This is a genomic window from Microbacterium deminutum (assembly GCF_039530205.1).
Lineage (GTDB): Bacteria > Actinomycetota > Actinomycetes > Actinomycetales > Microbacteriaceae > Microbacterium > Microbacterium deminutum.
In genome coordinates this window covers 1-112,550 of sequence record NZ_BAAAOG010000007.1, presented here as the reverse complement: position 1 = coordinate 112,550, position 112,550 = coordinate 1, and the positions used below count along the sequence as shown (strand labels likewise).

Below are 112,550 nucleotides of genomic sequence, written 5' to 3'. Positions count from 1 at the left end.
GCCGCCTTCCCCCTCACCCTGGGCGGGATGCTCGGCGGCATCCTGCTCTCGCTCCTGGTCGCCGGAGCGGTGCGCCGGCTCGTGGCGCTGGCCGTCTTCGGTGTCGCTGCCGGTGCGCTGGCTGCACTCGTCCTGCAGACGTGGTTCGGGCTGCTGCAGGGAGACTGGCTGCTCAACGCCACGGCCCTCGGCCTCGGGATGACCGCGACCGCGGCGTTCATCATCGGCATGAACGCCCTGCTCGGCAGACCCGGACTCGGAATCGCCGCCGTCGTCACGGTGCTGTTCGCGAACCCGCTCAGCGCCGCCGCCGTGCCCGTGCAGTTCCTGCCCGAGCCGTGGGGGCAGATCGGCCAGTACTTCGTGCCCGGGGCGGCGTCGAACCTGCTGCGGTCGCTCAGCTACTTCCCCGACGCGCCGACGGCGATGCAGTGGATCATCCTGCTGTGCTGGACCGCCGGTGGGGTGGTGCTCACGCTGATCGGCCACCACCGCGAGCAGCCCGACCTGCACGTGCCCGAGGAGCAGCTCGAGCCCGAGCTGCAGGCCGCGTAGCCGGCCCCGCCGCGCCCGGCTACGGGCGCGGCGCGCCGGTCGAGCGCACGTCGGTCATGCCCATCTTCGCCGGGCCGCGGACGATGACGTGGCCGCGCGCGAGCGACACGCGCGTCCACGGTCCGCTGGTGAGCACGCGGGCGACCTCCTCGCCCACGATGAAGCCGAGGGCGAAGGCCGCGAAGGCCGTGCCGAGCGGGAGTCCGCCCAACGCCTCATCCGCGGCGCCCCAGATGCTCGCGCGCACGGCGCGCACGGCATCCTCTCCTGGATTCTGGGGCATCGACTGGGCGACCGCGGCGATCCCCCACTGCGCCCGCGCGGCGAGGATCGATGCCTCGAGGCCGGGCTGCGCACTCCAGCCCGAACGAGGCGGCGAGACACCGGCCCAGGACGGCGCCAGTCCGATGTCGGGCAGTTCGATGGATGCCGGATCATCCGCCGCCGCGACGAGTGTGGATGCCTCGACCACCACGTCGCAGACGAGTTCGGGATCCACCGGCAGCATCCGCATTCCCAGCACCGTAGGCGTGGAGTCCAGCAGGCCCCGCGGCGCGAGCGGTGCGGAGGTCATCGCGAGCGTCCCGCCCACGGCCTGCAGGCGGACGCCGCCGTCGCCGAGAGGGCCGGCGCGTCCGGCGAACGTGAGGGCGTCGCTCGCGGCCCGGGCATCGGAGAAGAGGAGTCGCTGGGGCATCCGCCCTAAACTACCAAGCGACGACGCCACCCCCCGGTGAGTGCGTCACCGCTCCCCCGCCGAGACGGAGAAACCGTGACCGACGCCCACCAGAATCCGCCTGACGACGTCGCCCCCGAGGTGGATCCCGTCGCCTCGATGCTCGCCGTGCTCGACCTGTCGGGGTCTGATGCGCGGACGACGGAGGACATCTTCACCGGCGTCTCGCAATCCATGCCCCTGGGACGCGTCTACGGCGGTCAGGTGCTGGCGCAGTCGATCGTGGCCGCCGAACGGACCCTGCTCGAAGAGCGCACGGTCCACTCGATGCACGGCTACTTCCTGCGTCCCGGCGACTCGACCAAGGGCATCACGTTCGCCGTCGACCGCATCCACGACGGGCGATCCTTCTCGACCCGGCGCACACAGGCGTTCCAGGATGGCGTGCCGATCTTCTCGATGATCGCGTCGTTCCAGGACGAGGATCCCGGGCTCGAGCACCAGGCGCCGATGCCGACGGGTCTCCCAGGGCCCGAGGAACTGCCGGACGTGGAGGACCACCTCAAGGGGCTGCATCCGGTGAGCAAGCGCCTGTTCACGGATCGCCCGGTCGATCTCCGGCACATCCCGTCGCCGATCTATCTGAGTGTCGACGGCGAGCACGCACCGCACCAGGCGGTGTGGGTGCGGACCCGCCGGGCGCTGCCGGATGACCCTGCGATCCATCGCGCCGCGCTCGCGTACCTGAGCGATCTGACGATCCAGGAGTCGATCCTGCGGGCGCACGGCGTCGCATGGGCCACGCCCGGGCTCAAGGTCGCGAGCCTCGACCACGCGATGTGGTGGCATCGCCCGGGCCGGGTCGACGAATGGATGCTTTACGTCCAGGAGTCCCCGAGCGCCCGGGGCGGGCGGGGCCTCGCGACGGGAAGGATCTACGCGTCCGATGGCGCGCTCGTGGCGAGCGTGGCCCAGGAGATCACGGTGAGGGTGCCGGGCGGTGCCCGGACGACCAACACGCCCGCGGGCGCGGACGCCGCGACGGCTGACGACGCGTGAGCGTTCAGCGTCGCTTGGCGTAGACGATCGGCGCGCCGACGAACGGCGCCCAGGTCTCGCGTTCCGCGGCAGCCCAGCGAGTCGGTCGTCCGCTCGCGCTGTCGACCAGGACCACCACGGCCGTCGCTCGTGCGTACAGCGTCTGCGGCTCTTCGCCCTGGGGGCTGAACACCTCGTAGCAGACCTCGACGCTGGAGCCGCCGATCCCCCCCACCCACAGCTGCACGTCGAGCGGTCGTTGACCGTACGGCACCGGACGAAGGTACTCGATCTCCTGGCGGGCGATGAGCGTGGCGCGTGCGCCGCCCCCCTCCAGCACCGACATGTCGAAGACGGCCGTGGGCGCGGCATCCGTCCCGTCCTCGGGTCGCCAGAACGCGCGCAGTCGCGCCTCTTCGAGCAGTTTGAGCATCGACGTGTTGTTGACGTGCCCGAGCGCATCGAGGTCACCCCACCGCAGATGGATGGGGACATGCAGGCGACGACCGGATGCCGCCGCCGCCGCGTTCTCGTCAGTCACGAGTGATCCTCACTTCGCTCGTCAACACGCTTCAATCGCCTCAGCAGCCGAGCAAGCTCGGCTGCCTTCAGCTCAATCGCGTGTGAGCTTGCGATACGTGGACCGGTGCGGCTTCGCCGCGTCGGCGCCGAGGCGGGCGATCTTGTTCTCTTCGTAGGCCTCGAAGTTGCCCTCGAACCAGTGCCACTGGTCGGGCTTGTCGTCGGTGCCCTCGTAGGCGAGGATGTGCGTCGCGATGCGGTCGAGGAACCACCGATCGTGCGTGATCACCACCGCGCATCCCGGAAACTCGAGAAGGGCGTTCTCGAGCGACTGCAGGGTCTCGACGTCCAGGTCGTTTGTGGGCTCGTCGAGGAGCAGCAGGTTGCCGCCCTCTTTCAGCGTCAGCGCCAGGTTGAGCCGGTTGCGTTCACCGCCCGAGAGGACCCCGGCCTTCTTCTGCTGGTCGGGTCCCTTGAATCCGAACTTGGACACGTACGCGCGCGACGGGATCTCGGTCTTGCCGACCGTGATGATGTCGAGCCCGTCCGAGACGACCTCCCAGAGGCTCTTGGTCGGGTCGATGTTCGATCGCGTCTGGTCGACGTAGCTGATCTTGACCGTCTCACCGATCTTGAGCTGACCGCCGTCCAACGGCTCGAGGCCCACGATGGTCTTGAACAGCGTCGTCTTGCCCACGCCGTTGGGGCCGATCACGCCGACGATGCCGTTCGGGGGCAGCGTGAAGCTCAGCCCGTCGATGAGCGACCGATCGTCGAAGCCCTTCTGCAGCTTCTTCGCCTCCAGGACGATGCTTCCGAGCCGCGGTCCTGGCGGGATCTGGATCTCATCGAAGTCGAGCTTGCGCGTGCGATCGGCCTCCGCGGCCATCTCCTCGTAGCGCGCCAGGCGGGCCTTGGACTTGGCCTGGCGGCCCTTCGCGTTCGAGCGCACCCAGTCGAGCTCGTCGGAGAGGCGCTTGGCGAGCTTGGCGTCCTTCTTGCCCTGGATGGCGAGCCGCTCGCCCTTCTTCTCGAGATACGTGGAGTAGTTGCCCTCGTAGCCGATGAGCCGGCCTCGATCGACCTCGGCGATCCACTCCGCGACGTTGTCGAGGAAGTACCGGTCGTGGGTGATCGCGATCACGGCGCCCGGATACTTCTGCAGGTGCTGCTCGAGCCACAGCACGCTCTCGGCGTCGAGGTGGTTCGTCGGCTCATCCAGAAGAAGCAGGTCGGGCTTCTGCAGCAGGAGCTTCGCCAGCGCGACGCGACGCTTCTCACCACCCGAGAGGTTCGCGACGGATGCCTCGCCCGGCGGCGTGCGGAGGGCATCCATGGCCTGATCCAGCTGGGAGTCGAGATCCCACGCGTCGGCGGCGTCGATGTCCTCCTGCAGCGTTCCCATCTCGGCCAGCAGCGCGTCGAAGTCCGCATCGGGATCGGACATCAGGCCGGAGATCTCGTTGAAGCGATCGACCTTCGCCTTGATCGCCACGCCCTCCTCGATGTTCTCGAGCACGGTCTTGGATTCGTCGAGCACGGGCTCCTGCATCAGGATGCCGACCGTGAAACCGGGGCTGAGCTTCGCCTCGCCGTTCGAGGGGTGGTCGAGGCCCGCCATGATCTTGAGGATCGTCGACTTGCCGGCGCCGTTGGGGCCGACCATGCCGATCTTCGCCCCCGGCAGGAACGCCATCGTGACGTCGTCGAGAATCAGCTTCTCGCCGACCGCCTTCCGGGCGCGGACCATCGAGTAGATGTATTCGGCCACTCCTGTTACCACCTTCAAGTAGGGGATCGGGGCCGCTTCAACCAGAGGATCTCCGCACCGTGGATGGGCGCGATCGATTGAGCGGAAGTCGAATCAAAGCCTACCAACCTGCCGCAGACCACCCGGCCGCGGGCGGTGCGGAGGGAGGACCCGACGGCGTGCGACGTCACCAGTCGATGGGGCGCGTCTGTCCGACGAGGCACTCCCCCTCGGCCAGGCCAGGCAGCACGACGGCGACCGGGTCGCCGGTCGCGGGGCCCACCTGCCCGACGAGGCACTGGTCGCCCCATCGCACCGAGAACTGGATGCTCTCGGCCGGGTTGCCGACCGTCGTCGTGTCGTTCGTGACCTGCATGGCGGCTTTGTCGAATCCCGCGGCGACGAGGGCGTCGACATATGCGCGCCCCGAGACGCGGTTCGGCGATGCCCACACCGCGGCGACGACCGACGCGAACAGCGGCAGGTTGTCCCGCGCACTCCCATCGGGGTGCAGTGTCGGAGCGGGGGTCGCCGTCGGCGTAGGGGTGCCGCTGGGACTGCCGGTCGCGGTCGCTATGGCCGTCGGCGATGAAGCGCTCGGAGTGGCCGACGGGCCGAAGCCGGAGCACCCCGTGAGCACCAGAGCCGCGCAGATCGCTGCGCCGGAAAGGACCCGGACAGGAGTGGATGCCGCCCTCCGAATCGCCACGGGACGCTCGGGATGGCGGGGCACGGAGAGAGTCTACGGCCCGCCACCCGGAGCCCTGCTGCGAGGTCAGAACGGCGCGTCCGCTGCGGCCAGTTCGAGCGGTCGGGCGTCGGAACCGGCCGCGCGCACCGTGGCCACAGGCCATTCCGTGGCGGGGTCCTCTGTGACCCCAGGCGCCGTCCACTCGTCGGCGGGGGACGCCGGCGGTGTCCACGCATCCCCCTGCCCGTGAGAGGCGATCGTCCCCGGCCTGTCCTTCTCGAACCGGGACGTCCCCCAGAGCAGATCGTGGCCGATCGCCTCGGCATCGATCTCGGCGGTGGTGCCCCGCTTGGCTCCGTTGTCCCAATCCCGCACGCGCAGGCGACCCGTCAGCAGCACTCGGTCGCCCTTGCGCAGCGAGTGGAACGCGTGATCGGCCAGGCTTCGGAACGTCGACACCGTGTACCAGTTGGTGGCGGCATCCACCCACGCGCCGGACTGCCTGTCGTATCGGCGCTGACCGCTCGCGACTCGGAAGGTCGTGATCGAGACGCCGCCGGCCGTGTGCTTGTGCTCGGGGTCGGTCGCGATGTTGCCCGTGATCGTGATGGTTTCGTTCATGTCGCATCCTCTCGTGACCGGAGACGGTCTCCGGTCGCGTCGGTGCCCGAGTGCCCGCCGGGCACCGACGCTTCGATCACGATGCCGTTACGGCGGCATGCCGCGGGGCTCATGTCGCGTGACTGGGGATGGCGGACGGCGAGGCGCCACCTGGGGAGGAACGTCATGCCGCGAACTGAACCAGGCGATGTCGGAGGTCGCACATATCTTCGAAGGACGGAAGGAGCGCACATGTACGCTGTGGCAGACGAACACCTCGAGACACCCACCGCGCCTCAGGGCTCGGCGGTGAGGATCACCGCGGCCGGACCGGCCCTGTGGCGGGTCGTCGACGCCAGCGGCCGCGTGATCGGACACCTGCAGGCGCTGGTCGAAGGCGGAACCGTGCGCTATCGAGCGCGACGATTCCACCCGGCGTCCCGTGCCTTCCGAGATCTCGGCGAGTTCTGGTCGACGGCCGATGCGATCGACTGTCTGCGATTCGCGCGATGAGGGATCACACGACGGCGTCGAGCTGTTCCATGAACGAGACGGGAGCGCCCGCCCTCACGTGCCGCCACGATTGCGCCAGCAGCTCCACCGCTCGCCCCAGCTCGTCGCTGGGAGCCGTGAACGGCATCCGAAGGTGTCGCTCGTGGCCGCCGTCGACCGAGAATCGCGGGCCGGCCGAGAGCAGCAGGCCTCTCGAGCGGACATCCATGACCAGCGCGGGGCTCAGCGCCGCGCCCAGCTCGATCCACAGTGAGACGCCGCCGTGCACGCGCGGCACGCCCCACTCCGGCAGGTGCTCGCCCAGCGCCGCGACGAGCGTGTCCCGCCCCTCGCGCAGCAGCGTCGATCGCTGGGCGACGACCGCTCCGAAGTCCCGCAGCAGCGCCGCCGCGACGGCCTGCTCGAATTCCGGCGTACCCAGGTCATGGGCCGGGCGTGCCGCGATGAGCCGGCGCACGAGATCGCTTTCGGCGCGGATCCACCCGACCCGCAGTCCGCCCCACACCGTCTTGCCGAGCGATCCGATCCGCACGACGCTCGCCGGGTCGCCTTCGGTGAAACCGGCGTCCAGCGGGCCGCGATCGATGTCGAGATCGGCAGTCGTTTCGTCGAGCACCAGCACGGATCCCGCCCGCTCCCCGGCACGCATGATCGCGTGGCGCTCCGTGGCTGTCATGGACCTCCCGGTCGGATTCTGGAAGTCGGGCATGAGATACGCCATGATCGGCAGGGTTCGGGCGAACGCCTGCTCGGCGCGGTCGAGATCCCAGCCATCGGACGTCAGAACGGGTACACCGACAAGGCGGGCGCCGGCACGCCTGAGCGCATCGGCCGCGTGGGGGTAGGTCGGCGTCTCGATCAGGACGCGGTCACCCCTCCCCAGCAGCACCGAAGACACCAGGTGGATCGCACTCTGGGCGCCCGTGGTGACCAGCACCTCGGCGGCCGAAGTCGGGATGCCGCGGTTCGAGTAGCGCTCCGCGATGACCTCGCGCAGCTCCGCTCGACCGAGCACGTCATAGCCGACCCTCGAGACGAGCGCGGCGGCCGAATCGGCGACTTCGGCCATCACCCCTGCCAGTCCCGGCCAGGCAGGGGGACTCGCCTGCTGGAGGTCGATCGCCCCATCCGAGTAGCCGTCGCGCCCGGGATCGCGTCGTCGCAGCGGCAGCGTGACGCTCCCCGAGCCCCGCGTGCTCGTGATGTGGTCGGTATCGCGAAGGCTGCGGTACGCGGCGGCGACCGTGCTCCGGCTGAGCCGCAACGCAGCCGCCAGTTCGCGCTCCGCGGGCAACGCCGTCCGCGGTGCGAGTCGATTGTCGAGACAGAGAAGGCGGATGCCGTCAGCGAGCGCCTCATATGCGGGCTCGCGCGCGCGCCACCCGCCTAAGGCGGAGGCCAGCGCTCGCGCCGAGATGCGTGAGTCCATGAGGCCAGAGTACAGTGATTGGACTGTCGCATGCAGTCCAATCATAGGATTGGATGGGTTCATGCCTCGTCGCGTCATCCAACTCCTGGTCGGCCTCTTCCTCTACGGTGCCGGCTGCGCCCTCACCATCGAGGCCGGACTCGGCGTCGACCCGTGGACGGTCTTCGCGCAGGGCCTCTCCCTGCACACCGGGATCGGGATCGGCTGGATCACGAACATCGTCGGCTTCCTCGTCCTGCTCCTGTGGATCCCACTCCGCCAGAAGCCCGGGGTCGGAACGATCGCCAACATCCTGCTCGTGGGCACCAGCATCCAGTTCGTGCTCTGGATCGTGCCGCCGTTGTCCGGTCTTCCCCTTCAGATCCTCGTGCTCCTGGGCGGAATCGTCCTTGTCGCCCTGGCATCGGGCCTGTACATCGGGGCGCGCTTCGGCCCAGGGCCGCGAGACGGCCTGATGACCGGCATGAACAGGCGTCTGGGCTGGCCGATCTGGCTCTGCCGCGCACTTGTCGAGGTCAGCGTCCTCATCGCGGGGTGGTTACTGGGCGGCACGGTCGGAATCGGCACCATTCTGTTCGCGGTCCTCATCGGGCCGTTGGTGCACATCGCGCTACCACTGCTCGACACGCGGACGTCGGACGTGCGGCGGCAGCCATCAGTCACCGGGGGCGTGGCCGCCCGGCGCTGAGCGACGGCGGGCGCGGCATCCCGGCCCGCCGTCGTCCGCTGATGTCGCAGTGGCGGATCGTCTCAGTGCTCGCGGAACTCGGGCCAGTCGCTTCCGGGCGTCATATGCGAGTGCAGCGCGCTCTTCGCGATCTCCATGGAGGGATAGGTGCCGGCCGCCGCGTCGGCGCCGGCCATCGTGACCGTGTATCCGTCGTCGTCCTTGCGAATGCTGCCGACGACCCCCGAGGGACCGTAGGCGACCCAGAGGGGGTGGTGCGTCTCCGTGGTGCTCATGTGAACTCCTTTCGATGCGTCCGCGATCGACGCTACGCCGTGGACACCTGATCCGCCAGACTGCCCCTCGACCCTGTGATCCACGTGTGTCGCCGGCGACCCGGTAGCCTGGTACTCCACCCTTTCCCTCCGTAGCTCAGGGGATAGAGCAAGCGGTTTCTACCCGCCAGGTCGGGGGTTCGAATCCTCCCGGAGGGGCTTTTCCGGTCCACGCATCGCGTCGACCCGGGCTGTCCGGAGCAGTCAATAGGATGGTGCGCATGGTGTCAGCCTCGGACAACGACCGTCTGGTCTGGATCGACTGCGAGATGACCGGACTCGATCTCGGTGTCGACGAGCTGGTCGAGATCGCCGTGGTCGTGACCGACTTCGAGCTGCGACCCGTGCACCCCGGCTTCCAGCTGGTCATCAAGCCCGATCCGTCGGCCTTGGCGAACATGAGCGAGTTCGTGACGAGGATGCACCGATCCTCGGGTCTGCTAGACGAGATTCCGGGCGGCGTGAGCCTCGCGGATGCCGAGTTCCAGGCCCTCGAGTACATCCAGCAGTTCGTGCCGCTGCAGGGCAAGGCTCCGCTCGCCGGCAATACGATCGGAACCGATCGAATGTTCCTCGCAAAGTACATGCCTCGGATCGATCGATGGCTGCACTACCGCAACGTCGATGTGTCGAGCATCAAGGAGCTCTCGCGCCGGTGGTATCCGCGCGCCTACATCCACGCGCCATCGAAAGACGGCGGTCACCGCGCGCTCGCCGACATCCTCGAGTCGATCCGCGAGCTCGCGTACTACCGACAGGCGGTGTTCGTCCCCGAACCGGGCCCGACGAGTGACGGCGCGCGGGCGGCCGCGGCATCCGTCGTGTCGTCGTTCGCGTCCGGGGTGTGAGAGAATCTTCTGGTTGCCCGAGCAGTCGGGCACATGGTGGGTATAGCTCAGTTGGTAGAGCACCTGGTTGTGGTCCAGGGGGTCGCGGGTTCAAGTCCCGTTACTCACCCCATGTGCCGAGCCGTGATCGTCGTCCCCTGATGAGCGATCATGGTTGAGATGGACGCCGCCGCCTTCGAGCAGCTCGTGATCGACGAGCTGGACCAACTCCCCGACGACATGGTGGAGGGGCTCGACAACGTCGTCTTCGTCGTCGAGGACCGTCCCGAAGACGGAAGTCTCGATCTGTTCGGCCTGTACGACGGCTGGGCTCTCACGGAGCGCGAACGGTATGGCTCGGGCGAGCTTCCCGATCGCATCATCGTCTACCGCGAGCCGCATCTCGCCGCGTGCGGGGACGAGGAAGAGCTCCGCGACGAGGTGCACACCACGCTCGTTCACGAGATCGCGCACTTCTATGGCATCGACGACGAACGGCTTCACGAGCTGGGGTGGGCATGACTGTGCTGCAGTCCACGCCTCGCGTCGACGAAGACGTCGACCTGCGAGAGCGGATCGATCCGGATCGACCGTGGCAGGCGGTCGTCTGGGACGACCCGGTGAACCTGATGAGCTACGTGACGCACGTGTTCCGCGAGTACTTCGGGCTGCCGCGGGCGGATGCCGAGCGGCTCATGCTCGCCGTCCACAACGAGGGCCGGGCCGTCGTCGCCGAAGGCGTCCGCGAGCAGATGGAGCTGCACGTTCAGGCGATGCACGACTACGGCCTCTGGGCGACCGTCCGGCGGGCGCCGCAATGAGCGCCGACCGCGTCGTGGCCCTCGATCTGACGCGCATCGAGGCGGCGCACCTCGCCGGACTCGTCACCCAGTTCGCCGAACTCATCGAAGAGTCCTCCGTCTCTGCCGGCGATCCCGCGATCGGCCGACTCGTGCCCGACGCCTACGCGGACGACCCCGACGCCGCCCGGGAGTTCCGTGATCTCACCGAAGAGGATCTCCTGGCCCGCCGTCGATCCGACGCCGGAGTCGTGCTTGCGACCCTGCAGGATGCGGCCGTGATCCCCGACGACCCGGATGACCCGCGTCTGGTCGAAGCGACCGAGATCCGTCTCGACGCCGCCGCGGTGCAGGCGTGGCTGCGCACCCTCGCCGCGATCCGGCTCGTCCTGGCCAGCCGACTGGGCATCGAGGGCCCTGACGATCACGACGAGGACGACCCGCGGTTCGGCATCTACGACTGGCTCGGCTACCGCCTCCACGGCCTTGTGACGGCCGTCGACGGCGACTGACCGACACCGTCGCTCACGCCGCGCCGCGGCTCACGGGATGGCGAAAACGTGAGTCGCGAGCCGCCGGGGCTCGTCGCCGGCGACGTGACGATCCTCCTGCGCCGCCCACTGGTCCCAATGGGGGCGGAACGCATCGCCGTCGCGCGACAGCGCGCGCTGCCTGCGCGACTCCGGCGGCGATTCGAGCCAGACGCGGACATCGCCGAGCCGAGCCGTCACGGCGGTGAGCAGACCCGAGCCCTCCACGATGAGAGGGAGCGAGGGATCCACGGCATGCGCCTCGGCCGGCTGCGCGGCATCCCAGTCCCACCTCTGCCAGACGCCGATCAGTCCACGCGCATGAGGGACCAGGATCTGCTCTCGTGCGAGATCCACGCCCGCGTCCAGCCCGTCCCAGCCCGGGTAGAGCGAGTCGAGCGCCACGAGCTGCACCCGGCCTCTGAGAGGCCATCGCGCGACGAGGGCCCTTGCCAGCGACGTCTTGCCCGCGCCGCTTCGACCGTCGATGAGGACGACGGGGTTGGATGCCGCGACGGCGCGGATCGCGACGGAGAGTGTTGCAGCCGCCTCGACGAGCGCCGAGGCGACCGGGTCGGTGCTACTTCTTGATGGCGCGGATGACACGACTGAGCGCTCGTCCTGCGAAGAAGACGAACGGGATGGCGACCGTGAGCAGTGACACGATGTTCGGCTCGAAGCGCAGGTCGTCGCCCTTCCGGACGTATGCCCCCAGGGGGATGGACCAGCCGCCACCGCCGCCGCCGCCATTGCCCGCCTCGTCCGAACCGCCGCCGAAGCCCGACCAGGTCAGGGCGACCGGGATCAGGCGGATGCCGTCGACGTCCTGCTGCTCGCCATAGGCGCTGTGGACGCCGAAGGACGCGGACTGCTGACCGAGTTCGAGTGCGATGTTGGGCATGTCACCACGCTACCCGGCCGGTCGCCGCCTGCCCAGTGGCTTGACTTCAATCGTCGCGGTCAGGACGCGGATTCGACGGCAGCGTGCCGCCGCCGCGGGCCTTTCCGATCAGGGTCGCCCTCGTGACGGCGCCGCGGCCGAACCGTGCGGCGGCACCGTCGAGCGCGGACTCGACTCGGCGCCAGTCCTCGTCGTCGTCCCACAGCGCGAGCTCGGCGTAGCGGCTCGGTCGGAGCTTCTCGGCGCGCACGCCGATGAGGCGCACCGGCAGGGCTCGATCCAGTGTCGCGAACAGTTCGTGCGCGGCATCCCCGATCCGCTTCCCGACAGCGGTGGGCTCGGTGAGCGTCTGCGAGCGCGATATCGTCGTCCAGTCGGCGTAGCGCACTTTGATCGAGATCGTCGAGGCCTCCCACCCGTGCGTCCGCAGTCGTGCGCCTACCTTGTCGGCGAGCCGGCGCAGTTCGGAGCGCAGCACGGCGTGGTCGGAGATGTCCTGATGGAACGTCTCCTCATGACCGACGCTCTTGTCGACGCGGTGGGTTTCGACACGACGGGAGTCCTCGCCCCGCGCGAGGTGCCAGATGCGCGAACCCATCGCCGCCCCGAGCGCCCGCTCGAGCACCGGCCGAGGCGTGTCGAGCACATCGGCGACGGTATGGATGCCGCGTCCTTCGAGGGACTCGGCGGCCTTGGGGCCGATCCCCCACAGCGCGCGGACCGGGAGCGGGCGCAGGAACGCGTTCGTGTCCGCTTCCGCGACGATAAGCACCCCATCGGGCTTGCTGATCGTCGAGGCGATCTTGGCGACGTGCTTCGTCGCGGCGACGCCGATGCTGCAGGTCAGGCCGGTCTCGTCGAGAACCCGGGCGCGCAGCGCTCGCGCGATCACGCCGGGGCTCCCCCACAGCCGTCGGGCGCCTCGCACATCCAGGAACGCCTCGTCGATCGAAAGCGGTTCGACGAGGGGCGTCACATCGCGGAAGAGCTTCATGACCTCGGCCGATTTCTCCAGATAGCGGTCGAAGTGCGGCAGCACCACGATCGCGGTCGGGCACAGGCGCAGCGCCTGCCCGACCGGCATCGCCGATCTCACACCGAAGCGCCGCGCCTCGTACGACGCGCTCGAGACGACCGAACGACTCTCCGGCGCGCCGATGATGATGGGCTTGCCCTTGAGCGTCGGATCGTCCAGCTGCTCCACCGACGCGTAGAACGCGTCCATGTCGACGTGCAGGATGCCGGCACCGGTGTCATCGGCACCCTCCGGTGAGACGATCCGGCCCGATCCGTCGCCACGCCCCATAGCCCTATTGTCCCGTGCCCGGGCGACACCTCGCACGTGCGAGAGTACGGGGCGGGTCGTCGCTCGTCGCTAGCCGGCGGCGCGCTCCAGAATCAGCTCGCGCACCCGCGCGGCATCCGCCTGGCCCTTCATCGCCTTCATGACCGCGCCGATCACGGCTCCGGCGGCTTGAACCTTGCCGTCGCGGATCTTCTCGAGCACGTCCGGCTGCGCGGCCAGCGCCTCGTCGATGGCGGCGATGAGCGCGCCGTCGTCCGAGACGACGGCCAGTCCCCGCGCGTCGACGACTTCCTGAGGAGTCCCCTCTCCCGCGATGACCCCTTCGAGCACCTGGCGCGCGAGCTTGTCGTTGAGGGCGCCGGAGTCGACCAGGGATTGGAGCGCGGCGACATCCGCCGGCGTGACCAGGTCCGTCGCCTCGCGGTCGGTCGCATTCGCGATGCGCGTGATCTCACCCGTCCACCACTTGCGAGCCGATGCGGGTGACGCGCCCGCCGCAACGGTGGCCTCGACATCTGCGAGCAGACCGCCGTTCACGACGTCCTGGAACTCGAGGTCGGTGAATCCCCAGTCGGCCTTCAACCGGCGCCGTCGAGCCGCGGGAGGCTCAGGCAGGGCTGCCCGCAGCTCGTCGATCAGGGCTGCGGACGGCGCGACCGGCAGCAGGTCGGGCTCGGGGAAGTAGCGGTAGTCGTCGGCATCCGACTTGGGGCGCCCGGGCGAGGTGGTGCCGGTGTCCTCGTGCCAGTGACGCGTCTCCTGGATGATCGAGCCGCCGGAGGCGAGGATCGCGGCCTGGCGCTGAATCTCGTAGCGGACGGCACGCTCCACCGATCGCATGGAGTTGACGTTCTTGGTCTCGGTGCGGGTGCCGAGCTTCGCCTGGCCGCGCGGCCGCAGTGAGACGTTCGCGTCGCAGCGCAGGTTGCCCCGCTCCATCCGGGCTTCTGAGATGCCCAGTGAGATCACGATGTCGCGGATCGTCTGGACATACGCCTTCGCGATCTCGGGCGCACGGTGCTCGGCGCCGAAGATCGGCTTCGTGACGATCTCGACGAGCGGGACACCGGCGCGGTTGTAATCGACGAGCGAGTACTCGGCACCCTGGATGCGACCGGTCGAGCCGCCGACGTGCGTGAGCTTGCCGGCATCCTCTTCCATGTGCGCCCGTTCGATCGGGACCGTCACGATCGTCCCGTCCGACAGCTCGACATCGACGGATCCCTCGAACGCGATCGGCTCGTCGTACTGCGAGATCTGGTAGTTCTTGCCGAGGTCGGGATAGAAGTAGTTCTTGCGCGCGAACCGGCTCGACGGGGCGATCGAGCACCCCAGGGCGAGGCCGAGGCTGATCGAGTAGCGCACCGCTTCGGCGTTCACGACCGGGAGCGATCCGGGAAGCCCCATGTCGACCGGCGCGACGTGCGAATTGACGCCGGCGGCGTGCCCGTCGGCGTGCGCGGGGTTCGCCGCGGCCGAGAACATCTTCGTCTTCGTGTTGAGCTCGACGTGCACCTCGAACCCGAGCACGGGTTCGTAGAGCTCCAGCGCCTTGTCGAACTCCATCAGCGCGCTCCCGGCCATCAGCGGGCACCTTCCTGCGTCGACGAGCTCAGCAGCCTCGGGGCGCGGTCCAGCAGCGGTCCGCCCCATGAGTCGACGAGCAGGGCTTCGAGCGCCGCGCCGACCCGGTAGAGTCGCGCGTCTTCACGGGCGGGTGCGAGGAACTGGATGCCGACGGGCAGGCCGTCCTCGTGCGCCAGGCCGGAGGGAATCGAGATGCCGGGGACGCCGGCCAGGTTCGCCGGGATCGTCGTGACGTCGTTCAGGTACATCTGCATCGGGTCGTCGATCTTCTCACCGAGGCGGAACGCCGTCGTGGGCGCCGAGGGCGTCGCGATCACATCGACGGCGGCGAATGCCTCGTCGAAGTCGCGCTGGATGAGCGTTCGGACCTTCTGCGCCGAGCCGTAATACGCGTCGTAATAGCCCGCCGACAGCGCATACGTGCCGAGGATGATCCGCCGCTTCACCTCGTCGCCGAAGCCCGCGTCGCGGGTCGCGGCCATGACGTCCTCCACCGTTCCGCCCGGGACGTCCACCCGCAGGCCGAAGCGCACCGAGTCGAACTTCGCGAGATTGCTGGATGCCTCCGCGGGAAGGATCAGGTAGTACGCGGCGACCCCGTACTCGAAATGCGGGGCGCTGATCTCGACGATCTCGGCGCCTTGCGCCTCCATGGCGCTCAGTGCCTCTCGGAAGGACTCCGAGACGCCGGCCTGGAAACCGGCATCCGGAAGCTCCTTGATCACGCCGACCTTGAGGCCCTTCAGCACGTCGCCGCGGGCACCCTCGCGAGCAGCGGCGGCGAAGGACGGCCACACGTCGAGGAGCGACGTCGAGTCGTGGGGATCGTGCCCGCCGATCACATCGTGCAGCAGACCCGCGTCGAGCACCGTGCGGGTCACCGGACCGACCTGGTCGAGACTCGAGGCCAGCGCGATGGCGCCGTAGCGGCTGACACCGCCGTAGGTCGGCTTGAGGCCGACGGTTCCGGTCACGTGCGCGGGCTGGCGGATCGAGCCGCCGGTGTCGGAGCCGAGTGCGAGCGGGGCCTCGAACGCTGCCACCGCCGCGGCCGATCCACCGCCGGAGCCGCCGGGGATCCGGTCGAGATCCCACGGGTTGTGCGTCGGGCCGTATGCAGAGTGCTCGGTGGAGGACCCCATGGCGAACTCGTCCATGTTCGTCTTGCCCAGCGGCACCAGGCCCGCGGCGCGAGCCCGCGCGACGACCGTCGCATCGAACGGCGACAGGTAGTTCTCGAGGATCCTGGAGCCGCTGGTCGAGGGCATGTCGGTCGTGACGAGTACGTCCTTGATCGCGAGCGGGACGCCCGCGATGGGCCCGAGCGGCTCGCCAGCGGCGCGGCGGCGGTCGATGTCGGCGGCGACGTCGAGGGCGTGGTCGCTGACATGCAGGAAGGCGTGGATGTCGGCATCGACCGCGGCGATCCGATCGAGGTGCGCCTGCGTCGCCTCGACGCTCGACACCTCGCCCGCGGTGAGCTTCTCGGCCAGATCCGCGGCGCTGAGTCGCGTGAGGTCGGTCATTGCTCTTCTCCGAGGATCGCGGTCACCCGGAATCGGCCGTCCGCGGCATCCGGAGCGTTCTGCAGCACCTGCTCCAGGGTGAGCATGTCGCCGACGGTGTCGGGGCGGAACACGTTCTCGAGGGGGATCGGGTGGCTTGTCGCGGGAACATCGGGGGTCGCGACCTGGGACACCTTCGCGATGTTGTCGACGATCACGTCGAGCTGGCCGGTCAGACGCTCGACCTCCTCGTCGCTCAGCTGGATCCGGGCGAGCACACCGAGATGGCGCACGAGATCAGGGGTGATTTCAGACACCGGTCAAGTCTAAGGGGGGCGCGGCTCGCCGCCCTGGTCCGCTCTCCTCGGCGAACAGCGTCCGGCGTAGGCTGAGCGCGTGACGACGTACGATCCTCCTCGCCCCTGGACTCGCAGCTACGCGGAGGGGGTGCCGGAGGATCTCGACCCCGTGTCGGGCTCGCTGATCGACATCGTCGAGGCCTCCGCGCGGGACTATCCCGATGCGGTGGCACTCGAGTTCTTCGGGCGCACGACGTCGTATCGAGAGCTCGAGCAGCAGATCCGAAGGGCTGCCACAGGGTTGCGCGACCTCGGGGTGCGTCCCGGGGATCCCGTCGCGATCGTGCTGCCCAACTGCCCGCAGCACATCGTCGCGTTCTACGCGATCCTGCGCCTGGGCGCGGTGGTGGTCGAGCACAATCCCCTCTACACGCCGCGTGAGCTGCGCAAGCAGTTCGAGGATCACGGCGCCAAGCACGCGATCGTGTGGACGAAGGTCGTGAAGTCGGTGCAGGACTTCCCTGCGGACCTCGCCGTGAGAAATCTCATCTCGGTCGATGTCATCACGGCGATGCCGCTGCTCACCCGGCTGATGCTCCGCCTGCCGATCGCGAAGGCCCGCGAATCCCGCGCTGCCCTCTACGAGCCGGTCACCGGCACGGTGTCGTGGCAGGATGTCGTCGGCGCGGTGCCCATCCCGTCATCCCACCCCAAGCCTGCGACCGACGATCTCGCGCTGATCCAGTACACGAGCGGAACCACCGGCACACCCAAGGGCGCCTCGCTCACGCACCGCAACCTGCTTTCGAACGCGGCGCAGGCCCGCGCCTGGGTCCCGTCGATCGTTCGCGGCGATGGATGCGTGGTCTACGCCGTGCTGCCGATGTTCCACGCGTACGGCCTGACGCTCTGCCTGACCTTCGCGATGTCGATGGGTGCGCGGCTCGTGCTCTTCCCGCGATTCGACCCCGACATGGTGCTGGACGTGACGAAGAAGCACCCAGCGACGTTCCTGCCGCTGGTCCCGCCGATCGCGGATCGGCTGCTGAAGGCCGCGAACGAGAAGGGCGTGTCGCTGCAGGGCACGAAAGTGGCGATCTCGGGTGCGATGGCACTCCCCCACGAGCTGGTCGTGCCCTTCGAAGCGGCATCCGGCGGCTATCTCGTCGAGGGCTATGGTCTGAGCGAGTGCTCGCCGGTCCTCATGGCCAATCCGGTCGCCGACAACCGCCTGGCGGGCACCATCGGCCTTCCGCTGCCGGGCACCGAATGCCGGGTGGTCGACCCCGACGATCCGACGCAGGATGTGCCGGAGGGCGAGCGCGGCGAACTAGTGGTGCGCGGCCCGCAGGTCTTCCAGGGGTACTACGGCAAGCCTGAGGAGACCGAGGCCGTAATGGTCGACGGCTGGTTCCGCACGGGCGACATCGTCACGATCGACGAGGCCGGGTTCGTCCGGATCGTCGACCGCATCAAGGAGCTCATCATCACGGGCGGCTTCAACGTCGCCCCGACCGAGGTGGAGAACGCGCTGCGCCAGCATCCGCAGGTCGAGGATGCCGCCGTGGTCGGTCTGCCCAGCGAGCACTCCGGCGAGGAGGTCGTGGCGGCGATCGTCGTGGCCGGCGACGAGCAGGTCGACGTCGATGCCATCCGCGAGTTCGCTCGCACCCTCCTCACCCCCTACAAGGTGCCCAGGCGCATCTTCGTCGTCGACGAACTGCCGAAGTCGATCATCGGCAAAGTGCTGCGCCGGCAGGTGCGCGAGCGCATCCTCACCCTGACGTCGGGAGCCTGACCTCGCTGGCAAGACGGGCGAGTTCGACGCGATTCGCGGCACCCGTCTTTCGAAGGATGTTGGAGATGTGCGAGCTCACGGTCTTCTCGCTGACGAACAATTCGTCAGCGATCTCGTGATAGGTGCGACCGGCGGCCACGAGCTCGACGATCTCCGACTCGCGGGGCGTCAGGCCCTCGATCGACGCCTCGTTCCCGGGAGACGTCGGCGCATCGTCTGGCAGCCCGACCGCTACGGGAATGCGGGCGTAGCGGGCAAGATCGCGCAGTACCCGCTCGATGGGCATCGCACCCAGGCCTACCGCGATCTCAAGCCCACGCCGCAGGACGGGGGCGGCCGCGCGACGGTCGGGTCTGCCGGCGAGGAGCAGGGCTTCTACGGCTCGCCGGCAAGCGTATGCCTCTTCCCACGGCCACGCGACAGCCCTGCAGGCGTCGGCGGCTTCGATCCACCGCTCCGCTGCATCGGAGTCGCTCGCTGCTCTTGCCCCCTCCGCTCGGTGAAGACGCGCGAGCGCGTCTTCACCGAGCGGACTGAGCCGCGGATACGCCCAGCGGGGTCCGCTCGGGGGAGCGGCGGCGAAGGCCAACGCTTCGACCAGGGTCTCGACCTCCTGAGCGGGTGATTCACAGCGCAGCGCTCGCGCATCTGCGAGAGTTCGCATCGCGGTGAACTGGAAGCGCACTCGGTCGAGATTCAGCGCCCGCTCGTTCACCGAGGCGAGCGTGCGGGCAGCTTCGAGGAGGGCGCCACGCTCGATCAGCAGCTCCGCAAGGCCGAGGTGGGCATCTGAGAGGATGTTCTTCGTCTCCGCGCGGAGCTCGGCGAGGCGTGCGAAATGTCCGTCAGCATCGCTGAATCGGCCCTGTCGTGTTGCCAGCCGTCCCGCGATGGCTCGGCCGGTCATGTCGATGATGGCCCCCGTGTGCTCGCCGATCGTGAAGCGGAGCGCTGCCGCACACTCCTTCCAGCGGCCGAGCTGAAACCAGCAGCGGGCTTCCTGTATCGCCAGCCAGGAGGTGTGCACATGCGGGAGGATGCCCACCGCGGACAGTCGACTTTGTTTGAGAGTCTCGGCAAAGCCCACCGTATCCTCACCGAACGCGGCGACGGCGGCCGCTAGCGCCGCGACGTTGTGCGCGAGTCCGTCCGGTGCGCGCAACGCTGCCGCGATTGCTCGCGGCGCGAGATGCAACGCCGTCTCGTCATCCTTCATGACCATCGCGAAATCGACTCCCGCCGCGAGCGACCAGGCGATTGCGAGATCGTTTCCGCTGCGCTCGGCGCATTCGCATGCTTCAGCGATGGCCGCCGCCGCGCGATCCGCCTCTGGCATCCACATCGACGCCAGCGCCAGCGCGTACGCGTGCTGCCAGCTGGTGCGGTGTCGAGCCGTGAGACCCAGCAGAGCGTCGATCTGCTGTGGTTCGGGCTCCCCGCGTTGGAGCGCCGCGATAAGAATCATGCGCCGCGCGGAGAGCTCCGCCCGTTCGAGCACATCGAGCTCATCAACAGTCGCGAGCAGTCGGTCGATGACATCCACCTCCCGCTGATGCGCGGCACATGCCCGCGCAGCGAGGCGCACGGCATGCAGGAGCACTTCTTCCGATTCGGAGACCACGGGCACGGCCGCGTGGAGGGACAGCGCACGTTCGACGAAGCGAAGCGACTGCGCGTCCGCGCCGGATTCCGTCGCCCGGCGAAAGGCGATGAGCGACCACCGGTATGCGTCGGAGGGGCTCCCCGACGCCGCCGCGTGGTCGGCGATCCGGCCGATGTCCTCGAACCCCTGCGCATCGGGGTCCGCATGCTCGCCGACGCGGACGAAGGCGGCGTGCCAGAACGCGCGCTCGCCGTCGCTCAGCTGAGAGTCGAGCACTTCTGCCGCGAGGGGATGCTGGAACCAGTAGGTTCGGCCATCCCTGGTCGTGATGGTCCCTGCCGTGGATGCTTCGGCGAGTCGCACATCCATAAGGCCCGAGTCGACGTCTTGCATCGCACCCCCGGCGAGAAGCAATTCCCGGAGTTGGTCGCCCGTCATCGGTCGTCCAGCCAACGCCATGACTCGCAGCATGGTGACGACGTCGGAGTCCAACCCCCGCGTCGACAATTCGACGGCATCGACAAGATCGGCGGGCATTGTGTCCGGCAGGCGGCGGACCTGCGGGTCGAGTCCGGCGACGACCAACGCGGTCAGGTAAGGGAAGCCGCGCGTGTGCGCGAACACATCCTCGACGAGGGACTGATGCGGCCGCGTCCCCAGCACCGCCGCGATCTGATCCTCGGTGCCCGCGCGGTCGAGCGGCCCCAGCGCGATGCTCGTGCACCGAGGCATGCGCCGGATGTTCGAGATCCACTGATCGACGGCACGACTCGAGCTGAAGAGCTCGTCGCGGACGGTGGCGATGATGCTCAGCGGACGGTCAGGAGAACCCGCCATCAGGTAGAGAACCACATCCAGCGTTGCGGGGTCGACCCACTGCAGGTCATCGAGCACGAGTACGACCCGGGACTCCGACGCGAGCTCGTCGATCCAGTGGTCGATCGCGACGAGCACACGGGATGCCGGCTCGTCGAAGTCGATCGACCCGTCAGCCCCGGTCGCGCGGAGCATGGAACGAAACAGCAGGAACGGCACCGAGACGGTGGAGAGGGGCAATCCGGCTCCGACGAACGCTCGTGCGTGAGGGTGAGCGCGGATCACATCTTGCGCCAGCACGGTCTTGCCGACCCCGGCCGGTCCGGTGATGACCACCGTGCCGGCACCCTCACCGTTTGGGCCGGTGAGCGCTGCTGCGATGCGCTCCCGAACCTCGTCGCGTCCGACGACAGCTGCCGGCCGCTCGGCCTGGCTGTTCATGGCATCAGTCTGACATCGCAGCCACACGCCTGCACTGGATCTGAGGGTTCCGCCGGCCGATCTGAGGGTTGTCCCACGATGTGCTCGATCCGCGTGGCGCGGACGCTGAAGACAGCCCGGACACGACGGGCGGACCTCACAGAAGGGCCAGACCATGGAGAAGACCTCACGCCCAAGCCGGCAGTTGGTGGCACTACTCGCTGCAGGAGCGGTCGCCGCTGCGTTCGGCGTGACCGCGACCATCGCCTTCGCCGACCCCGACTCCGCTGACACCCACGGCCATTGCACCAGCGTCGCCGTCACGGACGCGTCAGCGGTACCGTCCGAGTATGCCTGCGGCGGCGGCGGTGGCAGGCCCGCGGTCGTGCGATGAACCGCGCGGCGCAGTGAGTGCACGTTGGGCTGCTCTCATCCTGTGCAGCGGGCAGCTCAACGCGTCATCCAGTTCGTCCGGTCGCGGGCGGCCAGGGCCGCAGAGCTCACTCAGTCCGCGAGGCCGTCCCGCGCCACCGCCACGGCGTACGGGAACAGCGTCGCTTCGAACACGCCGCCCGCGACGGCCGGATCACGCTGCATCACCCCCCGCGCGGCCGCCTCGTCGGCAGCCTCGAAGATGGTGATGCCCCACGTGCCGACATCCTCCTGCGTGCGACCCGCCAGGATGAGGTCGCCGCGATCCCGGAGCGACACCAGATACGCGAAGTGGGCCTCGACGACGGCGGCCTCCTCGTCGGTCGGCGCGCCGACCATCTCGGGGCGGATCGGCACGATCCGGTAGAGCCACTGCGGACGCGGCGAATCCGTCATGCGATCACTCGGCGGCCGGGGTGACCGCATCGAGGGCCGCCGGCCCCTCCGTTACGAGGAGGTGGAACTGCGCGGCATCCAGGATCCGGATGCCGAGCTCCTCCGCCTTCGTGAGCTTCGAGCCGGCTCCGGGCCCGGCGGCTACGAAGTCGGTCTTCTTCGACACGCTCGACGCCGCCTTGCCGCCCGCCTTGATGATGGCCTCCTGCGCGCCCTCGCGGGAGTAGCCCTCGAGGGATCCGGTGGGCACGACCGTCAGTCCGTCGAGCACGCCGCCTTCCGTGACGGACGCCCCCGGCCCGGCGTGGCCGGGCGTGGCGAGCTGTGCACCGGCGGCCGTCCACCGGTCGACGATCTCGCGGTGCCAGTCCACGTCGAACCAGTCCACCAGTGCGTCGGCGATGATGCCCCCGACGCCCTCGACTGCCGCCAGCTCGTCGCGCGATGCCGCGCGGATCGCGTCGACCGAGCCGAACCACTCGGCCAGCGCACGAGCGGCCACCGGGCCGACGTGACGGATGTTCATGGCCACGAGGAACCGCCAGAGGTCCTTCGTCTTCGCGGCCTCGATGTTGGCGAGCAGTGCCGTCGCGGCGACGGACAGCATGTGCTGGGCATCGCCGTCGAACGGCGCGTCTGCGTCGAAGGCGGGGTCGCCCTTCTTGCGCTGCCGCCGGAACGGCGAGCGTGTGTCAGGGGTGCCGTCCTCGAGAAGGCGGGGCAGGCCGGTCTCGGCATCCCGCACCACCACGTCGATGGGGAAGAGATCCTCGGGACCCAGGTCGAACAGTCCGGCCTCGGATGCGAGCGGCGGCGCCTCGGGCCGGACCGGCTGCGTGAGTGCGGCCGCCGACACTTCGCCGAGCCCCTCGATGTCGAGGGCACCGCGCGATCCGACGTGCTCGACGCGGCCGCGCACCTGGGCGGGGCAGGAACGGGCATTCGGGCACCGCAGATCGATGTCGCCCTCTTTCGCGGGGGCGAGCGGCGATCCGCATTCGGGGCACTCGGTCGGCATGACGAAGGCGCGCTCGGATCCGTCGCGAAGCTCGACCACGGGACCCAGCACCTCGGGGATGACGTCCCCCGCCTTGCGCAGCACGACGGTGTCGCCGATCAGCACGCCCTTCGCCTTGACGACATCCTGATTGTGGAGCGTCGCCTGCCGTACGATGCTGCCGGCGACCCGCGCGGGCGCCATCACCGCGAACGGTGTAGCGCGGCCGGTGCGCCCCACCGAGACGACGATGTCGAGCAGCTTGGTGTTGACCTGCTCGGGCGGGTACTTGTACGCGATCGCCCAGCGCGGAGCCCTGCTCGTCGCGCCCAGCTCGTCGTGCAGCGCGAGCTCGTCGACCTTGACCACCACCCCGTCGATCTCGTGCTCGACATCGTGCCGGTGCTCACCGTAGCGGCGGATGAACTCGTCCGCGCCCTGCCCCGAATCGGCGACCCTGAAGTAGGCGCTCGTCGGGAGTCCCCACGACGAGAGCAGCGCGTAGACCTCGCTCTGCGTGGTCACGGGCGGATCCGGCCAGGCGCCGATGCCGTGCACCGTCATCCGCAGACGCGACAGCCGCTGGTGCACCGCGTCGAGCTGCCTGGCGTTCTTGCCCTCGGTCTTCTGGCGGAGCGACCCGCTCGCCGCGTTGCGCGGGTTGGCGAACAGGCGATCGCCCATGGACTCCTGGTACGCGTTGAGCGACTCGAAGTCGGCGACGTTGAAGAAGACCTCTCCCCTGACCTCGACGAGCGCGGGATGCCCCTCCCCGGCCAGCCGCTGCGGGATGCCGGCGATCTGCCGCACGTTCTCGGTGACGTCCTCGCCCACGCGCCCGTCGCCTCGAGTGGCCGCCGAAGTCAGCCGGCCGCGCTCATAGCGCAGCGACAGGGCGAGCCCGTCGATCTTAAGCTCGCAAAGGTAGTGGACCGGGCGCCCGGCATCCCGTTCGACCTTCGTCGTCCATGCGAGGAATTCCGCGTCGCTGAAGACGTTGTCGAGGCTCAGCATGCGCTCGGCGTGCTCGATGGGGGCGAACAGGGTGCCGGATGCCGCGCCCACCGTGAGCGTCGGCGAATCCTGGCTCTGCAGTTCGGGATGCAGCCGCTCGATCTCTTCGAGCCGGTGCATCCATTCGTCGTAAGTCGCGTCGTCGACCACGACCGTGTCGCGCCCGTAGTACGCCTCGCGAGCGTCGAGGATCTTGGCGGTCAGCGCCTGCGCATCGGCGCGGGCGTCTTCGAGCCTGAGGTCGGAGAAGTCGGAGAAGTCGGAACCGTCAGCCACTCCGCCAGTCTAGGGACGGGCTGCGACGCTCAGAACGGGCACCGCGGACACGGTTTCGGCGACCGTGAACTGTCCGATCACGCGGGTGCCGTCGTACAGGACTGCGGTCTGCCCTGGGGCGACTCCGTCGAACGGGATGTCCGGACGCACGCTCAGCACGCCGTCGTCCAGGCGCGCGGTGGCTGCCACCGGATCCGCGTGCGCGCGGATCTGCACGTCGCAGGGGAACTCGGATGCCGCGGGGGCGCGTCCCGTCCAGGTGAACCGGTCCCCCGAGATCTCAGCCGTCGCGAGAGCCTCCTTCGGTCCCACGACGACGGTGTTCGACACCGGTCGCACCTCGAGGACGAAGCGCGGCTTGCCGTCGGGAGCCGGTACGCCGAGCGACAGTCCGCGGCGCTGGCCGACTGTGAATGCGTGGGCGCCCTCGTGCGAGCCGACCACGGCGCCGGTGCGGTCGACGATGTCGCCTGTCGCCGTCCCGACCCGGTCGGCGAGCCAGCCTCGGGTGTCGCCGTCGGGGATGAAGCAGATGTCGTGGCTGTCGGGCTTGTGGGCGACGGTGAGCCCCCGTGCCTCCGCCTCGGCGCGCACCAGCGCTTTCGAGGGTGTGTCGCCGAGCGGGAACAGCGTGTGGGCGAGCTGATCCGCCGTCAGCACGCCCAGGACGTAGGACTGGTCCTTGGCGTTGTCGCTCGCGCGATGCAGCTCCAGGGCTCCGGATTCGTCGGTGCGGAGGATCGCGTAGTGCCCCGTGCACACGGCGTCGAAGCCGAGATCGAGAGCCTTCTCGAGCACGGCCGCGAACTTGATCCGCTCGTTGCATCGCATGCACGGGTTCGGCGTGCGTCCCGCGGAGTACTCGGCGACGAAGTCCTCGATGACATCGTCTCGGAAGCGCTCCGAGAAGTCCCAGACATAGAACGGGATGCCGAGTCTGTCCGCCGCGCGGCGCGCATCCATCGCGTCCTCGATCGTGCAGCATCCGCGCGACCCGGCGCGCAGGGTGCCACCGGCGCGGGAGAGCGCGAGGTGCACGCCGGTGACGTCGTGACCGGCGTCCACCGCGCGTGCGGCAGCCACCGCGGAGTCCACTCCGCCGCTCATGGCCGCCAGTACGCGCATCCACCGATTCTACGAGGGATGCCTCAATCCGGCCTGGGAGCCGCGGCGGCAGCGAACGGACCCGAGGCATCACCGCACGACGCGGGACGACATCCCGGCGCGGCGGGCCTGCTCGTACGCCTCGGGCAGCGCCGCGAGCACGGCATCCACGTCCTTCACCGTGGTGGTGCGACCGAGCGTGAAGCGCAGCGCGCTGCGCGCGGCCGCGTCGCCGAGCCCCATGGCGAGGACGACATGCGACGGCTCGGGCGTGCCCGCCTGGCATGCCGAGCCGGTCGACACCGCGATCCCCGCCATGTCCAGCAGCAGCAGCAGCGAGTCGCCCTGGGCACCGGGAAGCACGACGTGAACATGCCCCGGCAGGCGGTCGGCTGACGAAGCCGAGATCCTCGCCTGCGGGATCGCCGCCACGATCCCCGACTCGAGGTGGTCGCGCAGGGCCCTCAGGCGCACGGACTCCGTCTCGAGTTCGGAGATCGCGAGCTGCGCCGCCACCGCGAACGCCATCGCCCCGGCGGGATCCTGGGTGCCCGACCGCAGCCCGCGCTGCTGGCCCCCGCCGTGGACGAGCGGCTCGACCCTGGCTTCGCGGGCGACCACCAGGGCGCCCACGCCGGCGGGTCCGCCGAGCTTGTGCGACGCGACGCTGAGCGCCACGAGGCCACCGCCTCGCGAGCCGGAATCCGTTCGGAGGCGGCGGAACGACAAGGGAACATGCCCGAACGCGCCCACCGCGTCCAGATGCAGCGGCACCCGGGCATCGGCGCAGAAGGCGGATGCCGCGGCCACGGGCTGGAGGGTTCCGATCTCGTTGTTCGCCGCGAGGAGCGTGGCGACCGCGGCATCCCCGCTGTCCACGGCCATCACCCACGCATCGAGGTCGAGCCGCGCATCGCGGTCGACCGGGACCCATTCGACATCGGCCACCTCGTGCGCGTGCAGCCAGGCGACGGTGTCGATCGTCGCGTGGTGCTCGGCCGTCGACGCGACGATCGTCGAGCGTCCGGTGGTCTCGCGACGGCCACGGTAGAGACCGGCGATGCCGAGGTTCACCGACTCGGTGCCGCCGGATGTGAAGACGACTTCGATCGGATCGCAGTCGAGGACGGCGGCGAGGCGCTCCCGTGCGTCCTCGAGCACGCGCCGGGCGGCCTGGCCCGCGCCGTGGATGGATGACGCGTTCCCGACGATCGCTGTGGCCTCCAGCCACGCATCGCGGGCCTGCGGTCGCAGTGGTGTCGTCGCGGCGTGATCGAGATAGACCATCCACACCTCCGTCGGCCGTAACCTGCCTGACTCACGGCCTTACTACTGTAGAACCCATGATCAGCCCCCAGTCGCTCACGACGGCTGTCGCGCAACCGGGCCTGCTCAGCTCGGATCTCGACGATCTCGGCGTGACGTTCGGTCCGGATGGCACGACGCTGCGGGTCTGGTCGGCCGGCGCGAGCGCGGTCGAACTCGTGGTCTTCGATGACACCGACCTGGACTGGATCACCGACACTCTCCCCCTTGTTCCGGTCGCGGGCGGCGTCTGGTCGGTCACCACGCACTTGCTGCACCGGGGCGCGCGCTACGGCATCCGGGTGGACGGGCCGCTCGGGCAGGGAAGCACCTTCAACCGCGGGAGCCTGCTGATCGAGCCGTATTCGCGCGGGCTCATCACCGGCGGCTTCGCCGACCACCGCTCCGTCGTGATCGACGGGTCGTTCGACTGGGGCGGAGTGGGCAAGCCGAACGTCCCGATGGACCGCACGGTGATCTACGAGGGCCACCTGAAGGGGATGTCGAAGCGGCATCCGCAGGTGCCGCCCGCCCTGCACGGCACGTACGCCGGTCTCGCGCATCCTGCGATGCTCGACCACTTCCTCTCGGTCGGCGTCACCAGCATCGAGCTGCTTCCCGTTCACGCATTCGCGACCGAGCCGCGGCTCCTGCAGCACGGGCTCACCAACTACTGGGGGTACAACTCCCTCAACTTCTTCACGCCGCACGCCGCGTACGCCACGGCCGAGAGCCGGCGTCACGGGCCCGAGGCGATCCTGCGCGAATTCAAGGGGATGGTGAAGCTCCTCCACGATGCCGGCCTCGAAGTGATCCTGGACGTCGTCTACAACCACACCGCGGAAGAGGGACTCGGCGGCCCGCGCACGAGCCTGCGCGGCATCGACAACCGCAGCTACTACCGCCAGCACGAGGACGGCGCTTACATCGATGTCACGGGATGCGGCAATTCCGTGAACACCGCGACGGATGCCGCGGCCCGCATGGTGCTCGATTCGCTGCGGTACTGGGCGAACGACGTGCAGATCGACGGCTTCCGGTTCGACCTCGCCGCGACCCTCGGCCGTGACGCCTCGCATGAGTTCACGTCCGAGCATCCCCTTCTCCGTGCCATCATCGACGACCCGGCCCTCGCGGGGGTGAAGAAGATCTCGGAGCCGTGGGACGTCGGCATGGGCGGCTGGCAGACCGGCAACTTCGGCGACGGCTGGAGCGAGTGGAACGACCGCTATCGCGACCGCGTCCGGAACTTCTGGCTCAGCGACGTCGACTATGCCCGCAGGGCGTCGACGGCGCCGGTGGGCATCGGCGGACTCGCCACTCGGCTGGCGGGATCGTCCAACACCTTCAGCCTCGAACGCGGCCCGCTCGCGAGCGTCAATTTCATCACGGCCCACGACGGCTTCACGCTGCGCGATCTCGTCTCGTACGACGTCAAGCACAACCTAGGCAACGGCGAGCACAACCGCGACGGCGCCGACACGAATCGGTCGTTCAACCACGGTGCCGAAGGCCCCACCGACGACGCGGGAATCCTCGCCACCCGTCGCAAGGCGATGCGGAATCTCCTCGGCACACTGCTGCTCTCAGCGGGCATACCCATGCTGACCGCGGGCGATGAATTCGGCCGCTCGCAGCGCGGAAACAACAACGCGTACTGCCATGACTCCGCCCTCACGTGGCTGTCATGGGAGCGCGCGCCGTGGCAGCTCGACCTTCAGGCCCACGTGCGGCACCTGATCCGGCTGCGCCGCGAGAATCCGGCGCTGCGGCCGATCCGCTTCGCGCGGCTCGATGAGCGGACGCCTTCGGCGTCCGTCATGGAATGGTACGACGAGCATGGCGAGACGATGTCCATCGACCGGTGGACGAACCCGTCCCACCGGACGCTGCAGTACGTCGCGGCATCCACTCCCGAAGTCGAGGAGTTCAACCGGATCCTGCTGATGGTGCACGGCAACGAGCAGCCCATCGAGGTGACTCTGCCGACGATCGCGGGCGTGAAGCGATTCGTCTCGCTGTGGTCGAGCGCCGATGAGACGCCCGTCGACGACGGGCGCGAGCATCTGCCCGGCGACGCGGTGCCGCTCGCCGGCACCTCCATGCATCTCTTCCGGGTGGAGTGAGCCGGAGCAGTCGGGTCCTGCGCCTGTCGCCCCGCCGAGCCGCACGGTAGGTTCGAGACGTGGTCACCTCAAAGCGAGCTGCCGGATCCCGCCCCTGGCGGAGCGCCTCCTCCGTTCCGGTTCGCGATGCCGGCCCGTCGCAGTCGCGACGAGACACGGTTTCGGGACGCATCCCGCTCGCGCTGCCTTTCCCGTCCGTGCCCTGGGGAGACTACCGGCCGAAGGCGTTCGCGGGCGAGGCGATCCCCTTCCGCACGACGGCGTTTCGCGAGGGCCACGACCGCATCGGGGTGCATGTTCGTCTCACCTCGCCGTCCGGGGATGTCTCGCTGCATCGCCTGAGTTCGCTCGAGGACGGCTTCGACCGATGGGCGACGACCATCGCACTGCTGGAACAGGGCGTCTGGCGTTTCCGCTTCGAGGGATTCGCGGACGAATTCGCGACCTGGGAGCATGCCGCCGACGTGAAGATCGAGGCGGGCGTGGATACCGCGCTCATGCGCGAACTCGGCGCCGGCCTGTTCGACCGGGCGATCGCGGAGAAGTCACGGCCGATCGCCGAGCGGCGCGTGCTGCAGAACGCCGCAGTCGCCCTGCGCGACGGCGCCGTCGACGATGCTGCCGCACTCGAACTGATCCGCGACCCTTCGATCGCGGCCTACTTCGCCGCGCGGCCGCTGCAATCGCTGCTGACCGTGGGCGCCGACTTGGAGCTGCTCGTGGAGCGCGAGAGGGCCGGCGCCGGCGCCTGGTACGAGTTCTTCCCGCGATCCGAAGGCGCGCGCCGCCTCAAGGACGGCACGATCAAGAGCGGGACCTTCCGCACCGCCGTCAAGCGCCTCCCCGGCGTCGCGGCGATGGGGTTCGATGTCCTCTACCTCCCGCCCGTCCATCCGATCGGGCGGATCAACCGCAAGGGCCGCAACAACACGCTCGACCCGCGGCCCGGGGATCCCGGCTCGCCGTGGGCGATCGGCGCCGAGGAAGGCGGGCACGACGCCGTCCATCCCGATCTGGGCACGCTCGCCGACTTCCGCGCGTTCGTGCGGGCGGCGCGCGCCGAGGGGGTCGAGGTCGCGATCGACCTGGCACTCCAGGCCGCGCCCGACCACCCCTGGGTCGCCGCGCATCCGGAGTGGTTCACGACGCTGCCGGACGGCTCGATCGCGTACGCCGAGAACCCGCCGAAGAAGTACCAGGACATCTATCCGGTCAACTTCGACAACGACCCCGAGGGACTGCGCACCGAGGTGCTCCGCATCGTGCGGCACTGGATCGCCCAGGGCGTGAACATCTTCCGCGTCGACAACCCGCACACCAAGCCGCTGCAGTTCTGGGAGTGGCTGATCGCGACCGTCACCGCCGAGAGCCCCGACGTGGTGTTCCTCGCCGAGGCGTTCACGCGACCGGCTCCCATGCAGAGTCTGGCCTCGGCCGGGTTCCAGCAGAGCTACACCTACTTCACGTGGCGCAACACCAAGGTCGAGCTCGAGGGGTTCCTGTCGGGTCTCGCGCATGAGACGGCGGACTTCGTCCGGCCCAACCTGTTCGTCAACACCCCCGACATCCTCACCGAGTACCTCCAGTTCGGCGGGCGCCCGGCATACCGGATCCGCGCGGCGATCGCTGCGACGGCGGCACCCACGTACGGCGTGTACGCGGGCTACGAGCTCTACGAGAACGTCGCGCGCCCGGGTTCCGAAGAGAACATCGACAACGAGAAGTACGAGTACAAGCTCCGCGACTGGGCCGGCGCACAGGAGCGCGGGGAGTCGCTCGCACCATTCCTGGCGCGCCTCAACGAGATCCGCCGTGAGCACCCCGCGTTGCGGCAGCTGCGCAACATCAGCATCCACTGGAGCGACGACGACGCCATCCTGGTGTACGCCAAGCACCTGGACGGGGCCCTGTCGTCGTCGGGTCGCAGCGACACCGTGATCGTCGTCGTCAACACCGACCCCCACTCGGTGCGCCAGACGATGGTGCACCTCGACACGCGAGTGTGGGGCGTCCCGCCCGGCGAGCCGTTCGAGGTCGAGGATCTGCTGACCGGCGCACAATGGACCTGGTCCGACCACAACTTCGTCATGCTCGACGCGTTCGCCGAGCCCGTCCACATCCTGCACGTGAAGGTACCGCAATGACTCCCTCTGACCAGCTGTTCGACGCCGTCGCAACCGGGGCGCACCATGATCCGCACGCGGTGCTCGGCATCCATCCCGGCACCGACACCCAGGGCGGCACGGAGTGGATCGTCCGCACGCGACGGCCGCTGGCCGCGAGCGTCACCGCGGTGTTCACGGACGGGACCCGTGTTCCGCTCGAGCACGTGCGCTCCGGGATCTGGGAAGGCACCCGCTCGGGGAGCCCCGGCGCGTACGAGATACTGACGACGTACGCGGACGGTCCGGACTACATCTCCGACGACCCGTACCGCCACCTGCCGACAGTCGGCGAAGTCGACCTGCATCTCATCGCCGAAGGCCGGCACGAGCAGCTCTGGAACGTCCTGGGTTCGCATGTGCGCACGATCGACGGCTCGGCGGGCACGTCGTTCGCAGTGTGGGCGCCGAACGCGCGAGCGGTGCGCGTCGTAGGGGACTTCAACCGCTGGGACGGGCAGGGCCACTCGATGCGCTCCATGGGCGGCAGCGGCGTGTGGGAGCTGTTCATCCCCGGCATCGGGGCCGGGACCGCCTACAAGTTCGAGCTGCTCAGCCGGCACGGCGACTGGGTCCTCAAGGCCGATCCCATGGCCCGGTTCGCCGAGCTGCCTCCGGCCACGGCATCCGTCGTCGTGCAGTCCGCCTACTCCTGGGGGGATGACGAATGGATCACGCGCCGCGGGCGGTCCACACCGGTTTCGCAGCCGATGTCGGTGTATGAAGTGCATCTCGGTTCGTGGCGCCCCGGTCTGTCGTACCGCGCGGCCGCCGACCAGCTCGTGGACTACGTCACCGGGCTGGCATTCACCCATGTCGAGTTCATGCCCCTCGCGGAGCATCCGTTCGGCCCATCGTGGGGATACCAGGTCACGGGCTATTACGCGCCCACGAGCCGCTTCGGTCACCCCGACGACTTGCGCTACCTCATCGATCGACTGCACCGCGCGGGCGTCGGCGTGATCATGGACTGGGTCCCCGGGCATTTCCCCAAGGACGAGTTCGCGCTCGCGCGATTCGACGGCGAGGCGCTCTACGAGCATCCCGACCCGCAGCGCGGCGAGCACCGCGACTGGGGCACGTACATCTTCGACTATGGGCGCAACGAGGTGCGCAACTTCCTCGTGGCCAATGCGCTCTACTGGTTCGAGGAATTCCACGTGGACGGGCTGCGGGTGGATGCCGTCGCGTCCATGCTCTACCTCGACTACTCCCGCGAGGACGGCGAATGGTCGCCGAACGTCCACGGCGGCCGCGAAAACCTCGAGGCGATCCGCTTCCTGCAGGAAGTGAACGCCACGGCCTACAAGCGCTATCCGGGCATCGCGATGATGGCGGAGGAGTCGACGAGCTTCCCCGGCGTGACGGCCCCTACCAGCCGGGCGGGTCTCGGCTTCGGGTTCAAGTGGAACATGGGGTGGATGAACGACTCGCTGCAGTACGTCAAGCGCGACCCGATGTACCGCTCGCACCACGAGGGCGAGCTGTCGTTCTCATTCGTGTATGCGTTCAGCGAGAACTACGTCTTGCCCATCAGCCACGACGAGGTCGTGCACGGCAAGGGCAGCCTCTTCTCGCGCATGCCCGGCGACCACTGGCAGAAGCTCGCCAACATGCGCGCGTTCCTCGCCTACATGTGGGGCCATCCCGGCAAGCAGCTGCTGTTCATGGGCCAGGAGTTCGGGCAGATCTCGGAATGGTCCGAAGGTCGCTCGCTCGACTGGTGGCTGCTCGATCAGCCGTCGCACGTCCAGCTGCAGGACTTCGTCGCCTCGCTCAACCGCACCTACCTCGACCATTCCGCGCTCTGGGCGAGGGACAGCGACGGCGCGGCGTTCTCACGCCTCGGCGCACCGAACTGGAACCCCAACGTCGTCGCGTTCGCGCGTCGCGACTGGCACGGCAACACCGTCGTGGTCGTCTGCAACTTCTCGGGCGTCCCCCTCGAGAACTACGACATGCACCTGCCGGAGGTGGGGGCGTGGCACGAGATCCTCAATACGGATGCTGCGGCCTACGGCGGATCGGGAGTCGGCAACATGGGCGTCGTCCACGCGATGGACGGCGGCCATGCTCGGCTCGTGCTTCCGCCGCTCGGTGTGCTTTGGCTGCGGCACGAATCGGCGCCCGGCTCGCAGTCGAAGGGGTGACGGATGCTGGTCGGCGGCGCTCTGCGCCGTCGACGTCGCTCAGAACAGCAGTGAGGCCAGGCGGCCGCGCGCGCGGATGACCCGTGTGTCGGTGTCGCCGACGAGGGCGAAGAGCTCGAGCAGCCGCTCGCGCACCGGACCGCGCTCGTCTGCAGGCAGGGCCGCGAACAGCTCGAGGAGCCGGTCGAAAGCGTCGTCGACGTGGCCCCCGGCGAGGTCGAGGTCTGCCACGGTGAACTGGGCCTCGACGTCGGCGGGCGCGGCGGCAGCCGCGGCCCGCGCGGCCTGGAGGTCCGCTCCCTGGACGCGGTCGAGCAGCCGCACCTGTCCGAGCCCGGCGCGGGCGTCGGCATCCCGCGGATTCTCCGCCAGTGCCTTCTCGTATGCGGCGATCGCGCGCGGGTAGTCGCCGGCCTCGATCGCGTCGTACGCCTCGGCGTGCAGCGGCGGCAGCGGGGGCTCGACCGGCTCCGCGGCGTCATCGCCCGTCGCATCCCCCGCGACCTCGACGCTCCCGGTGACGCCGTTCTGCGCGGCCAGCTGAAGCAGCTGCGCGAACACCTCGCGCACCTGCTGCTCGGGGACCGCGCCTGTGAAGAGGGGGACGGGCTGGCCGCCGACCAGGGCGACGACCATGGGGATCGACTGGGCGCGGAACGCCTGCGAGAGCTGCGGGTTCGCGTCGACATCCACCTTCGCGAGCACGAGGCGTCCGGCCGCCTCGAGGACGAGCTTCTCGAGCACCGGCGTCAGCTGCTTGCACGGGCCGCACCACTCCGCCCATAGGTCGATGACGATCGGCACGGTGCGCGAGAGCTCGAGGATCTCGGGGAACGTCTCATCCGTGACATCGATGACGAGCGACGGGACGACGCCGCCCGGAGTGCTCTGCGTCTCGCCGACCGCGGGTGCCGCCGGACGATTCCGAAGTGCCGACAGGTCTACAGCACCGCGCAGCGCGGCGCCCGGGGCGGCATCGGTCACTTGATCACCTTCGCGTCGAGGATGTCGGAAGAGTATCCCAGCAGGCGGATCTTCTCGTTGGAACCCTGGCCGGGGACGTAGAAGAAGATCTGGTCGGTGAACGTGGTCGAGAAGCCCGTCGCGGACTGGTCCGCCCCCGCGAGGGTCTTCACGGTGGGGTTGTTCTCGAGCTTGATCACCGCGTCGGAATTGGTCGGCTTGACGGTGTCGGTCTCGTTGACGTTGACGGCGACGATCGCACCGCTTTCGAGAGTCGCCAGCGCGAACGGATCGTGAGCGCCCGGCCCTGACGTGAACGTCAGGCTGCCGGTGTTGGACGCCGTCTTGTTGAATTCGTCGAGGCGCTTCTTGCGGTCGCTCGCGATGCTGTCGCGCAGGTGATCGCCCTGGGCCTCGAACATGTCGAAGTACTTGCTCTTCTCGCCGTGGTTGATGATGTCGGAGTACGCGGCGGCGACCTTGTTGGGAGGCATCACCAGGAACGAGGAGTCCGGCGGCACCTGCGTCGCACCGATGTACGTCGGCGCGAGATCGGGCATGAGCGTCGAGGCTTCGAGGCTGGCCTCGTACGAGAGCTTGTAGGGCGACCACGCGTCCGCCTGGGTCAGCACCATGATGCTCGAGGTCTTCGTCTTCTGGTCGTCGACGACGGCCATCATCGACCGCGGCCACCCGTCGTACGCCTGCGGAAGGACGATCTCGAGCGGCTTGGTGAGGATGGGAGCCGGCGCTTTGTAGTCGGCGATCGAGCCGCGCAGCGCATAGTTCGTCGCTCGGGCCGCCAGCACGGTGCCGTCGAGGCGGGTAGCCGCCAGAGACTCGTCACGCGCATCGTCGGCCTTGGCCGCGGTGTGGGCGACGCGCGAGATGATGCGCTCAGCCTGCGCCTTGGTGACGGCCGGCGCCTGCTGCCCCTCGGGCACGATCACCGTGGCCGTCGGGGTGGGCGTCGCCGACTGACCCAGCTGCGGCCAGGAATCTGCCGAGCAGCCGCTGAACAGAAGCGCGGACACGGCGACCACCGGCAGCACGGCGAACGCCCGGCGCCCGCTCGAGACGGCGCGACGAGACGCAGGGCCGGCGCTGATCACGCCCTTGTCCGCGGCGACCACGGCGAGGTCGATGGGCTCGGTGACCGGAAGGGGCAGCCCCTTGCGGCGCGGCCCACGCGAGCGGCGGGCATGACGGATGGCGAGGATGTAGAGCAGCACGCCCACGGCCATGACGATGGCGCCGCCGACGATCAGGGGCCCCGCCCATGGCGTGGCGTTCGTGATGGGCCACGAGATGGCGACATCTGCGGGCGCGGGCTTCACGCCGTCCGTCGCCACGAGGACGCTCATCTCTTCGGGGAGCTGGAGAGGCGCGATCAGGATGTCGGTCTGCTGGAACTCGTCGAGCCAGAGGTCGGAGCCGATGGGGCTGTGTGCGGGCAGGGCGTCTGCGTTGGCATTGCCCGAACCGGCATCCCCGGGACCGGCGTCACCCGAACCGGCGGAGGCATCGGAGCCGGCGGTCGCGCCGCCGGCGGCGGCATCCGGAACGACATTCTTCGTCACGATCGCGCCCTTGCGATCGAGCGTGACGTCGTTGTACGACACGTCCGCGAGCCAGGCCTTCATGTCGGCCGTGCGGCCGTACGCGGCGAAGATGTCGCCGTGGCCCTGCGCACGCAGGGTCTGCGCTCCGGGGAGCTGATTGAGGACGGCGCCGTGGATGAGGAGGTACGGAGCGGGCGTCTCAGCGGAGATCGACGCGGTCTCGGTCTTGGGTCCCTGGAAGATCGTCCGCTGGGCGATGCCCGCCACGATCATCACGGCAGCGAGCACGAACGCAGCCACGGCCCACACGAAACGCACGAATCACACCTCTCCGGACCCGCGAGAAACCCTGCGGGTCGTCGACTTGACATTTCAGCCTAGCGAAAGTGACCTGAGAGCCGCCCGGGAGGGTCGATTCGGGGATCTGCGCGCCACCTGTGCGTATCCTGACGGAACACGGATCGGCCAGCGCGCCGAGAGAGGCGGCATCCTCCCATGAAGGTGCACAACCCCTTCCGCGTGGCGTTCGTCGCGACACTCGGGGTAGGACTCGGGCTTCTGCTCATCGGCAGCATCCAGACGCTCTCGACGATCCTCCTCTACGTGGGGACCGCGCTGTTCCTGTCGCTGGGCCTCGACCCGATCGTCGCGTTCCTGGAGCGGCGGGGCATGAAGCGCTGGCTCGCGGTGCTGATCACGATCCTCGGCGTGCTGGCGGTCTTCGCCGGGATCATCCTCATCGTCCTGCCGGTGATCATCGGGCAGATCAGCCAGCTCGTGACAGAGATCAGTCAGATCATCCGGCAAGGCAAATGGGACGACATCGTCCACGGCGTGCAGGCCTGGATCCAGCAGCGCTTCCCCGCCCTCAACATCGATCAGGCGTGGGGCTACGTGACGAACTGGTTCGGGTCGCTGGATGTCGGATCCATCGGCGGCGGGCTCATCGCAGCCGGAGCGACCGTCATCGCCGGATTCACGGGCGCCTTCATCGTCCTCATCCTGACGATCTACTTCACGGCGTCGACACCCAACCTGAAGCGTGCCGTCTACCAGCTCGTGCCGGCCTCCCGTCGGGAGCGCTTCATCGATCTGGGCGAGCAGATCACCGACTCCGTGGGCTACTACGTCATGGGCCAGGTGTCGCTGGGCGTCATCAACGGTGTGCTGAGCGCGATCTTCCTGTCGATCATCCAGGCGCCGTTCCCGGCGGTCCTCGCCGTCATCGCGTTCTTCTTCTCGCTGATCCCGCTCGTCGGAACGCTGACGGGCTCCACGATCATCGTGCTCATCTGCTTCATCCCGGGCCTCGGATCGACCACGACCGGCATCATCGCCGCGATCTACTACCTGGTCTACATGCAGGTCGAGGCGTACATCCTCTCGCCGCGCATCATGAATCGCGCGGTGTCGGTGCCCGGTGCGGTCGTGGTGATCGCCGCTCTCGCCGGCGGATCGCTGCTCGGTCTGCTCGGCGCCCTGATCGCGATCCCGGTGGCGGCCAGCATCCTGATCATCTACCGCCAGGTGGTGATCCCCCGCCAGAACGAGCGGTGACGAGCTCCCGGCGGCGATCACCCCTCGGGGTCGAGGGGGCCGTCCCACTCCGTCGGCAGTGGCAGCGCATCGGGGTTCACCGCGGCGACGATCTCGGTGAGGACGCGCCTGGTCTGCGCCTCTCCCACCCAGAGGTGCTTGCCGCCCTCCACGGGGATGAGCGTCGCGTCGGGCACGCTCGCGAAGCGCTCTGCTGCGGCATCCGGCCGAAGGTAGTCGTCGAACTCGGGAATGAGCGCGATCATCTTCCGATGGTTCCTCGCCCAGGCCGAGACATCGGCATCCGTCGCCCGATGCAGCGGAGGCGAAAGCAGGATGGCGCCTTCGACGTCGTGATCGCGACCGTATTTGAGTGCGATCTCGGTGCCGAACGACCAGCCGACGAGCCAGGGGCGGGGAAGATCCCGCTCGCGCACGAAGTCCATCGCGGCGGCGAGGTCGAACGCCTCGGCGCGCCCGCCGTCGAACTCACCGTCGCTCGTCCCCCGCGGAGACGTGGTTCCGCGGGTGTTGAAGCGCAGGACGGCGAGACCCGCCAACGCCGGGAGCCGCGCTGCGGCCTTGCGGAGGATGTGCGAGTCCATGAATCCGCCGGCGGTGGGAAGCGGATGCAGCGTCACCAGCGTCGCGACGGGCTCGCGGCCGAGCGGCACCGCCAATTCGCCGACGAGCGTCAGCCCGTCGAGGGTCTCGAGTTCGATGTCCTCTCGGCGTGCGGGAAGCAGCACCGGGCCACGGATCTCCATGTCAGCCGATCCTCCAGCAGTGAGTGTGCCAGTGCCGTCGGTCGGCGAGGTCGGCCTGGTCGCCCAGCACGCCGTCCGCCCGCCACACGACGACGTGGGCGATGCCCGGGTCGACGGTACGGCCGCAGCCCGGGCACAGATAGGTCTTGGTCGCCTGCTTCGCCGAGACGGGCTGCACCGTCCATTCGATGCCGCGCCGAGTCTGGGTGCGCTTCCAGCCGGTGAGCATCCGCGAGAACGAGTCGTCGTCCGCGGAATCAGGACGACGGCGGTTCGACCGCGGCATGGGTGTCAGTACCAGCCGGTGCTCTGCGAGTGGCTCCACGCGCCGCACGGCGTCCCGTACCGGCCGGTGACATACCCCAGCCCCCACGTGATCTGCGTCGCGGGGTTCGTCGCCCAGTCGGCTCCGGCGCTGCCCATCTTGCTGCCGGGCAGCGCCTGCGGGATGCCGTAGGCGCCGCTGCCGGCGTTGTACGCGTTGACCCGCCAGCCCGACTCCCGATTCCACAGCGACACGAGGCACGCGAACTCGTCATCTCCCCAGCCGCGCGCCTTGACCATGTCATATGCGATCGCCTGCGCCGTGCCGGGGTTGGGAGCCACGAAGGGCGGACTCCACCGCGGCGTCGACCTGGCTGGCGCCACCACAACGGGCGGTGGCTTCGGCTTCGGCTTCGGCTTCGGCTTCACGTACACCGAATAGCCGCCGCGACCGAGTTCGGCGGGCTCTGCGGATACGGCCGAGGCCTCGGTCGTGTGCGTCTGCACATCCCCGAGTGAACTCGCATACAGCGTCAGAGGAGGCGCGACCTCGGCCTTCGCCTGCGAGACGGCGAGACCCGTGGGCCCGACGTACGCGATGACGAAGCCGAGCGCAGCGAACGCCGCGAACACTCCTAGCACACCGCGCCGACGAGACCATCTCGGGGCGGTGACAGGCTTGCGTGGAGGCGTCGAAACCGGTGTCGCGCGACGGGTCGCGGCATCCCGGCGGCTTGATCGGCGCGTGGGAATCAGCTCGTTTCCGGAAGTCACAGTCCCCCGAGTCTAGCCAGAGGTTCCTGCGCACGCCATTCGAGGGGTCTCAGGCGGGCTACGAGACGGCGAGCATCACGTCCACGACCGCATCAAGAACGGCGTCCACCTGCACCTCGCGGTACCCGCCGCGCTGCATCCGGAAGGCGACGGATCGCACCTGCTCCACGGTGACCGACTCGCCGGTCTCGAGGTATCGGGCGATCTTGTCCGAGACGAGATCGACCTCGTCGATCCGGTATCCGTACCGCATCGCGCTGACTCGGTCGAACCGCTGTCGCTTCGGCCGCGCGAGGCGATCGAGCACGGTCTGGGCCGTCTCGCGGGTCATGCCGACCCACTCCCGCGCTCCGGCGGTGGTGAGCACCTCGGCGCGCTCGCGCGCCGCGAAGGCATCCTCGATGCGGCCGAGCGCGGCATCCACCGCCGCGATGTCGTAGCCGTGCCGCACCAGCGCGAACGATGCCTCACGCACCTCCGCCGCGGTGAGCGCATCCCCCGCATCTTCGAATGCTGCACGGGCGCGGGCGAGGAACGCGTCGACTGTGCGCTTCTCATATCCCTTGTCGCGGCCGCGGGCCTCGGGAAAGGCCGCGGATGCCGCGGTCTCGGTCGTCGTCATGATGCCACCAGCGGGGTGAAGAGGTAGTAGAGCGCCAGCGCGGCGGTCACCGAGAGAAGGATCGAGTCGAGGCGGTCCAGCACGCCGCCGTGGCCGGGCAGCCACGAGCTCATGTCCTTGATGCCGAGATCGCGCTTGATCATCGATTCTCCCAGATCGCCGATCGTCGCCGTGCCCAGGATGACGAGACCGAACACGATGCCCATCCACCAGGCCAGTCCCAGCATGAACAGCGCCAGCAGCACACCGGCCACGACCGCAGCGAGCACGGCTCCTGCGAAGCCCTCCCACGTCTTCTTGGGGCTGATGCGCGGGGCCATCGGGTGGCGTCCGAACGAAAGACCCGCCGCGTAGGCGCCCGTGTCGGAGGCGACCGCCACGATGATGAACGCCAGCACCCACCACTCGCCGCCTGGCTGGCGCAGCAGCACCACCACCATGCTGGCCATGAAGGCCACATAGAGCTGCAGAAGTCCCGCGGTCAGCACGTCTGCGAGAACGTCGCCGTACGTCCGGCCGTCTTTCGCGGCCATCTGCGCGACCAGCCGCCAGACGATGACGACCGCGACGACCACGAACACCGCCACCCATTGCAGCCAGAGCTCGACGAAGGTGGCGGTGAGGACGAGGACGGTTGCGACGACCAGCTGCGGAATCAGATCGACCTTGCGGCCGGCGGCCTTGAGCGCACGCGAGAACTCGAAGATCCCGAGGATCGCCGCCGCCAGGGCATAGAGGACGAAGAGCCACTTCACGAAGATGAGCGAGAGGACCAGCAGGATGCCGATCGCGAGGCCGATCGCAGTCGCGAGGATCAGATCCCGGCCGGTGCGCTCCTTGATGCGCTCGTTCGCCTCTTCGAACTCCGCACGTGCGTGAGCGACCTGGTTCTCGAGTTCGCTGCGGGCCGCACGCACATGCGACTGGAATGCCGGACCCGAGTCGGTCGAGGGCTCATCCGAGCGACGTGCCGCCTCGGCTGCTTCGCGCCGCGTCAAGGGGGCGACCGGTGGGACGTCGTCTTCGGGTCCCCGCGATGAATCAGCCACAGCTGAACCTCAGACCTCGAGCAGTTCGGCCTCTTTGCGCTTGAGCGCCTCGTCGATGGCGTCGACGTGTGCGCGCGTGAGCGCATCGAGCTCTTTCTCAGCGCGGGCCAGTTCGTCCTCGCCGATCTCGCTCTTGAGGTCGTCGAGGTCGTCCTTGGACTTGCGACGGATGCCGCGCACGTGCACCTTGGCATCCTCGCCCTTGCCGCGCACGAGCTTGACGTACTCGCGCCGGCGCTCCTCGGTGAGCTCCGGCAGCGAGATCCGGACGATGTTGCCGTCGTTCGTCGGATTGGCGCCGAGGTTGGGGGTGTCGCGGATCGCCTGCTCGATCGCCTTGAGCGCCGACTTGTCGTACGGCGTCACGATGACGGTGCGCGCCTCGGGGTTGTTGACGGAAGCGAGCTGGGCGAGGGGCGTCGGGCTGCCGTAGTAGTCGACGAGGATCTTCTGGAAGAGCTGCGGGTTCGCCCGTCCGGTGCGCACGGTGGCGAAATCCTCCTTCGCAGCCTCGACGGCGCGGTCCATGCGCGCTCCGGCATCGGCCAGGACATCCGCGATCACTATGTCTCCTCGTGTGAATGGGCGTGGCAAGTCTAGTGGGGGCGACCTGCTCAGGTCGTGACGAGCGTGCCGATCGAGTCGCCCAGCAGGGCCCGCGTCACGTTTCCGGCGGGCTCCATGCCGAACACGCGCATGTCCATCCGGTTGTCCATGCACAGGCTGAACGCCGTGGAGTCGACCACCTTCAGCCCCCGGTGGAGTGCGTCGAGATAGGTGATCCGGTCGATGCGGGTGGCTGACGCATCCTTCTTCGGATCGGCCGTATAGACGCCGTCGACCCCGTTCTTGGCCACGAGCACCTCCTGTGCGCCGATCTCGAGGGCGCGCTGCGCCGCGACCGTGTCCGTCGAGAAGTACGGCAGACCGGCGCCGGCGCCGAAGATGACGACGCGGCCCTTCTCCATGTGGCGCTCGGCACGGCGCGGGATGTACGGCTCGGCGACCTGAGTCATCGAGATCGCCGACTGCACGCGCGTGGCCGCTCCGGCCTGCTCGAGGAAGTCCTGCAGAGCGAGGGCGTTCATCACCGTGCCGAGCATGCCCATGTAGTCGGCCCGGCCGCGATCCATCCCGCGCTGACTCAGCTCCGCGCCGCGGAAGAAGTTGCCCCCGCCGACGACGACCGCGATCTCGACACTGCCGACGGCGGCGGCGATCTCGCGGGCCATCTGGCTCACGACGTCGGGATTGACGCCCAGCTGGCCTCCACCGAACGCCTCGCCCGACAGCTTCAGGAGGACGCGGCGGCGCCCGGTGGTCTCAGTGATCACGTCGATCCTCTCGTTGACGACAAACTACCGAAGGGCATGGGAAAAGGCCCGCACCGGATTCCGATGCGGGCCTTTTCGACGTACTACGCGCCGACCTTGAAGCGGGCGAAGCCCGTGAGCGTCAGGCCGGCGTCCTTCGCGACCTGCGCAACGGACAGCTTGTTGTCCTTCGCGTAGTCCTGGTCGAGCAGTGCGACCTGCTTGAAGAACGCGTTCACGCGGCCCTCGACGATCTTCGGCAGGGCGGCCTCGGGCTTGCCCTCGTTGCGCGAGATCTCGGTGACGATGTCGCGCTCCTTCTCGACCTCGGCCTCGGGGACCTCGTCACGGCTGAGGTAGGTCGGGTTGGCGAACGAGATGTGCTGCGCGAGGCTGCGCGCGGTCTCCGCGTCGTCGCCCGTGTAGGCGAGGACCACGCCGACCTGCGGCGGGAGGTCCTTGCTGGTCTTGTGCAGGTACACCTCGAACTTGTCGCCCGAGAGCGTGCGCACGCGGCGCAGTTCGACCTTCTCGCCGATGATGGCGGCCTCGTCGGCGATGAGCTGCTCGACGGTCTGGCCGTCCGCATCGGCCGCGACGGCGGCCTCGACGGAGTCGGCTGCGACGGCGGCTGCGGCATCCGCGACCTTGTCGGCCAGCGCGATGAAGCGGTCGTTCTTCGCGACGAAGTCGGTCTCGCAGGCGAGCTCGATGAGCGTGACCTTGCCGTTCTGCTGGCGGGCCGTGACGAGTCCCTCGCTGGTCGAGCGGTCGGCGCGCTTGGCGTTGCCCTTCGCGCCCTTCAGACGCAGGATCTCGACGGCCTTCTCGACGTCGCCGTCGGCCTCTTCGAGAGCCTTCTTCGTGTCGACCATGCCCGTGCCGAGCTGGTCGCGCAGCGCCTTGATGTCGGCGATCGTGAAGTTTGCCATGGGTGGCGGCTCCTTGATTGTGGTGAGTCCAGGTGCCCGGCGCGCACGCGAGTGCGCCGCGCCGGGCGGAAGGGTTGTGTCGGTGTCTACTCCGCCGAGTCGGCGGCGGCTGCCTCGACGACGTCGACCTCGACGACCTCGACCTCGATGCCGTCGGCGGTCTCGGTCACGGTCTCGACGACGTCGACCTCGACGACCTCGATGCCTTCGGCGGCCTCGGCCTCGACGACGGCCTCGGCGACCGTCTCGGCGACCTCGTCAGCCGCGGACTGCTCGAGGAGCTCGCGCTCCCAGTCGGCGAGGGGCTCGGCGTCGGCCGACTCGTCGGTCGGCTGGTGACGCTGGATGAGGCCTTCGGCGGCGGCGTCGGCGATGATGCGGGTGAGCAGGCCCACCGAGCGGATCGCGTCGTCGTTGCCGGGGATCGGGAACTGGAACTCGTCCGGGTCGGCATTGGTGTCGAGAATGCCGATCACCGGGATGCCGAGCTTCGACGCCTCGTTGACCGCGAGGTGCTCGCGCTTGGCGTCGACGACCCAGATCGCCGAGGGGGTCTTCGACATGTTGCGGATGCCGCCGAGCGACTTGTGCAGCTTGTCGAGCTCGCGCTTCTTGAGCAGCAGCTCCTTCTTGGTGAAGCCGCTCGCGGCCGGGTCCTCGTAGTCGAGCTCCTCGAGCTCCTTCATGCGCGCGAGGCGCTTGGAGACCGTCTGGAAGTTGGTGAGGAGGCCACCGAGCCAGCGCTGGTTCACATAGGGCTGGCCGACGCGGGTCGCCTGCTCGGCGATGACTTCCTGGGCCTGCTTCTTCGTGCCGACGAAGAGGACCGTTCCGCCGTGGGCGACGGTCTCCTTGACGAACTCGTACGCCTTGTCGATGTACGTCAGTGACTGCTGCAGGTCGATGATGTGGATGCCGCTGCGCTCGGTGAGGATGAAGCGCTTGACTTTCGGGTTCCACCGGCGGGTCTGGTGCCCGAAGTGGACGCCGCTGTCGAGCAGCTGGCGAATGGTGACGACGGCCATGGCCGTTCTCCTGTTCTGGCGCGGGATCGCGCCTCTTGCGGTTGTGTTCGCGCCTGACCGTTCGGCCGGCGAGCCTGGTGCCCGGCACACGCCCGCCCACAGTTTCTGTGGGACCGTTGGGGGTGGATGCCGCGCGACTCCCTTCGACAAGCTCGGGGATGCGTCGCGCTCTGGGCACGCGGAGTCACCCCGACGTGCGGGGTGCCGTACCAGTGTATCAGCAGGCGTCTCCTCCCCAGCGCCCCGCCTGCCGTAAGTGCTCCACCGATCGCGCGTGGCCGGACCGCGCCGCGGAAGGCGCGGCGAGGATGGCGGGATGCCGCATCTCAGAGCGCCCACATGGGGCACCGTGGTGCGATCCGGCGCGGCGTTCGCCGTGGTGCTCGCCCTGGTCGGAGTCATCGCTCCGGCCGCCGATGCCGCTGACCGTCGCCCGGTAAGCGACGCGGGTCGAGCGGCCGAGCCCCTCTCGGATCGAGGGTGGAGCTGGCCGGTGCCCGGGTTCCGGCTCGAGCGGGGCTACCAGGCGCCGCCGCACCGGTATGGCGCGGGCCATCGAGGAATCGACCTGCGTCCACCGTCGAACCTGGAGGTGCGCGCACCCGCGGCGGGGGTGGTCGCGTTCTCGGGCGCCGTGGCCGATCGGGGCATCCTCACCATCGATCATGGCAGCGGACTGGTCTCGACCCTCGAGCCGATCGAGTCTTCGCTCGAAGCGGGCGCTGTCGTGCGCCGCGGCGAGGTCGTCGGCGAGATCGCCGTCGGCGGGCACACCGCGCCGGGAGCGCTCCACTTCGGGGTGCGGCTGCACGGCGAGTACATCAACCCGATGCTGCTGCTCGGCGGCATCCCTCGAGCGGTGCTCCTCCCCTGCTGCTGATGTGTCCGCCGACCAGCGCGTTCAGGCTCGCGGGTGCGCCAGACGGTACGTCGCCGTGAGTCGCTCGGTCGAGACGTGGGTGTAGATCTGCGTCGTGCCGAGACTCGCATGGCCGAGGATCTCCTGGACAGTGCGCAGATCGGCCCCGCCGTCGAGCAGGTGGGTCGCCGCGGAATGGCGCAGGGAGTGCGGGCCGGCGGCGCCGCCGATCGCGGGGCCGAGCGTGCGCGTCACGACGTCGTACGCGGCCCGTGCTCCCAATCTGCCGCCTCGCGCCCCAAGGAAGAGAGCCCGTCCTGCCGGACTCGACGACGTGCGCCGTGCGGCGAGCGCCGGGCGGGCCCGGACGATGTACGCGTCCACAGCGCGGCCGGCGGGCGCACCGAACGGCACGACGCGTTCCTTGGATCCCTTGCCCATGACCCGCGCCGTGCGCCGATCGCGGTCGAGGTCGTCGACGTCGAGACCGCACAGCTCCGAAACCCGCAGCGCCGCCCCGTACAGCAGCTCCATGATCGCGTGGTCCCGCAGGGCGACAGGATCCCCGGACTTCGCGGCTGCCTCGAGCTCGACGAAAAGTCCTGCCAGCACGTCCGCGGTCGCGACCTTGGGCAGGGTGCGACCGCGTTTGGGTGCCACGAGGCGAAGGGCCGGGTCGACGGAGATGAGGCAGTGCTCGGTCGCCCACGAGAAGAACCCGCGCGCAGCGGCCGTGCGGCGCGCAATCGTGGCGCGCGCATCGCCGCGCTGCGTGGCCCGCCACAGCCACTCGCGGAGATGCTCGAGATCGACCTCGCCGAGTGCGACATCGCCCGTCGCAGCGGTGAAGTCGGCGAGATCGGCGCGGTAGGCGCGCACGGTCGCGGGCGAGAGCCGGCGCACGTCGGCGAGGTGGAGCGCCCACGCGCGCGCGGCCTCGTCGATCGTCATGAATCCAGCATGCCCGCCTCCCGCGACGTCACGGCCCCGGCGCTCCGCGGCGGCGTCTGATGAACGCCCGCAACACCTATCGCGTCAGCGCGCCGCGGCAGCGCGCGCCACCCTGCCGGGCTGCGGATCACCTCGCTCTGGAGCAGCAGCAGCCCGAGGATGCCCTCGACGTCGTCGGTCGCCATCCCGGTGCGTCGCGCGAGATCATGCACCTCACGCCACACCCGGGTGCTCAGCGCATCGCGAACGCGCATTGCGTCATCGGTCGGGGGTCGTCCATCGGCGCGTCGCCCGTTCGAAGTCGGCCCATTCGCGGCCGGCCCGGCCGCGCGCTGCCCTTCCGCACCCTGTCCGCCCGCGGGGCGATCAGCGGCACCGGCCACGCCGAGCAGCTCGCGGACGTCCGCCGCGCTGGTGATGCACGTGGCGCCGAACTCGCGCATCAGGCGATGCGTGCCCGCGGAGGCGGAACTCGTGATCGGACCGGGTACGGCGCCGAGCCCACGCGACATCGACACCGCGTGAGCCGCCGTGTTGAGCGCTCCACTGCGCCAGCCGGCCTCTACCACTACGCTTGCCGCACTGAGCGCCGCGATCAGCCGATTCCGTTGGAGGAACCGCCACTTCGTGGGTGCCGACCCGCAGGGCACCTCGCTAGCGACCACGCCGGCCTCCGCGATGTGGCCGATCAACTGGGCGTGCCCGGCCGGGTAGGCGCGGTCGGCGCCCCCTGCGAGCATCGCGACGGTGAGTCCGCCGACGGCCATCGCGGCGCGGTGCGCGGCACCGTCGATCCCGTACGCGCCGCCGGAGACCACGGGGATGCCGCCCCCCGCGAGGTCCGCCGCCAGCTCGAGGGCCACGTGATCGCCGTACGATGTCGCCGCTCTGGCACCGACGAGCGCCACGGCGGGGTTGAGGAGCCGCAGCCTCGCGGGATCGCCGCGCACCCAGAGGCACAGCGGCGCGTGGTCTCCGAGGTCATGGAGCTGAACGGGCCACTCCGGATCGGCGCGGGTCAGGATCGTCATGCCCGAGACCGCCGCGATCCGCAGCGAGAACGAGACCGCGTCGGCGCCGAGTCGCGGGATCCACCTCTTACGGCCCGCTGCGAGCTCATCGGGTGTCACCGAATTCGAGCGCTCCGGCGCGTCGCCCATCACGAGCCGCAGCGCCTGTGCCGCGCCTAGCTGCGCGACGAGCCTGCCGGCCACGCCGTCACCGGGCTCGGTGAGGTGGCTCCACACGACGACGGCGTAGCGCTCGAGCACGGCATCGTCCTCGAGCGCGGTCGACGGGATGGTGCCGCCGAGCGCCCGTCGCGCGACGCCGGGCGTGAGATCGAACGCGGTCATATCGCGATTCCCTTCTTGAGGTACAGGGCGCGTCCGATGTGGTCGATGCCGAGCTGGGAGCTGCCGTCCAGGTCCGCCAACGTCCACGCCACTCTCATCACCCGATCGAATCCACGCAAGGTCAGAGCGCCACGATGAAGTGCGGCGTCCAGCGGGCGCCTCACGACCGCCGGGGGCGCTCCGGGGCCGTCACGCAGCCACGGGCCGGGGAGGTGTGCGTTGAGCCGCCACGGCGTGCCGGCGAGTCGCCGGGCCATGCGGGCCCGCGCCTCGGCGACCCGTGAACGCGCGACCGCGGTCGTCGTGCCGTCTCGCCGGGCTCCGGCCTGAGCCACCGAAACCCGTGCGAGCGTGAGCTCGATGTCCATCCGATCCAGCAGCGGGCCGGACAGCCGGCCGAGATACCGGCGGATGGCGGCCGGCGGGCACGTGCAGGTGCCCCCGCGGATGCCGAAGTCGCCGCACGGACACGGGTTCGTCGCAAGGACCAGCTGGAAACGAGCCGGGAACTGCGCGGTCGCATTGGCGCGGTGGATGGTGATCGTGCCCGACTCGAGCGGCTGGCGCAGTGCGTCTAGCGCGCTGCCCTGAAACTCGCCCGCCTCGTCGAGGAACAGGATGCCCTCGGTCGCGCGGGCGATCGCGCCGGGGCGCACGATCCTCGAGCCTCCGCCGACGAGCGCGGCGACGCTCGTGGTGTGATGCGGCGCCTCGAACGGAGGGATGCGCGAAAGCGTCGTCACCGGCACACCCGAGAGACTGCGGATCGACGCCGCCGTCAGCGCGGCCCGATCGTCGAGCAGGGGAAGGATGCCGGGCAGCCGTCGTGCGAGCATCGTCTTGCCGGCGCCCGGGGGCCCGCACATCAGGAGGTTGTGCCCGCCCGCCGCCGCGGTCACCAGTGCTTCGACGGCTTCCCGCTGGCCGATGACGTCGGCCAGGTCGAGGTCTTCCTCGGGCGCCGGCTCATCGCCCGCGACTCCGACCGGCTGCTGGTCGGGCACCTCGATCTCGGCACCGTGCCACGCAGCCACCTGCGCGAGATTCACGGCGCCGAGGACCTCGACACCGTCGATGAGCTCTGCCTCGGCGAGGTTGGCGTGCGGCACGACCACGCGACGGTGGCCCGCTCGCGCGGCGGCCAAGACTGCGGGCAGGACGCCCGGGACCGGCCTCAGCCGCCCATCCAGGCCCAGTTCGCCGAGATGGACCGTCGACGCCACGGAGTCGGCATCCATCGCGACTTCGGTCGCGAGCGAGGCGATCGCGATCGCGACGTCGAAACCCGAGCCGTGCTTGGGCAGGCTCGCCGGCGACAGGTTCACCGTGAGCCGACGGCGCGGCAGCGGCAGCCCGCTGTTGGCGCACGCGTTGTGCACGCGCTGGACCGCTTCTGCCAGCGCCTTGTCGGGCAGTCCGATGATCTTGAACTCGGGCGTCTGGTTCGACAGATCCGCCTCGACCTCGACCCTCTCGCCGTCGACGCCGACGAGCGCCACCGCCCAGGTGCGCGCGACCGTCACGGCACCTCCAGGTCGACGAGGTGCTCCAGCGCTGCCGTCGCAGGATCAGGACCTGTCAAGCCGATCGCGTCGATGCGCAGCCGGCGGCCCTGCAGGTCGCCGGGGTGTGCCGCCATCCACGCCGCCGTGAGGCGCCAGAGGCGCGAGCGCTTTCGTGCGTCGATCGCCTCGAAAGGATGCCCGAAAGCATCGCCGCGCCGGGTCTTGACCTCGACGACGACAACGTGGCTGCGGTCTGCGACCACGAGATCCAACTCGCCCGCGCGGCATCGCCAGTTGCGGGAGAGGATGCGATAGCCGCGCTCTTCGAAGTAGCGTGCGGCACGATCCTCGCCCGCGCGCCCGAGTTCATCCTTGGCTGCCATGAGGCGATCGTGACGGCTCGACGACGCGGGGGCGGTCGGGCCTCCGGCATCCGGGGAGGGGGCGGCGGATGCCCCGGCTGGGGAGGAGTCGCGCGCTGACCCCTCGCCCCCGGCGGACCTAGACTGGACGCACCATGGATGACGAAGTCTTCGAGGACTACGACCGCGAACTCGAGCTCGCGCTCTATCGCGAGTATCGGGACGTCGTCTCGCAGTTCCAGTATGTGATCGAGACCGAGCGACGGTTCTACCTCGCCAACGAGGTGAACGTCGTCCGCCGCGACACCGAGCACGACTTCTACTTCGAGATCTCGATGACCGACGTGTGGGTCTGGGACATCTATCGCGCGGATCGCTTCGTCAAGTCGGTGCGCGTCCTTACGTTCAAGGACGTCAACGTCGAAGAGCTCTCACGGCGGGACTTCCACCTGCCGGAAGAGCTCTCGCTCGACAGCTGAGCACCCGTCTACGCGCCGCTGCACGGGCGCGATGATCGGCCCGTGTCAGAACAGGGTCGGCCATTCGGCGATCGCCCATGATGCGCGATGGTGCCGGCTCAGACCGTGCTCCTGGATCGCCTCGCGGTGATCCGGACTCGCGTAGCCCTTGTTGCGGGCCCAGTGGTATTGGGGCACCTCGTCGTGGAGGTCGGTCATCAGCGCGTCGCGCGCGACCTTCGCGATGACGGATGCCGCGGCGGCGCTCGCGCAGTCGCGATCGGCCTTGATCACCGGCCGCACCAGCAGCCCGGCCGCGCCCGCCGGGGTGATGTAGTCGTAGTTGCCGTCGAGCAGCACGATCGCCTCTTCGGGTACGACCCCGTGGGTGCGCAGATCGGCGAGCGCCCGGATGGTGGCGAGTCCCAGGGCGCGGATGATGCCGACGTCGTCGATCTCGACCGAGCTCGCCCAGCCCACCGCGCTCGCCGACACCCACGACGCCGCACGGGCGGCGACCTCGGCGCGCTTGGGCTCGGGAACGAGCTTCGAGTCCCTCAGGCCGAGGGGGATCCGCTTGCGCGACCGGGGCGCGTCGATGACGACCGCGCCGACGGCGACCGGACCGGCCAGAGCCCCGCGTCCCACCTCGTCGCACGCGATGACGAGCGGATGCTCCCGGAGCAGGCGTCGCTCGAGCGTGAGGCGAGGCTCCACGACGGTCACGGCGCGGCGCCGGCCGATACCGGATCGGGGACTCCCGCGAACACGTCGTGGTGGAAGTCCAGGGTGCCCAGCCGATCGAGGGGCCAGGTGATCACGAAGGCGCGACCGACGACGTTGTCGATGGGGACGAACCCCTTGCCGGGCTGGTCGGTGTTGTAGCGCGAATCCTTCGATCGATAGCGGTTGTCGCCGAGCACCCACAGGCTGTCGGCGGGCACCGTCACATCGAATGGATCGCCGGATGCCGCAGCCTCGGCCGTCGGCAGCTTGAGGTAGCCGGTCTCGTCGATCGGCACGCCGTTGATCGTGATCTGACCGAGGGCGTTGCAGCACACCACGTGGTCTCCCGGGAGGCCGATGATGCGCTTGACGAGATGGTCGTCGCTGTCGGGAGCCGAAAGGCCGACGATCGAGAGCAGCCAGTCGACGCCCTCGATGATCGGGGGCCGCGCGGGCTGGGTGGTCGGCGGAAGCCATCCGCCCGGGTCCTGGAAGACGACGATGTCGCCGCGCGCATAGCCGCCGAAGTGGGGGGTGACCTCATCGACGAGGATGCGGTCGTTGATGAGGAGGGTGTCCTCCATCGACCCGGACGGGATGTAGAACGAGCGGACCACGAAGGTCTTGACGAGGAACGACACCAGCACCGCGACGAGCACGATGAGCAGAACGTCTCGCACGAACGTCATGGTGCTGCGCCGGTGACGCTGCGCCCCGGCGTCCTGAGTTCGCCGTTCGGACGGGACCTGTCCTGCGGGGGCCGTCTTCTCGGACGTCATTCGGGATCCTTCATGAGGCGCGCCGCGGATCGGTGGGCCCTCCCCCAAGGTTCCCACACTCCGACCGCGGGATCTGCCTCGGACGGGCGATTCGCGGTGGCTTCTCGGCTGTACTGCCCGGGAACGATGAAGCCCCGGACCGATGGTCCGGGGCTTCATGAGAGTGCGCGTCAGTTGTCGCGCTTCTCCTTGATCTTGGCCTTCTTGCCACGGAGGTTGCGCAGGTAGTAGAGCTTCGCACGGCGGACGTCACCGCGGGTGACGACCTCGATGTGGTCGATCACCGGGCTGTGAACCGGGAATGTGCGCTCGACGCCGACCTGGAAGCTGATCTTGCGGACCGTGAAGGTCTCGCGCACGCCGTCGCCGGAGCGGCCGATGACGACTCCCTGGAAGACCTGGATGCGCGAGCGGTTGCCCTCGGTGATGTTGACGTGCACCTTGACGGTGTCGCCGGGGGCGAAAGCGGGGATGTCCGAGCGGAGCGAAGCCGCATCGACGGCGTCGAGGATCTGCATGATCGTTACTCTCTGCGGCCGCCACAGGTCGACCGCGGGATTGGAAGGGAAGGATGTCGCGTGCCCCAGGCCATCGGCGAACCGGACGGCGGGCTCCCCTGAGGCAGAGCCTGGTCAGGGCACAAACAACCATTCTGCCATGGATGCCGCACCCGGCCAAAACGGCTCAGGATGCCGAGGGGCGCTGCTTCTCGGCGATGACGATGACCTCTTGCGGCTCGGCGGACGCGTGGGGGGACATCGGCGGCATGTAAGCCAGGCCCTCAGCAGTGCGCAGCACGAGCTGTGACGGCTTGGCCTCGCTCCACAGCTGCCACAGTTCGAGCCAGAACAGACCCACGCCCGCCAGGACCGTGACGACCATCACCGGCGCCCACCATGCCGGGTTGAAGAACCCGAGCGAGATCACCAGGAGATGCCAGGCGCCGAAGCCCAGCACGTCCCACCACGACACCGCGCGGTGGGCGCGCACGGTGCCTCGCGCGCGAACGAGCAGAGTCAGCAGGAGCTGCCAGAGGAAGACCCCCGGAATAGCCAGGAACAGCACCCAGAGAAACGCCCAGCCCCCCGCGTTGTACACGCCCCAGCCGATGAGAAGCCACAGTGGCAGGAGGAACGCGGCAGGGATGAGCCACCCGTAGAACGCGCGACGCAGCCACATGGTCCGATGCTACGCCGGTCGCGGCATCCATTGGCCGTTCTCGTGCGCGTCGCGGAGCAACCTCACAGCCGCGGGAAGCAGTGTCCGACAGAATGGGGAGGTCGAGAGGAACAGGCATGATCGAACTGCGCACGCCCGCCGAGATCGAGGCGATGAAGCCCGCGGGGCGATTCGTCGCAGAGACCCTCGCGACGCTGCGCGCCGAGACGAAGGTCGGCACGAACCTCCTCGCGATCGATCGCCGCGCGCACGACCTGATCCGCCGTGCCGGTGCCGAATCCTGCTACATCGACTACCACCCCTCGTTCGGCGCGAGCCCGTTCGGCAAGGTCATCTGCACGTCCGTCAACGATGCCGTGCTGCACGGGCTGCCGCGCGACTACGCGCTCCGCGACGGCGACCTCGTCTCACTCGACTTCGCCGTCTCCATCGACGGGTGGGTCGCCGACTCCGCGGTGTCCTTCGTCGTGGGAACCCCCCGGGACGAGGACCTGGCGCTGATCGACACCACCGAGAGGGCGCTGGATGCCGCGATCGCGGCCGCCGTCGTCGGCAACCGCATCGGCGACATCTCGCACGCGATCTCGCACATCGCCCACGCCGACGGCTATTCGATCAACACCGACTTCGGCGGACACGGTGTCGGCCGGGTCATGCACGGCGACCCGCACGTCCCGAACGACGGCAAGGCAGGCCGCGGCTACCCGCTGCGCGCCGGGCTCGTCGTCGCCCTGGAGCCGTGGTTCCTGGGCACGACCGACGAGCTCGTCACGGATCCCGACGGATGGACGCTGCGGAGCGTCGACGGGTCGCGCGGCGCCCACTCCGAGCACACGATCGCCATCACCGCGGACGGGCCGGTCGTGCTGACCGACCGGTCGTGGCTCGGCGTGGCCTGAGGCGGCCGGCGCTCGAGCCCGCCTGCGGCGCGCTCGACCTCAGAGGGTCTCGCGCGCGCCGGTCCCGACGATGTGGACGCGCACGTTGTTCGTCGAGCCCGCGATGCCCGGCGGCGCGCCGGCGGTGACGACGACGCGATCACCCACCTCCGCCAGCCCGCTCTCGAGGAGCGTGTCGTCGATGATCCCCATGAGTTCGTCGGTGGTGCCCCCGCGCTGCACCAGGAACGTGTGCACGCCCCAGATCATGGCATTCCGATTCCGCGTCCCTCGCAGGTCGGTGAACGAGACGATGGGGATCGGATGCCGCAGGCGCGACATCCGGCGGGCGGAGTCGCCGGACTGGCTGAAGACGCACAGGTACTTCGCCTGGACGAACTCCGCGACCTCGACGGCCGCGAGCGTGATGGCGCCGGCCTGGGTGCGCGGCTTCGTGCCGAGCGGCGGGATGCGGTCGAGGCCGTGCTCCTCGGTCGAACTCACGATCCGCGCCATGGTCTCGACCACCGTCACCGCGTGCGCGCCGACGCTCGTCTCCCCCGAGAGCATGACGGCATCCGCCCCGTCCACCACGGCGTTGGCGACGTCGCTCGTCTCGGCGCGGGTGGGCACCGGGTTGACGATCATCGACTCGAGCATCTGCGTCGCGACGATGACGGGCTTCGCCCAGCGCCTCGCGAGCTCGATCGCCCGCTTCTGGACGATCGGCACCGCTTCGAGGGCCAGTTCGACCCCGAGATCCCCCCGCGTCACCATGACGCCGTCGAACATGTCGATGATCTCCTGCAGGCAGTCGACCGCTTCGGGCCGCTGGATCTTCGCGACGAGGGGCACGTCGCGGCCCTCCTGGGCCATGATGACGCGGGCGCGATGAGCGTCCTTCGGGGTGCGCACGAACGAGAGGGCGACCAGGTCCGCCCCGAGTCGCAGGGCCCACCGCAGGTCGGCTTCGTCCTTCTCGGTGAGTGCCGGCATCGTCACCGCGACTCCGGGGAGGTTGATCCCCTTGTTGTTCGAGACCTCGCCGCCCACCTCCACCTCGGTGCGGACGTCGACGCCGTCGGTGTCGAGCACCCGCAGTCGGACTCTGCCGTCGTTGACGAGGATGGTGTCGCCGGGTCCGACGTCCGTCGCGAGGTTCCGATAGGTGGTGCTCGCGACATCCCTCGTGCCCGCGACGTCGCGCGTCGTGATCGTGAAGACGTCGCCGGCGGCGAGCACGTGCGGGCCGTCCGAGAATCGGCCCAGGCGGATCTTCGGACCCTGCAGGTCCACGAGCACGCCCACCGCGCGACCGGTCTCCTCACTCGCCCTGCGCACGTTCTCATACGCCCGCTCGTGCTCGGCATGGTCGCCGTGGCTCATGTTCAGGCGAGCGACATCCACTCCTGCGCGCACCAGCTGCACTACCGACTCGTACGACTCGGTGGACGGCCCGAGCGTGGCGATGATCTTGGCACGGCGCATGGCTGACCCTTCGTCTGGAGCGTTTCGCCCATGCTCTCGCGTCGTCGGCGCTTCCGCATGAACCACCGGTAACGATTGTGTCATCGGGGCTCAGCCTGGACAGTCACCTGACCGGCACGGATACTGCCTGCCCGACGGCTTCCACGGCTCGATCGACGTCTTCCGCAGTGTTGTAGAACGAGAAGCTGATGCGGCAGCTGGCGGGCGGATCGAGCCCAAGGTCGTGGTGCGCCAGCGTCGCACAGTGGCATCCCGCGCGCGACTCCACGCCCCGATCGTTGAGCGCCCGCGCGATCTCGAACGGATCGTGACCGTCGACGGTGAACGCCACCAGCGGGGCTCGCGCCACACCGGCGGGCACGCCGTGGATCCGCAGCCCCGGCACCCGCGTCAGCGATGACACGGCACGGCGGGTGAGGCTCGCCGTATAGTCGCCGATCCGCGACATCGTCGACCCCACGATCCGCCGTGGGATGGGGTCAGCGGAGCGGAACCAGGTCTTCGACGGGTCGGCGCCGACGAGGTCGATCGCGAGGCGCATCGCCTGGGCCGACACGATCACGCCGAGGATGTTCGGCGTGCCGGCCGAGTACTTCCACGGAAGCACGTTGTACCCGACGTGGTCGGGCGTGACCATGCCCTCTGCGATCATGTCTCCGCCGTAGAGGAACGGAAGGGAGTCCTCGCGCAGGTGCTCCTTCGCGTAGAGGACACCGACCCCGAGCGGGGCGATGAACTTGTGGAACGAGAACGCGAGGTAGTCGACATCCATCGCCCGCACGTCGATGAGCGCACTCGGCATGAGCTGCGCGGCGTCGACCAGCAGCCGCGAACAGATCTCGCCGTTCGGCTGGCGATAGCCGCTGCCGTCGGCGATCCGCCGGATGTCGGCGAGCGGCGGCTTCGTGCCCAGGAAGTTGGAGGCGCCGGTGCAGCAGACGAGCTTGGTGCGATCGTCCACGAGCGAGGCGAGATGGCCGAGGTCGAGTTCGCCGGACTCATGGTCGAAGCGCGCGATCCGGCACTCGACGGTCCGGCCGAACCGCGGCAGGATCTCGCGACACAGGGCGTACCACGGGACGTAGTCCGAGTTGTGCTCCATCATCGTGGTGACCACGTTGTCGCCGTCGCGGAACTCGGTGAGCAGTGTGTACATCACGAGGTTGATCGCCTCGGTCGTCTTGCGGTGGATCGAGATTGTGCGCCGGTTCGGCGCGCAGATCCACTGCGCGATCGTGTCGTAGGACGCCTCGAATCTCGCGGTCGTCAGCGCCGAGGCGTCCGACTGCCCGCGATGCACATTCTCGTACTGCGGAACGAGCTCGGCGTAGAGCTGCAGCAGCTCGCGCGGAAGCTGTGTGCTCGCAGCGTTGTTGGTCGCGATCCGCCCTCGACCGACGAAGTCGAAGGACGCGCGCACCCGCTCCACATCCAGTGTCGGAGTCTCGTCCATGAGGTCTCCTGCGGCATGGCTCACCATGCCTGCACATCCAGTGTGCGCCCGCACGCCGCACGGCTCAATATCCTTCTTGCCGATCCTCGATCAGGTCAGCAGGTCGGGCCGGTTCTGCCGCGTGCGCTCGAGACTCTGCTCTCTGCGCCATGCCGCGATCGCGCCGTGGTTGCCGCTCAACAGGACCGGCGGAACCTCGCGGTCGCGCCAGACGGGCGGCTTCGTGTAGCTCGGATACTCCAGCAGTCCATCCTCGTGCGACTCCTCGACGAGGCTCTCGGGGTTGCCGACGACCCCGGGCACGAGCCGCGACACGGCTTCGACCACGGCCGTCGCGGCCACTTCGCCGCCGTTGAGGACGTAGTCTCCGAGGCTCACCAGACGGACGCGCCCGCGGGCGGAGTAGTGGTCGACGACGCGCTGGTCGATTCCTTCGTAGCGCCCGCAGGCGAACACCAGGTGGCTCTCATCGGCGAGGGCGCGAGCCATCCGCTGCGAGAACAGCTCGCCCGCCGGCGATGGGACCACCAGCACGGAATCCTCGGCGAGCAGCTCGTCGAGCGCCTCACCCCACGGTTCGGGCTTCATGACCATTCCGGCGCCGCCGCCGTAGGGCGTGTCGTCGACCGTGCGGTGGCGGTCGTGGGTCCAATCGCGCAGGTCGTGGACATGCATGTCCAGGATGCCGCGATCCCGCGCCTTGCCGATCAGCGAGACATCGAGCACATCGAAGAACGCCGGGAAGATGGTGACGATGTCGATGCGCATGACGTCACTCGTCGTCGGGCTCGGCGTCGTCCGCTGTCGCGGGCTCGGATTCGTCGTCGCCCGGCAGCTCTTCGAAGAGCCCGGCGGGCGGGGTCACCACGACCCGGCCGGCCCCGATGTCGACCTCGGGCACGATCGCACTGACGAACGGGACGAGGATCTCGTGCTCCGTCGCCGAGCCGGCGACCGGCCGCACGATCAACAGGTCCTGCGCCGGGAAGTGGTCGACGCGGATGACGCGTCCCACCACGTCGCCGTCGCGGACCACGTCGAGCCCCACCAGCTGGTGGTCGTACCACGCGTTCTCTTCCGCAGGTGCGGACTCGCCATCCTGATCGATCCACAGGATCGCGCGGACGAGCTCTTCGGCCGCAGTCCGGTCGTCGACCCCCTCGAAGAAGGCGACGGGATGGCTGTTCATCCAGCGGAACTCGCGGACGGTCAGCGGCTTGCCGTGCCATGGCGAGGATGCCGGCACCTGCAGCGTGAACGTCGCGCCGGGCACGAATCGCCCGTCGGGATCGTCGGTGTACAGCTCGATCTTCAGCGCGCCCTTGAGGCCGTGAGCCTTGACGAGACGGCCGACGCGCAGCTGCGTCTTGGCGGTAGGGCGAGCACTCGCGGCGGCGTCCGCCGGTTCTTGGGCGGGCACCTCAGTCGTCCGCGACGTCGACGCGGACGCGCCGCCCGTCGGCGAGCGCGCTGATGAGGGTGCGCAGCGCCTTGGCCGTGCGGCCGCCGCGCCCGATCACGCGACCCCGGTCATCGGGGTGGACGTGGACCTCGAGGACGTCACCGCGAGGCGAGGTGGTCGAGTCGATGCGCACGTCGTCGGGGTGATCGACGATCCCCTTGACGACGTGCTCGAGCGCGGCGGCGAGCAACGGGCTACGCTTCGGTGGACTCGGCGGCGTCGTCGGCCGCGTCGGTCACGTCAGCGGCGGTCTCGGCCGGAGCCTCGACCTTCTTCTCGACCTTGGGCTTGACGACCGACTTCTTCGCCGAGTCGATCTCGAACTCGGGCTTGGCCGAGGCCGTGCGAACGGTCGAGACGGCGTTCTTGTCGCCCTTGAACTTGCCCCAGTCACCGGTGAGCTTCAGCAGCGCGGCGACCTGCTCGGTCGGCTGCGCGCCGACGCTCAGCCAGTACTGCGCACGCTCGGAGTCGACCTCGATGAACGAGGGCTCCTCGGTGGGGTGGTACTTGCCGATCTCCTCGATGACACGACCATCCCGCTTGGTGCGCGAGTCGGCGACGACGATGCGGTAGTACGGCGCACGGATCTTGCCCAGGCGCTTGAGACGGATCTTGACAGCCACGATTCTCCTGAATGTGTGGAAGTGGACGAACTGGTCGCCTGGAGCGTGGGGTGCACACCCGGCGGAAGCTCAAAGGGAGGACCACGACGCTGGATAGAGGGTCGAGCGTCCGGTCCGACCCGTAATTCTCTCATATCGCAGGGCGCCCCGCGAACACCCCGGCCCTCCATACCGCGGGGGATCCCGCGAACCGGCCGATGCGCCGCCGAGTGATCGCGCCTGCGTGCGAGACTGTGCGAATGACGGAGCCCTTCGCGACATCCGCCCGCTCCACCGTGGGCCTGGAGTGGGAGCTGATGCTCGCAGACGGCGAGACGGGCGACCTCGTGCCGCGCGCGCCCGAGATCATCGAGGCGCTGGAAGAACGCACCTCGTTCGAGCGCCACACCGTCACGGGCGAACTGCTCACCAACACGATCGAGGTCACGAGCGGCATCGGAGACACCGTGGCCGCCGCGGTCGACGACATCGCCGACGCGATCGCCATGGTGCGGACCGTGACGAATCCGATGCAGGTCGAGCTCCTCTGCGCCGGGAGCCACCCGTTCGCGCAGTGGTACAACCAGGGCATCACCGACAAGACGCGCTACCACAAGCTCATCGAGCGCACCCAGTGGTGGGGGCGCAACATGATGATCTGGGGCATCCACGTCCACGTCGGCGTGGAGGACGTCAACAAGGTCTTCCCGATCATCAACGCGCTCGCCGCGTATCTGCCTCATCTGCAGGCGCTGTCGGCATCCAGCCCGTTCTGGGCCGGTGAGCGCACCGGATACGCGTCGAACCGGGCGCTCGTCTTCCAGCAGCTGCCGACGGCGGGCCTTCCCTGGCCTCTGCAGGACTGGGCCGAGTTCGAGACCTACCTCGACGACATGATCGGCACGGGCGTCATGGAGGACGCCACCGAGGTGCGGTGGGACATCCGCCCCGCGCCCCGCTGGGGCACTGTCGAGGTGCGCGCCTGCGACGGGATGTCGACGCTCCCCGAGCTCGCCGCGGTCGCCGCGCTCGTTCAGGCGCTGGTCGAGTCGTTCTCGCGCGATCTCGACGAGGGGCGCGAGCTCATGATCCTGCCGCCCTGGTTCGTGCGCGAGAACAAGTGGCGCGCGGCCCGATACGGACTGGATGCCCGGATCATCGTCGACCGCGAAGGCACCCAGGCGCCGGTTCGCGATCACCTCCGCGAGACCCTCGAGCGCGTCGCCGACATCGCCATCGAACTCAAGTGCGCCCGCGAGCTCCGCGCGATCGAGACCACGCTGACGGAGGGTGCGAGCTACGAGAGGCAGCTGATGGTGGCGGATGCCGCGAACGGCGACCTGCGCGAGGTCGTGCGGCACCTCATCCGCGAGTTCCGGGCGGGGCCGACGTTGCGCGACCACCTGGCGGCGCTCGGCCACTGAGCCGGTGCGGTTCCGCAGCTCAGCCCTTGCCGAGCAGCTTCTGCAGCTCGGCGAGGTCCGCCTCGGACGGCGCGCCCTTCGCGCCACCGCCCAGGCCGAAGCCCGACCCGGTCGGCGCGGTGGGAGCCGCAGCCGCGATGCCGGCGTTCTCGGCCGCGCGCTTGGCGGGGTTGCCCGACCGCGAGCCCTTGACCTGGGGCTGCCTGCCGCGCTTCGCCGACGCCCCCGGGCGCCCTGCGCCGGGCACCGGGCCCATCCCGGGGATGTTGGGCACGCCGCCGCGGGCGACGGTCTTCATCATCTTCGCCGCCTGCTCGAACCGGTTGACCAGCGCGTTGACGTCGGTGACCGTCATCCCCGAGCCGCGCGCGATGCGGAGGCGCCGCGATCCGTTCAGCACCTTCGGGTTGCGGCGCTCCCCCGGCGTCATCGAGCGGATGATGGCCTCGGTGCGGTCGATCTCGCGCTCGTCGAAGTCGTCCAGCTGCTGCTTCATCTGGCCCATGCCCGGCAGCATCCCGAGCATCTTCTTCATCGAGCCCATCTTCTTGAGCTGCTGCATCTGGTCGAGGAAGTCTTCGAGCGTGAAGGTCTCGGTCGCGAGCTTCTCGGCCATCTTCATGGCCTCTTCCTCATCGAAGGCCTGCTGGGCCTGTTCGATGAGGGTCAGGATGTCGCCGAGGTCGAGGATTCGCGACGCCATGCGGTCGGGGTAGAAGGGCTCGAGGTCGTCGAGACCCTCACCCGTGGACGCGAAGATGATCGGGCGTCCGGTCACGGATGCCACCGACAGGGCCGCACCACCGCGCGCGTCGCCGTCGAGCTTCGACAGGACGACGCCGGTGAAGTCGACGCCCTCCTGGAAGGCCTTGGCGGTGTTCACGGCATCCTGACCGATCATCGCGTCGATGACGAACAGGACCTCATCGGGATCCGTCGCCTTGCGGATGTCGGAGGCCTGCTTCATCATCTCGGCATCGACGCCGAGGCGACCCGCAGTGTCGATGATGACGACGTCGTGCTGCTGGCGGCGCGCGACCTCGACGCCGTCGCGCGCGACCTGGACCGGATCGCCCACGCCGTTGCCGGGCTGCGGCGCGTAGATCGCGGCGCCGGCCTGACGTGCCACGACCTGGAGCTGGTTCACGGCATTGGGCCGCTGCAGGTCGGCCGCCACCACGAGCGGCGTGTGTCCGTCCTTCTCGAGCATCTTCGCGAGCTTGCCCGCGAACGTCGTCTTGCCCGAGCCCTGCAGGCCCGCGAGCATGATCACGGTCGGCGGGTTCTTCGCGAACTGCAGCCGGCGCTGGTCGCCGCCGAGGATCGCGATGAGCTCCTCGTTCACGATCTGCACGACCTGCTGCGCCGGGTTGAGGGCCTTGTTGACCTCATCGCCGAGCGCGCGCTCGCGCACCTTGGCGGTGAACTCCTTGACGACGGGCAGCGCCACGTCGGCGTCGAGCAGTGCACGCCGGATCTCGCGGACCGTCCCGTCGACGTCCGCGGGCGTGAGCTGCCCCTTCTTGCGGAGGTTGCGGAAGGTCTCGGTGAGCCGGTCGGAGAGGGTGCCGAAAGTCGCCATGATCCCCCGATTCTACGCGAGCGGATGCCGCGACCCCGCCCGCGAGCCGGTCATCCGGCAACCGCGGAATCGTCTGCCTGCTGCGGCCCGAGTTCCTGGAAGACCGTGAGCTGCACCCCGGCCGGACCGCGCAGGCGCGCATTGAGAGACCGCCAGGGCGTGACGCGAGCGGATGCCTCCACCTCAGCGCCCCCGCCCGCAAGCCGCTGGACGACCCCTGCGGTGTCGTCCACCTCGAGTCCGATCCGAATCGGGTCGCTCGCCCCTCCGTCGGTCTCGACCCGATCGATGAACGCGACCTGAGCGGCATTCGCGAGTTCGAGCGTCGCCCGCCCTGCCTCGAGGATCACCACGCGCGCGCCGCCGTCGGCCTCGTAGGCCTCGGCCTGCGGCATCCCCAGGACGTCTCGATAGAAGGTCAGCGCCTCGTCGAACTCTGCCGCCTGCACGACCACGCGCAGCTGCCGCACGATCCCGCGCGCCGCAGACGTCGCCTCGTCCGCCGCGGCCGAAGCGCGGGCGAAGAAGCGGTCCAGCGACGTGCGCCCCGCGCCGTCGTGCGCCCAGGCGTCGAGGGCGGCGAGAACGGCGCCTCCCCACGCCGCACCCGCGACCTCGGCGTCGATCCGCTCCGCCCCGCCGCGGCGGAGACGATCGCCGACGACGCGTGCGACCCGCGAACGACGGACGGATGCCTCGCGCTCCAGCTCATCGTCGAGCCGCATGGCGGTCGAGTTGACCAGTGCGAGGGCGAGGCTGTCTGGCGCGAACCCGTCCGCGATGGACGCGATCGCGGCTCGGACGTCGGCTGCGGCATCCGGACCCTCACGGTCTGCGAGCCGCGCCTCGAGCGCGGCGATCCGCTCGTCCAGGGCGGCCCAGAGGATGTCGGACTTCGCCGCGAAGTAGTTGAAGAAGCTCGATCGGCTCACGCCCGCCCGCGTGGTGATGTCGGCGATCGACGTCGCCTCGAAGCCTTTTTCGAGGAAGAGCTCGCACGCGGCCTCGGCGAGGATCTCGCGCGAGGATGCCTTGGGTCTCCCGGATCGCGACTCTGACGACATGGCTCCCAGCGTACGATCCGGGTCCGCGGAAGCGTAATGTTGGACGCGATCCATAAACGCGCCGTCATGCCGCCATGAGCGAAGGAGCGAACGTGCTCGAGATCCAGACCGTCGGCCTCTCCCCCGACTACGTCCCCTACCTCGACGGATGGGCCCTGCAGCGCCGCATCCACGCCGAGGTCGTCGAGGGTTCGCGGCCCGACACGCTCCTGCTGCTCGAACACGAGCCGGTGTACACCGCAGGGGCCCGCACCGCCCGACACGAACGGCCGACCGACGGCACGCCCGTCGTCGATGTCGACCGGGGCGGCAAGATCACGTGGCACGGTCCCGGCCAGCTCGTCGGCTACCCCATCGTCAGGCTCCCCGAGCCGATGGATGTCGTCGCACACGTGCGCCGGCTCGAAGGGCTCCTCATCGACGTGCTGCGCGAGCACGAGGTCGAGGGCTATCGGGTCGAGGGCCGGAGCGGAGTGTGGGTGCGGCGTCCGCTGGGCGAGGACAAGATCGCCGCGATCGGCGTCCGGGTGCAGCGCGGGGTGACCATGCACGGCTTCGCGTTGAACTGCGACAACTCCCTCGCGGCCTTCCGAGGGATCATCCCGTGCGGGATCACGGATGCGGGTGTCACGACGATAAGCGAAGTGGCAGGGACGGATGTCGGGCCCGCCGACGTGGTCGACTCGGTTGCGGCAGCCTTCGCCGCGGAGTACGCCGGGGTCGCCGCGTGACCGCGACCGCGCCGGGCGAGCGCAAGCTGCTGCGGCTCGAGATCCGAAACGCCCAGACGCCGATCGAGCGCAAGCCCGAGTGGATCAAGACCCGGGCGAAGATGGGTCCGGAGTACACCGCATTGCACTCCCTCGTGAAGGATGAAGGGCTGCACACCGTCTGCCAGGAGGCCGGATGTCCCAACATCTACGAGTGCTGGGAGGACCGTGAGGCGACGTTCCTCATCGGCGGCTCGCAGTGCACACGTCGCTGCGACTTCTGTCAGATCGACACCGGCAAGCCCGCCGAGTACGACACCGACGAGCCGCGCCGGGTCGCCGAGAGCGTCGTCCGCATGCGGCTGCGCTATGCGACGGTGACCGGCGTGGCGCGAGACGACCTGCCCGACGGCGGGGCGTGGCTGCACGCCGAGACCGTGCGCCGCATCCATGCCGAGAACCCGAACACAGGGGTCGAGATCCTCGCCACCGACTTCAACGGCGAGCCCGCACTCCTCGGCGAGGTGTTCGACTCGCGCCCCGAGGTCTTCGCGCACAACGTCGAGACCGTGCCGCGCATCTTCAAGCGGATCCGGCCCGCGTTCCGCTACGACCGCTCGCTCGGAGTGCTGACGATGGCACGTGAGGCAGGACTCATCACGAAGTCGAACCTGATCCTCGGGATGGGCGAGGAGCCGGAAGAGGTCGTGCAGGCACTGCAGGATCTGCACGACGCGGGCACCGACATCATCACCATCACGCAATACCTTCGTCCGTCGCCGCGTCACCTCCCGGTGGACCGGTGGGTCAAGCCCGCCGAGTTCGTCGAGTTCAAGGAAGCGGCGGAGCGCATCGGATTCCTCGGCGTACTCGCGGGACCGCTTGTGCGCTCGTCCTACCGCGCCGGGCGGCTGTGGGCCAAGTCGATGCTGTCGAAGGGGCTCGACATCCCGCCGCACCTCGCGCATCTCGCGCAGGACATCGCGCTCGAAGGTCAGGGGTTCGCCCAGGCGGTGTGAACGCGCGTGTTGGGCGCGTTTCGTCTCGCTTCGCTCGCTCAACGGCCGGCGGCTCCGGGTCGTTGAGCGAGGAGCGGAGCGACGAGACGCGCGGAGCCGGCGGGTCAGTCCGCGCTCGTCACCGAGAGCACGTCGCCGTCGGAGTCGAGGTTCACCAGCAGCACGTCGTCGGTCGCATCGGGGTCGAGGGCGTACTCGAGCACCGCGAAGGGGTCGGCACCGCCGTGCTCGTCGGCGAGGATCGTCATGCTCATGAGCTGGAGCGATCGGATGATGTCGATGTGCACATCCCCCGACACGTCGACGAGCAGATCGTCCAGCTGCTCTCCGAGAGTCGCCTGCTGCTGCAGGATGTACTCGATCACTTCGCTGGTGCGGTCGTCGAGCTCGGCGACCATGGCGTTCCGAGCGCTCCGGTCGATCGTCTCGAGGGCCGAGATGAGCCCGGCGGCGACGTCGAGCGCCGCTTCCGACACGTCGTCCTGGTCGGGTGCGGTGAGGTCGACCGTCACGGTCTGATCCCCCAGCTCGACATTCTCGGACCAGAAGATCGAACCGTCCGGCCCGGACTCGAGGAGTCCGAAGAAGTCGTGCTCGATCGCCATGTCCCCATGAAACCAGCCTCTGCCCCAGCGCGGTAGCCCTGGACGCGCGTATCTCGGATTCAGTCGACGAGGGATGCCGCGAACACGTGCGGCGTGAAGCCCGTCAGGTCGCCGATCCCCTCGCCCTGCCCGAGCAGTTTCACGGGAATCCCGGTGCGCTCCTGCACCGCCAGGACGAATCCGCCCTTCGCGGAACCGTCCAGTTTCGTCAGCACGAGCCCCGTGACGCCCGCATGCTCGAGGAAGGCCTGCGCCTGCATCACACCGTTCTGGCCGGTGGTCGCGTCCAGGACCAGAAGCACCTCGCTGATCGGCGCCTGCTTCTCGATGACGCGGCGGATCTTGCCGAGCTCATCCATCAGTCCGCCCTTGGTGTGCAGGCGCCCCGCCGTATCGACCAGTACGATCTCGGTGCCGGTGCGCTTGGCGTAGTCGATGGTCTGGAAGGCGACGGATGCCGGATCCTGGCCCTCCTGCTGCGGTCGCACGATCGCGGCTCCGCCCCGCTCGGCCCACGTCGCGAGCTGGTCCACCGCCGCGGCACGGAAGGTGTCGGCGGCGCCGACGACGACCGAGCGCCCGTAGCGCTGCAGGAACTTCGCGAACTTGCCGATGGTCGTGGTCTTGCCGACGCCGTTGACGCCGACGACCAGCACCACTGCCGGACGCTCGGTGAGCCGCAGCGTCGTGTCGAACTTGGCGAAGTGCTCCTCGAGGGTCTCCTTCAGCATCCGCTGCAGGTCTTTGGGGTCCGTCGTGCGATACCGGTCGACCTTCTCGTGCAGCTCGTCGACGATGCGCTCGGTGACGTCGGGGCCGAAGTCGGCCGTGAGCAGGGCGGTCTCGAGGTCTTCCCACGTCGACTCGTCGATCGTGGGCTTGACGAACACGCCGCGCAGCGCGCGGCCGAGCGACCAGGAACTCTCAGCCATGCGACCAGCCTAGGCGCGCGACGACGGAAGCAATCGCGGCATGATGAGGGGCATGACCCAGGAGACCCTCGCCGGCTCGCCCATTCGGACGCCCGACCAGCGCCTGCGAGTCTTCGTGAGCTCCACCCTCGCCGAGCTCGCCGAGGAGCGCGCCGCCGTTGCCCGGGCGATCGTGTCGATGGGCCTGTCGCCCGTCATGTTCGAGCTCGGCGCCCGGCCGCATCCGCCGCAGGAGCTCTACCGGGCGTATCTCGCCCAGTCGGACATCTTCGTCGGCCTGTATTGGCAGAGCTATGGCTGGGTGGGGCCCGGCATGGACATCTCGGGGCTGGAGGACGAGTTCAGGCTGTCTGGCACGCGCCCGCGCCTGCTGTATCTGAAGTCGCCGGCGCCCGATCGTGAGCCTCGGCTGAGCGCCATGATCGACGAGCTGCGCTCGGAAGGACAGGATGCGTACCGCTCCTTCCGCTCGACCCGCGAACTCGGGCGGCTGGTCCGCGACGATCTCGCCGTGCTGCTGAGCGAACGATTCGCGAGTTCCGTTCAGCCGGTCGTGTCACCCGCCGCCCCGGCCGCCCTCCCGCAGGAGCGCCGGTCGCTCCCGGCGACGTCGACTTCGCTGATCGGCCGCGATGACGACATCCGATCGGTCGTCGGGATGCTGGCAGACCCCGGCATCCGGCTCGTGACGTTGACGGGTCCTGGCGGGATCGGAAAGACGCGCCTCGCCATCGCCGTCGGTGAGGCGGTCGACCGACGACCCGGATCGCGGGTCCATTTCGTCCCCCTTGCGAACGTCTATGAGGTCGCGGACGTCATGCCCCGGATCGCCGGCGCGGTCGGAGCGAACATCGAAGGACGCGGCTCAGCCCTCGAGGCGGTGGTGGAGCGACTGGCCGACGCCGACACGATGCTCATCCTCGACAATCTCGAGCAGGTGATCGGGGCGGCGCCCGAGATCGACGAACTGCTCACGCAGTGCCTCGGCGTGAAGATCCTTGCGACCAGTCGCACGGTGCTTCGACTGCGCGCCGAGCAGGAGTACGCCGTTCCTGCTCTCACGATCCCTCTCGCACGCGACGCCGTCGGCGACGCGACCGTCGAGCAGATCTCCGCTCTTCCGGCGGTCCGGCTCTTCCTCGACCGTGCAAGCGCCGTCCGCCGCGACCTCGTCCTCACGCCCGACAGCGCCGCCGCGATCGCCGAGATCTGCCGCCGGCTCGATGGGGTGCCTCTGGCGATCGAACTCGCAGCCGCCCGCACTCGACTGCTCGAGCCGAGAGCCCTGCTCGACCGGCTCGGAACGGTGCTCGACGCGCTCGGCACCGGTGCAGTCGACCTGCCGGAGCGGCAGCGCACTCTGCGCGCGACGGTCCAATGGAGCGTCGGACTGCTCGAGGACACCGAGGCGCGCCTGCTCGCGACGCTTTCGATCTTCGCCGACGGCTGGACGATCGCAGCTGCGGCGGTCGTCGCCGGGGAATCCGAATTCGGCACGCTCGATCTGCTCGACTCGCTCGCGGGCCACAGCCTCGTGAGCGTGGACGCTTCAGCCGCCGAGCCGCGGTTCCGGATGCTGACCACGGTGCGCGAGCTCGCCGCCGAAACCTTGCGCGCCCGCACCGACGCCGATGAGATCGAGCGACGACACGCCGAGTACTTCGCCTCGATCATCGACACGGACACGGTTCCCGTCGACCTGCGGACGCCGTGGGCTGATCAGCTTCGCGTCGAAGAGGAGAACGTCCGCGCCGCCATCAGATGGTTCTTCGCGCACGACATCGGCCGACTGCCTCACCTGCTGCGATCGTTGTGGCTCTACTGGCAGACGAACGATGGACTGGTCGAGGGTCGCGAGTGGGTGAACGAGCTGCACGCAGGTCTCGACGTCGAGTCGCTGGATGCCCGCGCCCAGGCGGAGGTCCGCTTCACCCAGGTGGTCACCGCCACGGCCGTGGGAGACGACGACGGCGCCGTGTCGGCAGCCGAGGAGATCCCGCCGCTCATCGGGCGAATAGCCGAACCGGCCCTCAAGAACGCGCTGCACCTCGCCGTGTCGTGGAGCCGTCCGATCGTGGGCGACTTCGAGGGCTCCCTGGCAGCCGCCACTCGCGCTTACGAGGGCTTCGCCGAGCACGACGATGCTTTCATCGCGTTCGCCGCCCTCACGGTCGGCATGCTGCAGGCCGCTCTCGAACAGGACGACGAGGGTCGGCGATTCCTCGTGGAGGCCGCAGACCTGGGCAGCAGATTCGGCAACCGGTGGCTGACGTCTGGGGCTCGGACCCAGCTCGTGATCCTCGATGTCCGGTCGGGATCGTATTCGGCGGCACGCCACCGGCTAGCGGAGGTGCTCGAAGAGCTCGACGGACCTCATCTCGGAACGGTGAACGTGTGCTTCGCGCTCGTCGCCTACGCCGAGCTCGCCGTGGCCGAGTCAAGACCCCTCGACGCCGCAACAGCGCTCGGTGCGGTGGCGGGGCTGCGCGACCGCGCGGGGCTGCTCGCCTGGCCGATCGCACGTCCTGGCGAGGCCGTCCTGAACGACAAACTCGCGGCCCTGATCGACCCTGCGGACCTGGCTGCGGCGCACGCCCACGGAACCGGCCTCCGCCCCCACGAAGCGCTGGTGCTGATCCGTCGCGCCGTCGCTTGAAGCGGTATCACGACGCGACGCGCTCCCCCACGCGCTGGCCGACGACGGCGGAGACACCGTCCTGGCGCATCGACACCCCATACAGCGCGTCGGCGATCTCCATCGTGCGCTTCTGGTGGGTGATGACGATGAGCTGGCTGCTCTCGCGCAGCTGTTCGAACACCCCGAGCAGCCTGCCGAGGTTCGCGTCGTCGAGTGCGGCCTCGACCTCGTCGAGGATGTAGAACGGGCTCGGCCGCGCCTTGAAGATCGCGACCAGCAGGGCGACCGCCGCCAGCGATCGCTCACCGCCCGACAGCAGCGACAGCCGCTCGATCTTCTTCCCGACCGGTCGCACCGCCACTTCGATGCCGGTCGTCAGCGGGGAGTCGGGATCTGTGAGCGAGATGCTTCCCGTGCCCCCGGGGAACAGCACCGGGAACACTTCCGAGAACGCGGTCCTGGTGTCCTCGAAGGCGGCCAGGAAGATCACCTGCATCCGCTCGTCGAGCTCCTCGATGATCGTGATGAGGTCCTTGCGCGTCTGAGTGAGATCGGCGAGCTGATCGGTCAGGAACTTGTGGCGCTGCTCGAGTGCCGAGAACTCCTCGAGCGCGAGCGGGTTGACCCGCCCGAGCTGGGTCAGCTTGCGCTCGGCATCCTGCAGCCGCCGCTGCTGTCGCGTCCGATCGAATGGGACGGATGCCGTGGCCGCATCCTCCGCAGCGTCAGGGGCGCTGTCCGCAGGAACCGGCTGATCCGGGCCATATTCCATAATGAGAATGTCCTCGTCCAGACCGAGTTCGGAACCCGCACGCTCGAGCAGCCCCGACACGTGCAACCGCTTCTCATGGATCTGCAGCTCGAGACCGTGCACGCTCTCGGTCAGTCCCGACAGGCGTTCGCGCGTCGACGCCTCCTGACGCCTCAACTCGACGAGCTCAGCCGTCACGGCGCTGCGGGCGGACTCGGCGGTGGCCAGCTCGACCCGCGCCTGCGACACTGACCTGTCGACCGAGTCCAGCACCGCCGGCAGCTGCGCCGTCACGCCGGCCGCGATCTCGCGCTGGGCCCTGCGGATCACGGTGCGCCGGGCGGCCTCCGCGGCCGCGTCGCGCTCGCGCTCGCGCTGCCGCTCGAGCTGGACCACGCGCGCCTCGCCCGCCCGGATCCGCTCTCGGAGCGTCTCGACATCCAACCGTGCCCGCATCTCGCCGTCGCGGGCCGCCTCGAGCGCGGCGAGCATGCCGTCGCGGGCCGACGCGTCGAGGATGGGACGGGGCGCCTCGAGTGCGTTCTGAAGCTGACGGTCGGCGGAGCGTTCCGCCGCCTCGGCATCCTCGACCGCCCCAGCCGCCTGTGCGACACCGGCGGCGAGCCGCTCGCATTCGGCGACGGCGGCCTCGTACCGCACCGTCGCGCGATTCACCTGCTCAGCGTGGGCAGCCAGGGCCGCGTCATGCTCCCGCAGGTGGGCCAGCGCCCCCTTCGTGCGGTGTCGCGCCTGCTCCAGGCCGTGGACGGCGCTCGAGAGCGCCTCACGCAGCGAGTCCGCGACGACGCCGATCTCGGCGTTGCGCTCGGCCGCGGCATCCCGTTCCGCCGCCAGCTCGAGACGCGATCTGCCCTGCCCCGACCCCGCCCGAACGGTGTGATCCGTGACCACCTCTCCGGACCGGGTCACGATCGTGACGGGCGCGCCGACCGCCGCGCGCGAGATCACCGGACCTGCGGCCAGCGCCGCGTCGAGGTCGTCCGCGACGACCACATGCGACAGGATGCCGAGCACCCCTTGCGGCGCCGACACCACCTCGCTCGCAGGAATGACGCCGGCAGCGGCCGGAAAAGCCGGTCGCTCGAAGGGCGCCTCGGCGATCGCGATGTCGACGGTTCCGTGGTCCCCGTCGCGGGCGGTGCGCGCCGTCGCGAAGGCATGTTCGCGGCTCTCGACGAGCAGCCCCTCTACGAGCGGACCCAGCGCCGCGGCGATCGCCGTCTCGTATCCGGCCGTGATCCTGACCGAGTCCCCCAGCAGACCCCGGATTCCGGCACCACCCCGGGCGACGAGCTCCGCCGCCGCGTTCTTCACCTCGAGCGCACGCCCGAGCGCGGTGGTCTGCGCCGTCAGAGCCTCGGCCTCGCGCTCGGCGGCGTGCAGCTTCTCGCGGAGCGCGCCCACCCGGGCCTCGGCCTCGGTCCCGTCGCGCTGCGCCCGCTCGTACGCGGACGCGTATTCGGCGGCCGACCCTTCCGGCACGAGGTCGGGATCGACGCCGGCGAGGGTCTCCTCCGCCTCGGCGCGGCGGGCGAGGGCGCCGTCGAGCGCGCGCTGCTGGCGCTCGACGGCCGCCCGCACGGCGCCGAGGGCGGATGCCGCGGCCTCGGCCGAGCCCCGAAGGGCGGTGATCCGCATGTCGTGCTCCGAGACGAGCGCGCTCTGCGCGGCGATGTCGGCGTCGAGTGCGTCGAGTTCGGCGCGGGCTCGGATCACGTCGCGGGATGCCTCGCCCGCGGCATCCTGTGCGCTTCCGAGTCCCGCCGCGATCTCATCGATGTCGGCCCGCGCCTCGTCGATCGCCGCCTGCGACACGGTGGCGCCCTGGATGAGGTCGTCCTCCTGCGCCTCTCCGAGCAGCGCCAGTCGCTGACCCGCGAGCGCGTAGAGCCCGCGCAGGCGGTCCTGCACGCGCTCGAGGCCGAATGCGACCCGACGTGCCTCGTCGACGGCCTCGGAGCGCTGCTGCGACTCGAGCTGCTCGACCCGCACCCGCGTGTTGTCGAGCTGGTCCTGCAGCACGAGCCGCTCGGTGTGGCGCTCCTGCTCGCTGCGGGCGTGGGCGGCGAGCTCGCCGCGGAGTGCCACCACCTCGTCGGCGAGAAGACGGGCCCTGGCGTCGCGGACGACCGCCGCGATCGTGGCCGCCTCCCGCGCGATCTCGGCCTGACGGCCGAGCGGCTTCAGCTGGCGGCGGAGCTCGCCCGCCAGGTCGCTGAGGCGGGTGAGATTCGCCTCCATCGCTTCGAGCTTGCGCAGGGTCTTCTCCTTGCGGCGACGGTGCTTCAGGATGCCCGCGGCCTCTTCGATGAACCCTCGACGGTCTTCCGGCGATGCCTGCAGAACGCTGTCCAGCCGGCCCTGCCCGACGATCACGTGCATCTCGCGTCCGAGCCCCGAGTCGCTGAGCAGCTCCTGCACATCGAGGAGGCGGCACACGCCGCCGTTGATCGCGTACTCGCTCGCACCGTTGCGGAACAGGGTCCTGCTGATGCTGACCTCGGCGTACTCGATCGGCAGCGCACCGTCGCTGTTGTCGATCGTGAGCTGGACCTCCGCACGGCCGAGGGGCCCGCGGGTGGCCGTGCCGGCGAAGATGACGTCCTCCATCTTGCCGCCGCGGAGCGTCTTGGCGCCCTGCTCGCCCATGACCCACGCCAGCGCGTCGACGACATTCGACTTGCCGGATCCGTTGGGGCCGACGATGCAGGTGACGCCCGTCTCGAACGCGAACGTGGTGGGCTGGGCGAACGACTTGAACCCTTTGAGCGTGACGCTCTTCAAGTGCATGCGCGCGCCTCCGAGGTGGATGTCCCGTCCACCGTAGCGGACGGGGCATCCACCCCCGGCACGGCGAGCCGGGCGAGGCTCAGACGATCGCGCGGGCGTCGTCCCAGGTGCGGGTGCGAACGCGACACGCCCGGGATGCTTGACGCGCACCGCTTGATCGCGCTAATGTCACTCCTCGCGTCCCGAAGTTGAGAAAGGAGGTCCCCCGATGATGCACATGACCGCGACTGGAATCACCACCCCAGACGGCGGCTTCGCGCGTGCGTTCGCTGTGGGGACCGGCTCCTTCGGCGCCTTCCAGAACGGCCGCGCTCACACCGCCATCTGACCTCCGCAGGGGAGGACTCTGCCCGTCTCAGGGCTGACTCTCCGCGGCGCCGCCCGAACATCGGGCACCCCGCCCATCCCTGCGAACCGTCCCCCGTCGTGCTGCGGCATGACACTCCCCTGCCGGCATCCATTCGGATCCGGCGCCCGACTCGACCGGGTTCGGGCACCACCCTCCGTTCGAAAGAGAATCATCGTGAACAATCTCCTTGCGCCGCAGCGCCTCTCGGGTCTCCCCGATACGCAGCGGCTGACGAGCCGCCCTCCGCACACCTCGCTCATCGATCGCGTCGCGCTCCACATCGGACTGCGTCTGCTCATCTGGAGCACCAGGAGCCCCCGGCTCACGCTCGACCGCGAAGCCCATTCGCGGTCCTACCGTGCACACGCGGCCCGCGCCGCACGCGAGCACGGCTACACCCGCGAGGTCCTCCTCGCACCCCGGCCGTGATGGCCACCCGGGGTCCGTCGACCGCCATCCGGTCGACGGACCCCCACCCTGAAAACGAAGGACGCATCATGAGCGACACGCTCACTCGGATCGAATTCCGCCCCCTCGTCATCCCGGAGTCCGTCGAGGCCGACGACGCCGCGGACTTCCGCGAGATGGTGCGGGTTCGCAACGTCGTCTACCGGGAGATCTCCGGGCATGACGACGGCTCGGTGCCCGCGGATGAACTGCTGCCCAACCTCAAGCCCGACGAGTACCGGGTGCTGCTCGCATGGATCGTCGTCGACGACGGCCGTGTCGTCGGCCGCGCGATGGTGGAACTGCCTTCCGAGACCGACTCGAAGCTCGCGTTCTGGCGCGTGGAGCTGCTTCGCGAGGTGTGGGGCCGAGGCATCGGTTCGGCCGCGTACGCCCTCATCGAGAAGACCGCGCGCGAGCACGGCCGGACGATCCTCCAGGCGTGGGCGGAGCATCCCGCCGGTCCCGGACCGCGCATCGTGTCGCCGACCGGCTTCGGCGACATCCCCGAGGACCACGCCGCACGGTTCTTCGAGCACCGCGGATTCTCTCTCGAGCAGGTGGAGCGCAACAGCGTCTTCGACCTCGCGGGGACGTTCGAGACCGTCGAGCGGCTCCATGCGGAGGCGGTGGCCGCGGCCGAGGGCTTCCGAGTCGTGCAGTGGTTCGCTCCGACGCCGCCGGAGTTCGTCGAGGGATACGCCTGGATGAAGTCCCGCATGATCACCGATGCCCCCGCGGCGAACCTCGAGTTCGACGAGGAGGTCTGGGATGCCGCGCGCCTGGCCCAGCACGACGCGAAGTACACCGATGTCGGGCGCCTCATGCAGGTGACGGCCGCACAGCACGTCGAAACCGGTGAGCTCGTGGCATTCAACGAGCTCGTGATCGGCAAGGACCGCACCGAGGCCACGTATCAGGAGGACACGCTCGTGCTCAAAGAACACCGTGGGCACAAGCTCGGAACCCTCGTGAAATGCGCGGGCCTGCTCTCGTGGCGCGCGATCGCGCCGCTATCCCCCCGTGTGATCACCTACAACGCAGAGGAGAATCGCCCCATGCTCGACATCAACGAGGCGATCGGCTTCGTGCCGATCGCGTACGAGGGCGCATGGAAGAAGGTGCTCGATGACTGAGATGACTGAGGTGACGGATGCCACGACACTCACCATCGAGAGGATGCCCGTGCCGGCGGCGGTGGACGCCCCTGACGCCGGGCCGTTCCTCGCCATGGTCGAGATCGGCAACGCGCTGTGTCGCCACGACGCGGGTCACGACTACTTCTACCAGACGGCTGAAGAACAGCTGCCCTCCTGGCACGATCAGACGGACCGGCTGCAGATCGGGTTCACCGCTGCGCGCGATGGCCAGATCGTCGGCGCCGCCATCATGACGATTCCGCTCGAAGAGGCCGCGACATCGGTCGAGTACGATCTGATGTCCGACCCCGAACTATGGGGGCAGGGCATCGAGGAGGCGCTGCTCGTGGCGGTCGAGGCCGAAGCGCGTCGCCACGGCCGATCGGTCGTCCAGACCTGGACGCTGCACCGGCCCGACGCGCCGGGTGAACGGCTCGCGTCGCCCACCGGCTACGGGTCGATCCCGGCCGAAGACCGCCAGACGCAGTTCATGCTGCGCAACGGCTATTCGTTCGAGCAGGCCGAGCGCAACAGCGTGTTCGACCTGACCGGATCCTTCGACCTCGTCGAGCGGATGCTCGCAGACGCTCTCGAGGCGGCCGGGTCGGACTATCGGGTGGTGCAGTGGCAGTCGCCGACGCCCGACCGGTACAAGGACGGCTTCGCGTACGTGATCTCGCGGATGTCGACCGACGTGCCCACGGGCGACATGGTGTGGGCGGAGGAGATCTGGGACGCCGCACGCGTCGAGCGCCGCGACAGGCGACTTCTCGAAGGCGGCCACACGATCTCGGTGGCGTGCGTCGAGCATGTCCCGACCGGGACGCTGGTCGCCTACAACGAGCTCGTGATCGCCGCCGACCACACCGCGGCGACCCAGCAGTACGGCACGCTGGTGCTCAAGGAGCACCGTGGACACCGCCTGGGCGCGATCGTGAAATGCGCCAACCTGCTGCGCTGGCGCGAGCTCGTGCCGGAGTCGCCGCGCGTGTCGACGTTCAATGCCGAGGAGAACCGCCACATGCTCGACATCAACGAGGCGATCGGCTTCGTGCCGGCGTCCTATGCCGGCGCATGGAAGAAGACGCTGGATGCCTGATCTGACGCTGTCGCCCGTCGCCGTGCCTTCGCGGGCCGACGACGGCGACGGCGCCGACTTCCGTGAGCTGATCGCGCTGCGAAACGCCCACTATCGGAGGGTCCGCGGCAACGACGAGTACACGATGACGCCCGAACAGGCGCTTCCGCATTGGCAGGACCGATCGGATCGGCTGATGGAAGGCCTGCTCGCTCGCGTGGACGGCGAGGTCGTCGCGTCGGGGACGGTCACGTTCCCTCAGGAGGACGGTGCCGTCACGGGCGAGATGAACATCCGGGTCACTCCCGACCGGTGGGGCGAGGGCATCGGCTCCCAGCTGGTCACCGTCCTCGAGCGACTGGTCGCGGAGCGCGGACGGACGAGCGCGCAGGGCTGGAGCGAACACCCGGAGTCGGATGGCGATCGCCTCGCTGCCGCGACCGGGTACGGCAGCCTTCCGCGCGACCACGTCACACGTTTCCTGGTGCGGCACGGATTCGTGCTCGAGCAGGTGTACCGGAACAGCCGGCTGCTGATCGGCGGGGACCTTTGCGACATCCGGGACCTGACAGCGGATGCGAGGAGCGCGGCCGGGGCATACCGCACGATCTCGTGGGAGGCGCCTACGCCGGAGGAGCATCTCGACGGTTTCGCATGGATGAAATCGCGCATGTCGACGGATGCGCCGGCCGGCGGCGTGGACGTGCCGGAGCAGGCCTGGGATGCCGAGAGGGTGCGGCGGCTCGACGCCAAGCGCGTCGAGGGCGGCTACCGAGTGTTCGTGACGGCGGCGCAGCATCGGGCATCGGGGCAGCTGGCAGCCTTCACCGAGCTGGTCGTGGACGCCGACAGACCCCTGAGCGCCAACCAGGACGACACACTTGTCCTGAAGGCACACCGCGGCCATCGACTGGGAATGCTGCTCAAGGGCGAGAACCTGCTCCGCATGCGGGAGGCGATCCCCGAGGTCGCCGCCATCGACACGTACAACGCCGAGGAGAATCGGCCGATGCTGTCGATCAACGAAGCCATGGGCTTCGTGCCGGTGATGTACGCCGGCGAATGGCAGAAGCGCCTCTCGTGAGCATCAGCCCCGATGCCGCGGCACCCGCTGGCAGTGCGGGCAGAAATGGCTCGACCGGTTCGTGAACGAGGTGCGCACGATGGGGCGGCCACATCGCGGGCACGGCTGCCCGGTGCGACCGTAGGCGTTGAGCGAGTGGGCGAAGTAGCCCGCCTGCCCGTTGACGTTGACGTACTGCGCGTCGAAGCTCGTGCCGCCTTCGGCGAGAGCCTTCTCGAGCACGCGACGCACCTCCGCGAGCAGCCGGTTCACGGCGCGGGTCGGCAGCAGGCGCGCCGTCGTCTCGGGATGGATGCGGGCCGCCCAGAGCGCCTCGTCGGCATAGATGTTGCCGACGCCGCTCACGACCGTCTGGTCGAGCAGCACGCGTTTGATCGCGGAGTCCTTCCGCGCGAGCGCCGCCCGGAAGCCGGCATCCGAGAACGCGGGATCGAGCGGATCGCGTGCGATGTGCGAGACCTGCGCGGGCACCGCGGCGTCCGTCGTGCCGATGCCGCCGGGCTCGGCATCCGGAGTCGGAACGAGCGGGTCGAGGGCCAGCGAGCCGAACGTCCGCTGATCGGCGAACACGACGCTCAGCTCGCCGTGATCGGGATGCTGGATGTCGAGCCGCACCCGTTCGTGGCGCTCCGGCGCCGCGCCGGGAGCGCGAAGCAGGATCTGGCCGCTCATGCCGAGGTGCGCGACGATCGCCTCCGTCGGCGCATCCTCGGCGGGATCTTCGAGCGGGAACCACAGGAACTTGCCCCGTCGTGCCGCTCCGGTGATGCGGCGGCCGGTCAGAGCCGCCTCGAAGTGCGCGCCGTCGCCTGTGTGCCGCGTCAGCGCCCGCTCATCGAGGACGCTCACGCCCAGGACGGTCGCTCCGGCGAGGGCGGGCGCGAGGCCGGCCCGGACCACCTCGACTTCGGGCAGCTCAGGCACGCGCGCTGAGCTCGTGCCAGGCGCGCAGGGCCGCGGCCATCTCGGCGTGCTTCTTGCTCGAGCCGGTTCCTTCGGCGACGACCGCGCCGACGCTCACGGTCGCGACGAAGGTGCGGTCGTGGTCGGGTCCCGTCGCCGTCACGTGGTACACGGGTGGAGGCGTGCCGATGCGCGCCGCGAGCTCCTGCAGGCTGGTCTTCGGATCGATGGCCGCGCCGTACCGGTCCGGATCGTCCAGCAGCGGCTCGACGAGCCGCAGCACCAGCGCGGTCGCCGCCTCGGGGCCGACGGCAAGGTACGTGGCGCCGATGACGGCTTCCATGGTGTCCGCGAGAATCGAATCCTTGTCGCGACCACCCGTGAGGTCTTCGCCGCGCCCGAGCATGACGTGGCTGCCGAGGTCGATGCCGCGCGCGATCTCGGCGAGCGCGACGGTCGACACGACGCCCGCGCGCCGCTTCGCGAGAGCACCCTCGTCGAGATCGGGATGCCGGGTGAACAGCCTCACCGTGACGGCCTGCCCGAGCACGGAGTCGCCGAGGAACTCCAGGCGCTCGTTGTGGGGACCCTGCCCGTGCTCGTACGCCCAGGAACGGTGGGTGAGCGCCAGCGACAGAAGCTCGGGGTCGATGTCGACTCCGAGCTTCTGGGAAAGATCGGCGAGCGCGGGGCGCTCGGCCGTGACGTCGGTCACGTCTCGCCGGGAAGGGCGATCAGACGTCGGCGACCTTGCGGCCCTTGTACTCGAGGAACAGCTCGGTGCCCTGCGAGTCGGTGACGACCTTCGCCTGGTGAGGGCGGCTGTAGACGACCTTGCCGTTCTCGACGGTCTTGACGAGCGTGGGGGCCTCCGCCTTCCACTGCGCGCGACGCGAGCGGGTGTTCGAACGGGAGACCTTCCGCTTCGGGGGGTTACCTGCCATGGCTTGCTCTCTTCTGTGTTCTCGACGGCTCTGCGGCGCTAGGCGCGCGGGGCTTCGTCGTCGTGGTCTGGGGTGTATTCCTGGAGCGCGGCCCAGCGTGAATCCGGGGGCATGCTCTGCTCTGTTCCGGTGAACACGGCGCGCCGCTCGCCCGTGGCCGGATCGAGGCCGGGGCAATCCGGCTCGCACACCGGCTGAAACGGAAGCGCCAGGACGGTCGCATCCCTGACGAGAGTTTCAAGATCCACGTGGTCGTCTTGAACCTCGAAGTCAGTTGCTTCCTCTCCAGGATACGCGAAAAGCTCCTGAAACTCGACTTGGAGGCGTTCGGCGATGTCGTCGAGGCAGCGCCCGCAGATGCCGGTGTATTCCGTGTCGACGGTTCCGGACGCGAGGATGCCCTCGTGCACCGACTCGAGGCGGACGTCGACGAGGACGGGCTCGCCCGCCGCGATGGACACCAGTCCCTCGCCCCACTGCTCGGCAGCGGGAACCTCGAGGGATGCTTCCCGCATCTCGCCCGGGTGGTGCACGATGTCGCGCACGTTGATGCTGAAGGGGCCTGGCCTGCGGTTTCTCACGAGGATCCATGCTACCTGCGCCATCCGGTGGCGCAGGCGGGATCAGGAGGAGCCGGTGTCGAGGAACCGCGCCACGGCGGGCGGCACGAACGGCGACACGTCACCGCCCAGCGCTGCGACCTGGCGGACGAGTGAGCTGGACACGAGTGCGTGGGCCGGGTCCGGCAGCAGGAACACCGTCTCGACGTGGGCGAGGTGGCGGTTGACGATCGCCATGGGGGTCTCGTACGCGACGTCGACCTGCGAGCGGATGCCCTTCACGAGCACGCCTGCTCCGACATCGGTCGCGTAGTCGACCAGGAGTCCCATGCTCCACGAAGCGATGATGACGTCGCCTTCGACGTCGCTCTCGGCGATGGACTGCTCCAGGAGCGCGAGGCGCTGCGCGATCGGCAGCATCGCCTCCTTGCCGGGGTTGTGGACCACGAGGACGTGCAGCTGGTCGTACAGCGCGGCAGCGCGGCGGATCACGTCGAGATGTCCGAGAGTCGGCGGATCGAAGGATCCGGGGACGACGGCGATCCGGCTGTTCATGCGGCCAGCCTATCGGCGGGGCGCGGGCGGTCGTGTCAGCTCTTCGCGAGCGCCGCCCGCTCCTCCATGCCCACGCGCCGCTCGAGAGCCTCGGCGAGTCCGGGATGCCGGATCAGCGCCGGGTCGTCGGCGAGCAGCTCCTCGGCCGCAACGCGCGCTTCGGCGATCAGGTCCGCGTCTTTCACCACCCGCAGCAGCCGCAGCGAGGACCGCGCGCCGGACTGCGCGTCGCCGAGGACGTCGCCTTCGCCCCGCAGACCCAGGTCGACCTCGGCGAGCTCGAATCCGTCGAGGGTCGCCGCGACGGCGTCGACACGCTGACGCGCGGGTGTGCCGGGTGACGCCTCGGTCACCAGCAGGCAGAGTCCGGGGACTCCGCCACGGCCGACACGCCCCCGCAGCTGATGGAGCTGCGAGACGCCGAACCGATCCGCCTCGAGGATCGCCATTGTCGAGGCGTTCGGCACGTCGACGCCCACCTCGACGACCGTCGTCGCGACCAGCACGTCGACATCTCCTCGCGCGAACGCCTGCATGACGGCATCCTTCTCGTCCGAGGGCATCCTGCCGTGCAGGATCTCGACACGGATGTCGGCGTAGGCGGGCAGGCGCGACAGCAGGTCGGCGACCTGGACGACGCCCCAACGCGAGCGCGGCGCCTCGCCCTCGACCTGGGACACCGGCTCGTCGGCGGTGTCGTCCTTCGTAGCGGCATCGGCGTCGATGGCCGCGCAGACCACGAACGCCTGCCGGCCCTGTGCGACCTCTTCGGCGATGCGCTCCCACACGCGACCGAACCATGCCGGGCGCTCGGTGAGCGGTGCGACGAACGTCTGGATGCCGGCGCGTCCCTCCGGCATCGTGCGGATCGTCGACACGTCGAGGTCTCCGAACACGGTCATCGCCACGGTGCGAGGGATCGGAGTGGCGGTGAGGACCAGTGCATGCGGCGACGACCCCTTGGCCCGGAGCGATTCGCGCTGCTCGACGCCGAATCGATGCTGCTCATCGACGACGACGAGGCCGAGATCGGCGAACGTCGTGGTGTCGCTCAGCAGCGCATGAGTCCCGATCACGATGAGCGCCTGACCGGACGCGGTGCGGAGCGCGGCCTTGCGACGCTCAGCTGCAGAGAGCTGTCCGGTGAGCAGCGTCGGCATGAGCTCGGGTGCGAGGCGGGGTCCGAGCATCCGCGCGATGGATCGGATGTGCTGTCCGGCGAGCACCTCGGTCGGCGCGATGAGCGCGGACTGCCCGCCGCTCTCGGCCACCTGGAGCATCGCGCGCAGGGCGACGAGCGTCTTGCCCGAACCGACCTCACCCTGGACGAGCCGGTTCATCGGCCAGTCGCCCTCGAGGTCGTGCGCGATCTGGTCGCCGACCGCGATCTGGTCGGGAGTCCGAGCGAACGGCAGCACGGCGTCGAAGCGCTCGAGCAGACCGCCCGGTGTCCGGCTCGTGGCGGCGAGCGCCCGGACGAAAGCACGCTGCTGCAGCAGCGCGACCTGCAGCACGAAGGCCTCGTGCATGCGCAGAGTCGCTCGCGCCTGCTCGATCTGATCCTCGAAGTCGGGTCGGTGGATGCGCTCGATCGCTGTGCGCGCGTCCAGCAGGCCGTGGCGCTCGCGCAGCGGGTCGGGAAGCGGGTCGGGAACCGGTCCGAGCCCGTCGAGGATCATCTCGACGAACTTCGTGAACTGCCAGCTGGCGACGGTGCTCGTCGCCGGATAGATGGCGATGGGCAGGTTGGCGTTCGCCTCTGCGGTCAGACGCGCCGTCGCCTCGTCGTCGAAGAGCTCGTAGTCGGGATGAGCGAGCTGCTTCGCTCCGCGATACTCCCCCACCTTGCCCGCGAAGATCCCTCGCCGGCCGGGCCGAAGGTCCTTCACCCGCCACGCCTGGTTGAAGAACGTCAGCGAGAGGTCCCCCTGTCCGTCGCTGATCACGACCTCGAGGAGGGAGCCCTTGCGGTTCTGCATCCGGCGCTCGTTCACGCGCTTGACCTCTGCGACGATCGTGACGGGCTCACCGACCGGCAGCGACGAGATGGGCGTGAGCTCACCGCGACGGGCATATCGCCGCGGGTAATGGGCGAGCAGATCGCCCACCGTGCGCATCCCGAAGGCCCGTTCCAGCGCCGACGCCGTCTTGCCACCCAGCGCGCCGTCGAGGCGCGACTCGAGGCGGTACGACGGCATGTCCCGAGTCTATTCAGCGTCTCGGACGCGGGCCCCGGCCTGGCGTCCGAAGCGGCACCGCTTCGAGCTGCCCCGCTATCGTGAACGTGTGACACGGATCATCGCGGGCCGGGCCGGATCGATCACGCTCGAGGTGCCTGACGCGGGCACACGCCCGACCAGCGATCGTGTGCGCGAGTCCCTCTTCGGAGCTCTCGAATCGGCCGACGCCCTCCGTGGCGCTGCCGTGCTCGATCTGTTCGCCGGATCGGGCGCGCTCGGGCTCGAAGCAGTGAGCCGCGGCGCCGCGAGCGCGGATCTCGTCGAGAAGGCGCCGCGCGCGGCATCCGTCGTCCAGCGCAACGCGAGCCGCGTGGCGAAGTCCCTGGGGCGGGATGCCGCGATCCTCGTGCACCGGACGACCGTGGCCGCGTTCCTGAGCGCTCCCCGCGGGCCGTTCGACGTGGTGTTCCTCGACCCGCCCTACGACCTGGCCGACGACGACCTGTCGCACGCGCTCGAGCTTCTCGTGCCGGCCCTGTCGGCGGACGCCCTCGTGATCGTCGAACGGGCCGGACGCTCACCGGAGCCGGTGTGGCCGGACGGTCTCGTCGCCGGCAGGTCGAAGCGCTATGGCGACACAGCGCTGTGGTGGGCCTCGCCCGCGACCGCCGAGATGGCTCAGCCGCCCCGGGAATCCCAGTCGCGGTAGGGATCCCAGCCGCCCTGACCCGTGTGAGGGCGCCCGTCGACGAGCACCGCCGCCTCCCCCCGATCCACGACGCTCCCGATGGCGCGGAACCCCTCGGGCAGCCGCACGCCGGGCCGAAAAGTCGCGAGCAGCGTGTGGTCCTCGCCGCCGGTCAGCGCGGATGCGGGATCCTCGCCCAGCGAGGCGGTCTCGAGAGCGATGGAGACACCGGATGCCGCGGCCAGCCGGGACGCGTCCAGCACGAGTCCGTCCGATACATCCATCAGCGCCGTGGCGCCCGCTGCCGCGGCGATCGGGCCGAGGCGGAGCGGCGGCGAAGGACGAAGCTGGACGAAGAGGTCCGCGCGTTCGCCGGGCGTGAGCGAGCGCTCATCGACGGCGATCGGACTGCCCTCGGCATCGCGGAACCGCGTGAAGAGCAGGTGGAGCCCGCGCGCCGCGCGGCCGGGGTCGCCCGCGAGGGCGACCACGTCGCCCACCCGCGCCCCGCTGCGGAGCACCGGAGAGCCGCCCTCGAGCGACCCGAGCGCCGTCACCGCGATCGTGAGCGTATCGGAGACCGTGAGGTCGCCGCCCTCGACGGCGCAGCCGGGAGCGAGGGCTGCGCAGGCGGCGCGCAGGCCTTCCGCGATGCCCTCGACGAACGAGAGCCGCGTCGCGTCGGGCATCGCGAGTGCGACCAGCAGCGCCGTCGGACGAGCACCCATCGCGGCGATGTCGGCGAGGTTCACCGCCGCGGCCTTCCAGCCGAGGTCGAAAGCGCTCGACCACGCGAGCCGGAAGTCCGGTCCGTGCACGAGGGTGTCCATCGACGCCACTATCCGGCCATCCGGCGCCGCGATCACGGCGGCGTCATCGCCCGGCCCGACGAGGGCCGACGAGTCCCCGAGACGGTCGAGGATCCGCCGCAGGATGGCGCCCTCGCTCAGTTCGCCCACCGTTGGGTCGGCCGCAGTCATCCTCCCAGGCTAGCCTGGACGGGTGCCCCGCCCCCGCCTCGCCGTACTCGTCGTCGCAGGGGTGATCAGCGCTCTCGCGGCCACGCTGACGGGCTGCTCGTCGACGGTGTCACTCGAGACCGCCCCGCATGCCGACGACCCGGCGTGCGCCGAGGTGACGGTCCGTCTTCCCGGGCAGCTGGCCGGTCAGTCGCGCCGGTGGACGGACGCCCAGGCCACCGGGGCGTGGGGTGACCCGGCGTCGGTGCTGCTGACCTGCGGTGTCGAGCCGCCGGGACCGACGACGATGCCGTGTCAGAGCGTCAACGGCGTGGATTGGATCATCGACGACACGGATGCGCCGCGGTACCGAGTGACCACGTTCGGGCGCACACCTGCCGTCGAGGTCTACCTCGACAACAAGGTCGTCTCGAGCGCCGATGTGCTCGACGCGCTGTCGACGATCGTCAGTCTGCTGCCTGCGGACGGCTCGAAGTGCACCAGTCCTTCGGGGTGAGCGAACACCGGTCAGCCCGTGACCTCACCTGCACCGGGCGGGACTGCTCTGCGTGACCTCGGGGTCGTCGATCAAGGGCGTGTGGAGGATCCGCGGGGTCACGTCGCCCGCGTGAGCCGCGACGAAGTGGAACTCGACCGTCGCGGACTGGCCGGGCGCCAGCTCCACCCGCGTCTGAGTGAGAGGGTAGTCGTCGACATCGGTGCTGATGGAGCGCACGTGTTCGCCGGCCCGGGTGACACCGCCGATGAAGGTCCCGGGCGGGGCTGACACTCCGACGAGCGTGCCGATATTGCCGGGCGCAACGCCCCAGAGCCCGCCGCCGGTCACCGACACCGGATAGATCGACCCCGCATCCCCGGGGGCCGTGTTCGTCAGCGTCACCCCGATGGTGATGTCCCGCAGGCCGTCGGCTCGGCACTCGGCGACGCCGCTCGCGATGTTCACATCGAGGTAGGTGTCCATCTTCGCGCCGGTGACGTCGTTGAGATACACGGCGAAAGCATCATCCCCGACCTGCTTCTGTCGTGCCAGCGTGCCCGCGAACGCCCCGTCGGCGACGACGGACTCCACCTCGGGATCGGCGCTCCAGATCGAGACGCGCCCTTCGCTGATCGGCCCGGACAGCCGTGCGACCAATGCGGAAGGGTCGAACGTCGTCTGCAGCGCCCGGGCGAAGACGGCATCCACCGCGCGGCGGAACACCACGTCCTGCGACCAGGAGTCGAGTGAACGGTACGGATCGACCAGGATCCGCTGGACGAGGTTGTCCGTCGTGAGCTCTCCCCAGTCCTTGACGTCCACCGGTCCGATCACCGCGAGCACCGCGCCCAGCACCCGGATGTCCACCGAGACGATCGTGTCGGGCGTGTGGCCGGTTCGCATGGACCACCACGCCGAAGCGAGCTGGGCCGACTCCGTGAAATCGCTCGGCGACGAGATGTTCATCACGTACCGGCCGACAGCGTCGTTGAGCATCGAGGAGACGGATGCCGGGAGCGCGATGATCGGCTTCTCCAGCCACGGGAAGTCCGAGGAGGAAGCCTGGTCGACGATCTGCAGCCTGCCGTGATCGGCACGGATCTCGGCGAACGTTCCGGTCAGTCCGCCGGCGGTGCGGAGCTCCGCCCCGTTCTGCACCATGACCAGGATCGAGCGAGGGCCGTCGCTGCCGAGGACGGTCGGGAGGGTGCCGGCCGCGAGTGCGGCATCCCGGATCAGGGGCTCGACTCGCGTGAGCGATTCCTCGAGGCGGTCCACGCCGTCCCGCAGCGGACCGACCAGCGCCCCGGCGTCGAGTGAGCCGACGGCTCGATGCGCATCCGCAACGACCGCGAGGGACCGGTGCAGTCGGGTCGCCGCGCGCGTGAGCGCGTCGAGATCGAGGCCGCCCTTGAATCGCAGTGACGCGAGGTCGGTCGCCATGGCGAGTGTCGGCGTGATGGCGGCACGGCTCAGGTGATCCAGCTCCGAGGAGACGACTCGAGCTGCCGTCAGGTTGGGGCCGACGGCCGGGATAACCTCGGCAATGTGCCAGATCGGGTCGCCGGTCAGCTCCGCCGCGACCCGAGCGTGCTCAGCGAGCCCCCCCGCGCTTCGCTGGGCTCCCCCGAGATCCGACGCTTCGAGCTGTCCGCGCAGTTCGGTGGCATTCCTGACGGCGGCATCGAGCTCCGTCCGCAGCATGAGCGCGCGGATGCCGATCCACGCCACCGCGCAGACGACCAGCAGACCGAGCACTCCCAGTGACAGCCACAGCACCCTGTGGCGGCGACGAGGTCGGCTCGGGAGGGCCGACGCCATCGCTCAGCGCCGCTTGGCTGCTCTGCGACGAACGACGAGCACCGTCAGTCCGCCGAGCACGATCAGGCCACCGCCCACGTACAGTGCGGGGATCGGGTTGAACGTCGACCCCGTGCTCGCCAGCGCTGCCGGCTTTCCGGGATCCTTCGGCGGGGCGGGAGGCGATGCGCAGACGGCGGTTGCCGGCGGATACGAGAGCGGCACCGTCAGCTCGGGATTGACCCGGATGACTGCGGTGATCGGGCCGCGAGTCCAGGCGAAGTTGCCGTCGGTTTCGACCCACCGACCATTGTCGAACTTCCAGCCCGGCCAGCCGGTGGCCTTGCCGGCGGAGTCGACCGAGGCGCCGGGCCACAGCACTTTGCCGTGGGACTGGTTGCTGCTGTCGAGCGTCAGCAGCGGAATCTCGGTGGTGTTCCCCCCGCCGCTGATGACGAGCACGGGGTCGTGACCGGTGGCGACGTTGTCGGGATCGGTCATCACGACCGAGTACGAGATCCAAGGCACATCGCCGATGCACTGGCTGGCGACGACTGAGCCGTCCAGCGATGGCTCAGAGTGAAGGGACGGCGCATACGACTCGTCGTCACCGTAGGCGGCCGCCGGAACGACGGCGATGAACGCAGCGACAACCATCGCCGCGAGTGACTTCCCCAGCACGACACTCTCCAATTTCGGGCATTGAACAGCTCCCCAGCTGCTGGGTCTCACACTATCGCAATCGGGTGGTGTCCCGATCACGATCCAGTCACCGCGAGGCCGATTCCTGCGTGCGTTCGAGCGCTGTGTCGATCAGCTCGGAGATGAGCTCGCCGTAGGTCATCCCCGACGCGATCCAGCACTTCGGGAACATCGAGATCGGCGTGAACCCGGGCATCGTGTTGAGCTCGTTGACGTACAGCTCGTCTGCAGCCAGGAAGAAGTCCACCCGCGCGAGACCACGCCCGTCGACCGCCTCGAACGCGCGGACACCCAGGGCGCGGACAGCCGCGATCTCCTGGTCGGACAGGTCGGCGGGGCAGACGACATCCGCGCCCTCTCCGCCGAGGTACTTGCCCTCGAAGTCGTAGAACTCTCGCGTCGTGAGCACGATCTCGCCGGGGAGGGATGCCCGCGGCCCGGCGTCCCCGCGTCCCTCGAGGATCGCGACCTCGATCTCGCGGCCGGAGATCGCCTGCTCGATGAGCACCTTGTCGTCCTCGGCGAAGGCCAGCTCGAGCGCGTCCGCCAACTCCGACGCGTCGTGCACCTTCGACACGCCGACGCTCGACCCGGCGCGAGCGGGCTTGACGAAGACGGGCTCGCCGAGCGCGGCGGCATCCGCCCGCACACCGCCGGGATCGCGTTCCCAGCGACGGCGGGTCACGGTGACCCACGGGGACACCGGCACACCGGCGTCCTGCAAGACGATCTTCATGAAGTGCTTGTCCATGCACAGCGCGGAGTCGAGCACGCCGCCGCCGGCGTACGGGATCCCGAGCGTGTCGAAGAATCCCTGGACGGTGCCGTCCTCGCCGTGGATGCCGTGCAGGATCGGCAGCACGACGTCGATGTCGCCGAGCTCGTCGACCGTGCCGTCCGCCCGCCGGACGCGCAGCATCCGATCGCCACCGCCTTCGGGCCACAGAACCCGTGTGCCGTTGTCGACGACCTCGGGAAGCCGTTCGGCGTCGAGCGCGAACTTGTCGGGGTCGTCGTCCTCGAGGACGAACACGCCCTCTCGCGTGATGCCGATCGGCGTCACACGGTAGCGGTCGCGATCAATCGCCCGCAGCACCCCGCCCGCCGTGGCGGAACTGATCGAGTGCTCGCTGGATCGACCGCCAAAGAGCACCGCCACCGCCGGCCTGTCCATTCTGCGTCCTCTCGCCCTGGGGGGTGTCGTCGTCTGTCGTCAGGTGTGGCGCGATGTCGCGCGGGTTCATCGTTCCGTCGAGGACCATCTTGACCTGCTCGACGATGGGCATCTCGACGCCGATCTCACGAGCGAGCTGCAGGATCGGCGCCACCGAGGCGAGTCCCTCCGCGGTCTGGTTCATCTGCTTGACGACGTCCTGGAAGCTGTAGCCCTGGCCGAGGAGGCGCCCGGCGGTGTTGTTGCGGCTGAGCGGCGACTGGCAGGTCGCGATGAGGTCGCCGAGGCCGGCGAGACCCTGCAGCGTCTCGGGATGCGCGCCGAACGCGACCGCGAAGTCCGTCATCTCGACGAGACCGCGCGTGATGATCGACGCCTTCGTGTTCTCGCCGTATCCGACGCCGTCGACGATGCCGATGGCGACGGCGATGAGGTTCTTGAGCACACCGCCGAACTCGGTGCCGATGACGTCGGTGTTCACGAACGTGCGGAAGTAGCGGTTGCGGGCCCGGCGGGCCACGGCATCCGCGGTCTCCTGACTCGTCGACGAGATGACGGCGGCGGTCGGCTGCTCGCGCGCTATCTCGAGGGCGAGGTTCGGGCCCGAGGCCACGGCGATGCGGGCCGGGTCGCAGTGCAGCTCCTGCTCGATGACCTGGCTCATGCGCAGACCCGTTCGCCGCTCGACTCCCTTCATGAGCGACACGATCGGGGCATCCGTGTTCGCGACGAGCGGCCGCACCGCCTTGAGGTTCTGGCGGACCGCCTGGCTCGGGATCGACAGGTACACCTGCTCAGCGCCCTCGAGCGCCTCGGACAGATGGTGCGTCGCCGACATGTCGCGCGGGAGGTTGATGCCCGGCAGGTATCCGCTGTTGCGCTTGGCCTCGTGGATCTCGTTCGCGAGCTCGGGCCGCCGTGCCCACATCGTGACGTGGGCGCCGCCGTCGGCGAGGACCTTGCCGAACGTGGTGCCCCAGCTTCCGGCACCGATGACGGCGACACGTGGGCGCGCGGCATCCGTTCTACGGCTCAAGGCGACCCGTCTCCCTCTGCCCGTGATCGGCGGGGTTCCAGCGCTCGGCGGGTGCCGGTTCGCCGCGCAGGTGCGACAGCAGTTCCGCGACCTCCGCCATGAGCATGTCCGTCGCGTTCACGAGCGACGCGGGCTGTCCTTCGTCCGCTCCGGACCGACCGATGTCGACGGGGTCGCCGAAGACGACTTTCACCGGGCGTCGCAGCGGCCACAGCTTGAGCTTGCCGTACCGGGGAAGGACCACCTGACAGCCCCACTGCGCCATCGGGATGAGAGGGATGTCGCCGGCCAGCGCAAGCCTGACCGCACCCGTCTTGCCGCGCATCGGCCACATGCCCGGGTCGCGGGTGAGGCTGCCTTCGGGGTAGACGATCACGCCGCGGCCGAGCTTCACCAGCGTCTCGGACGTCTCGAGCGTCAATCGAGCGGATGCGGCCGACGACGATCGCGCCACGGGAACCATGCCGGTGATCCGCAGGATCCATCCGAGCACCGGCACGTGGAACAGGCTCTCCTTCGCCATGAATCGCGGCGCCCTGCCGGCCTTCCACACCGCCAGCGCCACTGCCAGCGGATCCGCCTCGGAGTAGTGGTTCGGCGCGAGCACGTAGGCGCCTTCGCGCGGGAGCTTCTCGGCACCTTCGATCTCGAGCTTGAACAGCAGCGCGATGAGCGGCGCGATGACGGTGGCGAGCGGCCAGAAGACGCTCGGACGGCTCTTCTCCTTCGAGGCGCGGAGGCGCCCGGATGACGCGGCCACCGCGCTATCCGATGACATCGAAGTCGGCGCCCAGGGTGTCGAGCTTCGTGAAGAGCTTTTCGTAGCCGCGGCGGATGATCCCGACGTTGCGGACGATCGACTGGCCCTCGGCCGCGAGCGCTGCGATGACGTAGCTGTACCCACCGCGGAGGTCGGGCACTTCGACGTCCGCTCCGTGCAGCGGCGTCGGTCCGGTGATCACGGCGGCCTGCTCGAGCGCGCGACGGGGGACGCGCCGGTTCGGACTGTCGATGCCCTCCGGGTGCACGACGATGTCCGCACCCATCTGGACGAGCGCCTCGGTGAATCCGAGCCGGTTCTCGTAGACCGTCTCGTGCACGACCGACTGGCCCACGGCCTGCGTCAGGGCGACGATGAGCGGCTGCTGCCAGTCCGTCATGAACCCGGGGTGGACGTCGGTCTCGACCACCACGGGCTTGAGGACGCCGCCGCGACGGAAGCGGATGCCGTCCTCGTGGACGTCGAACGAGCCGCCGACCTTGCGGAAGACATTGAGGAACGTCAGCATCTCCTGCTGCTTCGCCCCGCCGACGAAGATGTCGCCGTCGGTGGCGAGCGCCGCGCACGCCCAGGACGCCGCCTCGTTGCGATCGAAGATGCAGCGGTGGTCGTAGCCCTGCAGCGTGTCGACGCCCTCGATGAGGATGACGCGATTGGGCTCGTACGAGATGATCGCGCCCATCTTCTGCAGCACCGCGATGAGATCCATGATCTCGGGCTCGATCGCCGCGCCGCGCAGCTCGGTGACGCCCTTCGCCTTGACGGCGGTGAGCAGCACCTGCTCGGTCGCGCCGACGCTCGGATACGGCAGCTCGATGTTCGCACCGTGCAGTCCGTTCGGCGCGGTGATGCGGATGCCCTCGTACGTCTTGTCGACGATGGCCCCGAACGCCCGGAGCGCGTCCATGTGGAAGTTGATCGGGCGGTCCCCGATGCGGCATCCGCCGAGGTCGGGGATGAGCGCCTCTCCGAGGATGTGCAGCAGCGGTCCGCAGAACAGGATCGGGATGCGGGATGCCCCGGCGTGCGCATCGATCTCTTCGAAGTGCGCCGACACCGCGCCGGACGGATCGAAGATCAGCGTTCCCGGCTCGTCGCCCTCGGCGACATCCACGCCGTGCACCTCGAGGAGCGAGCGCACCACCTGCACGTCGCTGATGTCGGGGACATCCCGGAGGATGCTGGTCGTCTCGCCCAGCAGCGCCGCCACCATCGCCTTCGTGGCCAGGTTCTTCGCGCCCTTGACCTCGACGCGACCGGTCAGCGGCCTGCCGCCACGGATCGCGAGGGTCTCACCGGACATTTCCTTCTCTCCTGCCTTGGTGTCGGCCGTAACGCTGAGAAGCGACTTCATCCGGTGGACCTCACTTGTGTCATCGAGGGTGGCTGGCAGACCGCGCGCCCTGGTTGGAGCGCGGGTCCTGGCTTACGGAACAGGGAGCGTCCGCGGCCGCCATGCCTCGCGGCGAGCCTCGAACTGCGCGATCTTATCCGCATTGCGCAGCGTGAGCCCGATGTCGTCGAGCCCCTCGAGAAGCCGCCACCTAGTGTAATCGTCGATGTCGAAAGGCACCGTAATGCCCGTCGCCGCGCCCGCCGAGGGGTGTACGGAGGCGGTCCGGTGCTCGAGATCGACGGTCATCCGGATGCCGGGATCGCCCTCGATCGCCGCCCACAGGCGCGTGATGTCGTCTTCCGAGACGACACCGGTGAGCAGACCCTGCTTACCCGCGTTTCCGCGGAAGATGTCGGCGAAACGAGGACTGAGGACGACGGAGAAGCCGAAGTCGCGCAGCGCCCACACGGCATGCTCGCGGCTGGAGCCGGTGCCGAAGTCCGGGCCCGCCACGAGGATCGACGCGCCCGCGTACGCGGGCTGGTTGAGCACGAAGTCCGGGTCCTGACGCCAGCTCGCGAAGAGGGCGTCCTCGAAGCCGGTCTTGGTGACCCGCTTGAGGTAGACCGCCGGGATGATCTGGTCGGTGTCGACGGCCGAGCGCTTCAGCGGCGCGGCGATGCCGGTGTGCGTGGTGAACTTCTCCATGTCAGGCCTCCACCTCGACCAGCGCCGGAAGATCGCTCGGACTCGACAGCGTGCCGCGCACCGCCGTCGCGGCGGCGACGAGCGGCGACACGAGATGCGTGCGCCCGCCCTTGCCCTGGCGGCCTTCGAAGTTGCGGTTGGATGTCGACGCGCACCGCTCGCCGGGTGCCAGCTGGTCGGGGTTCATCCCCAGGCACATGGAGCAGCCGGCGAACCGCCATTCGGCGCCGAAGTCCTCGAAGACCTTGTCGAGGCCCTCCGCCTCCGCCTCGAGGCGCACCCGTGCCGAGCCCGGCACGACCATGACGCGGACGCCTTCGGCCTTCGTGCGTCCCCTCACGATCGAGGCGAACGCGCGCAGGTCCTCGATGCGGCTGTTCGTGCACGAACCCATGAAGACGGCGTCGACCGCGACATCCCGCAGCGGCGTGCCGGCGCGCAGGTCCATGTACTCGAGCGCCCGTTCGGCCGCGGCGCGCTCGTTCGGGTCTGCGAAGTCCTGGGGCGCCGGCACCACGTCCGAGAGCGACACGCCCTGCCCCGGATTGGTCCCCCATGTGACGAACGGCTCGAGGGCGCCGGCATCCAGGAAGACCTCGGCGTCGTAGACCGCTCCCTCGTCGGTGGGAAGTGTCCGCCAATAGGCGACGGCGTCGTCCCAGTCCTGGCCCTTGGGAGCATGGGGACGGCCTTCGAGGTACGCGAATGTCGTCTCGTCGGGTGCGACCATGCCGGCACGGGCGCCCGCTTCGATCGACATGTTGCAGACCGTCATCCGGCCCTCCATCGAGAGCGCGCGGATCGCGGATCCGCGGAACTCGAGCACATAGCCCTGCCCGCCGTTGGTGCCGATCTTCGCGATCACGGCGAGGATGATGTCCTTCGCGGTGACGCCGGGGTTCAGCTCGCCCTCGACGGTGATCGCCATGGTCTTGAACGGCTTGAGCGGCAGCGTCTGGGTCGCGAGCACATGCTCGACCTCGCTCGTGCCGATGCCGAACGCCATGGCGCCGAACGCGCCATGGGTGCTGGTGTGGCTGTCGCCGCAGACGACCGTGATACCGGGCATCGTGAGGCCGAGCTGCGGCCCGACCACGTGGACGATGCCCTGCTCCTTGTCGCCCAGCGAGTGGAGGCGGACGCCGAATTCGGCGGCGTTGCGCCGCAGCGTCTCGATCTGCGTGCGGCTGGTGAGATCCGCGATGGGCTTGTCGATGTTCAGCGTCGGGGTGTTGTGATCCTCGGTCGCAATGGTCAGGTCCAGCCGCCGGACCGGACGGCGTTCGGCTCGAAGACCGTCGAACGCCTGTGGGCTGGTCACCTCATGGACCAGGTGCAGATCGATGTAGATCAGGTCGGGTTCGCCGTTCTCACCCTTGACGACGAGATGGTCGTCCCAGACCTTCTCGGCGAGGGTGCGAGGGTGCTCGGGAATGGCGGATGCCTCGGGAATGCTCATGTGTGTTCGTTCTCCTCGGAAGGGGGAATCAAGCCCGCAACGAAACCCGCGACGAGGGAGGCCTGGAACTAGGACCCGTCGCGGCCGCTAAGGAGGAGGCGAGCGATCCGCACGCTGTCAGGCTACCATCCCGCGCGATCGGGGCCGCTGTCAGGGCTCGTCGACCGCCGCCGCCTCGCGTTTCTCGCGCGCCGAGGCCAGGAGACTCGCGACGGTCGCCACCACCATCGAGATGACGATCACGCCGAGCGACATCCAGGTCGAGATCTCGGGCGCCCACTCGATCGGCTCGCCGCCGTTGATGAACGGCAACTCGTTGACGTGCATCGCGTGGAACACGAGCTTGAGCCCGATGAAGGCGAGGATGAACGCGATGCCGTAGTGCAGATAGCGCAGCCGATCCAACAGGTCGCCGAGCAGGAAGTACAGCTGGCGAAGGCCCATGAGGGCGAAGATGTTCGCCGTGAAGACGATGAACGGACTCGTCGTGATGCCGAAGATCGCCGGGATGGAGTCGATTGCGAACAGCAGATCGGTGACTCCGATCGCGAAGAAGACGATGATCATCGGCGTCCAGATCTTCTTGCCGTCGACGACGGTGCGCAGCTTCGCGCCGTCGTAGTGGTCGCTGATGTCGATCATGCGCCGAAGCGTCCGCACGATGAAGTTCTCGCGCTGCACCTCCTCATCATGGTCGCCGCCCGGGAACGCCTGGCGGTAGGCCGTCCAGACCAGGAACGCGCCGAAGATGTAGAACACCCAGCTGAACTGCTCGATCACGGCGGCGCCGAGCAGGATGAACGCACCTCGCAGGATGAGCGCGATGATGATGCCCACCATCAGCACTTCCTGCTGATACCGCCGCGGCACCGCGAACTGGCCCATGATGAGGACGAACACGAAGAGGTTGTCGATCGACAGGCTGTACTCGGTGAGCCAGCCGGCGACGAACTGGCCGGCGTACTCCGGTCCCGCGATCAGCCACATCACCAGCGCGAAGACGAGCGCCAGCGATACGTAGAAGACCACCCAGAGCGTCGATTCGCGCGTGGTCGGGATGTGCGGACGCTTGAGGATCAGCAGCAGATCGCCGACGAGGATCAGGGTCAGCAGGACCAGCGAGCCGATTTCGAACCAGAGCGGGAGTTGCAGGTCCATGCGGGCCTTTCAGGCGTGGGAGGAGGTGCGACGAATCGTCGAAAGTCTCTCCCCCGCGGCATCCGGATCGGCCTGCCGTGGTGCGCGCCCGGGAAAGCATCGATGGCTCCCGTGATGACGGACGCGCGATGACGGGATACTCCCTCTCGCGGGTCCAGGATACATGGCGGATGCCGCGCCCTGCCCCGATCAGTTCTCGAGCACGGCGAACACGATGAGGTTGTCTACGTAGTGGCCGGCCGTCGAGTCGAAGGCGCCCGCGCACGTGATGAGGCGCAGCTCCGGCGCGGGCACGGTGCTGTAGACCTCGGCGGTGGGGAAAGCCGATTTCGCCGACTCGGTCGACCCGGTGACCCGGAAGGTCAGCACCGCACCGTCGGACTCGGTGATCACGACCTCGTCTCCGGGGTGGAGGTCCCCCAGCCGCGCGAAGACCGCGGGAGCAGTCGGAGAATCGATGTGTCCCGCGATGATCGCAGGACCCACGTCGCCGGGCACGACACCGCCGGCGTACCAGCCCGCGAGGTCGTAGTCGCGAGGGGCGTCCAGCCGCCCCTCGACGTCGACGCCCAGGCGCTCGAGGGCCGAGTCGACGCCGATCCGCGGGATGCGGATGCTGATCGGCGCCGCGTGGGAGATCGCGGCAGCCCGCTCGCGCGGATCCTGCAGTCGGCCGGCCGCGAGCGGGTTCGCCGTCGGGACGGCGGTCGGCGTCGCGTGCACCTCAGCCGGCTGCGTCGTGGCGCTCGCCCATGCGGCCAGCAACGGCCCGAAGGTGACGATCGCCAGAATCAGCCAGGTGGGTCCGCTGACTCGCTTGGTCGTCTTCCTCATCGCGATCACCGCCGTCTCTCACGCCTGCGCTCGGGTTCGTCGACTCCGGCTACACCGCGAGCTGCCAGCGGCTGAAGAGGGCGGCGTGGCGGGTCTCCTGATGATGGCGCGCGAGCCATCCCCCGCCCGTCTGCACGCCGCCGATGGGAACGACGGCCGCGGCCGCGCTGTCCACGATGGGCAGGATCGTGAGGCCACCGTCGGCCTTGTCGAGGACGAACAGGGTGGTGATGCTTCCTGCGGAGAGGTTGACATCGACGCTGTCCTGGACTCCCGTCCCGGTCAGCTGCAGAGTCCAGGTCCCGGCCGGCACCTCGGCGTAGGGAGTGGCCGATCCGGCAGGCGCGTCGCTGGCGATCACCACTCCCGTGGTCGTCTTCACATCGACGGTGGGCGTGATCGTGGATGCCTGGATGAGCCGGATCCGCGCATTGCCGGCGCTCGGCGCGGTGAGATCGTCGGAGAAGGCCTGCAGCTGCAGGTTTGCGTTGGGGCCGTAGGCGGCGACGGTCGTCGCGCTCGCCGCTCCCACAGTCACGGTGTCGGAGATCGCGAGGTGCGTCCAGTCGTTGGAGCCGGCGGCGACCATGCTGATGGCGTACTCACCCTGCGTCAACGGCGTATAGCCCGACACATCGCCGTAGCCGACGTCGCTCAGCTCGAAGACGATCGTGCCTCCTCGAAGCGCCGACACCCGCACGTCCACGGCCTTCGTGTCCGGCGAGAAGTGCCCAAGTCTCAACCAGCCGGTGTCGCCCGTAGGAGCGGCAGACGCTTCGGAAGGTGCCATGGTCGCGCCCGTGGCGGCGGACGGAAGGCCAACGGTGAGACTCGCGACGATGGCGGCCAGCGCGACCAGCGGACCGCTCGGGTGGAGTCGAAGGATCTTCATGACGGTTTCCTTTCGGGTGGGGGTGCGTTTCAGTTGAAGAGTTCGTCGACCCACAGGCCGTAGGTGAGGACGAGGTTCGAGGCGTCCGCTGCAGCGTCATCCGGCGCCAGCTTTCCGCGAAGCCCGTCGACGAGACTCAGTCCCGGTGGAGACAGCCTCTGGCCGCTCGCAAGGGCGACGCCGTTCACATCGGTGATGGCGACCCGCCGGATCGGGCCGGCGCGCTCTCCGTCGATCGTCGGGAACGCCGCGACGGTCACGCCTCCGACCGATGCGAGTGCGCCCAGCACGGCGAGGATGCGCCGGTCCACCCGTCCGGTCGTGAGGAGGGCGCGATCGCTGTCCGATACGTGGATGGCGGGATTCTCGGCGAGCTGCAGCCCGGCCTCCCTGCGGACTTCTGCCGCACGCTGTTCGGCCGCCGCCGCCAGCGTCGCGCCTTGGACGATGACCCGGCGGATCTCGACCGATCCGCCTCCGGAGCCGAAGGACGCTACGACCAGGGAGTTGTGGAGCGCCTGTCGGACCGACGACGAACTGGCCGGGGGCATCGCCAAGCCCGCGATGGTGATGACGTAGTCGAGGTCACGCCATCCGCTGGGCAGAGCGGCCTCGATCTGTGCCCCGCTGGTGACCCCGCTGTACGCAATCAGGTCCATCGGGAGACGGCCCCCGCCCGCAAGGTCGGTGGTCATCGCGTCAGGAACCAGAAGACGCTGGGTGCGGTGGACATTGTCGATGATCCATACCTGCGCCGCACGCACGGGCGCGCTGAGGGGCGCCGCCCCCCGCGCGACCGGACGCGCACCTCCGAGATTCGCCGCGATGACAGCGAAGACGACCACCAGCACGATCACAGCGCCGAGCACGGGCACGAGCCGGATCAGAATTCCCCGATTGCGAGAGGACCAGGATCCCGGCTCCGGTGCTGCGTGCACAGGGATGTCGCTGGGCAGCAGCTCGGATGTCGAATAGCCGGCATCCGAGAGGGAACCGCGTGCCGCCACCGGCTGCGCCATGCCATCTTGGAACGGCGTAGGCGGGCGACCTGCGGTCGGTGGCCGCGCAGAAGCGGCACGCGCGGCCACCGGTGAGCCTGTCGCGGTCGAAGCGTTCTCCGCGGGAGTCGCCTGCTTCGGTGCGGCTGGAGGCGGCACGGTCGCGGCGGAGGGCTTCCGCGCCGGCACAGGCTGAGCAAAGATTTCCACAACTGGCTCTGGCCGAGGATCTGCCGTCGGCGACCGCGCGGAAATGGCACGTGCCGTGGCGGGCTTGACATGTGCGGGCTTGCCCCGTGCGGGCTTGCCCTGTGTGGGCTTGACGGCGGAGGCGGGGGGCTTCTTCGCGGGAGTCGCCCGCTTCGATGTGCTCGGAGGCTTGGCGCCTGAGCCCGCGGACTTCGGCGCAGCGGGCGCAGCCGAGACGGCTCGCTCGCCCGTCGATCCAGCCGGCTTCTTCGCTGGAGTCGGCTTCTTGGCGGCATCCTCGCTCTTGCCGCTCGCACTCGCAGGACTGCGCGCCGGTGCCGCTTTCTTGTCGACGCCCGACGAACTGCTGCCCGCACCCGCGGGCTTGCCCGTGGGTGCCGCCTTCTTGGCGGTATCCGCGGGCATTCCGCGTGCGCTCGCAGACTCGCTGCCTGCACCGGCGGCCTTGCTGCCTGCACCGGCGGCCTTGCTGCCTGCACCGGCGGCCTTGCTGCCTGCACCGGCAGGTTCGCTGCCTGCAACGGCGGCCTTGCTGCCGGCACCGGCAGGTTCGCTGCCTGCAACGGCGGCCTTGCTGCCGGCCCCGGCCGGCTTGCGCGCGGGTGCCGGCTTCTTGGCACCAGCCGGCGGAGTCCTGCTCGGGCGGTCGGTGCTCTGCGGGTGCTCTGCGCCGGTGCTCGACGAGACACCGCGAGCCGCGGGTGCTGCGGACGGCTCGTCGTCGAACTGCGCTGAGCTCACCTTGGTCATTCGGACCGGACGCCGGATCGGATCGGGTGATCCAGGACCGCCGCGTCCGTCCCCCCGATCACCAAGAGTGCGGGATCCTGAGACGTTCCGCCACCCCTTGACACTTATCCGGTGAGAGACAATGGTGCTCCGCGACGACGCGCACAGGGACTGCGCCGGCTCGCCGGCAACGCTGGAATGGATGACGCATGGTCGAACGCGTGGCGACGGATGACGCTTCACTCGTGGCGCGGGCCGCGAGCGGCAGCGAAGTCGCCTTCCGCGCGCTCTACCGCTCGTATGTGCGACCGGTGTACTGGCTCGCGTTCGGACTCGTCGGAAATGCCGCCGATGCCGAGGACGTGACCCAGGAGACGTTCCTGGTGGCGTGGCGGAAGCTGCCCGGCCTGGAGCTGGCGAGCGACTCGCTCCTGCCCTGGCTCGTGACGGTATGCCGCTTCCAGGCGGCCAACCGCATCCGACGCCAGCAGCGCGATCGCGAGCACGCCGCGGGCGCCGCCGACGAGTCCCTGCCCGCGACGGTGGATGTCGAGCAGCAGGTGATCGACGGCCAGCTCGCCGATCGGATCCTGCAGGAGGTCGCCGGGATGAGCTCGCTCGACCGCGACATCTTCCGTCTGTGCGCGGCCGAAGGCTATGCCTATCAGGCTGCCGCCGAAGAGCTCGGCGTCGGGCACGGCGTGGTCCGCAATCGTCTCTCCCGCATCCGCACCCGACTGCGGACCGTTGTGAAGGAGAGCACATGAGCACGCAGGAGCACGCCGACGCGACATCCGCATCGCTTCCCGAACTGCCGGACGAGCGCATCGACGAGATCGAGAACGCACTGTTCGCCGACATCTCGCGCGAGCGGACCGCTCAGCGCACACGCCGAGCACGGTGGTGGATCGGAGGTGCAGCAGCCGCCGCCGTCATCGTCGTCGCTGCGGTAATCGCTCCGAGCGTGGGCGGTCTCGTGGCCGGTTCGGGCGGCAGCAGCGATTACGCCGTCGCCCCCGGCCAAGGGCAGGGCGCGCCCGATGCCGGGGTCGGGGCGAACCAGTCGAGCGGTGGCAATGGCGGAAAGACAGCGGGCTCGGGCACCGTTCCCGGGGCTGCGGACTCCAGCACCGGCACCCGCGACATCATCACGACCGGATCGGCGACGGTCGTCGTGGACGATGTCGCTCGCGCCGCCAAGACCATCGGCGAAGACGCCGTCGCACGCGGCGGATACGTCGAGTCGATGAGCATCGGGCAGACCGGCGGGGCGATTCCCGTCGAGCCGAACACGGGCGCGACGAAGGGCATCGCCACGCCGTACCCGTATCCGGATGCCGGTGGTTGGATCACCGTGCGCGTGCCCTCCGATCAGCTCACCGCCGCGATGAGCGAGCTCTCGTCGGTCGGCGAGGTCACGGCATCCTCCATCGACCGCCAGGACGTCACCGAGCAGACCGTCGATCTGAGGGCGCGCGTCAAGGCGTCGCAGACGTCGGTCGACCGGCTGACGGACCTGATGTCGCAGGCGACGAGCGTCTCCGACCTGATCGCGGCCGAGTCCGCCCTGGCCGACCGCCAGGCCACGCTGGAGTCGTACCAGGCGCAGCTGAAGTCGCTCGAGAGCATGATCGACCTGTCGAGCTTGACGGTGACCCTGCAGCCCAAGGCTGAGCCGGTGAAGGCCGACACCGCCGGCTTCTTCGACGGCCTCATCGCCGGGTGGAACGGCCTCGTCGCGACACTCAACGGCCTGGTGATCGCGCTCGGCTTCGTGATTCCCTGGCTCATCGTGCTCGGGGTCGCGGGGCTCATCGTGTGGTTCGTCATCCGCGGCGCACGCAGGCGCCGAGCGGCACCGACCCCTCCATCAGCAGCCGCGCCCGAGCGCGAGGATGTGGACACCGCGGGACCGTCGACCTGACGGGACCCGATTACTCCGGAGGCGTGTGCGCGCGCACCCACGCGAGACCGTCGTCGTGGGCTCGGCGGGTCGACTCGCCGAGCCACTCGGTCCCCTCGTAGAGACCCTGCTCGCCCAGCCGGTCGAGCAGTCCGCCCGCCTGGAGATGAGTCATCACGCGGTTGCTCGATACGACGAGGCGCAGGGTCGATCCGCGCTTCTCGAGCTCCGTCAGGTAGCGGTCGAGCACCGCGACGAACGTGAGGCCGACCTCATCGATGCCCCGCAGGCGCAGCACCACCACCGATCCGCGCGACTCGTCATCCACTTCGGGGAGCTGCTCCTCGAGGGCCGCGGCGCTCGCGAAGAAGACGCTCCCGTACGGCTGAAGCACCACGACCGAGTGTGCGGGAACCCGCTGGATCGGATCCCGCTCGCGGATCCGCCCGCCTGAGGCGAACTCGAGCTGGCGCAGCCGCAGCCGGTTGGACTGCTGGCCGACGAACATGATGATCGCCAGCCCGACGCCGATCAGCACCGCGAACTGGGCGGGCACGATGAGCGTGAGCACGAAGGTGACCGCCATGATGGTCGTCTGAAGCGGACCGCTGCCCATCACGGAGCGGATGCGGGCCGGCTTGATTGTCTGCACCCCGACCACGATCAGCAGCGCGGCGAGGGCGGGCATCGCGACCAGTCCGACGAGTCCGGATGCCGCGAGCACGAGCACCGCCATCACTCCGGCCGCGATGAACAGCGCAAGTCGGGTGCGCGCACCGGAGGTCGCCAGGATCACGGATGTCGACATCGACCCTCCCACCGGCATCCCCTGGAACAGCCCCGAGACGATGTTTCCCGCTCCCTGTCCGATGAAGTTCCGCGAACTGTCGGCGGGTCTGCCGTCGGGATTGGGAACCGCGGCGGCCACGGCCGCCCCCTGCACCAAGCCGATCAGCGCCAGCGACAGCGCCGGAACGATCAGAGCAGCGAAGCTCTCGAACGACGGGATGGCGGGCAGCGGCAAGCCGGTGGGGATGTCGGCGACGTCCTCCACCGTGGCCACCCGGTCGTCGAAGACATTAGTGAACAGTGCCGCGAGCGCCGAACCGCCGATGACCGCCACGACGATCCCGAAGGATCCCATCCTTGTGCGCTTGAGCACCACGATGAGTGCCATCGTGACGATGCCGACCACGATGGTGGGCCAGTGGAATCCGCCCGGGTGGATGAGCAGGTCGACGCTGCGAACGATCCGGTGCTCACCCCGGCCGGTGCTCCCGGTCAGGTTCGGGAGCTGACCCAGGATGATGTTGACTCCGATCGCGCTGACGAAGCCGACCATCACCGCCGTCGGGACGAACCGCAGCAGGCGCCCGCCGCGCAGAACTCCGGCGATGATCATGACCACTCCGGTGAGGATCGCGAGGGTGAATACGGCAGTGCGGGGATCAGGAAGCGCGCCGAGGCCCGAGTCCGCGATGACGATGCTCATCGCGCTGGTCGCCTGCACCGCCATGAAGGTGCTGCTGGTGAAGAACGCCGCCCCCACCATCCCGAACAGATAGCCGTACAGGCCGGCGATCGGGTTGAGCCCGGCGAGCAGTCCAAGCGCCAGACCGTCGGGGACACTGACGATTCCGAGGATGGAGCCGGCGATCGCATCCTTTCCGAGCGTCTCACGGCGGAACACGCGCCGCACGCGGCGCCAACCGGGGATGCGGGAAGCGCGCGCCATGGGTTGATCATGGCACCTGCGTCGGGCGTCGGGAGTCGGGCCTCGGGCAGATCAGGATGCAGACCGGGCGCGGCAGGGTGGCGACGGGCCGGAGTGGCGCGAGATCGTGACCGCGGCCTCAGAACGGGGGCGGCGGAGCGCCGGCGACCGGGACGAAGACGGGGAGACGTCTCTCGGGTTCGACGCGATATCGTCTGCCCGTCGGCGAGGTCCAGAGAATGGCTCCTCCACCGCCGTCGATCTGCTCGACTCGCCACCGTCCGTGATGCTTGACGATGTGATGACCCTTGCAGAACGGCGTCAGATTTCCCAGGGAGGTCGTGCCGCCCTGATGCCACGCGACATTGTGATCGATCTCGCACCGAGAGGCCGGAACGCCGCAACCGGGCGCCATGCAGGTCTCGGCCCGCCATCGCGCGAGCCGCCGCAGTTCTGGCGGTGGTCGATATCGCTTGCGACCCACCGACAGCACCATGCCCGTCTCGGGATGGGTGAGAACCCGCATCCAACCCTCCGCCGCGCCGCACAGTTCGCGCGCCTTCGCGATCGGGATCGGTCCCACGCCCTCGACGGTCGCGAGTCCGTTCGCGCAGCCCTCGGCGCCGAGCAGGGTGAGAGCCGGGACGGTCACGACGACCGCGGCACGGATGCCGCGGGCCTCGGGTGGGAGACTCTCGGGAACCCCGTCGATCAGAATGTCGCCCAGCAAGTCCGCCCGCAGCTGGTCGAGCGCCCGAGTCTCACCATCGCGTAAGGCAAGGACCTTTGCCTGGCCGGTGAGCCGGCCATGGATCGCGTGAGCCTCCACCGCGGGAATGAGCGCGTGCAGCCAGGCCATGCCGTCAGCCGCAGGCTCGAGCACCACCCGGCGCTGCGGCAACGCGGCCTCATGACGCTGCGCCACCGTCACCGACCGCACGGTCTCGATGAGGGCGCGAAGCTTGCGGCGGAACGTGCCCACTGGCTCTGATTCCGCCAACGCCACGGCCGCACCCAGCAGCCGATCATGGAACTCGGGCTCCACGGCATCCAATGCCTCCGCGAGCAGCGCGCAGTGCCGGTGAGTCGTCCGCGCTCCGGCCAGCGAGTCGAGTGCGAGCGGATAGCGGTTCACCAGTGCATAGGCCTCCGCGATCAACCGTCCTGCCGCAGCCTCGGTCATCGCGAGCGCGGCCGCCAGCTCGAGGCGCACCGATCGTTCGATGACCTCGGTCAACGCATAGCCGTGCCGGGCGGCATCGGTCAGCGCTTCGCGCCGCATCGCCTCGACTCGTCGGTATCGCTGTGCCGCGAAGACCGAGATCATCGACTCTGTCTCGACCACCAGATCCACCGCATCCGGCACGAGCGGCAGCCAGGCGTCGCGCGCTTCCCGCTCGCCGCCCACATGGCCGTCCGGATGAGAAGGGGTGGAATCCGACATACAGCGAGGGTAGAACAAACCTCCGACACTCCCGGGTGGCGGAGAACACGCCCGCAGTAGGCCCATCCTCCCGGCGATAGGTTCGACGTGTGACGCATCGCCTCACCCGCGACCAGGCTCGGCGGGTCATCGTTCGTGCCCAGCTCCTCGATGCCGACCGGCCGGGTGATGTCGTGGAGGTCTCCGAGCAGCTGGGCGAGATCAAGATCGACCCGACCGCCACGATCGCCCCATGCGAGCACACCATGCTGTGGTCGCGGATCGGCTGGTCGTACGAACCGGGCCTACTCAAGAAGGCCGTCGAACTCGATCGGGTGCTCTTCGAGTTCGCCGGAACCTTCCGCCCGGTGAGTCTGCTTCCGCTCATGATGCCGGCCATGCGGCACTTCCCGCAGCGCCCGAGCAATCGCGACTGGCTCGAGGCGAACGATGGCTTCCGGCGCGACATTCTGGCGCGGCTGCGCGCGGAGGGCGCGCTCTTGGCGAGTCAGATTCCCGACACCGCACAGGTCCGCCGGGCGCCGGATGGCTGGTCGGGATCGAACCAGGTCCCCATCATGCTCGACTTCCTGTCACGGCGCGGCGAGGTCGCGATCGTCGGACGGGAAGGTCGGCATCGGCGATGGGACATCGCCGAGCGCGTCTATCCGAGCGACCTTCCCGAATACGAGCCCGACGAAGCCGCACACCTTCTCGAGGAGCGCGCACTGCAGGCGGCGGGGATCGCCAGGCCGCACCGCTGGTGGAACCCGGTCGGCACCGCCGGAGAGCCGGCGACGATCGAGGGGAGCAGGTGGAAGTTCCGCGTCGACCCCGAGGCTCTCGCCGCACTCGAAGACGAGGACGACGGCGGCCGCGTGGCGTTCCTCAACCCCTACGACGCCATGCTCTTCGACCGGCCGCGCCTGGAGGAGATCTTCGAGTTCAAGTACGTGCTCGAGCAGTTCAAGCCGAAGCCGCAGCGCGTGTACGGCTACTTCGCGCACCCGATCCTGATGGGAGACAGATTCGTCGGGATGCTGGATGCCGAAGTCGACAGGACCCGCGACGTCCTTCGCGTGAACGCCGTCCATCAGTTCCTGCCCTTCGAGCCGGAGGAGGACGAGATGGTGCGCGCCGAGATTGTGGAGCTCGGCGAATGGCTCGGGTTGGCGGTCGAGGAGGCTCGGTAACCGGCACCGGGCGACCGGCATCCGTGACCGGGCGCTCCCCTGTCACGGCCGGGTGAACCATCGCCGAGGGGGTCGCGCAGATCGGCGCAGCGGCCTATCGTCGGCCTTAGCGCCGATCAAGCGCGAGCGTCCCGTCGAGGCGCCGAGCGACACGCCTCCGGAGGCTGAAGGAAGCTCCACCGACGAACCGGGAGTACCTCATGCGGATTCCGATGCGCAATCGATGGAAGCTCGCCCTGGCGAGCATGACCGTCGCCCTGCTGACAACCGCCGGCATCACCCTGGCGGCACCGGCGGCGGGCGCGGCGCCCGAGGCGGCGGGCGGCCCGCCGACGGCGATCGATGGCAGCTACATCGTCATGCTCAAACCGGCCGCGAGGATCGATGCCGCGCTCGCGAGAGTGGTGGCCGTCCTTCCAGCCGGCGTCGTGACACACCTGTACACGACGCTCGGCGGGTTCGCCGCAGATCTCACTCCGGCGCAGCTCGCGGCCGTGCAGCGCAATGCGCTGGTGGAACTCGTCGAGGCGGACTCCGTCATGACGACCCAGGTGACATGGGGGCTCGACAGGATCGACCAGCCGAGCCTGCCGCTCGACAACTCGTATTCGCCGTCGGGCACCGGCGCGGGCGTTCGCGCCTACATCATCGACACCGGCATCCAGCGCACCCACCCCGACTTCACGGGGCGCGTGACCAGCGGCTATACCGCGGTCAATGACGGACGCGGGACCGAGGACTGCAACGGCCACGGCACGCATGTCGCCGGCACGGTCGGCAGCAAGACCTACGGAGTTGCGAAGTCGGTGTCACTCATCGCGGTGCGAGTGCTCGGCTGCAACGGCTCGGGCGCGACCTCCGGGGTCATCGCGGGCATGGACTGGGTCGCGAAGAACGGCCAGCGCCCGGCCGTGGCGAACATGAGCCTCGGCGGCATCTACAGCAGGTCGATCAACGCCGCCGTGAAGCGGTTGACCGACAAGGGCATCACCCTCGCCGTCGCCGCCGGCAACGACAGCTTCTCGTCGTGCTACTTCTCGCCGGCCTCGGCCGGTTCCGCGCTGACGGTGGCGGCCACGACACGCACCGACGCCCGTGCCTCGTTCTCGGACTACGGCGGCTGCGTCGACCTGTTCGCGCCGGGAGTCGACATCACCTCGACCTGGCTCGATGGCGGCACCAACACCATCTCGGGAACGTCGATGGCGTCACCGCACGTCGCCGGCATCGCGGCGCTCGTGCTGCAGGCCAACCCGACGGCGAGTCCCGCCACGGTGGCGAGCACCATCAAGGCGGACGCCGTCAAGAACAAGGTGAGCAACGCGAAGGGCACGCCGAACCTGCTGGCGCAGGTGCCTTAGGCGCGGCCGCCAACGCAAAATGCCCGTCCTCTGGACGGGCATTCTCATTGGTGACCCCAGCGGGATTCGAACCCGCGTTACCGCCGTGAGAGGGCGGCGTACTAGGCCGCTATACGATGGGGCCGGACACGCAACCGTTCGATTATGCCATGTGCGCGGCATCCCGACAAATCGACAGCGGCTTGCACAAGGTGCTTGCCGCGGCGTTCTCGGGCCGGTTGACTCGGCGCATGCGACTGACGAAGTTCGAACACGCCACCCTCACTCTGATCGAGCAGGGCAGCACCCTGGTGATCGACCCGGGCACCTTCACGGCTCCCCTCGGCGACCTCGACGGGGTCGTCGGAATCGTGATCACGCACGAGCATCCCGACCACTGGACTCCCGATCACCTCGACCGCATCCGCAAGGCATACCAGGCGGTGCCCATCTACGGACCCGAGGGCGTCGTCAACGCGGCGGCGGGCTATGACGTGATCGCCGTCCATCCCGGCGACACGGTCGATCTCGACCCGTTCCACCTGGAGTTCTTCGGCGGCAAGCACGCGGTCATCCATGAGACGATCCCCGTGGTCGACAACGTGGGCGTGCTCGTGAACGGAGAGTTCTACTACCCAGGTGACTCGTATGCCGTGCCGAAGGGCGCCGACGTGCGGCTGCTCGCGGCTCCGGTCGGAGCGCCCTGGCTCAAGATCGGCGAAGCCATGGATTTCGTGCTGGCCGTCGCGCCGCGCCAGGCGTTCGGCACGCACGACATGACGCTGTCCCGCGCCGGTCAGGAGATGGGCCGAGCACGCCTGAAGTGGGCCGTGGAGCAGGGCGGCGGTGAGCTGCTCGCGCTCGATCCGGGCGACTCGACGGATCTCTAGGCGCGAACGAAGACGACGGATGCCGCGCGGCTTCGGTCCGCGGCATCCGTCGTCTTGCGTCTATTCGGCGTCGAGATCCGTCTCGAGCAGGGTGACCAGTTCGTCCAGCGCCTGATCGGCGCCATCCCCCTCCGCCTTGAGTGTCACGACGGTACCATGCGACGCTCCGAGGCCCATCAGAGACAGGATGCTGCCGGCATTGAGGTCGGGTCCGCCTTCGACGGCGATGGTCACGGGGACCGGCTTCTCCTGCACGGCCTGCACGAAGAGCTTCGCCGGGCGGGCGTGCAGCCCCGAGCTGCTCGCGATGGTGGCTTGACGTTCTGCCATGGGTCAGTCTCCTTCGATCGTCATGCGGACTCTGCGGGTCATACTGCGACGGCGGCGGCTTCGAACGGCGCCTCTGCCGCCTCCAGCTCCTTGCGACCGACCCAGCGCTTCAGGGCGATCACGACAAGCGCCGTCACGACGGTACCTGCCACGAGAGCCACGAGGAAGCCCCAGATCGGGTTGATCGCGAAGAGGACGAAGATGCCGCCGTGCGGGGCGAGCGATGTCACACCGAACGCCATGCTGAGGCCACCCGTGATGGCACCGCCCGCCATGCAGGCAGGGATGACGCGCAGCGGATCTGCCGCCGCGAACGGGATCGCGCCCTCGCTGATGAACGCGGCGCCGAGCAGCCAGGCGGCCTTGCCGTTCTCACGCTCGACAGGCGGGAACATGTCGCGGGCCAGAACGGTGGATGCCAGCGCCATCGCGAGCGGCGGCACCATGCCGGCGCACATCACAGCCGACATGATGAGGTACGGCGTCTGGTTGGTTGCCGAGCCGGCGGCGAGACCAGCTACCGCGAAGGCGTATGCGACCTTGTTGATCGGGCCACCGAGGTCGAAGCACATCATGAGCCCGAGGATCACGCCGACCACGATGATCGCGCCAGTGGCGGCCAGGTCGTTCAGCCAGGTGTTCAGCCACGCCATGAGCGTGGCGATGGGGCGGCCAAGGAACAGGACCAGGATGCCCGACGCGACGATCGATGCGATCAGCGGAATGATCACCACGGGCATGAGTCCCCGCAGCCAGCGCGGCACCTGCAGTCGCGAGAACCAGAGGGCCACGAAGCCTGCCATCAGACCGCCGGCGATTCCGCCGATGAAGCCCGAGCTCATGAGCACGGCGACTGCGCCGGCGACGAAGCCCGGCGCGATGCCCGGCCGGTCGGCGATCGCGAACGCGATGTAGCCGGCGAGGGCGGGGACGAGGAAGCTCATGGAGGTCGCACCGATCATGAACGCGACCGAGCCCAGATACTGGCCGAGCCCGCCTGGCGGCAGGTCCCACAGGGCGTTGTCCACGATGACCTTGGACGCATCCGCGGTGACGTTGTACCCGCCGAGCAGGAAGCCGAGCGCGATGAGCAGACCGCCGCCGGCGACGAACGGGATCATGTAGCTGACACCGGTGAGCAGGATCCGCTGGATGCGCGCTCCCCAGCCAATGTTCGCGTCACTGGCCGTGGCGGTCGATGCGGCGGCGGCGCCGCCGGTGACCCGTGTCGCGTTCGGGTCGTTGGCGGCGGCGACGGCTTCGTGGATCATCTCGTTCGGCTGTTCGATGCCGCGTTTGACACCGGACCGGACGACCGGCTTGCCCGAGAAGCGCTGCAGTTCGCGGACATCGACATCGGTCGCGAAGATCACGGCGTCTGCGCCGTCGATGACGCTCTGCGGGATCGCCTTGTAGCCGCTGGACCCCTGCGGTTCGACGGTCAGGTCCACCCCGAGCTTCTTGCCCTGGGCGGCCAGCGCATCCGCGGCCATGAACGTGTGCGCGATTCCCGTCGCACACGACGTCACCGCCACGATCCGGGCGGGGCGGCCGTCGACGATGAGGTCCGACGCCGTGGCGCCGGCGACTGCCGCCGATGCGGCGGCTGCGGCCGCAGGTGCTGCCGCGGCATCCCCCTCTCCGATCGCATTCCGCACGATCGCGACGACGTCCTCGCCCGTCTTCGCGGCGCGCAGGCCGCTCGTGAAGTCATCCTGCATGAGGCTGCGGGCGAGCTTCGAGAGGACGGCCAGGTGCGCCTCCGCGGCCCCTTCGGGCGCGGCGATGAGGAACACGAGGTCTGCTGGACCGTCGGGAGCGCCGAAGTCGACGCCGGGATCGAGCCGTGCGAATGCGAGCGACGGCACCGTGACGGCAGCGCTCTTGGCGTGCGGGATCGCGATTCCGCCCGGCAGGCCGGTCTCGTCCTTCTGTTCTCGCGCCCAGGCGTCGGCGAAGAGACCCTCGGCGTCCGTCGCGCGCCCTTGGGCGACGACGCGTGCGGCGAGCGCACGGATGACGGATGCCTTGGACGTGCCGAGCCCGACGTCGAGACTGACGAGCTCTGGGGTTATGGTCTGGGACACGGTGACCTCCAATGGTCGATGTGGGTGGGAGGGATCAGGTGAGACGGAAAACGGGCACTTCGCCCGGCGGAAGGTCCTGCGGAGTCGGCGCCTGCGTGCCGGGAAGGGATGCCGCAGCCGCGCCGTAGCGGACGGATCGGCGCAGCCGGTCTTCCGGTGACGCGTTCTCGACCTCGGCGAGCAGGTAGCCCGCGAGTGAGCTGTCGCCCGCGCCGACCGTGCTGGCGACCTGGATGCGGGGCGCACCGGCGTGCCAGGCCCCATCGGCGGTGATGAGCACGGCGCCGTGCGGCCCGAGCGTCACGAGAGCAGCGCGCGTGCGGGCCGGCACGAGCGTGCGGGCGACGCGCAGCATCTCGCCGGCCAGATCGCCTCCCCCGTCGAGCTCGGCCCCGGCGAGCTCGGCGAGCTCTTCGTCGTTGGGCTTGATCAGATCCGGGGCGGCAAGGGCCACGACCTGCTTCAACGCGGGACCGGACGTGTCGACCGCGATGAGCGGAGCGGCGTCGCCGAGCGCGCCACGGACGGCGGCCACGACGTCGACGTAGAAGTCGGCGCCTGCGCCCGGAGGCAGGGATCCCGCGAGCACCAGCCAGCGGGCGCCCACGGATGCCGCGATCACGGCCTTGATCACGGCCGCACGGTCGGTGGAGTCCAGCGCCGCGCCCGGCAGGTTAAGCTTGGTCGTGACACCGGCGGGGTCGGTGATCGTGAGGTTCGCACGGGCGCGCCCGTGGATGGGAACCCGCTTCGCCGTGACCCCGGAACTGCGCAGGGCCGCGTCGAAGGGGTCGTCGATTGCGAGCGGAAGGACGGCGATGGCGTCCACGCCGGCCGCGGCGATCACGCGCGCGACGTTGATGCCCTTGCCCCCGGCGTCCTCACGGGTCGACGCGGCGGACTGCACCTCTCCCGGTCGAAGGGCACTGCCGAGGACGATCGTGCGGTCCAGCGATGGGTTTGCGGTGAGCGTGACGATCATGCGAGCCATACCTCCACGTCGGCCTCGGCGAGCGCCGCCGAGAGAGCGGGGTCTGGTGCGGCATTCGTCACCAGCACGTCGATGTCGGCGAGAGCCGCGAACCCGACCAGCAGTTCACGCCCGAGCTTGTCAGCGTCGGCGACCACGACGACGCGGCGCGCCGAGCGGACGATCGCGCGTTTCACCGCGGCTTCTTCGGGATCGGGCGTGCTGAGGCCGAATCCTTCGGAGACGCCGTTCGTGCCGAGGAACGCGATGTCGGGCCGAAGCGCCTCGATCGCCCTGACCGTGTCGGCGCCGACCGCCGCAGCAGTCAGCCCCCGCACCTTGCCCCCGATCACTGTCAGGGACGCGTTCGGCACGGCGGCGAGGGCGTGCGCGAGCGTGAGCGAATGGGTGACGATCTCCATCGGCATTGCCGCGAGTCTGGGGGCGAGTTCGCGTGCGACCGCGGCCGTCGTGGTGCCGGCGTCGAGGAAGACCGATCCGCGGAAGTCGTCCGCGACGGCAGCCACCGCACGACGCCCGATCGCGGTCTTGGCCGCACCCTGGCGCTCGAGGCGCTGCGCGATGGAGGGCTCGGCGGTGCTCTCGCGGTCTGGCCCCACGGCGCCACCGTGCACGCGGCGGAGTGACCCGGTCGACTCGAGCTGGTCGAGATCCCGGCGAACGGTCTCGGTCGTGACATCGAAGCGACGGGCGAGATCGATCACGCTGACACGGCCGTCATCGACGATCAGGCGCTCTATGAGCTCCCTGCGCTCCGTCGCGTACATCGTCGACCCTTCCTCGGATTCCAACACATTACAACACAATCCAACACAGAACAAGAGTGAAGATATTCGTTCTCGTTGGTCGGCATCCAGCGGATTCATAACCCCGCCATAGTCCGGAGCTGAGTCGCGAAGATACTTTCTGCTCGTGGCCACCATCATCGAAGCTCCGACCCTCGGATCGGGCACCCCCGCGGCATCCGCCGCTCGCGCCCGTCGCTGGATGGGCTGGCACACCGGTCTCGTCCTGCTCGCGGTCGGTGCCGCCCTGCTCACCACGTGGTCAGTGTGGTCCGGTTCGCGCTCCGACTACTACGCGTCGATCGCGCTGTCGATGAGCCGCAGCTGGTCGAACTTCCTCTTCGGAGCCCTCGACCCCGCGGGCACGGTGACGCTCGACAAGATCCCGGGCTCGTACTGGATCCCCGCGCTCTTCGTGAAGGCATTCGGGTTCTCGTCGTGGACGGTCGTGCTCCCCAACGCTCTGGCGGCCGTCGCTGCGGCGCTGCTCGTCGCGTTCACGGCCAAGCGGCTGCTGAATCCGGCCGCCGGTCTGCTCGCGGGAGCTGTCGTCGCGACGACCCCGATCCTGGTCGCCGTCGCCCGGTCGAACCAGCCCGAGACGTTCTTCGTCCTGGGCCTCGCGGCCGTCGGGTGGGCCGCGGCGAAGGCCATGACCCGCCGCAGCTTCGGCTGGCTCGTCGTGGCCGGACTCTTCGTCGCGCTCTCGTTCCAGACTTACATGCTCGAGGCGTGGGCGGTGTGGCCGGCACTCGCGGCAGCGTGGCTCTGCACGCGCACGCCGTGGCTGCGAAAGATCTGGCAGCTCGCGGTCGCGGGGCTGATCAGTCTCGTCGGATCGCTGGCGTGGATCATCGCGGTCTCACTGGTACCGGCGAGCTCCCGCCCCTACATCGGCAGCACGCTGGGCAACAGTGCGTGGGAGATGGTGTTCGGCTACAACGGCCTGGGGAGGTTCGGCGACACGACCGCCGACTCGGTCGCGTACCGCTCGTTCACCCCGCCGTTCTCCGGCGATCCAGGCGTGCTCAGGCTCTTCAACGAGCAGCTCGCAGGTCAGGTGGCGTGGCTGCTTCCCACCGCGTTCCTGGCGATCGCGGTGCTGTGGGTGCTTCGATTCTCTCGGCCGGTCACGGTGCTCCTCGGCGTGTGGCTCGCGACGTTCGCCGTCATGTTCTCGGTCGTCGCGGGAATGCACCAGTTCTACACCGCGGCGCTCGCGATCCCGATGGCGCTCGCGATCGGGCTCGCGTTCGCCGTCGCGCGGCGGCACCGGTCGACCTGGGCGCAGGTCAGCCTGCTCGGGGTCGCGGCCGTCACCGCGCTCGCCATCGGCTTCTGGTACGGCGGGTACTCGATCTTCGTCGCCGTGGCGCAGGCCGTGCTGGCCGCGATCGCGATCCTCGCGATCGTGCGGGAGCGGATGCTGCGCCTCCGGCCTCGCGCGGTCGTCGCTGCTCTCGCGGGCGCGGCGCTGCTGCTCACCCCGCTCGCGTGGTCGGTCGTCGCGATCGCCAACCCCAGCGCGACCAACCCGGTGGCCGGCGGCGTGGCCGACATGGCGGGCTTTGGGTTCGGCGGGGCGCCCGGCGGCCTCGCCGGACAAGGGCGCTCCGGGCCTCCAGGCGGGCAGGGCCAGTTCGGTCGCGGAGCGGCCCCGCAGGGCGGCGGTCTCGGCGCTGCGCAGGGTCCCCAGGCCAATCAGCCGCCCGCCGGCGGTGCGGGTCTCGGGCAGGGACAGCCCGGCGGCGGAGTGGACACCGAGCTCATCGCGTACCTGCAGACGCATCAGGACGGCGCCGACTACCTCGCGGCGACTTTCGGCGCCCAATCCGCGGCAGGACTGATCATCGCCTCGGACGGCGGGTCGTTCCTGCCGATCGGCGGGTTCAACGGCGGCGATCCTGTCCCCACCCTCGATCGGTTCGAGCAGCTCGTCGCGGACGGCAGCCTGCGCTTTGTCATCGCGACCGGCGGGGGCGGTTTCGGCGGCATCGGCCAGTCAGGAACGTCGGCCCAGATCCTGCAGTGGGTGCAGCAGAACTGTTCGCAGCCGAGCGACGCACCCACCACATCGCTCTACGAGTGCACGGCGACCGCATCGGCCGGCACCTGATATCGATCGCTGCGTGCGCGCGATCAGCGTCAGCGCACGCTGACGGCACGCACTTCCAGGGCGGCTCCCGTGTTCAGGAAGACCAGGATGACGTCATGACGGATGCCTTCGGCGGAGTCCGCACTCACCGGCAGACCCAGCGTCGCTGTCCGGCCCACCGGCGCACACCCCACATGGCTGAAGATCTCGTGTGGATTCACGGCCAGGAGGACGCACTGCTGCCGACCTTTCCACCTGGTCGCCGTCCACGGGGTTGTGGTGCCCACCGCCTGGTGGCCCTGAAGCGTGTCGAGGTCGAATCCCGCTGAATCCGCCCAGTTCGCGGCGCCGAGAAGAGCGCCCGCGGTGAGCGCGGCATCCGGCTTCAGGGTCGCATCGGCGAAGGGAACTACGAGCGTGACGGCCGTAAGCGACGCCGTCGGCGCCGGGGTGGGCGATGGCGGGCCGGCCCCGGATGCGGCGGACAGTGCCGCAGCGGTCACCCCTGCACCCGCGAGTGCGGCCTCAGCCGCGATCGCCACCACGCCGAACCGTCGACGCGCCGCCGTGGACGGACCGGGAATGTCCACTGCAGGAACAGCCGCGGGCTATCGCGACGGAACGGATTTCCCGTCGTCCGACGTGGGCGCGAGCGAGGGATCCGGCTGCTCCGGCCCTGGATCGGGCGCAGGCGCGCGTCTCGCGTTCTCGAGCTCGTGGAAACGTGCCTGTGCGGCCGGGTCGTCCGCGATGCCCGCCGAAGTGCCGTATGCGCGGCGGCGCAATTCGGCGAGTTCGTCCGACTCGCCACGGCTCAACGATGAGCCATTCACGGCAGACATGATCCACCATGCCCTGGGCCTGCGACACCAGCCGCAGCGGGGGCACGCCGACACGCTCGTGCGGGCCGGCGGACGGGGGGATGCCGGTAGCGTCGACTCAGTGTCAGGGTGACAGTGCCGCGTTGCGGTGGTTGGATCCTGATCACCTGGTGTCTGGCTCGTAGCGTCCCTGCCGCTCCCGTTGGGGTTGGCGTTCATGCGTTTTGCCGATGCCGGGTGTGA

At 69.3% G+C, this 112,550-nt stretch carries 107 protein-coding genes and 3 tRNA genes (1 of these 110 running past the window's edge); 35 read left to right on the top strand and 75 right to left on the bottom strand.

Annotated features, from left to right (window positions below):
- On the top strand, positions 1-555 hold the final stretch of the coding sequence (locus ABD212_RS15255) for a hypothetical protein (RefSeq protein ID WP_344096171.1). The gene continues 564 nt to the left of window position 1, outside the view; the window shows 555 of its 1,119 coding nt (coding positions 565-1,119); the start codon falls outside the window, past its left edge; it ends in the stop codon at positions 553-555.
- A 19-nt stretch (positions 556-574) separates the two neighbouring features.
- Here the strand turns inward: ABD212_RS15255 and ABD212_RS15250 are convergent, their stop codons facing one another.
- Positions 575-1,252, bottom strand: coding sequence for a DUF8185 domain-containing protein (locus ABD212_RS15250; RefSeq protein ID WP_344096169.1), 678 nt, complete (start codon positions 1,250-1,252; stop codon positions 575-577).
- Between the two features lie 138 nt (positions 1,253-1,390).
- Between ABD212_RS15250 and ABD212_RS15245 the strand changes: the two genes are divergently transcribed.
- Positions 1,391-2,290 (top strand): acyl-CoA thioesterase, encoded by a 900-nt coding sequence (locus ABD212_RS15245; protein ID WP_344096302.1) that lies wholly within the window; start codon positions 1,391-1,393, stop codon positions 2,288-2,290.
- A 4-nt stretch (positions 2,291-2,294) separates the two neighbouring features.
- On the opposite strand, the gene ABD212_RS15240 is transcribed toward ABD212_RS15245, so the two are convergent.
- From ABD212_RS15240 to ABD212_RS15225, 4 genes are all read right to left on the bottom strand, one after another.
- Complete coding sequence (locus ABD212_RS15240; RefSeq protein WP_344096167.1) at positions 2,295-2,810, bottom strand: acyl-CoA thioesterase; 516 nt, start codon at positions 2,808-2,810, stop codon at positions 2,295-2,297.
- A 72-nt stretch (positions 2,811-2,882) separates the two neighbouring features.
- Positions 2,883-4,562, bottom strand: a complete 1,680-nt coding sequence (ettA, locus tag ABD212_RS15235; protein WP_344096165.1) for an energy-dependent translational throttle protein EttA — start codon at positions 4,560-4,562, stop codon at positions 2,883-2,885.
- A 166-nt stretch (positions 4,563-4,728) separates the two neighbouring features.
- Positions 4,729-5,274, bottom strand: coding sequence for a DUF6993 domain-containing protein (locus ABD212_RS15230; protein ID WP_344096163.1), 546 nt, complete (start codon positions 5,272-5,274; stop codon positions 4,729-4,731).
- A 42-nt stretch (positions 5,275-5,316) separates the two neighbouring features.
- A complete protein-coding gene (locus ABD212_RS15225; protein WP_344096160.1) occupies positions 5,317-5,853 on the bottom strand; it encodes a single-stranded DNA-binding protein in 537 nt (178 codons plus the stop codon).
- Positions 5,854-6,084: 231 nt separating this feature from the next.
- On the opposite strand from ABD212_RS15225, the gene ABD212_RS15220 reads away from it, so the two are divergent.
- A complete protein-coding gene (locus tag ABD212_RS15220; RefSeq protein ID WP_344096158.1) occupies positions 6,085-6,345 on the top strand; it encodes a hypothetical protein in 261 nt (86 codons plus the stop codon).
- Positions 6,346-6,349: 4 nt separating this feature from the next.
- Here ABD212_RS15220 and yczR read toward each other — a convergent pair whose 3' ends face one another.
- Positions 6,350-7,774, bottom strand: a complete 1,425-nt coding sequence (gene yczR, locus ABD212_RS15215) for a MocR-like transcription factor YczR (protein ID WP_344096156.1) — start codon at positions 7,772-7,774, stop codon at positions 6,350-6,352.
- A 61-nt stretch (positions 7,775-7,835) separates the two neighbouring features.
- Between yczR and yczE the strand changes: the two genes are divergently transcribed.
- The gene (gene yczE / locus ABD212_RS15210; RefSeq protein ID WP_344096154.1) at positions 7,836-8,462 is read left to right on the top strand and encodes a membrane protein YczE; all 627 of its coding nucleotides are present in this window, start codon (positions 7,836-7,838) and stop codon (positions 8,460-8,462) included.
- A gap of 62 nt (positions 8,463-8,524) precedes the next feature.
- Here yczE and ABD212_RS15205 read toward each other — a convergent pair whose 3' ends face one another.
- Positions 8,525-8,737: a methyltransferase gene (locus ABD212_RS15205; protein WP_344096152.1), complete on the bottom strand. Its 213-nt coding sequence runs from the start codon at positions 8,735-8,737 to the stop codon at positions 8,525-8,527.
- A gap of 125 nt (positions 8,738-8,862) precedes the next feature.
- Between ABD212_RS15205 and ABD212_RS15200 the strand changes: the two genes are divergently transcribed.
- The 6 genes from ABD212_RS15200 (at position 8,863) to ABD212_RS15175 (ending at position 10,915) form a co-directional block, all read left to right on the top strand.
- Positions 8,863-8,935, top strand: a tRNA-Arg gene (locus ABD212_RS15200).
- Positions 8,936-8,997: 62 nt separating this feature from the next.
- The gene (gene orn, locus ABD212_RS15195) at positions 8,998-9,624 is read left to right on the top strand and encodes an oligoribonuclease (protein ID WP_344096149.1); all 627 of its coding nucleotides are present in this window, start codon (positions 8,998-9,000) and stop codon (positions 9,622-9,624) included.
- Between the two features lie 36 nt (positions 9,625-9,660).
- A tRNA-His gene (locus ABD212_RS15190) sits at positions 9,661-9,736 on the top strand.
- Between the two features lie 38 nt (positions 9,737-9,774).
- Positions 9,775-10,125 (top strand): metallopeptidase family protein, encoded by a 351-nt coding sequence (locus tag ABD212_RS15185; protein ID WP_344096147.1) that lies wholly within the window; start codon positions 9,775-9,777, stop codon positions 10,123-10,125.
- Entirely contained in the window at positions 10,122-10,424 is a 303-nt protein-coding gene (gene clpS / locus ABD212_RS15180; RefSeq protein ID WP_344096145.1) for an ATP-dependent Clp protease adapter ClpS, read from the top strand. Before ABD212_RS15185 ends, clpS begins: the two co-directional genes overlap by 4 nt.
- On the top strand, positions 10,421-10,915 hold the full coding sequence (locus ABD212_RS15175) for a DUF2017 family protein (RefSeq protein WP_344096143.1): 495 nt from the start codon (positions 10,421-10,423) through the stop codon (positions 10,913-10,915). Before clpS ends, ABD212_RS15175 begins: the two co-directional genes overlap by 4 nt.
- A gap of 30 nt (positions 10,916-10,945) precedes the next feature.
- Here the strand turns inward: ABD212_RS15175 and ABD212_RS15170 are convergent, their stop codons facing one another.
- From ABD212_RS15170 to gatC, 6 genes are all read right to left on the bottom strand, one after another.
- Positions 10,946-11,539 (bottom strand): nucleoside/nucleotide kinase family protein, encoded by a 594-nt coding sequence (locus ABD212_RS15170; protein ID WP_344096141.1) that lies wholly within the window; start codon positions 11,537-11,539, stop codon positions 10,946-10,948.
- Entirely contained in the window at positions 11,514-11,834 is a 321-nt protein-coding gene (locus ABD212_RS15165; protein ID WP_344096140.1) for a hypothetical protein, read from the bottom strand. The genes ABD212_RS15170 and ABD212_RS15165 overlap by 26 nt, the downstream gene beginning before the upstream one ends.
- Before the next feature lie 46 nt (positions 11,835-11,880).
- Complete coding sequence (locus ABD212_RS15160; RefSeq protein ID WP_344096138.1) at positions 11,881-13,140, bottom strand: DNA polymerase IV; 1,260 nt, start codon at positions 13,138-13,140, stop codon at positions 11,881-11,883.
- Between the two features lie 69 nt (positions 13,141-13,209).
- On the bottom strand, positions 13,210-14,724 hold the full coding sequence (gatB, locus tag ABD212_RS15155) for an Asp-tRNA(Asn)/Glu-tRNA(Gln) amidotransferase subunit GatB (RefSeq protein ID WP_344096136.1): 1,515 nt from the start codon (positions 14,722-14,724) through the stop codon (positions 13,210-13,212).
- Positions 14,724-16,253 (bottom strand): Asp-tRNA(Asn)/Glu-tRNA(Gln) amidotransferase subunit GatA, encoded by a 1,530-nt coding sequence (gatA, locus tag ABD212_RS15150; protein WP_344096133.1) that lies wholly within the window; start codon positions 16,251-16,253, stop codon positions 14,724-14,726. Before gatA ends, gatB begins: the two co-directional genes overlap by 1 nt.
- Positions 16,250-16,549 carry an Asp-tRNA(Asn)/Glu-tRNA(Gln) amidotransferase subunit GatC gene (gatC, locus tag ABD212_RS15145; protein ID WP_344096131.1) on the bottom strand — a complete coding sequence of 100 codons (300 nt, stop codon included), beginning with the start codon at positions 16,547-16,549 and terminating at the stop codon, positions 16,250-16,252. The genes gatA and gatC overlap by 4 nt, the downstream gene beginning before the upstream one ends.
- Before the next feature lie 79 nt (positions 16,550-16,628).
- Here gatC and ABD212_RS15140 point away from each other — a divergent pair, with 79 nt between their 5' ends.
- Entirely contained in the window at positions 16,629-18,329 is a 1,701-nt protein-coding gene (locus tag ABD212_RS15140) for a long-chain-fatty-acid--CoA ligase (RefSeq protein WP_344096128.1), read from the top strand.
- Here ABD212_RS15140 and ABD212_RS15135 read toward each other — a convergent pair.
- Positions 18,307-21,189: a helix-turn-helix transcriptional regulator gene (locus ABD212_RS15135; RefSeq protein ID WP_344096126.1), complete on the bottom strand. Its 2,883-nt coding sequence runs from the start codon at positions 21,187-21,189 to the stop codon at positions 18,307-18,309. The two genes, ABD212_RS15140 and ABD212_RS15135, sit on opposite strands and share 23 nt — an antisense overlap.
- A gap of 187 nt (positions 21,190-21,376) precedes the next feature.
- Between ABD212_RS15135 and ABD212_RS15130 the strand changes: the two genes are divergently transcribed.
- Positions 21,377-21,562: a hypothetical protein gene (locus tag ABD212_RS15130; RefSeq protein ID WP_344096123.1), complete on the top strand. Its 186-nt coding sequence runs from the start codon at positions 21,377-21,379 to the stop codon at positions 21,560-21,562.
- A gap of 110 nt (positions 21,563-21,672) precedes the next feature.
- Here ABD212_RS15130 and ABD212_RS15125 read toward each other — a convergent pair whose 3' ends face one another.
- From ABD212_RS15125 to ABD212_RS15110, 4 genes are all read right to left on the bottom strand, one after another.
- The gene (locus ABD212_RS15125; protein WP_344096120.1) at positions 21,673-21,996 is read right to left on the bottom strand and encodes a YciI family protein; all 324 of its coding nucleotides are present in this window, start codon (positions 21,994-21,996) and stop codon (positions 21,673-21,675) included.
- Between the two features lie 4 nt (positions 21,997-22,000).
- Positions 22,001-24,283 (bottom strand): NAD-dependent DNA ligase LigA, encoded by a 2,283-nt coding sequence (gene ligA / locus ABD212_RS15120; RefSeq protein WP_344096118.1) that lies wholly within the window; start codon positions 24,281-24,283, stop codon positions 22,001-22,003.
- Between the two features lie 9 nt (positions 24,284-24,292).
- On the bottom strand, positions 24,293-25,408 hold the full coding sequence (mnmA, locus tag ABD212_RS15115; RefSeq protein ID WP_344096116.1) for a tRNA 2-thiouridine(34) synthase MnmA: 1,116 nt from the start codon (positions 25,406-25,408) through the stop codon (positions 24,293-24,295).
- Positions 25,409-25,477: 69 nt separating this feature from the next.
- Positions 25,478-26,674, bottom strand: coding sequence for a cysteine desulfurase family protein (locus ABD212_RS15110; protein ID WP_344096114.1), 1,197 nt, complete (start codon positions 26,672-26,674; stop codon positions 25,478-25,480).
- 56 nt (positions 26,675-26,730) lie between these two features.
- Between ABD212_RS15110 and glgX the strand changes: the two genes are divergently transcribed.
- The 3 genes from glgX (at position 26,731) to glgB (ending at position 33,130) form a co-directional block, all read left to right on the top strand.
- Positions 26,731-28,818 carry a glycogen debranching protein GlgX gene (gene glgX, locus ABD212_RS15105; RefSeq protein ID WP_344096112.1) on the top strand — a complete coding sequence of 696 codons (2,088 nt, stop codon included), beginning with the start codon at positions 26,731-26,733 and terminating at the stop codon, positions 28,816-28,818.
- 197 nt (positions 28,819-29,015) lie between these two features.
- Positions 29,016-30,962, top strand: a complete 1,947-nt coding sequence (locus tag ABD212_RS15100) for a maltotransferase domain-containing protein (protein WP_344096300.1) — start codon at positions 29,016-29,018, stop codon at positions 30,960-30,962.
- On the top strand, positions 30,959-33,130 hold the full coding sequence (gene glgB, locus ABD212_RS15095) for a 1,4-alpha-glucan branching protein GlgB (RefSeq protein ID WP_344096110.1): 2,172 nt from the start codon (positions 30,959-30,961) through the stop codon (positions 33,128-33,130). The genes ABD212_RS15100 and glgB overlap by 4 nt, the downstream gene beginning before the upstream one ends.
- A 39-nt stretch (positions 33,131-33,169) precedes the next feature.
- Here glgB and ABD212_RS15090 read toward each other — a convergent pair whose 3' ends face one another.
- Together ABD212_RS15090 and ABD212_RS15085 are read right to left on the bottom strand one after the other, a co-directional pair.
- A complete protein-coding gene (locus ABD212_RS15090; protein WP_344096108.1) occupies positions 33,170-34,114 on the bottom strand; it encodes a tetratricopeptide repeat protein in 945 nt (314 codons plus the stop codon).
- Positions 34,111-35,973, bottom strand: a complete 1,863-nt coding sequence (locus ABD212_RS15085; protein ID WP_344096106.1) for a DUF8094 domain-containing protein — start codon at positions 35,971-35,973, stop codon at positions 34,111-34,113. Before ABD212_RS15085 ends, ABD212_RS15090 begins: the two co-directional genes overlap by 4 nt.
- Positions 35,974-36,150: 177 nt before the next feature.
- Here ABD212_RS15085 and ABD212_RS15080 point away from each other — a divergent pair, with 177 nt between their 5' ends.
- A complete protein-coding gene (locus ABD212_RS15080; RefSeq protein WP_344096104.1) occupies positions 36,151-37,212 on the top strand; it encodes an AI-2E family transporter in 1,062 nt (353 codons plus the stop codon).
- A gap of 17 nt (positions 37,213-37,229) precedes the next feature.
- Here the strand turns inward: ABD212_RS15080 and ABD212_RS15075 are convergent, their stop codons facing one another.
- The 9 genes from ABD212_RS15075 to rpsB all read right to left on the bottom strand — a co-directional run bounded on the left by ABD212_RS15075 (position 37,230) and on the right by rpsB (position 43,937).
- Positions 37,230-37,958, bottom strand: a complete 729-nt coding sequence (locus ABD212_RS15075) for an alpha/beta hydrolase (RefSeq protein WP_344096102.1) — start codon at positions 37,956-37,958, stop codon at positions 37,230-37,232.
- 1 nt (position 37,959) lies between these two features.
- Positions 37,960-38,244: a hypothetical protein gene (locus ABD212_RS15070; protein WP_344096101.1), complete on the bottom strand. Its 285-nt coding sequence runs from the start codon at positions 38,242-38,244 to the stop codon at positions 37,960-37,962.
- A gap of 5 nt (positions 38,245-38,249) precedes the next feature.
- Positions 38,250-38,864: an aggregation-promoting factor C-terminal-like domain-containing protein gene (locus ABD212_RS15065; protein WP_344096099.1), complete on the bottom strand. Its 615-nt coding sequence runs from the start codon at positions 38,862-38,864 to the stop codon at positions 38,250-38,252.
- A 190-nt stretch (positions 38,865-39,054) separates the two neighbouring features.
- Positions 39,055-39,618: a DivIVA domain-containing protein gene (locus ABD212_RS15060; RefSeq protein ID WP_344096097.1), complete on the bottom strand. Its 564-nt coding sequence runs from the start codon at positions 39,616-39,618 to the stop codon at positions 39,055-39,057.
- Positions 39,615-40,667 (bottom strand): phosphatidate cytidylyltransferase, encoded by a 1,053-nt coding sequence (locus ABD212_RS15055; protein ID WP_344096096.1) that lies wholly within the window; start codon positions 40,665-40,667, stop codon positions 39,615-39,617. The genes ABD212_RS15060 and ABD212_RS15055 overlap by 4 nt, the downstream gene beginning before the upstream one ends.
- Before the next feature lie 9 nt (positions 40,668-40,676).
- Positions 40,677-41,231 carry a ribosome recycling factor gene (frr, locus tag ABD212_RS15050; RefSeq protein ID WP_344096094.1) on the bottom strand — a complete coding sequence of 185 codons (555 nt, stop codon included), beginning with the start codon at positions 41,229-41,231 and terminating at the stop codon, positions 40,677-40,679.
- Positions 41,232-41,281: 50 nt separating this feature from the next.
- Positions 41,282-42,001 (bottom strand): UMP kinase, encoded by a 720-nt coding sequence (pyrH, locus tag ABD212_RS15045; protein WP_344096092.1) that lies wholly within the window; start codon positions 41,999-42,001, stop codon positions 41,282-41,284.
- Positions 42,002-42,084: 83 nt separating this feature from the next.
- Entirely contained in the window at positions 42,085-42,912 is an 828-nt protein-coding gene (gene tsf, locus ABD212_RS15040) for a translation elongation factor Ts (protein ID WP_344096090.1), read from the bottom strand.
- A gap of 86 nt (positions 42,913-42,998) precedes the next feature.
- On the bottom strand, positions 42,999-43,937 hold the full coding sequence (rpsB, locus tag ABD212_RS15035) for a 30S ribosomal protein S2 (RefSeq protein WP_344096087.1): 939 nt from the start codon (positions 43,935-43,937) through the stop codon (positions 42,999-43,001).
- 316 nt (positions 43,938-44,253) lie between these two features.
- Between rpsB and ABD212_RS15030 the strand changes: the two genes are divergently transcribed.
- Positions 44,254-44,817, top strand: a complete 564-nt coding sequence (locus tag ABD212_RS15030; RefSeq protein ID WP_344096085.1) for a murein hydrolase activator EnvC family protein — start codon at positions 44,254-44,256, stop codon at positions 44,815-44,817.
- A gap of 21 nt (positions 44,818-44,838) precedes the next feature.
- On the opposite strand, the gene ABD212_RS15025 is transcribed toward ABD212_RS15030, so the two are convergent.
- Genes ABD212_RS15025 through ABD212_RS15010 form a run of 4 tightly spaced genes read right to left on the bottom strand, consistent with a single transcriptional unit; the run spans position 44,839 to position 48,990 of the window.
- Complete coding sequence (locus ABD212_RS15025) at positions 44,839-45,747, bottom strand: tyrosine-type recombinase/integrase (RefSeq protein ID WP_344096082.1); 909 nt, start codon at positions 45,745-45,747, stop codon at positions 44,839-44,841.
- On the bottom strand, positions 45,744-47,102 hold the full coding sequence (gene dprA, locus ABD212_RS15020) for a DNA-processing protein DprA (protein ID WP_344096080.1): 1,359 nt from the start codon (positions 47,100-47,102) through the stop codon (positions 45,744-45,746). Before dprA ends, ABD212_RS15025 begins: the two co-directional genes overlap by 4 nt.
- Complete coding sequence (locus tag ABD212_RS15015; protein ID WP_344096078.1) at positions 47,099-48,625, bottom strand: YifB family Mg chelatase-like AAA ATPase; 1,527 nt, start codon at positions 48,623-48,625, stop codon at positions 47,099-47,101. The genes dprA and ABD212_RS15015 overlap by 4 nt, the downstream gene beginning before the upstream one ends.
- Positions 48,622-48,990: a YraN family protein gene (locus ABD212_RS15010; RefSeq protein ID WP_344096076.1), complete on the bottom strand. Its 369-nt coding sequence runs from the start codon at positions 48,988-48,990 to the stop codon at positions 48,622-48,624. Before ABD212_RS15010 ends, ABD212_RS15015 begins: the two co-directional genes overlap by 4 nt.
- Before the next feature lie 134 nt (positions 48,991-49,124).
- Here ABD212_RS15010 and ABD212_RS15005 point away from each other — a divergent pair, with 134 nt between their 5' ends.
- Positions 49,125-49,448, top strand: coding sequence for a DUF2469 family protein (locus ABD212_RS15005; protein WP_179432955.1), 324 nt, complete (start codon positions 49,125-49,127; stop codon positions 49,446-49,448).
- Positions 49,449-49,493: 45 nt separating this feature from the next.
- On the opposite strand, the gene ABD212_RS15000 is transcribed toward ABD212_RS15005, so the two are convergent.
- From ABD212_RS15000 to ABD212_RS14985, 4 genes are all read right to left on the bottom strand, one after another.
- Complete coding sequence (locus ABD212_RS15000) at positions 49,494-50,153, bottom strand: ribonuclease HII (protein ID WP_344096073.1); 660 nt, start codon at positions 50,151-50,153, stop codon at positions 49,494-49,496.
- Entirely contained in the window at positions 50,150-50,932 is a 783-nt protein-coding gene (gene lepB, locus ABD212_RS14995; RefSeq protein WP_344096071.1) for a signal peptidase I, read from the bottom strand. The genes ABD212_RS15000 and lepB overlap by 4 nt, the downstream gene beginning before the upstream one ends.
- Before the next feature lie 170 nt (positions 50,933-51,102).
- On the bottom strand, positions 51,103-51,450 hold the full coding sequence (gene rplS, locus ABD212_RS14990; RefSeq protein WP_344096069.1) for a 50S ribosomal protein L19: 348 nt from the start codon (positions 51,448-51,450) through the stop codon (positions 51,103-51,105).
- Positions 51,451-51,616: 166 nt separating this feature from the next.
- Entirely contained in the window at positions 51,617-52,111 is a 495-nt protein-coding gene (locus ABD212_RS14985; protein WP_344096067.1) for an MFS transporter permease, read from the bottom strand.
- A gap of 116 nt (positions 52,112-52,227) precedes the next feature.
- Here ABD212_RS14985 and map point away from each other — a divergent pair, with 116 nt between their 5' ends.
- Positions 52,228-53,010 carry a type I methionyl aminopeptidase gene (gene map, locus ABD212_RS14980; protein WP_344096065.1) on the top strand — a complete coding sequence of 261 codons (783 nt, stop codon included), beginning with the start codon at positions 52,228-52,230 and terminating at the stop codon, positions 53,008-53,010.
- A gap of 39 nt (positions 53,011-53,049) precedes the next feature.
- On the opposite strand, the gene pyk is transcribed toward map, so the two are convergent.
- The 6 genes from pyk to rpsP all read right to left on the bottom strand — a co-directional run bounded on the left by pyk (position 53,050) and on the right by rpsP (position 58,018).
- On the bottom strand, positions 53,050-54,477 hold the full coding sequence (gene pyk, locus ABD212_RS14975; RefSeq protein WP_344096063.1) for a pyruvate kinase: 1,428 nt from the start codon (positions 54,475-54,477) through the stop codon (positions 53,050-53,052).
- Between the two features lie 103 nt (positions 54,478-54,580).
- The gene (locus ABD212_RS14970) at positions 54,581-55,930 is read right to left on the bottom strand and encodes an aminotransferase class V-fold PLP-dependent enzyme (protein ID WP_344096061.1); all 1,350 of its coding nucleotides are present in this window, start codon (positions 55,928-55,930) and stop codon (positions 54,581-54,583) included.
- Positions 55,931-56,020: 90 nt separating this feature from the next.
- Positions 56,021-56,698, bottom strand: coding sequence for a tRNA (guanosine(37)-N1)-methyltransferase TrmD (gene trmD / locus ABD212_RS14965; RefSeq protein ID WP_344096059.1), 678 nt, complete (start codon positions 56,696-56,698; stop codon positions 56,021-56,023).
- A 4-nt stretch (positions 56,699-56,702) separates the two neighbouring features.
- Positions 56,703-57,350 (bottom strand): ribosome maturation factor RimM, encoded by a 648-nt coding sequence (gene rimM / locus ABD212_RS14960; protein WP_344096057.1) that lies wholly within the window; start codon positions 57,348-57,350, stop codon positions 56,703-56,705.
- Position 57,351: 1 nt separating this feature from the next.
- Positions 57,352-57,582, bottom strand: coding sequence for an RNA-binding protein (locus ABD212_RS14955; protein WP_344096055.1), 231 nt, complete (start codon positions 57,580-57,582; stop codon positions 57,352-57,354).
- Positions 57,583-57,586: 4 nt separating this feature from the next.
- The gene (rpsP, locus tag ABD212_RS14950; RefSeq protein ID WP_344096053.1) at positions 57,587-58,018 is read right to left on the bottom strand and encodes a 30S ribosomal protein S16; all 432 of its coding nucleotides are present in this window, start codon (positions 58,016-58,018) and stop codon (positions 57,587-57,589) included.
- A 239-nt stretch (positions 58,019-58,257) separates the two neighbouring features.
- Here rpsP and ABD212_RS14945 point away from each other — a divergent pair, with 239 nt between their 5' ends.
- Positions 58,258-59,421, top strand: coding sequence for a glutamate--cysteine ligase (locus tag ABD212_RS14945; RefSeq protein WP_344096051.1), 1,164 nt, complete (start codon positions 58,258-58,260; stop codon positions 59,419-59,421).
- Between the two features lie 19 nt (positions 59,422-59,440).
- Here the strand turns inward: ABD212_RS14945 and ffh are convergent, their stop codons facing one another.
- Complete coding sequence (gene ffh, locus ABD212_RS14940; protein ID WP_344096049.1) at positions 59,441-61,003, bottom strand: signal recognition particle protein; 1,563 nt, start codon at positions 61,001-61,003, stop codon at positions 59,441-59,443.
- A gap of 50 nt (positions 61,004-61,053) precedes the next feature.
- Positions 61,054-62,067: a TetR family transcriptional regulator gene (locus ABD212_RS14935; protein WP_344096047.1), complete on the bottom strand. Its 1,014-nt coding sequence runs from the start codon at positions 62,065-62,067 to the stop codon at positions 61,054-61,056.
- A gap of 74 nt (positions 62,068-62,141) precedes the next feature.
- On the opposite strand from ABD212_RS14935, the gene lipB reads away from it, so the two are divergent.
- Together lipB and lipA are read left to right on the top strand one after the other, a co-directional pair.
- On the top strand, positions 62,142-62,798 hold the full coding sequence (gene lipB / locus ABD212_RS14930; protein ID WP_344096044.1) for a lipoyl(octanoyl) transferase LipB: 657 nt from the start codon (positions 62,142-62,144) through the stop codon (positions 62,796-62,798).
- Positions 62,795-63,796, top strand: coding sequence for a lipoyl synthase (lipA, locus tag ABD212_RS14925; protein ID WP_344096041.1), 1,002 nt, complete (start codon positions 62,795-62,797; stop codon positions 63,794-63,796). Before lipB ends, lipA begins: the two co-directional genes overlap by 4 nt.
- A 104-nt stretch (positions 63,797-63,900) precedes the next feature.
- Here the strand turns inward: lipA and ABD212_RS14920 are convergent, their stop codons facing one another.
- Complete coding sequence (locus ABD212_RS14920) at positions 63,901-64,401, bottom strand: DUF2004 domain-containing protein (protein ID WP_344096038.1); 501 nt, start codon at positions 64,399-64,401, stop codon at positions 63,901-63,903.
- Positions 64,402-64,460: 59 nt separating this feature from the next.
- Positions 64,461-65,333 carry a signal recognition particle-docking protein FtsY gene (gene ftsY / locus ABD212_RS14915; protein ID WP_344096036.1) on the bottom strand — a complete coding sequence of 291 codons (873 nt, stop codon included), beginning with the start codon at positions 65,331-65,333 and terminating at the stop codon, positions 64,461-64,463.
- A gap of 52 nt (positions 65,334-65,385) precedes the next feature.
- On the opposite strand from ftsY, the gene ABD212_RS14910 reads away from it, so the two are divergent.
- Positions 65,386-67,989, top strand: a complete 2,604-nt coding sequence (locus tag ABD212_RS14910; protein WP_344096034.1) for a DUF4062 domain-containing protein — start codon at positions 65,386-65,388, stop codon at positions 67,987-67,989.
- A gap of 7 nt (positions 67,990-67,996) precedes the next feature.
- On the opposite strand, the gene smc is transcribed toward ABD212_RS14910, so the two are convergent.
- Complete coding sequence (gene smc / locus ABD212_RS14905; RefSeq protein WP_344096032.1) at positions 67,997-71,533, bottom strand: chromosome segregation protein SMC; 3,537 nt, start codon at positions 71,531-71,533, stop codon at positions 67,997-67,999.
- A gap of 523 nt (positions 71,534-72,056) precedes the next feature.
- Here smc and ABD212_RS14900 point away from each other — a divergent pair.
- The 4 genes from ABD212_RS14900 to ABD212_RS14885 all read left to right on the top strand — a co-directional run bounded on the left by ABD212_RS14900 (position 72,057) and on the right by ABD212_RS14885 (position 75,630).
- Positions 72,057-72,311 (top strand): hypothetical protein, encoded by a 255-nt coding sequence (locus ABD212_RS14900; RefSeq protein WP_344096029.1) that lies wholly within the window; start codon positions 72,057-72,059, stop codon positions 72,309-72,311.
- Positions 72,312-72,379: 68 nt separating this feature from the next.
- On the top strand, positions 72,380-73,465 hold the full coding sequence (locus tag ABD212_RS14895) for a GNAT family N-acetyltransferase (protein WP_344096026.1): 1,086 nt from the start codon (positions 72,380-72,382) through the stop codon (positions 73,463-73,465).
- Entirely contained in the window at positions 73,458-74,567 is a 1,110-nt protein-coding gene (locus ABD212_RS14890) for a GNAT family N-acetyltransferase (RefSeq protein ID WP_344096024.1), read from the top strand. Before ABD212_RS14895 ends, ABD212_RS14890 begins: the two co-directional genes overlap by 8 nt.
- The gene (locus ABD212_RS14885) at positions 74,560-75,630 is read left to right on the top strand and encodes a GNAT family N-acetyltransferase (protein WP_344096021.1); all 1,071 of its coding nucleotides are present in this window, start codon (positions 74,560-74,562) and stop codon (positions 75,628-75,630) included. Before ABD212_RS14890 ends, ABD212_RS14885 begins: the two co-directional genes overlap by 8 nt.
- 3 nt (positions 75,631-75,633) lie before the next feature.
- On the opposite strand, the gene mutM is transcribed toward ABD212_RS14885, so the two are convergent.
- The 6 genes from mutM to ABD212_RS14855 all read right to left on the bottom strand — a co-directional run bounded on the left by mutM (position 75,634) and on the right by ABD212_RS14855 (position 80,790).
- Entirely contained in the window at positions 75,634-76,554 is a 921-nt protein-coding gene (gene mutM / locus ABD212_RS14880) for a bifunctional DNA-formamidopyrimidine glycosylase/DNA-(apurinic or apyrimidinic site) lyase (RefSeq protein ID WP_344096019.1), read from the bottom strand.
- Positions 76,547-77,248 carry a ribonuclease III gene (gene rnc / locus ABD212_RS14875; protein ID WP_344096017.1) on the bottom strand — a complete coding sequence of 234 codons (702 nt, stop codon included), beginning with the start codon at positions 77,246-77,248 and terminating at the stop codon, positions 76,547-76,549. Before rnc ends, mutM begins: the two co-directional genes overlap by 8 nt.
- Before the next feature lie 19 nt (positions 77,249-77,267).
- Entirely contained in the window at positions 77,268-77,477 is a 210-nt protein-coding gene (gene rpmF, locus ABD212_RS14870; RefSeq protein ID WP_127818873.1) for a 50S ribosomal protein L32, read from the bottom strand.
- A gap of 38 nt (positions 77,478-77,515) precedes the next feature.
- Positions 77,516-77,992 (bottom strand): YceD family protein, encoded by a 477-nt coding sequence (locus ABD212_RS14865; protein WP_344096298.1) that lies wholly within the window; start codon positions 77,990-77,992, stop codon positions 77,516-77,518.
- A 108-nt stretch (positions 77,993-78,100) separates the two neighbouring features.
- Entirely contained in the window at positions 78,101-78,592 is a 492-nt protein-coding gene (gene coaD / locus ABD212_RS14860; RefSeq protein ID WP_344096015.1) for a pantetheine-phosphate adenylyltransferase, read from the bottom strand.
- A 35-nt stretch (positions 78,593-78,627) separates the two neighbouring features.
- Positions 78,628-80,790, bottom strand: a complete 2,163-nt coding sequence (locus ABD212_RS14855; protein ID WP_344096012.1) for an ATP-dependent DNA helicase RecG — start codon at positions 80,788-80,790, stop codon at positions 78,628-78,630.
- A gap of 88 nt (positions 80,791-80,878) precedes the next feature.
- Here ABD212_RS14855 and rsmD point away from each other — a divergent pair, with 88 nt between their 5' ends.
- Complete coding sequence (rsmD, locus tag ABD212_RS14850) at positions 80,879-81,481, top strand: 16S rRNA (guanine(966)-N(2))-methyltransferase RsmD (protein WP_344096010.1); 603 nt, start codon at positions 80,879-80,881, stop codon at positions 81,479-81,481.
- Here rsmD and thiL read toward each other — a convergent pair.
- Positions 81,451-82,440, bottom strand: a complete 990-nt coding sequence (gene thiL, locus ABD212_RS14845) for a thiamine-phosphate kinase (RefSeq protein ID WP_344096008.1) — start codon at positions 82,438-82,440, stop codon at positions 81,451-81,453. The genes rsmD and thiL overlap by 31 nt on opposite strands.
- 22 nt (positions 82,441-82,462) lie before the next feature.
- Here thiL and ABD212_RS14840 point away from each other — a divergent pair, with 22 nt between their 5' ends.
- Positions 82,463-82,936: a DUF3515 family protein gene (locus ABD212_RS14840; protein ID WP_344096005.1), complete on the top strand. Its 474-nt coding sequence runs from the start codon at positions 82,463-82,465 to the stop codon at positions 82,934-82,936.
- Between the two features lie 24 nt (positions 82,937-82,960).
- Here the strand turns inward: ABD212_RS14840 and ABD212_RS14835 are convergent, their stop codons facing one another.
- The 12 genes from ABD212_RS14835 to ABD212_RS14780 form a co-directional block, all read right to left on the bottom strand.
- A complete protein-coding gene (locus ABD212_RS14835; protein ID WP_344096002.1) occupies positions 82,961-84,697 on the bottom strand; it encodes a DUF4012 domain-containing protein in 1,737 nt (578 codons plus the stop codon).
- 45 nt (positions 84,698-84,742) lie between these two features.
- Entirely contained in the window at positions 84,743-85,399 is a 657-nt protein-coding gene (locus ABD212_RS14830) for a cell wall protein (protein WP_344096000.1), read from the bottom strand.
- Positions 85,400-85,487: 88 nt separating this feature from the next.
- A complete protein-coding gene (locus ABD212_RS14825) occupies positions 85,488-86,594 on the bottom strand; it encodes a D-alanine--D-alanine ligase family protein (protein WP_344095998.1) in 1,107 nt (368 codons plus the stop codon).
- Complete coding sequence (locus ABD212_RS14820; protein ID WP_344095996.1) at positions 86,500-87,630, bottom strand: NAD(P)H-dependent glycerol-3-phosphate dehydrogenase; 1,131 nt, start codon at positions 87,628-87,630, stop codon at positions 86,500-86,502. Before ABD212_RS14820 ends, ABD212_RS14825 begins: the two co-directional genes overlap by 95 nt.
- Complete coding sequence (locus tag ABD212_RS14815; RefSeq protein WP_425561285.1) at positions 87,620-88,408, bottom strand: lysophospholipid acyltransferase family protein; 789 nt, start codon at positions 88,406-88,408, stop codon at positions 87,620-87,622. The genes ABD212_RS14820 and ABD212_RS14815 overlap by 11 nt, the downstream gene beginning before the upstream one ends.
- Positions 88,395-89,765, bottom strand: a complete 1,371-nt coding sequence (gene murA, locus ABD212_RS14810; RefSeq protein WP_344095994.1) for a UDP-N-acetylglucosamine 1-carboxyvinyltransferase — start codon at positions 89,763-89,765, stop codon at positions 88,395-88,397. Before murA ends, ABD212_RS14815 begins: the two co-directional genes overlap by 14 nt.
- A 72-nt stretch (positions 89,766-89,837) precedes the next feature.
- Positions 89,838-90,455 carry a 3-isopropylmalate dehydratase small subunit gene (gene leuD / locus ABD212_RS14805; protein ID WP_344095992.1) on the bottom strand — a complete coding sequence of 206 codons (618 nt, stop codon included), beginning with the start codon at positions 90,453-90,455 and terminating at the stop codon, positions 89,838-89,840.
- A 1-nt stretch (position 90,456) separates the two neighbouring features.
- Complete coding sequence (leuC, locus tag ABD212_RS14800) at positions 90,457-91,914, bottom strand: 3-isopropylmalate dehydratase large subunit (protein ID WP_344095990.1); 1,458 nt, start codon at positions 91,912-91,914, stop codon at positions 90,457-90,459.
- A gap of 150 nt (positions 91,915-92,064) precedes the next feature.
- On the bottom strand, positions 92,065-93,072 hold the full coding sequence (locus tag ABD212_RS14795; protein ID WP_344095988.1) for a TerC family protein: 1,008 nt from the start codon (positions 93,070-93,072) through the stop codon (positions 92,065-92,067).
- 189 nt (positions 93,073-93,261) lie between these two features.
- Positions 93,262-93,906 carry a class F sortase gene (locus tag ABD212_RS14790; RefSeq protein ID WP_344095987.1) on the bottom strand — a complete coding sequence of 215 codons (645 nt, stop codon included), beginning with the start codon at positions 93,904-93,906 and terminating at the stop codon, positions 93,262-93,264.
- 49 nt (positions 93,907-93,955) lie between these two features.
- Positions 93,956-94,798: a DUF4397 domain-containing protein gene (locus tag ABD212_RS14785; protein WP_344095984.1), complete on the bottom strand. Its 843-nt coding sequence runs from the start codon at positions 94,796-94,798 to the stop codon at positions 93,956-93,958.
- A gap of 29 nt (positions 94,799-94,827) precedes the next feature.
- Complete coding sequence (locus tag ABD212_RS14780; RefSeq protein WP_344095982.1) at positions 94,828-96,747, bottom strand: hypothetical protein; 1,920 nt, start codon at positions 96,745-96,747, stop codon at positions 94,828-94,830.
- A 197-nt stretch (positions 96,748-96,944) separates the two neighbouring features.
- Between ABD212_RS14780 and ABD212_RS14775 the strand changes: the two genes are divergently transcribed.
- Both ABD212_RS14775 and ABD212_RS14770 read left to right on the top strand, forming a co-directional pair.
- Entirely contained in the window at positions 96,945-97,502 is a 558-nt protein-coding gene (locus ABD212_RS14775; RefSeq protein WP_344095979.1) for an RNA polymerase sigma factor, read from the top strand.
- Positions 97,499-98,659: a DUF4349 domain-containing protein gene (locus ABD212_RS14770; protein ID WP_344095976.1), complete on the top strand. Its 1,161-nt coding sequence runs from the start codon at positions 97,499-97,501 to the stop codon at positions 98,657-98,659. Before ABD212_RS14775 ends, ABD212_RS14770 begins: the two co-directional genes overlap by 4 nt.
- Before the next feature lie 10 nt (positions 98,660-98,669).
- On the opposite strand, the gene ABD212_RS14765 is transcribed toward ABD212_RS14770, so the two are convergent.
- A complete protein-coding gene (locus ABD212_RS14765) occupies positions 98,670-100,373 on the bottom strand; it encodes a SulP family inorganic anion transporter (RefSeq protein ID WP_344095974.1) in 1,704 nt (567 codons plus the stop codon).
- Between the two features lie 118 nt (positions 100,374-100,491).
- Positions 100,492-101,796 carry an HNH endonuclease signature motif containing protein gene (locus ABD212_RS14760; protein ID WP_344095972.1) on the bottom strand — a complete coding sequence of 435 codons (1,305 nt, stop codon included), beginning with the start codon at positions 101,794-101,796 and terminating at the stop codon, positions 100,492-100,494.
- Positions 101,797-101,885: 89 nt separating this feature from the next.
- On the opposite strand from ABD212_RS14760, the gene ABD212_RS14755 reads away from it, so the two are divergent.
- Entirely contained in the window at positions 101,886-102,968 is a 1,083-nt protein-coding gene (locus ABD212_RS14755) for a DNA glycosylase AlkZ-like family protein (protein WP_344095969.1), read from the top strand.
- A gap of 200 nt (positions 102,969-103,168) precedes the next feature.
- Positions 103,169-104,329: a S8 family peptidase gene (locus ABD212_RS14750; RefSeq protein WP_344095966.1), complete on the top strand. Its 1,161-nt coding sequence runs from the start codon at positions 103,169-103,171 to the stop codon at positions 104,327-104,329.
- Positions 104,330-104,377: 48 nt separating this feature from the next.
- Here the strand turns inward: ABD212_RS14750 and ABD212_RS14745 are convergent.
- A tRNA-Glu gene (locus tag ABD212_RS14745) sits at positions 104,378-104,453 on the bottom strand.
- Positions 104,454-104,559: 106 nt separating this feature from the next.
- Between ABD212_RS14745 and ABD212_RS14740 the strand changes: the two genes are divergently transcribed.
- Positions 104,560-105,198 carry an MBL fold metallo-hydrolase gene (locus ABD212_RS14740; RefSeq protein WP_344095963.1) on the top strand — a complete coding sequence of 213 codons (639 nt, stop codon included), beginning with the start codon at positions 104,560-104,562 and terminating at the stop codon, positions 105,196-105,198.
- A 60-nt stretch (positions 105,199-105,258) separates the two neighbouring features.
- On the opposite strand, the gene ABD212_RS14735 is transcribed toward ABD212_RS14740, so the two are convergent.
- From ABD212_RS14735 to ABD212_RS14720, 4 genes are read right to left on the bottom strand one after another with little or no spacing between them, the layout of a single operon-like run.
- Positions 105,259-105,528 carry an HPr family phosphocarrier protein gene (locus ABD212_RS14735; protein WP_344095961.1) on the bottom strand — a complete coding sequence of 90 codons (270 nt, stop codon included), beginning with the start codon at positions 105,526-105,528 and terminating at the stop codon, positions 105,259-105,261.
- A gap of 38 nt (positions 105,529-105,566) precedes the next feature.
- Positions 105,567-107,615, bottom strand: coding sequence for a PTS fructose transporter subunit IIABC (locus ABD212_RS14730; protein WP_344095959.1), 2,049 nt, complete (start codon positions 107,613-107,615; stop codon positions 105,567-105,569).
- A gap of 34 nt (positions 107,616-107,649) precedes the next feature.
- The gene (locus ABD212_RS14725) at positions 107,650-108,597 is read right to left on the bottom strand and encodes a 1-phosphofructokinase family hexose kinase (RefSeq protein ID WP_344095957.1); all 948 of its coding nucleotides are present in this window, start codon (positions 108,595-108,597) and stop codon (positions 107,650-107,652) included.
- Positions 108,594-109,373: a DeoR/GlpR family DNA-binding transcription regulator gene (locus tag ABD212_RS14720; RefSeq protein WP_344095955.1), complete on the bottom strand. Its 780-nt coding sequence runs from the start codon at positions 109,371-109,373 to the stop codon at positions 108,594-108,596. The genes ABD212_RS14725 and ABD212_RS14720 overlap by 4 nt, the downstream gene beginning before the upstream one ends.
- A gap of 145 nt (positions 109,374-109,518) precedes the next feature.
- Between ABD212_RS14720 and ABD212_RS14715 the strand changes: the two genes are divergently transcribed.
- Positions 109,519-111,507 (top strand): ArnT family glycosyltransferase, encoded by a 1,989-nt coding sequence (locus tag ABD212_RS14715; RefSeq protein WP_344095953.1) that lies wholly within the window; start codon positions 109,519-109,521, stop codon positions 111,505-111,507.
- A gap of 29 nt (positions 111,508-111,536) precedes the next feature.
- On the opposite strand, the gene ABD212_RS14710 is transcribed toward ABD212_RS14715, so the two are convergent.
- Positions 111,537-112,076, bottom strand: coding sequence for a hypothetical protein (locus ABD212_RS14710; RefSeq protein ID WP_344095951.1), 540 nt, complete (start codon positions 112,074-112,076; stop codon positions 111,537-111,539).
- Positions 112,077-112,550 lie beyond the last annotated feature (474 nt).

What these genes read in the sequence shown, in the direction of transcription:
- ABD212_RS15030 (WP_344096085.1), top strand. Translation starts at nt 44,254, where the DNA reads ATGCCGCATCTCAGAGCGCCCACATGGGGCACCGTGGTGCGATCCGGC.
- ABD212_RS15175 (WP_344096143.1), top strand. Translation starts at nt 10,421, where the DNA reads ATGAGCGCCGACCGCGTCGTGGCCCTCGATCTGACGCGCATCGAGGCG.
- ABD212_RS15205 (WP_344096152.1), bottom strand. Translation starts at nt 8,737, where the DNA reads ATGAGCACCACGGAGACGCACCACCCCCTCTGGGTCGCCTACGGTCCC.
- ABD212_RS14910 (WP_344096034.1), top strand. Translation starts at nt 65,386, where the DNA reads ATGACCCAGGAGACCCTCGCCGGCTCGCCCATTCGGACGCCCGACCAG.
- lepB (WP_344096071.1), bottom strand. Translation starts at nt 50,932, where the DNA reads ATGACGTCCGAGAAGACGGCCCCCGCAGGACAGGTCCCGTCCGAACGG.
- ABD212_RS14765 (WP_344095974.1), bottom strand. Translation starts at nt 100,373, where the DNA reads ATGGCGCGCGCTTCCCGCATCCCCGGTTGGCGCCGCGTGCGGCGCGTG.
- ABD212_RS15110 (WP_344096114.1), bottom strand. Translation starts at nt 26,674, where the DNA reads ATGGTCTATCTCGATCACGCCGCGACGACACCACTGCGACCGCAGGCC.
- thiL (WP_344096008.1), bottom strand. Translation starts at nt 82,440, where the DNA reads ATGACTGCGGCCGACCCAACGGTGGGCGAACTGAGCGAGGGCGCCATC.
- pyk (WP_344096063.1), bottom strand. Translation starts at nt 54,477, where the DNA reads ATGCGCCGTGCCAAGATCATCGCCACGCTCGGGCCGTCCACCGAGTCG.
- ABD212_RS15060 (WP_344096097.1), bottom strand. Translation starts at nt 39,618, where the DNA reads ATGACGACGACCGAGACCGCGGCATCCGCGGCCTTTCCCGAGGCCCGC.
- ABD212_RS14890 (WP_344096024.1), top strand. Translation starts at nt 73,458, where the DNA reads ATGACTGAGATGACTGAGGTGACGGATGCCACGACACTCACCATCGAG.
- ABD212_RS14795 (WP_344095988.1), bottom strand. Translation starts at nt 93,072, where the DNA reads ATGGACCTGCAACTCCCGCTCTGGTTCGAAATCGGCTCGCTGGTCCTG.
- trmD (WP_344096059.1), bottom strand. Translation starts at nt 56,698, where the DNA reads ATGCGCATCGACATCGTCACCATCTTCCCGGCGTTCTTCGATGTGCTC.
- leuD (WP_344095992.1), bottom strand. Translation starts at nt 90,455, where the DNA reads ATGGAGAAGTTCACCACGCACACCGGCATCGCCGCGCCGCTGAAGCGC.
- ABD212_RS14775 (WP_344095979.1), top strand. Translation starts at nt 96,945, where the DNA reads ATGGTCGAACGCGTGGCGACGGATGACGCTTCACTCGTGGCGCGGGCC.
- ABD212_RS14895 (WP_344096026.1), top strand. Translation starts at nt 72,380, where the DNA reads ATGAGCGACACGCTCACTCGGATCGAATTCCGCCCCCTCGTCATCCCG.
- dprA (WP_344096080.1), bottom strand. Translation starts at nt 47,102, where the DNA reads ATGACCGCGTTCGATCTCACGCCCGGCGTCGCGCGACGGGCGCTCGGC.
- ABD212_RS14945 (WP_344096051.1), top strand. Translation starts at nt 58,258, where the DNA reads ATGACGGAGCCCTTCGCGACATCCGCCCGCTCCACCGTGGGCCTGGAG.
- ABD212_RS14790 (WP_344095987.1), bottom strand. Translation starts at nt 93,906, where the DNA reads ATGAGGAAGACGACCAAGCGAGTCAGCGGACCCACCTGGCTGATTCTG.
- clpS (WP_344096145.1), top strand. Translation starts at nt 10,122, where the DNA reads ATGACTGTGCTGCAGTCCACGCCTCGCGTCGACGAAGACGTCGACCTG.
- ABD212_RS14815 (WP_425561285.1), bottom strand. Translation starts at nt 88,408, where the DNA reads ATGTCATCGGATAGCGCGGTGGCCGCGTCATCCGGGCGCCTCCGCGCC.
- ABD212_RS14750 (WP_344095966.1), top strand. Translation starts at nt 103,169, where the DNA reads ATGCGGATTCCGATGCGCAATCGATGGAAGCTCGCCCTGGCGAGCATG.
- yczR (WP_344096156.1), bottom strand. Translation starts at nt 7,774, where the DNA reads ATGGACTCACGCATCTCGGCGCGAGCGCTGGCCTCCGCCTTAGGCGGG.
- ABD212_RS15225 (WP_344096160.1), bottom strand. Translation starts at nt 5,853, where the DNA reads ATGAACGAAACCATCACGATCACGGGCAACATCGCGACCGACCCCGAG.
- mnmA (WP_344096116.1), bottom strand. Translation starts at nt 25,408, where the DNA reads ATGCGCGTACTGGCGGCCATGAGCGGCGGAGTGGACTCCGCGGTGGCT.
- ffh (WP_344096049.1), bottom strand. Translation starts at nt 61,003, where the DNA reads ATGGCGACTTTCGGCACCCTCTCCGACCGGCTCACCGAGACCTTCCGC.
- ABD212_RS15245 (WP_344096302.1), top strand. Translation starts at nt 1,391, where the DNA reads ATGCTCGCCGTGCTCGACCTGTCGGGGTCTGATGCGCGGACGACGGAG.
- ABD212_RS14970 (WP_344096061.1), bottom strand. Translation starts at nt 55,930, where the DNA reads ATGGACGAGACTCCGACACTGGATGTGGAGCGGGTGCGCGCGTCCTTC.
- ABD212_RS14760 (WP_344095972.1), bottom strand. Translation starts at nt 101,796, where the DNA reads ATGTCGGATTCCACCCCTTCTCATCCGGACGGCCATGTGGGCGGCGAG.
- ABD212_RS14825 (WP_344095998.1), bottom strand. Translation starts at nt 86,594, where the DNA reads ATGGACAGGCCGGCGGTGGCGGTGCTCTTTGGCGGTCGATCCAGCGAG.
- orn (WP_344096149.1), top strand. Translation starts at nt 8,998, where the DNA reads ATGGTGTCAGCCTCGGACAACGACCGTCTGGTCTGGATCGACTGCGAG.
- rpmF (WP_127818873.1), bottom strand. Translation starts at nt 77,477, where the DNA reads ATGGCAGGTAACCCCCCGAAGCGGAAGGTCTCCCGTTCGAACACCCGC.
- coaD (WP_344096015.1), bottom strand. Translation starts at nt 78,592, where the DNA reads ATGAACAGCCGGATCGCCGTCGTCCCCGGATCCTTCGATCCGCCGACT.
- ftsY (WP_344096036.1), bottom strand. Translation starts at nt 65,333, where the DNA reads ATGGCTGAGAGTTCCTGGTCGCTCGGCCGCGCGCTGCGCGGCGTGTTC.
- ABD212_RS14865 (WP_344096298.1), bottom strand. Translation starts at nt 77,992, where the DNA reads ATGCGGGAAGCATCCCTCGAGGTTCCCGCTGCCGAGCAGTGGGGCGAG.
- ABD212_RS15025 (WP_344096082.1), bottom strand. Translation starts at nt 45,747, where the DNA reads ATGACGATCGACGAGGCCGCGCGCGCGTGGGCGCTCCACCTCGCCGAC.
- yczE (WP_344096154.1), top strand. Translation starts at nt 7,836, where the DNA reads ATGCCTCGTCGCGTCATCCAACTCCTGGTCGGCCTCTTCCTCTACGGT.
- ABD212_RS14735 (WP_344095961.1), bottom strand. Translation starts at nt 105,528, where the DNA reads ATGGCAGAACGTCAAGCCACCATCGCGAGCAGCTCGGGGCTGCACGCC.
- murA (WP_344095994.1), bottom strand. Translation starts at nt 89,765, where the DNA reads ATGAAGTCGCTTCTCAGCGTTACGGCCGACACCAAGGCAGGAGAGAAG.
- ABD212_RS15075 (WP_344096102.1), bottom strand. Translation starts at nt 37,958, where the DNA reads ATGGAGATCCGTGGCCCGGTGCTGCTTCCCGCACGCCGAGAGGACATC.
- ABD212_RS14920 (WP_344096038.1), bottom strand. Translation starts at nt 64,401, where the DNA reads ATGGCGATCGAGCACGACTTCTTCGGACTCCTCGAGTCCGGGCCGGAC.
- gatA (WP_344096133.1), bottom strand. Translation starts at nt 16,253, where the DNA reads ATGACCGACCTCACGCGACTCAGCGCCGCGGATCTGGCCGAGAAGCTC.
- ABD212_RS15160 (WP_344096138.1), bottom strand. Translation starts at nt 13,140, where the DNA reads ATGGGGCGTGGCGACGGATCGGGCCGGATCGTCTCACCGGAGGGTGCC.
- ABD212_RS15125 (WP_344096120.1), bottom strand. Translation starts at nt 21,996, where the DNA reads ATGACGGATTCGCCGCGTCCGCAGTGGCTCTACCGGATCGTGCCGATC.
- ABD212_RS14725 (WP_344095957.1), bottom strand. Translation starts at nt 108,597, where the DNA reads ATGATCGTCACGCTCACCGCAAACCCATCGCTGGACCGCACGATCGTC.
- ABD212_RS14720 (WP_344095955.1), bottom strand. Translation starts at nt 109,373, where the DNA reads ATGTACGCGACGGAGCGCAGGGAGCTCATAGAGCGCCTGATCGTCGAT.
- ABD212_RS14740 (WP_344095963.1), top strand. Translation starts at nt 104,560, where the DNA reads ATGCGACTGACGAAGTTCGAACACGCCACCCTCACTCTGATCGAGCAG.
- ABD212_RS15165 (WP_344096140.1), bottom strand. Translation starts at nt 11,834, where the DNA reads ATGCCCAACATCGCACTCGAACTCGGTCAGCAGTCCGCGTCCTTCGGC.
- ABD212_RS14785 (WP_344095984.1), bottom strand. Translation starts at nt 94,798, where the DNA reads ATGAAGATCCTTCGACTCCACCCGAGCGGTCCGCTGGTCGCGCTGGCC.
- tsf (WP_344096090.1), bottom strand. Translation starts at nt 42,912, where the DNA reads ATGGCAAACTTCACGATCGCCGACATCAAGGCGCTGCGCGACCAGCTC.
- ABD212_RS15010 (WP_344096076.1), bottom strand. Translation starts at nt 48,990, where the DNA reads ATGGCAGCCAAGGATGAACTCGGGCGCGCGGGCGAGGATCGTGCCGCA.
- leuC (WP_344095990.1), bottom strand. Translation starts at nt 91,914, where the DNA reads ATGAGCATTCCCGAGGCATCCGCCATTCCCGAGCACCCTCGCACCCTC.
- ABD212_RS14770 (WP_344095976.1), top strand. Translation starts at nt 97,499, where the DNA reads ATGAGCACGCAGGAGCACGCCGACGCGACATCCGCATCGCTTCCCGAA.
- ABD212_RS15070 (WP_344096101.1), bottom strand. Translation starts at nt 38,244, where the DNA reads ATGCCGCGGTCGAACCGCCGTCGTCCTGATTCCGCGGACGACGACTCG.
- glgB (WP_344096110.1), top strand. Translation starts at nt 30,959, where the DNA reads ATGACTCCCTCTGACCAGCTGTTCGACGCCGTCGCAACCGGGGCGCAC.
- map (WP_344096065.1), top strand. Translation starts at nt 52,228, where the DNA reads ATGATCGAACTGCGCACGCCCGCCGAGATCGAGGCGATGAAGCCCGCG.
- ABD212_RS14935 (WP_344096047.1), bottom strand. Translation starts at nt 62,067, where the DNA reads ATGTCGTCAGAGTCGCGATCCGGGAGACCCAAGGCATCCTCGCGCGAG.
- ABD212_RS15250 (WP_344096169.1), bottom strand. Translation starts at nt 1,252, where the DNA reads ATGCCCCAGCGACTCCTCTTCTCCGATGCCCGGGCCGCGAGCGACGCC.
- rplS (WP_344096069.1), bottom strand. Translation starts at nt 51,450, where the DNA reads ATGCAGATCCTCGACGCCGTCGATGCGGCTTCGCTCCGCTCGGACATC.
- ABD212_RS14885 (WP_344096021.1), top strand. Translation starts at nt 74,560, where the DNA reads ATGCCTGATCTGACGCTGTCGCCCGTCGCCGTGCCTTCGCGGGCCGAC.
- ABD212_RS15185 (WP_344096147.1), top strand. Translation starts at nt 9,775, where the DNA reads ATGGTTGAGATGGACGCCGCCGCCTTCGAGCAGCTCGTGATCGACGAG.
- ABD212_RS15005 (WP_179432955.1), top strand. Translation starts at nt 49,125, where the DNA reads ATGGATGACGAAGTCTTCGAGGACTACGACCGCGAACTCGAGCTCGCG.
- ABD212_RS15220 (WP_344096158.1), top strand. Translation starts at nt 6,085, where the DNA reads ATGTACGCTGTGGCAGACGAACACCTCGAGACACCCACCGCGCCTCAG.
- ABD212_RS15080 (WP_344096104.1), top strand. Translation starts at nt 36,151, where the DNA reads ATGAAGGTGCACAACCCCTTCCGCGTGGCGTTCGTCGCGACACTCGGG.
- rpsB (WP_344096087.1), bottom strand. Translation starts at nt 43,937, where the DNA reads ATGGCCGTCGTCACCATTCGCCAGCTGCTCGACAGCGGCGTCCACTTC.
- glgX (WP_344096112.1), top strand. Translation starts at nt 26,731, where the DNA reads ATGATCAGCCCCCAGTCGCTCACGACGGCTGTCGCGCAACCGGGCCTG.
- lipB (WP_344096044.1), top strand. Translation starts at nt 62,142, where the DNA reads ATGAGCGAAGGAGCGAACGTGCTCGAGATCCAGACCGTCGGCCTCTCC.
- ABD212_RS14985 (WP_344096067.1), bottom strand. Translation starts at nt 52,111, where the DNA reads ATGTGGCTGCGTCGCGCGTTCTACGGGTGGCTCATCCCTGCCGCGTTC.
- smc (WP_344096032.1), bottom strand. Translation starts at nt 71,533, where the DNA reads ATGCACTTGAAGAGCGTCACGCTCAAAGGGTTCAAGTCGTTCGCCCAG.
- ABD212_RS15135 (WP_344096126.1), bottom strand. Translation starts at nt 21,189, where the DNA reads ATGAACAGCCAGGCCGAGCGGCCGGCAGCTGTCGTCGGACGCGACGAG.
- ABD212_RS14855 (WP_344096012.1), bottom strand. Translation starts at nt 80,790, where the DNA reads ATGCCGTCGTACCGCCTCGAGTCGCGCCTCGACGGCGCGCTGGGTGGC.
- gatB (WP_344096136.1), bottom strand. Translation starts at nt 14,724, where the DNA reads ATGGCCGGGAGCGCGCTGATGGAGTTCGACAAGGCGCTGGAGCTCTAC.